Here is a 115343-nt window from a genome sequence, read left to right as displayed (position 1 = left end):
GAACTAATTTATATAGCTCAAATAAAAATGATTTAATTACTTTCATTAAAAACTTAATTGACTACGGATTTGAAGAGCTTAACTTTGGTCAAATTCTTTGAGATGCCTTAGGAACTGAAACTAGAGAGTTTTTAAGCAGTAAAATTCTGCCAAGTAGTGATTTTATTTCAGTTGTAAATGCAACAATTCGAAACAATAACTTAAAAGAAATCATTTCAAATGTAGTTAAATTTATTATCAATAACCCTGAAATAATTAATCAATCAAGTTCAATTATGGAAATGCTTCAAAACTACCTTAAAGTTTCAAATAATGAAGCAACATTTAAAGTGCACTTAAAAGCATTTGTTAAAGATGCTTTAACAAATGCTACAACTAAAGAAGTTGTTAAGAAAATGGTTAATAAATTCTTTACCTTCTTAGAAATTAATAATAATGCTAATGCAAACGCAATGATTAATAGCGTTGTTGAAGATTTTGGTAATTTTGCCGAAAGAATTGGTGTGCTAGATCGATTTGCAAATTCAGTAGCAATGACACTTAAAAATAATCAAAGTGTTGATGAACTTATTCAAAATATCAAGCGTGACATTTTTGAAGGAATGGATATTACCAACTATAGTTTCTTCAAACAAATTATTACTGACCCATTAATTCAAAACAATAAAGTAAACATTAAAGCCCTTGCTGGTGATGTAATAAATGCTCTTTTAAGCACCGAAGAAAAAATTGGTCAAGTTCTTAGAGACTTAAATATTGGTGCTCTTCTTGGAGCAAGTGATACTGAATCAGTTAATGATATGCTTACAATTGCGCTTCAAAATAGAAACATTAGAGAAGTGCTTGTTATTTTAGTTGAATATATAGTTGACAATGCAAATACTGTTTATAGTAAGAAAACTAATTGAATTAGTGCCTTTTCAGCATTCTTAAATAGCTCAAGAAGCAATGAAGTGAAAGGTAAAGTTAAAAACTGAATTAAAGAAGTATTTAAACGTGAAGATAATCGTTTTATCAACGGAATTGTCGCAATTGTTGTGAAAATGCTTCGTGAAAATGGAATTGAATTTAATAATGGAGACGATTCTGATGTATTAAGAAGAGTTCTTAAATCAACCTTAAAAGAAATTGTTAGCGATAAATATAGCGAATTTAACATTATTTTCGATAATATCTTCAATAACATTAAAACTAATAACTTTGAAAATGAAGTTAATATTTTCAATGCTTTAATAAGAGAAGTGAAAAAAGGAATTATGTCTATTTTCTTAAATGATGCTAAAACAAACATCTCACTTAAGAAAATTATGGAGCGTAAAAAACTTATTTCCGGAATTATTGAAGCTATTGGATATAACGATTACGTTAAATTTATTAACCTTCTTTTTGAAAGAAGCAACAAAAGCAAAACAACTGGAATGTACTCAATTCTTAATGGTGTGTTCCAATTTAAAACAACTGAATCTTCAAATTCAGGTTCATCTTCAGGTGGATCAAATGCGCAACCTAAAGATCCTAAAGAGCCAAATTATGGCTTTGAATTAGGAATTAGTATTTTCAATCTTGTAGATGAAGTTAAAAACTTCCTTGGTATTTTATTTGAACCAATGTACAAACAACTTATGAGCGTAGCAATTGATCGAAATGCTAATCCACAATATTTCAAAACACTTCCAGGTTATAAGGCAATGTATCGTCTTTCAGCTGTAGCGCTTTGATTCTTAAAAGAAAAAGCTGGTATTAGTGATTTCTTATTCTGAAACGCTACAAACTCAACTGCTGAAGGAACATTTAACTTCGGACTTTATAATGCTTACGAAAGAGCGTGAGATAGTATGAAAATGAATCAATATGTAAGTTATCTTAATTCAAACAAAAGAAAAATGCAAATTATGGGAGCTAAAAATGCTTCTAGAGGTGGTTATGATTCAGAATTTGTTGTAGGAAATAGATCAAATGGTACAAATAATTCAAACTACTGAGCCGATCAACTTCTTGCATATGTTTACTATAGAATCAAAAACCCTATAGATAGACATAACCGTTCTAAATCAAAAACCGATGTAATTATAGATTCTCTTGAAAAAGGATATCTTGGTGCTCTTAAATAATTAAATCCTGCTGCTAAGCAGGGTTTTTCTTGCAAAAATTCCATTTAAGGAGGCTCTAAAAAATTTTCAAAAAAATAAAAAGTGCATTTTTGCCTATTTTTTTAAGTAAAAAATGCACTTTTTTATTATAATAATTACAAATGAAACAATAAGGAGGCAATATTTATGTCAAATAAAGATAAATCAGTTTGTACATGTGCATCTTGTTCATGTCAAACATGTAACTGCGCAACTTGCTTATGCTCAGGTCAAAAATAATAATTGCTAGATTTCATTTTAAAAGAGCTCAGCCCTCGAGCTCTTTTTTGTTTTAATTTCGTTAATTTTCGTTAAAAATGCACAAAATAAAATAATTTTTTAGGGTAAATTTGCAGTTGAAAAAGCCCACAAATTAGGTTAAAAAAACAAAAAATGGTATAATAGATATAAATTATTACATAATTTATATAAAAGGGGATTTGTTATGATCGGTGACAAAAAAGACAATTTAAATCCATTAGATGATTCAGATTTAGATTCTTTAAAAATTCAAGATGAAGAATATGAATATGAAGAAGATAAAAGAATGGTTTTTGGAAACAAAAACAAAACTAAGCAATTAGTCGAAGAAGAGGAAGAAGAAATCCCTCAAAATAAAGAAGAATATAGAGTAAGTTCACAAATTATTGAAAATCCACAAGATGGGATTTTTCCAATTTTAATTGATAAAGAAATGAGCGAATCATTTCTTGATTATTCGATGAGTGTTATTGTATCTCGTGCTCTTCCTGATGCTCGTGATGGTTTAAAACCCGTTCATAGAAGAATTTTATACGATATGTCAGAACTTGGGCTTAACCCAGGAACTCCACACCGTAAAAGTGCTCGTATTGTAGGGGATGTGCTTGGGAAATACCACCCACATGGTGATTATTCAGTTTATGAAGCTATGGTTAGAATGGCGCAAGATTTCTCAATGCGTTACCCACTTGTTGATGGACACGGTAACTTCGGATCAATTGACGGTGATGAAGCTGCTGCTATGCGTTATACTGAAGCTAGAATGTCAAAAGTAGCTGCAGAAATGCTTGAAAGTATCAAAAAAGAAACTGTTGATTTTGTCGATAACTATGATGGGTCAGAGCAAGAACCTTCAATTTTACCTTCAAGATTTCCTAACTTACTTGTTTCAGGATCATCAGGGATTGCTGTTGGAATGGCGACAGAAATTCCACCACATAATTTAGGCGAAGCAATTGATGCTACTATTGCACTTGCTTTAAATCCTGAAATTACAACTAAAGAGCTTATGCAACACCTTAAAGGGCCTGATTTCCCAACTGGTGGAATTATCTTAGGAACTAAAGGAATTTATGATGCATATGAAACTGGAAAAGGAAAAATTCCAGTTAGATCAAAAACTGAAATTATTGAACATACCAATGGTAAATCAAAAATTATTGTTAAGGAAATCCCTTATGCAATTAGAAAAACTACTATTGTTCAAAAAATTGCTGAGCTTCACAAAGATAAAGTAATTGAAGGTATTTCTGATTTAAGAGATGAATCAAACAGAGACGGAATTAGAATTGTTATTGATGTTAAAAAAGGTTACAACCCTCACATTTTATTAAACAAATTGTTCCAAAAATCATATTTACAAACTAATTTCAACGTTAATATGGTTGCTCTTGTAAACAAAGAACCTAAGTTAATAAACTTAAAAACAGCTCTTAGTGTTTATTGAGACCACCAAAAAGATGTTGTAACTAGAAGGTTAAAATTCGACTTAAATAAAGCTGAAGAAAAAGCTCATATTTTAGATGGATTAAAAATTGCAGTTTCAAACATTGATGAAGTTGTCCAAATGATTAAAACATCTAAAACTGACCAAGAAGCTCAAGATAAACTTGCAAATAGATTTAACTTAAGCGAAAGACAAACTAAAGCTATTTTAGACATGAACCTTCGTCGTTTAACAGGTCTTAACATTGAAAAAATGGATCAAGAAATTTTTGAACTTAAAAAAGAAATTGAATACTTACAATCAATTTTGGATTCTGAAGAAAAATTAAGAGACTTAATTATTGATGAATTAAACCAAATCAAAGCTAAATTTAATGATGCAAGAAGAACTGTAATTGACGCTTCTGCAATCGGTCAAATTTCTGATGAAGATTTAATTGCTGAAAAAGATATTGTTATTACAAGCAGTACTAACGGTTATGTAAAAAGAATTAACCTCGAAGAATACAACACACAAAGACGTGGTGGTGTAGGAACTGTAAGTATGAAAACTTACAATGATGATGATATTTCTAATATCATTAAAACCAACACCCATACTGACCTTCTATTGTTCTCAAATAAAGGTAAAGCATATTCGATTAGAGCTCACCAAATCCCTGAAGCATCTAAACAAAGTAAAGGAATTCCTTTCATTAACATTGTTGAATCACTAGATACCAATAATGGTGAAAAAATTGTATCTATGTTAGATGTGCCAAGCTATGATGAAAATACTTATTTAGCTACCGTGACTAAAAAAGGTATTATGAAGCGTACTCCATTAAGCGAATACCAAAACATTCGTAGAAATGGACTTAATGCGTTTAAATTGCAAGAAGATGATGAACTTGTTAGAGCCTTTATTTTAGGTGATGATGATATTGTTTTAATTGCAAATAATGATAAAAACATTATCAATTTCAAAGGTGAAGAAGTGCGTGCAACTGGAAGAAATTCAGTTGGAACTAGAGGAATGAAACTTGATAACGGTCAACAAGTTATTTCAGCTTCATCTAACCGTGATGGTGAATTTATCCTTTCAATTGGTTCAAAAGGATTTGGAAAATTAACAAAAAGTGAAGAATATAGAATTACTCACCGTGGATCTAAAGGAGTTTCTGGAATTAATGCTGAAAAAGCAGGAAACCTTGTATTTGCTCGTTTTGTTGAATTAAGTGATGAAGTATTAATCATTACAACAAGTGGTATTACAATTAGAATTAACGTTAAAGACATTGCTCTTACATCAAGAAATACCAAGGGTGTTAAAATTATTTCACTTAAAGATAATGATGAAATTGTTGCAGCTGAAGTTATTAAAAACTCAGATGAACAATAGTGATATAAGCGTGCTTAGGCACGTTTTTTTACACTTGTTCATCCTGTAATCAAGGTAAATTAATATTAAAAGTCGCCCTTATTAAGAGCGACAATATAATTAAATAATTTTCCCTTTAGGTAAGCTTTGTTTGCGCTTGCAGATTCAATCATTAATAAAAGTAAGGGTTATAAAATATAGAATAACATAGATTGTAAAAACAACAATAGTATCAAAAGGAAAAATATTTCAAATGATGTTTTTAGGGCTCACTTGTAAGTAAGGAAGCATCATTACAGTTGAAACTATACCAATTATTAACACTGTATATGAAGGAAGTTTTGCATATGTTTCTGAATAAAAATAATTTAAGTAAATAGCAACTGAAAGAAAAATTGCAGGATAAATTACCAGCGATAAAATCCGTCCATATAAAGGAAGTTCAAACCCTGTTATTTGAATTCAAGGAATAACTCTGCCACTAAGAAGTGCAAAGAATATTCCAAAAGAAAAAAGAAAAATATAAAAAGTATTTTTCTTTATTTTTCCGTATCTTTTTTCGCTTTTATTCATATTTTAATTTAAGGTCAAAAAGCATTTTAATAAATTCATCTTTTGAAACTGTTGTGGTTTTTTCTTCACCATATTTACGGTATGAAATTGTTCCGTTTTCAACTTCGTTATCACCAAGAATAACTTGGAATTTAGATTTAGACATTTGTGCTTCACGCATTTTTTTAGATAAACGTTCATTACGAGCATCTAACTTAGATCTAAAGTCTAAATCAAAAAGCATATCATTAATTTCTTTAGCATACTCAAGATGTTTTTCTTCATTAACTGGGATAACTGTAATTTGTTTTGGTGCAAGTCAAAATGGAAGCACACCTTTAGTTTGTTCAATTAAAATGGCAACAAATCTTTCGTATGTACCAATTAAACCACGGTGAATCATAACTGGACGTTCTTCTTTTCCTTCGCTATTTGTGTAGCTAATGTCAAAACGTTTTGGAAGCAAGAAATCAAGTTGTAATGTTGAAACAGTTACTTCATGTCCAAGTGCTGTGTAAATTTGAATGTCCATTTTTGGCCCATAGAAAGCAGCTTCACCAACTTTTTCTTCATATTCTACGCCAAGTTCATTAAGCACTTTTCTAAGCTCGTTTTCAGCATCATTTCACATTTTGTCATCGTCAAAGAATTTATCTTTTTCTTCAGGATCTCTTAAACTTAAAGAAACATAACTAATTTTAATTTTGAAAATCTCAAGTGTTTCTTTAATAAGTTGATACATTCTTTTAAATTCATCAGCAATTTGATCAGGACGCACAAATAAGTGTCCTTCAGTTAAAAGCATCCCTCTAACTCTTTCAAGTCCTGTTAAAGCTCCTGATTTTTCATAACGGTAAAGTTGTGATTGTTCACTATATCTAATAGGTAAATCACGATATGAACGTTTTTCTGTATTGTAGCATAAAATGTGGTGTGGACATGTCATTGGACGAGGAATTAACCTTTCATTCTCAACTACAATTGGTTTAAACATATCTTCTTGATACATTGGAAGGTGTCCAGATGTTCAATAAAGTTTTTCTTCCCCAAAATGTGGTGTTAAAACTTCTGTAAATCCGTATTTACGATCCATTTTTAAGATTAATTTACGAATTTCATTATGAATGTACATTCCATCTTCAAGTCAGAAAGGAAGCCCTTGTCCCCCAAGTGGATTGAAAGTAAAAAGTTTCATTTCCTTACCAATTTTACGGTGGTCTCTTTCTTTACGGTCTTTTAAGATAGCTAAAAACTCTTCAAGTTCTTCTTTAGTATCTCAAGAAGTTCCATAAATTCTTGTAAGTTGAATATTATCACTATTTCCTCTTCAATATGCACCAGCAAGCGAAAGAAGTTTAAAATGTTTAATGTGTTTTGTTGATTCAACGTGTCCACCTGCACAAAGATCGATAAAAACAGTTTCGTTGTTAAGAGGATCTACCAAGGCATAAAAAGTAACTTCTTTTCCTTGAGATACAAATTCATCATAAAGTTCTTTTTTGTATGGTTTGTTAGTAAAATCATATTCACTAACAGGAACTTGTTTCATCACTAAATTACGTGAAGCAAGTTTTTTCATTAATTTTTCAACTTTAGCTAATTCAGTATCACTAAAAGGTGATTCAAATTCAAAATCATAATAGAATCCTTCTTCGGTAGCTGGACCAAAACCTAATTTAACGTTTGGATAAAGTTTTTCAATAGCAGCAGCAAGTAAGTGACTTGTTGTGTGGTTAAGTGGTTTATTTGCTTTCATTTTTTTCTCCGTATAATCCAATATTATTCATTAGTTTATTAAGGTTTACTTTAGCAATTGCTGATGCTCTTTTAGCACCTTCATTAGCAATTTTGTCAACAATTTCTAAAGCGCTTTGGTAATTTTTTTGAATGTTTTCAAGAAGTTTTTTCACTTCATTTGCTACTTCAATTTTGAAGTCTTTGTAATTATGGTGTTCAAAATGTTTAGCAGCTTCTTCAAGTGAAATGTTTGTTAAAGAAGCATAAATATTTAAAAGGTTTACAACTCCTTTTTTCTCTTCAGAAATATATACTTTTCCTTCAGAATCAGTAACTGCTTTAAGAATTTTTTTATAAGCTGATTCTGGATCTTCTAAAAGATAAATGGTTGATTTATCTCCTTTTTCACTTTTACTCATTTTTACACTAGGATCTGTAAGTGATTTGATTCTAGCTCCAACTTCAGGTACATAACCTTTAGGAATTTTGAAATTAGTTTTATATCTATTATTAAATCTTTCTGCGATATTACGCGTAAGTTCGAGGTGTTGCGTTTGGTCTTCACCAACAGGGACAATATCTGCATCATATAAAAGAATATCTCCTGCCATTAATGTTGGGTACATTAAAAGACCTGACGGAACTTTACTTGTTCCATTGCTTTGGACTAATTTGCTTGATTTATCTTTAAATTGTGTCATTCTTTGCAATTCACCAAGAGTAGTTTCACTAGTGCAAAGTCATTGCATCATTCCGTGTTCCATTACTTGTGATTGAAAGAAAATAGTTGCTTTTTCAGGATCAAGACCACAAGCTATGTATAAAGCAATAGTTGCTTTTCTAGCTTTTAAAAGCTCTTTTGGATCTACACTGCCAGTTGTTAAAGCGTGTAAATCAGCAACAAAAAAATATGAATCGTATTGATCTTGCAATTTTAAAAAGTTTCTAATAGCGCCAATATAGTTACCTAATGTAAGATCACCAGTAGGTTTTATCCCGCTAATAAGTCTTTGTTTCATAACACCTCCGATTAATTAATAATACTTAGTATTATTAATTTTTATATTATATATTTTTTAGTAATAATTTTTTATGTTTTCTTTATTTTTTGTTATAATAATAAAGCAACGTGGAACAGTACTCAAGAGGCTGAAGAGGCGGTCCTGCTAAGACTGTAGGGGAGGCAACTCCCGCGGAGGTTCAAATCCTCTCTGTTCCGCCATTTTTTTATACCTTTTTTATAGGTATTTGGCTACTTTTAGCCCTATGCACCAAGGCTTTTGGTGCTTTTTTATGCAAAAAGCAGGCTTATATGCCTGCTTTTATTATTTATCTTTTTTCTCTTCAGTAATTACAACTTCTGGTTTTTTGTGCATAAATAAAACATCATAAATTTGGTCGTATTTTTTAACCGGAATATATGTTAATTCAGCTTTGATTTCACTAGGAATATCTCTAAGGTTTTTAACGTTTGTTTCAGGAATAAAGATGTATTTGATTCCTTTTTGGATAGCACCAAATGATTTTTCTTTCAGTCCACCAATTTCTAATACTTTTCCTCTTAAAGTAATTTCGCCAGTCATTGCATATTCAGCTGAAACAGCTCTTTGGCTAAGTGCTGAAATAATAGCAGTTGTGAAAGTTACACCGGCACTAGGACCATCTTTAGGTACCGCACCTTCAGGAACGTGGATATGAATTGTTGAATTTTCAAAATCAAAGTCTTTAATTCCGAATTTTTCAGCATTACTTCTTACATATGTAAGAGCAATTTGCGCTGATTCTTGCATAACTTCTTTAAGTGAACCAGTAAGTTTAATTTCACCTTTTCCAGGGTAAATATTTACCTCAATTTGAAGTGCTGAACCACCTACTGAAGTGTAAGCAAGTCCATTTGTTGTACCTGGTTCAAGTTCAGTTTCTTTTTCATCTTCTTTGTATTTAATTACACCAATTAAATCTTCTAATTTATCAATTGTAACAACAAATTCTTTAAGTTTTTTATCATCAATTACTTTTACCACTATTTTACGGGCGATTTTGTCTAAAATTCTTTTAAGTCCCCTTACACCAGCTTCTGCTGTATAGTGTTTAATTATGTATTTTAAAGTCTCATCATCAATTTTGAATTGAGCTGGCTTTAAGTAGCTTTGCTTAATAACTTTAGGGATTAAGTGATTTTTAGCAATGTGAAGTTTTTCATTTAGTGTGTATGGACTAAGTTCAATAATTTCCACACGGTCAATTAAGGCGTGAGGAATATTTTCATAGTAGTTTGCTGTAGCAATGAAAACAACTTTTGAAAGGTCATATTCGTGCTCAACGTAGTGATCTTGGAATTTTGTATTTTGTTCTGGATCAAGAACTTCAAGCATTGCTGAAGCTGGATCTCCTTTAATATCTGAAGCCATTTTGTCAATTTCATCAAGAAGCACAACTGGGTTAGATACACCTGCTTGCTTAATTCCTTTAATGATTTTTCCTGGCATAGCTCCAACATAAGTTCTTCTGTGACCTCTAATTTCACTTTCATCATGAACTCCACCAAGAGAAATTTTTACAAACTTACGGTTTAATGATTCAGCAATTGCTTTAGCAAGTGAAGTTTTCCCTGTCCCTGGAGGACCAACAAGTGTAATAATTGGCACATTATTGAAGTCTGCTTTATCATCTGCATCTAAGAAATGAACTTTTTCATCGCCTTTAAAAAGACTTCAATCTACTTGTTCATCATTTTCATCTAAGTCAAATTTAAGTCCTTTAGATTTGCTTTTGCTATTAATCATAACGGCAATATATTCAACAATTCTTTCTTTAACTTCATCAAGACCATAGTGGTAGTGATCAAGCACTTTTCTAACTCTATTAATGTCAAGAAGTTCTTTTTGGACCTTTCTTCAAGGTAATTTTTTAAGAAGCTCAACATATGTTTTTGAAATGTTTGCTTCTGGTGAAGTTTGCATCATTTCAGAAAATCTTTTGGTTTCATCTGCAATAATTTTTTGCACTGATGAAGGGTAAATAAGTGCACGAAGCGGATCTTTTAAGTCTTTAGCATACTCATCATCTTCATTTGCTGAAGAACCCATACTTTCAAGAGTTTCTTGGATGCTTTTCATTTTTTCTCTAAGCATGAACTCTTTTTGTTGTTTTGAAAGCTTTTCATTCATTTTTTCAGTAAGCTCATTATCAAGTTCAAGATTAGTTTGAAGAAAATCACCAATTGAAAAAATAGTCGCATTAATTGATTCAAGTGAAGGGTTAAAAGCAGCTTTACTTTTATCGCGAATAACATTTGTATCAATGAAGTTTAAAATTGAAATAACTTGGTTAAGTTTATTTTGCTTACTTTCAACAAATATATCGATTTCTTGGATGTATTTTCTAATTAAGTTGTTAATTTCGTGGTATGTATAAGGTTTTTTAGTTTCAAGGTTTTCTTGGAAAATATTTAAAATATCTTTTCCAACTCCTGAAAATTCAAAGTTTCGATTTGTAGTTGTTAAAACTTGAGTTACGATAGTTAAAAAGCTATCTAAATCAAATGACTCAAAAAGAGGTTTTGAATCATCAATGATTAAATCAAGTCAAGTATCTTTGAAAGCAAGAGCTACGTTGTTTTCTTCGTCTTGGTCAATATCAAAAGCAAGAAGACGCTCCATATCTCATTTTTTAACTAAGTCTTTAAAAAGTTTTTTAGGTAATTCAAACACCATTTCACTAAGATGAGTAATGTTTACACTACTAATGATACGGTAGACCATTTTGTATAAGTTACTATTTTTAACTTTTTTAATTTCAAGCGGCTTAATTAATAAAGCTTTCGTGTTAATATTAATATTTTCTAATCCATCTATTCTAAAATCTGATTCTTCTTCATAACCTAATAATAATCTATAGTTTTCTTTTTCTTTAAATGATTTAAGTATTAACTCCATATCATTTACTTCATCATTTTCAACAAATACTTGGTGTATTCCTGAAGGGAACGCAACAAATTTGCTTTTAACTGTAACAAAATCAGCTAAAATTCCTTCATTTAATATTTGTTCATTTTTCTTTGTCATAAAATTCCTTTCTTTTATTATTTAATAACAATATTTACCAATTTGTTTGGAACAAAAATTTCTTTGACAATTGTGCTATCTTGAAGTCACTTTGCAACTTCTTTTTTAGCAATTTCAAGAACTTGCTCTTTAGTAGCATTTTTACTTACTGAAATTTCAGCTCTAAATTTACCATTAACACTAACTCCGTATTTAACTTCATCAAGCTCTAAGGCTTTTTGATCAATTCTAAAATCTGTTAAGTTTTTTAAATTAAAGTATTTATCTGAAATTTCTCAAGCAAAATGCGGGATAAATGGTTCAAGGATGTTTAAAAGTACATAGAACATCTCGCTAATTAACACTGGATTTTCAATGTTTTCATAAGCATTTAAAGTTTCCATAGTTCATGAAATAATAGTGTTAAAAGCATACTCATTTCTGCGATCTTCGAAAGTATCGATTGATTTTTTCATTCCTAAATAAAGTTTGTAACGTGCATTTTTCTCTTCAGAGCTAAGGTTTTCAAAGCTATGATCAGAAAGCTTAAAGTCTTTTAAAATTAAATCTGTTTTACTATAAAGTCTTGAAATAAATTTAAAGCAACCATTAACTCCTGAATCACTTCACTCAAGTTCTTTTTGAGGAGGAGCTGCAAAAAGGATAAATAATCTAGTTGTATCTGCACCAAATTTAGCAATCATTTCACTTGGTTCAACTACATTTCCTTTTGATTTTGACATTTTAGCACCATCTTTAAGCACCATTCCTTGAGTAAGAAGGTTTTCAAATGGTTCACTAATATCACAAAGACCTAAATCTCTAAGCGCTTTAGTAAAGAAACGAGAATAAAGAAGGTGTAAAATAGCGTGCTCAATTCCACCAATATATTCGTCGACTCTGCCTCAATATTTAAGAGCTTTTTTATCAAAAAGAACATCATCACGCATTGAATTTGGTGTGGTATATCTTAAAAAGTATCAACTTGATTCAAAGAAAGTATCAAGTGTATCAGTTTCTCTTGTAGCTTCTTTTTTACATTTAGGACAAGTAACTTTTTTTCATTGCTCAGCTTTATCAAGTGGGTTACCTTTTCCGTCAAAAGTAACATCTTTAGGTAAAAGAACTGGAAGCGACTGAATTGCTTCAGGAACAATACCACAAGTTTCACACTTAATAAGTGGAATTGGTGTTCCTCAATATCTTTGACGCGAAATTCCTCAGTCCCTTAAATTGTAATGTGTTTCTTTAACAAAGTCACTTGCTTTGATCTTGTTAAATACTTGTGTATTTACTTTAATTTGATTTTTTTCCACAAAAGCATCATGAGATTTGTTTTCAAGTGAAACAAGCATAGCTAATTTATTAGGGTTATTGCTTGCAAAATCAGTTACATAAATTGGAAGAGCATCATTTAACTGATCACTAAAAGCAGTCATTTTAAGGTCTACGCATAATTTTTCTGAAAAATCTTTTGCATTAATATTGATATTAATTTTTTCAATTGTTTGAATTTGCTCTTTAGTTAAAAGATTTTGATTAATAAGTTCTAGCACAAGTGGATGTTTACTACTAATAGCAATCATTGCAGCATTTTGAATGTTTTCAAAATCACTTTCAAGTACTGAAATTTTACTTTCTAAAGAAACATTTGTTTTTAAAGTAAAATCGATTTTGAAGTCATTTTTCATCCCAATTCAGTTTTTTTGCATTGTTAAAACTTGATTTGGTCAGTGATTTTTTAAAATCTCTAAATCTTGCACTAATTCTTCTGCATAATCAGTGATTTTAAGGTAGTAAGTGTCCATTTCTTTTTGAACAATTTCGTTATCACATCTTCAACATTTATTATCAACTACTTGTTCGTTAGCTAAAACGGTATTATCAACTTCACAGAAATTTAAAGAGCTTTTTTTCTTGTAAATTAACCCTTTTTCTCACATTTTGATGAAAATAAATTGCTCTCATTTAGTGTAACTTGGATCTGCTGTAATAAGTTCGTAATTTCAAGCAAATGAAAGACCTAATTTTTTAATTTCTTCATCCATGCTCTGAATATTTTTGTAAGTTCATTCTCCAGGGTGAATTTGGTTTTTAATAGCTGCATTTTCAGCTGGGAGTCCAAAAGCGTCTCAACCAAATGGGTGAAACACGTTAAATCCTCTCCGACGGTAATATCTAGCAATAGCATCACCAATTGAATAGTTTCTTACATGACCCATATGAATTCTTCCACTTGGATACGGGAACATACTTAAGATGTATTTTTTAGGTAATGAATAATCATTTTTAGGTTCGAAGTAATTTGAATTAGTTCAATTTTCTTGTCATTTTTTATCTATTTGTTGAAAATCAAAATCTTTTGACATATAAAATCTCCTAATATTGTAATTCATGTATTCTGTATTTAATGTTTGAGAAAATCTTTGTTTTTCGATCTAGAAACACAAAAAGTGAGATCACAAAAACATTAATTGATAAGTTGATAATGTTAAAAACGGTGTAAAGGGTTCAAGAACCAACGTGGTAATTGTTTATGTTAAAAAATAAAATTTTAAAGTTTGGATACTTTGCGATTAATTCGCTAAGGCTAAAATGATCTAATATATTTAATATAAAAAAGTATACGACATTAAATATGTATGTATTTAAGAAAGTGAGCAAGATAATTGTTAGTGGCACTGAAAAAAGAGATGAAAGCAGAAATTTAAGATGTGGATCTCATTTTCTTTTGCAAACTAACTTGTAGCATAAATAATAAAAACTTATAAAAAATGTATGACTTAAAAAAATGATCAAATTTCCTACATACTCAACTGCAATCATATTTGAATAATTGAAAAGTAAAGGCGAAATTAAAAATCTAATTGCTGAAACAACAAGTGCCCATCTTCATGAAAGAATATATGAAGCAATGAAGATAGGAATTAATGTTAAATTAATCTGAAGAAAATTAAAAATATTTAAATACGAGCTTATAAAATTAAAAATTAATGCAATTGCTAAAGTTATAGCCGCATATGTAATTTTCGCAATTATATTTGAAACATTTTTCTGATTTACATTAGTCATTATTTTGTTCCAAAAATACGGTCACCTGCATCCCCTAAACCAGGTTCAATGTAACCATGACTATTTAATTTTTCATCAAGTGAAGCAAGAAAAATTCTAAAATCTTTTCCAAATTTATTTTCAATATTATCAACACCTTCTCTTACCCCAACAAGACAAACTAAATCAATGTCATTAAATCCGTTTTTTTGGAGCGAAGCAATTGCATCAGCTGCTGAATTACCTGTAGCGAGCATAGGGTCAACCACAATAATTTTTGAATCTTTTGAAACATTAGGCATTTTGTAAAAATATTCAACTGGTTTTAAAGTAGTTTCATCACGGTATAAACCAATGTGCCCCACTCTAGCTTGAGGAATAAGTTCTAAAAGTCCATCCACCATACCTAAACCGGCTCTTAAAATTGGGACAATCACAATTTCTGAATCAAAGTCAAATCCGTTGAATTCTTGATCAAGTGGTGTGGTCACTTTAACGTTTTTACTTTGATAATCACGCATAATTTCATACACCATTAGCGAACCAATTTCTTTAAGATTTTGCCTAAAATCCACGTGATTAGCGTTTTTATCTCTCATTTTAGTTAATTTGATATCAATGAGTGGGTGATTAATTATTTTTAACATTTTTACCCCTTTTTTCATAAACTTTATAAAGTATTTTAATTATACAATTAAATCGATTTTAAATAAGCATTTTACCATTGCTATTTAAAAGAAAAATTCACCCCCTTTTAAGATGAATTTTGTTATTTTTTACTTATTTTCAAGGTTTTTATTAAGGTTTTTAAGTTCTTCTAAGATAAGTTGTTCTGTTGTTGGAGTGGCAGGAGCTGGTTCAACAACTGGTTGATTTTTAGCTTTGTGTGCTTTGTAAGCGTTAGAAATCATGAAGTATCCAACAAGCACTACAAATAAGAAAATTGTAACAATAGCAAATTGAATTAATGTTCCAAGGAATTTTCCTAAAAGCATTCCTGAAACTTCTCAAGTGTCTAATGTTCCGTTAGGCATGAAGTGTGTTTTGATTGCATTCATTAAAATGTCATTTGCAAATGAGGCCACAACAGCGTTAAATACTGTTCCAAGTAAAAGCCCAATTGCAAGCATGAACACATTACCTTTTTTAAGAACTTTAGCAGCATCTTTAGTAGATGTTGTTAATAAATTGTTTTTTCTCATAGTGAAGTTATTTTAAACTATTTTGATTTTTTTAATAAATAAAAATTGGAAAAGTGACGCGCAAGTTAAGTGTCAAAAAAATAACAATGCTTTTTTAATGTTTAAATTATAAAAAAATTAGAGCTAAAAATGAATAAATACTGACAAAGGTAAAATCAAAATTGCAAGCCCTTGTGGCTTGTTTTCTTATAAATTTTGAAGTTCTTTTGCTTCTTTTCTCCGAAAGAAAAGAAGGCCTGTGCGGCAGCGCAATCTTTGAATCTGTAACAAAAGATAGACATAGAACAATACAGCGATAAACTGACATTACACATCAAATGGGCTTCAACCACAAAAATCTAGTTTAGCGCTTAAATACCAAGCTTTCTTTTATTGCTATTAATTTGAATTTTGAAGTTCTTTTGCTTCTTTTCTCCGAAAGAAAAGAAGAGAAGGCCGCGTGCCAACGCAATTAATGTATTTGTAACAAAAGACTGTCATTACAAGACTATTCTTATTTAAACTGATATTTACACAAAAAATAGTTTTTCTTCACATAAATTTGGTTTAGGTCATCATTCTTGAACTTAGCATTTATTGATATTAATTTTAATTTTCTATTGCTAATATTCTTTTGTATTCATCGATTTGTTCTTTGATTCAAAACACGTATTCTTGTGTGAGTGAATTGAAACTTTTACCCTTCGGAATAAATCTTCTAATGTATCTATGAGCATTTTCAATTGAACCTTTTTGATACGAAGCATAAGGTTTACATTTAAATAACTTTTTCTTACCTACCACTTTATGAAGAAGTGTGTTTTCACTACCGTTATCTACTGTTAAGGTTTTTATTTCGAGATTGTATTTTCTTATTAACATCCTTAATGCTTTGTTAATTGATTTTGCATCTCTTTTTGTTAAAGCAATGTATAACTCTCTAGTTTTACGATCTAAAAGTGTGAAAAGAACAAACTTATCTTCTCTTTTACCAACTACTGTATCAGCTTCAAAATGACCTTTTTCTAATCTTAAATTTGCTTCTTTAGGTCTATATTTTACGTCTCTAGCGTGTATCAATGACCTTTTACCTTGCTTTAATGTAGTTTTTGTATAACCACCTCTTGATAAATATAAAAGCGGGTCAAAAGAAAGTTTTATTCTTTGTTGCTTTAGAGCTTTGTAAACTGTGCTAAATGTAGGACAAAAAGCATTTTGATTTGTTTGTTTAAACGAGTTAATCATAAACTTAACAGACATTTTACATTTAATGTTTTTAGAGTTTTTGCTTGCTTTTTTTCTTAATTCTTTAGTTACATCGTTTCAATATTTCTTAAAGTGACTTCACTTATTTTTTTGTGATTCTGACACTATCATTAACCTTTTGGTTTTATAACTAAGCAAATGATTTGATAGTTTTCTGAACGAGAGAAATTTAGTTATAAAAATTTTAGATCCGCAAATTTTGCAAATAACTTTATTTTTTAGGCTTTTATGATAGTCATTTTTTTCAATCATTATTTCCATTTTTTGCTTAACCGTTCTAGATTGATAACCAAAATATTTCGCCGCTTTTGATACTGAATTCAACAATAGAACTTTCAAAATAATTTCCCACATTAAGAGTATAGATATTTGTTTATCTCTAAGCAACCTTTTAGACGAAACATTTGAGTGAAGACGTTTTATCTCATCATCAGATTCTTTGATGATGAAGTGACGGAAGTTTTCAGCATTATTTTTTACACAAATAATATTTTGTTTAGATAAATCTATTAATTTTTTCATATAATAAAAATGTGTCCTTTCTATTTAGCATTATTATTTTACACAATGGACACAAAAAAGTCACACGCATTAAATTTGCGTGTGACTTTTCTAATTTATATTTTTTTAATAAAAAAAGTTTACTTTTTTAAGAAAAAATTAGTTTATTTATATTAATAGTGAGGTCAAAATGGAAGAAAAAACAACAAAAAACAAAATTTTATTTAATTTATTAGCACCAAATCAAGAATTAAAAAGCTCAATTGAAAATGTTATTGATAAGAAATTTGAGCTAATTTTACCCCTTAGCAAGATTGATGACGAAATTGTTATAGGTCTTGCTTATAAAAATTCAAATTGTAAAAAATTTAGCAAAGAACACATTTTGGATCTTTATACTGATTCATCACTTCTTTTCTATAAACTTGCAATTGATAAGTTCTTTATTATTGATGAGAAAATTCTAAAAGATAACTCATCAGATTTTCAAGGTGAAAAAATTGGAAAAAATTTATCCGAATATAACGAAATTAAAATTTTAAAAACCTTGACCAAGATTCTCAATACTTTTGGTCAAAATATTGATATATACAAAATCAGCTTAAATCCTGAATATAATAAGCTAAAAACAGGTGCTTTTTCTAGTTAATTTGTTAAATTTATATACTATTGGATAAAAGTAAATAGTTTATAATTTAACTATGAAAAATCAACAAAAATATACAAGCAAACACATTAAAAAGTGAAGTTATTTTAGACTCTTCGCTATGATTGGATTTGCATTTACATCTATGATTTTCGCATTACCAATTTATTTGGTATGAGTTTCATTTTTTGAAGGAGGGAAAGAATTAACTTGACACCATTATGCAACATTAGGTTCATTAATTACATCAATGGTGGTTCTTTATTTATTCTCAGTTGGTTTAAGTATTTTTACAACATACAAATTGAGAATGTACTTAAGTAAGGTCGAAAGTAATGAACAATACAAAAAAAGCTTTATTTTCGGATATCTTACAAGCCCTGTTTTTCTTTTAAGTATTATTTATCACGTTATCTATTTAATCCCAACAGTTGCAGATCATGCACCTGAAGGTGATTCAATTAACGAAAAAGAAGCTGAAGCTGATTTAGAAAACGATGATAAAGACGAAAAATCGAGGAACAGCCGAAGCGAAATAAAAGATATAAAAAAAACAAGTGAAAAAAATTTACCAAACAAAAAATCATTTATTCAAAGAATTTTAAATAGTCATTTATTAAGATTAAATACTTTTGAAATTGCATTAAGTGGTATACTGCTTGGTATTTTTTTAATCGTATCCGCGATTACTCATTACACATATTTAGGGAAAATTGGTCTTAATTTTGAATACATTTTTTACATAATTTTCGCCTTTTTCTTTAGATATTTCAAAGGAGCTTTCTTAGCTTTTATAGGTGATTTTATTTCACTTATGTTCCAAGGAACTGGGATCGCTTCATGACACTGAGTTTATGCAATTGTTCCAGTATTAATTGTTATTGTAAGTTCTTTATTCTTTGATTTAGTTAGAATTAATAAAAAACACGCATTAATACTTGGAAATATCTTTGTTATCGCTTCATTTAGCGCAATTATTACAGTAGTTTTCAAACAAATTGCCAAAAAAGGTGGGAGTCCACTTAAAATTAGTAGTATTTTCTCATTTAAAACAATTGATGTCACTACTTTATACATTTTAATAGCATTAGCAATTCTGATTGTAATTGGAACAATTTTTGTTTCAATTTACTCAATTTGAAAAAATAAACCTAAACTTTCTTACTTCGCTATCGCTTTTATTATAGTAACAATTGTAGTTGTTATTGGAAGATGATTATGAGGTCCATATGCTTATATTCAATACAAACAATTTTGATTAAAAGATCCTCTTATCAATCTTTGAGATAGATATGTCACAATAATGCTCCCAATTATTATTAAAGGCCTAATAGTTATACCTATTTACTCTATAATTTTAGGTTCATTAATTTTCCCAATGACATACTTATATAACAGATACATAGCTAAAAACAAAATCAATGCTTATTAATTTACGCAGAAATTACTTTTCTGCGTTTTATTTTTACCCCTTAAATGCACACTAATTAGGCAAAAGAAAACTTGCGCATTTGCGCAAGCTCTTTACAATTAACGCACTTTGTACATTACTTCATCATCTTGATGCACTTTTTCAATTTTGCGAGTTTTAATAAGTAATTCAATAGCTTCGTCAAATTTCGCTTTAATTTTTTCACCTGCATTTTTAAATCCTAGAAATTCAAGGTAAAGTTTAAATAAACGATTATGATCAACCAAAGTAATATCTTTAATTAATTTATAAAGCATTTGAGCTACTTCTAAGTAAGAAATCTGTGCAATAGTAAATTTAGTTCAATCAATGTTATATCTACGGTCTTTAAAGAAAATGCTGTTAAAATCAAAGAAGAAGAAATCTTCATAATCGCGATTAATTTTGCGAGCATTATATTTATCATTTAAATAACGATCAACAGAAGTTTTTTTGTAATTTAAAATGTTTGAAATGGTGCTGCTTTTTACTGGTTGAAGGTATTCAACTAATTTATCAACCAAATTAGCGTTAAATGTTTGATATAAAATATTTTTTCCATTTTCAAGGACTAAACGATCAATGATTTCTTTATTTGTGAGCATTTTAGGAAAAATGTCAATATTATTATTTTCAATTTTAGTTTGATATTTTGCAATTTTCGGTTCAAATTTTTCTTCTTTTGAGACTTGGTATTGCACTTCGAGAGCAGGTTGGTTATTTTCAAATCTTAAAATTGCATCATTAAGTTTTTTCATTTCGTCTTTTTTGTTTCTAAATCAATTAGATGCTCAAATACGGTAAACATTTCATCCTTTTGATTCTAAAACTTTCTTGCGTACATATTCCCTATCTTTAGTTGATTTTGAGTATTTGTAGCTATCTCCATCACATTCGATAGCGCAAATAAATTTATTAGGATCTTTTTTGCTAAATACTCCAATATCAACTTTGAAGTTTGAAATACCTACTTTAATTTTGGTTTCAAATCCTCAAGAATTAATAAGTTCACTAAGCTCTTTTACAAATGAAATCTTAAATTCTTTACCTTTCTCATCTAATGAAGAAAAATCATTTTGAATGTGTTTGTTTTTAGCGAAATTTAAGTAATCTTTGAAGAATAATCATCCTCTTGGGTTAGAAGCATTTGAAACATCAATATCTTCAGGATTAACAGAAGTAATTAAAATAGACCCAACCTTTGCTCTAGTAAAGCAAACATTTAACCTTCTATAACCACCTTTTAAGCTAACTGCACCAATATTTCTTGTTACAGTCCCTCTTTCATTTGGACCAATTACGGAGCTGATGATAATAAAGTCTCTTTCATCTCCTTGAACATTTTCAATGTTTTTAACAAATAGTTTTTCCTTAGCGTTAAATACTAATCTATCTAAAAATTCAGGGTTTTCATTTAAATAAGCATTAATTTTTTTCTCAATAAGGGATTGTTGCTGACTGTTAAAAGCAATAATTCCAACTGAATTTGCATTAGGATTATTTCTTAAAAGATCATCTAAAACTTCGATAACTTTTTGAGCCTCTTTTTCGTTTTTAGAATTTGTATAAATTCCGTCATCAATTTTTACAAGTGTAATTCCTTGGTATTTTTGAGGCAAGGTATTATTCGGGAAAGCAATAAGTTTATCTTGATAAATTTCTTTATTTGAAGGAAGAATTAATTCATCAAATTTAGAACGGTAGTGTCATTCAAGTGAAAGATCGAATCATTTAGTAGAAACAAAGTCTAAAATTGACTCATAATCTCTACTTGAACTTTCATATTCTAATTCTTGTTCTTCATCTTCTTCATTTTCAGCATTATCCATCGATTTATTAAAGAAGTTAGTAGGTGGAAGTTGCTCACGATCACCAACTAAAATAGCTTGTTTACCTCTTAAAATTGAAGAAATAGCAGTTTCTACTTTAATTTGAGAAGCCTCATCGAAGATAACTAAATCAAATTTTTTGTCGTTGTTTTTAAAAAAGGCAGCAACAGAAAGTGGAGACATCATTAAAATTGGTTTTAAGTTGTAAATTAAATTTGGCATCTTCTCAAACATTTGTTTGATTGAAGAATGTCTAGTTTTTTTATTAATTTCCTTTTTAAGGAATTGGAATTCAACGTTATTTTCGTAAATTGAACCACTAGAAGGTAATTTTTGAAGTAAATTATCATTAATTAACTCAGAAGCAAGTTCTTTAATTCTTTCAAAATTCTCTCTAAATTGGTTTTGGATGTAATTTAAATCTGGAATTTCATTATTTAATTTATAGAACTCATTTTTAAGGATTAAATGGTAAATTGACTTATTAAATAAATCAATGAGCGAGCTATGATTTAAATTAGCAATATGCACACGTTTAACGAATTGCTCAATTTTACTTTGAGCAATTTCTTTACGTAATTGGTTGTATTCAATATATGTATCAATGTTGTCAATATTATTAAATTGAGCACTAATTTGGGACATAAATGAAGAAACGTTAATTGGTGATTCATAAATAAAGTAATTTTGAAGCTCTAATAATAAGTTGAAAAGTTTTTCATCTCTAGTTCCATTTAAGTCCATTGAATTAGATAAATAGCTATCTAATTTATTAATTAAAGCATCTACATTATTTTCGAAAAAGACAAATTGATCCATTTCTCATTCATTGTGCAAGGTGATAAATTTATTAAATGAATTAATCACTTTATGAGCTTTTTCAGCAATAATTTTGAATTCTTTTTTATCTTTTAAAAGCGAAATTAATTTTTTCTTAGTTTGGCCCAATTTTCCAAAGCAGAATCATTTTTTAAACCCTTTGTTTTCATAAAAATAGTTAAATTCTTCTAAGTTAAATTTTAATAAACTTGAAGGATCGCTAAATTTTTCTAAAATATCTTGATTATCAATAAAGATTTTGATGTTTTCAGAAATAGATTTTAAAAATGCTAAATTATTTAGATTGTTAATTTGCAAGTAATTTGGATTTTTACGATAAATTTTTTGCTCAAATAAGAAAGTATTAAGCAATTTTTCTAAATATGTCTCTGGGTAAGTTTTGGTTACTTCAAGAAAATCAGAGATTAAGTTTTTAAATTTAATTTGTTCAACTGGTAGAAGCTCTGTGATTTTTAAGTTGTTAAAAATGGTGTAGTCATAACCAATTTTCACAAGCTTTTCAAGATGATTTAATTGCTCGAGAATTTTTTGGTAACTTGAATTTTCAAGAAAAGAAAAATCATAATTTCATGGTCATTCAATTATTGGTGTTTCTTTTAATAAAATGTAGTAATTTAAAATGTCATATAAAGTTTTTTCTTCTCAAATGGAGTAACTAATTTTCTTAAAGTAAGAATTAAGTTTTTTAAGGTTCTCTTTGTAATTTTCTTTTTGTTGATCTGTATATCTTTGTGAAACTACTTTTTGACTTTTTTCTCTCAGTGTAAGATTGTCACTTAATTGTTGTAAGAATTCTTTTTTATTTGTTTTTTCAATTGAATGAAGCCTTGCGACTCAATTGGCTAAGTTTAATTCTTCTAATTTGTTGTATACAACATCAAGAGCAGCTTTTTTCTCAGCGACGAACAGCACAGATTTACCACGAGAAATAAACTCAGTTAAAATGTTAACAATAGTTTGACTTTTACCAGTTCCTGGAGGCCCTTGAAGCACGAAACTTTTACCTTTTAACGCAATATGAATAGCTTTTTCTTGTGAGCTGTCGCTTTCAAGAAGGTGGTAATATCCATCTTCGCCAATTTTAAGGTCTAATTCTTCTTTTGAAACTTCAACTGGTGACATATCAAGTTTTTCATCATCAAAAAGCGAGGCAACAAGCTGATCTTGAATTAATTTTTCTTCATTTGTTTCTAAATCTTTATAAATAAAAATGTTTGAGAATTGGAATAAACTAATTCAAATTTCTCTTTTAATAGTGTAGCTAGGAAGCTTTTCTTGCACAAAAGCAAAATACTTTTCAATTCTTTCGTTAATTGATTCTTCAGAGTCAAATTCATAACTTAAATCTACTCCTTTTTCAAAAAGGATTTTTTGAATTAAACTATCATTAAGCATTAAATCACTATCTTTAAGCGATACAAAGCAATCTTTGTTTTTGTTTTTATCAAATTTAACAGGAATAAAAACAAGTGGAGAATCAAGAAGCTTATCATCTTCTTGATCCGGTTTTCACAAAAGCATACCAACTGTTAAATATGAAATATCAATTGAGTATTCAGTGTTAAAAAGCTCTTGTTTTCTATACATTGAAGAAAAAGTTACATTTAAATCGCTTTTTGTTAAATCAACATCAATTGTAGTCCCTTTGCTATTTGAGTTAGATGGATTGTTATCTATTTCAAGAAGATTATCAAAAGTTTCAATTCAATTTTTTTCTTGTTTTCGAATTGGATTTAATTTAAGTTTTTTATCATCAAAAAGTACGTCTAAAATTAAATTTAAGTCCTCATATTTAAACTCAATTCCTTGTTTATTGCCTTTAAAATTTAAAGCTTTATTTCTAAGGGTTAAGTCTAATAAATTAGCCTTTCATTCTTTTACATTTTCCTTAATTTTTTTACCGTAATTATCCATTTTTTACCTCTTAAAAAAATTATAAACTATACCGATAAAATGAATAAAAAAGAAAATAAATTTTAGTTTATAAACAATTTATTATAATTTATTCTATGCCAGAATTTCCAGAAGTTACAGTAGTGAGAAAAACACTACAAAACCTTATCGAAAATAAAAAAATTATTAAAGTAGAAGTAGTTAAAGACAAATTTATTAAAAATGCTACTGAAGAAGAATTTAAGAAGTTTCTTACAGGTAAAAAAATTATCAATATTGACAATATTGGTAAGTTTATTGTATTTTCTTTTGATGATAATTCAAGAATGATTTCACATTTAAGAATGGAAGGAAAATACTACGTTCGAGATTTAAAAGTAGTTGAAAATAGATACTATAAGCATGATTATATTTACTTTTTCTTAGATGATAATTCAGTTCTTGCTTACAATGACACAAGAATGTTTGGATCATTTGAAATTATTCCAAAAGAAGATCAAAGATCGCTTGAAGAGATTAAAAATTTAGCTAAATTACCAGGAGAAGTAGATGCTGAAGAATTGCATAAAAAGCTTCAAAAACGTAATAAAAGCATCAAGTCAATCTTGCTCGATCAAAGCTTAGTGCTTGGAATTGGTAACATTTATGCTGATGAAGCTCTTTTTGCTTCAAAAATTTATCCAATGCAAAAATGCAACACTATCTCACTTGATAAATTAAAAGAATTGCTTACTAATGCTCACGAAATTATGGATACTTCCTTAAAATTGGGCGGAAGTAGCGTTAGAACTTATGCTTCAGTTAATGGCACAAGTGGTTCATATCAAGATTTGCTTAAAGTATATGGAAAAGCAAATCAACTTTGCTCAAGATGTAAAAAAGCTACTATTGTAAAGGTGAAATTAGATTTTAAACCAAACGGAAGAGGTACTAGTTACTGTCCAAATTGCCAAAAGGAACAAAATGATTAAAAAAGCAACGATAGTAATTGATATGATTAATGGTTTTACCAACCAGGGTGCTTTATATGATCCAAACATTGAAAATTTAACACCGAAAATTGCTAATTTTCTTGCTAAAAAACCAGATAATAAAGACATTTTCTTTGTTTGTGATGCCCATTCTGAATATGATTTAGAAATGCAAGTTTATCCAATTCACTGTTTAAAAGGGACTTATGAAAGTGAAATTGACAATCAGCTTCAAGAATTTGTTTTAGAACAAAATATTGTTTATAAAACTACTACTAATGGTTTTTGAGATTTTCCGGTCAAAAAATTACAAAAATATGATGCTATTGAAGTAGTTGGTTGCTGCACTGATATTTGCATTTTACAATTTTGCTTAACCCTTAAAACATTTTTTAACAAACTTGGTGATCATATCAAAATCATTGTTTATAGAGACCTTGTAGATACATTTGATTCCCCAGCTCACAATCGAGAAAAAATGCATAGTAATGCCTTAGAATTAATGAAAAACGCTGGAATTGAGGTTATTTAATGAAAATTATTGATCTACACGGCTTAGAAGTTGAAGATTTAATTAAAGTAGTTTCTAATGTTATTTATGAATTTAAGCTTGAAAAAGTTCAAAAAATTCATTTTATAACTGGTAAAGGTACTGGAGCATTAAAAACTAGCTTAGAAAATTTACTTGATAGCGAAGGTATTTATTATTCAGTACACAATAATGGTGGTTTATATGAAATTGCTTTTTGAGATCAAAACCAAAATAAGCAACATTATAGCTACAATGAATATTTGTTTGATGAATACTTAGCAGATGAAGAAGAAATTGATGATATTTTTAATGATTCTCTAGATCGTTTTAAAAAATAGTGTGAAAGTTCATTTTTAGTGCTTTTGCACTATTTTTTTATATTAATTGTAGATGAAGAAAAAGTTAAATTATAAAATTTTAATTTTTATTGCAATTTTAATAATTGCTTTTTTAATCATTTGTTTCATACCAAAATGAATTAATACTTTGAATTTCAAGCAAAAAGAAACTAGTCACTATCGATACATTATCTCTGGAGCAGTTTTAAATAAAGGAGTTTTTTACTTTAACAAGCCACAAAGTTATCAAGAATTATTTTTTAAAACAGGAATAACTGAAAATTCTAATATTGATAATTTTGATCTTAAAAAGTTTGCACCACAAAATACAGAGATATATGTTCCATTTCGCAATTACAAACTTAGATGAAGTGATATTAAAAGCATTGCAGACTTACAAATTGCAGATATATCTAAAAAATACGCTACTATGATTTTTAATTACAGATTAAAACACGAGATTGTATCATCATGAAATGAAATCTTGCAAATACCAGGAATTGGTTTAAGAACAATTGAAAAATTAAAAAGTTTCTTAATCCTGGGATAGTGTATTTATTGCTTTTTTATGCACTTTGTAGTTTTTGTTTATTTATGTTTACCTTTAATCTTTTATTTATTTTTAGTGGCATTTTTTCAGTTATATTAACCTTTGTTTTAAATAAAGACAAGCTAAGTAAAACTTGAATAATAATTGTTATTTGAGCTATTTTTATATTAGTATTTTGAATCTGACTAATGTTTTTTGACTCTGAAAATAAGGTAAATGCTAACTTAGAATGCATTTCTTTTTATTCAAAAGGAAGTGTTTTACAAAACTGATACGGAAGAAAGTTTTTTATTGAAAAAAATGGTCTTAAATTACTTAGTCATTATGAAGTTAATGGAACAATTTTTAAAACAAAAGATACGAATTTATGAGCTAAAGGAATTTATTATCAAATAAAATTTGATCAAATCCAAGAAAATAACTTGTGGAACTGAAAATTCAAAATTTACAATTTTTACATATCTAAAAGTGATGTATATGAAGAAATAGTTTTTCCAATTGTCTTTGGATTTATATCTCAAAAGAAAAATAATTTTATCTTTGATGTAAATAAATTAGGGATTATTCATCTAGTTGTAATTAGCGGACTTCACTTTAATATTATTTTTAACTATTTAAGTAAAATCTTTAGAAAAATTGATCCCAAAAGTATTATTTCTATAACCTTAATGCTTCTTTATTATCTCATTATCAATAAATCACCATCTGCAAATAGAGCATTTATATTTCTTTTGATTTATTGAATTTATAAACTAATAGCCCTGGAAAAAGAGCAAATAAATAAATTTAAAATTCTCTTTTTTACTTTCTTAATTACTTCTTTTATCAACCCAACTCAAGTTTTGAATAATGGATTTTGATTATCATATCTTCTTTGCTTTTCGCTTTACGGAATGCAAAAACCACAACTAAAAAAATCTATTATTTTTGATTATTTTAAAATATGAATCCTATCAATTTTACTAGTTGTATTTTTTAGCTCACAATTTAATGTGTTTTCCTTTTTATATTCACTCTTTTTTAACCTATTTTATGAGTTTTTCATCATTTCTCTATTTATTTTTTGACCAGTATGACCGCTGACGTTTTTCATTGCAAATGCTTTAAAGCTTATTCTGAATAATCTGCTGTTTTTCACAATTGTATGAAAAATAGAAATAAATTTAATTAACCAAATTCTGCTTGCTCTTTTAACTTTTACTTATCAATGCTTTCTTTTTAAAACTAAAAAAGTTAAAACAATTTTATATAATTAAAATATGTTTTTAATATATGGAACTGAAAGTTTTTTAATAAAGCAAAATGTCAATGAAATAAAAGAAAAATTTAATGAAAATGACATTATTAAATTTGAAGAAAATGTAGATATTTCAGAACTTACTGAAACTATTTCGTTTAAATCTCTCTTTTCACCTGCTAGATTAATAATTGTTGAAAATTTTAGTGCTTTAAGTGAAAAAATCACTAAAAAAGAAGAACAAAAATTTCAAAATTTAATTAGTGCTTTATCTAATGAAGATGTTAATCAAGTTGTTTTTGTTCATGGATCAGATAAAATTACTAAAAACCTTTTTAGTGATTTTCTGCTTTCAAATGCAAAGCAAATAAAGTGTGAAAAGATCGCGCAAAAAGATTTAACTTCACAAGTTTATACATATTTAAACGAAAATAAGGTAAAAATTAACAGAGAAGATGTAGCTTATTTTTTAAGTAAAATGCCTGATGATTTAAACATTATCATGCAAGAATGTGACAAGTTAATTTCATTTAAAGGAACTATTTCGCGTAATTTCATTGATAAAAGTGTTTCAGATTACATTTTAAACGATCCTTTTGGTATCTCAAATGCAATTGAAACTAAAAACTTTAAGTTCATTTATGGTAAATATCGAGAAAAAATGAAAGAAGGAGATGTTTTACCTTTAGTTATTGCACAAATATCTTCTATTTTCATTTTGGCGCACCAAGTTTATAATTTAAAGAAGCTAAATTTAAATGCTGTTCAAATTAGTAAAGAACTTAACGTTCATGAATATAGAGTTAAAAAAGCTTTCGCATTTTTAAATAAATACTCAATTATTGAAATTAAAAAAATACTTAAGGATTTAGACATCTTAGATAAGCATTTAAAAACATTTACTGATCAAAATAACGAAATCTTTGAAAGTTTTCTTATCAAAAACTTTGCAAGATATTAACTAGGAGCAAAAATGAGTCTTTTTAATAAGTTTTCTGCAAAGATTTTAAGAAATTCTAAAGATGCAATTTACCTAATTTCAATGGATTCTGACACTGTTATTAACACTTCTTTAGAAGAATTTAACCAATATCTTTCTTCGTTATATGAATATATCAAAACTATTGATTACATAAAAGTAAAAGTGGTTGTTCCTGATTTATTTTCACTTTTAAATGAAGTTTTTTTTGGGGATAATTCTGATAAATATTTTGTCGAAATTAAGATTAGTAATATTAAAAAATTATGCCAATTGCTCAAGAAAATAGGTGTAGAAGTTGCTTTAACAATTGATTATAGCAATGTGGTTTCACTTAGTAAAGTATTTTACAACTTCAATATTGAAATTAAAGATGAAGATACCCCAGAGCAAAAAGGAAAGGTGTTTTTTAACACCAACACCTTTAGCATTTCAAATAATAATTATTTAACTAAGACAATTAACTTGGAAAATGACAATGATGAAAAGAATTTAACTAATCAATTTATTAATGTTATTAATAAGTACAAAAAAACCTTTGAAATAAACGAATTTGTAATTACCAACTTAATTCAATCTTCATACAAAATAGTTAAAAATAAAGAGAAAAGCGACCTTGCTAAAAAGTTAATTGACATTATTTCGAAAATTAAAATTACTCAAAGAATTGACTTTGGATTAGTTGAAGATAATGAAACTTGAACGCAAATTTGTAGGATGAAATTAGATGTTTTTAATTATAAAATAGTACATTTAAATTCAGAAACAGACAAATTCATTCGAAATATTAATTTATATAATGGAGTGGATTTCTTTATTTTAGATAGTTTGAAATTTTTAAATCGAAAAGAAATTTCGCACACTCTTCAATTGGAAGAATTACAGCAATTGCTTAAATTTATCGTTATGACAAATAAAAATGTTGGCTATACATTTTTATTTAAATATAGAAAGTTGCCAATTAAATATCTTATAAAAAACATTAAATTTGAAAGTCATATAAATAAATATATGAAAAAATTAATTATTTTAAGAAATGAACTTTTAGGATTTGATAAAAGAACCTACATTAGTGTCAAGCAAGTTTTTAACTTTCAAAAAAATATTAATATTTTTGAATTTAAATCAGATGAAGATACTTTTTTAATGGTTCAAAACCTATCAACTACACAAGTATTTATCAAGTTTTTCTTACAGTTTAAATACTTAAAACATTTTAAAATAGTAAAACCTGCACTTGAATATTTAGAAACAAGCATTAGTAAATTTTAAGGATTAAAAATGGAATTAATAAAAAAAGGATATACCAATATTTCTTATAAAGATGGCGAAATTTTCTGCCAAGAAAAAATTCTAAATGGATTTAATCATAACGTTGATTACAAATTACTTAATCAATTTGATTTTGTTCCAAAATTCATTAAACAAGATGATAAATTTGTCTATTGAGAATTTATTGAAAATCAAAAGTTTGCTCCTACAAATGAGAATTTAGAGAAAATAGCTACTAATTTAAAACAATTGCACTCTTCTTCAGTAAAATTTCAAGATAACTTTATGATAAAAAGACTTGAATCATTCCTAAGTCTTATTCAAAAATGAGGTAGAAGTAGTGAATTAATTATTAATTCTTTTACTCTTGTAAAGCAAATTTTTGCTAGTGATAATCAAAATAATTATCCAATTCATAATGATTTATATTTTTCAAATATTCTAAAAACGGATGAAAAACTCTATTTTGTAGATTGAGAGTATGCTTCGATGGGAAATAGACTTTTTGATTTAGCTCTTTTTATAGCAGCTACTGATTTATCTGATGAGCAAGAAGAAGTATTTTTAAACTTTTACAACGTAAAATCACATGAAAAACAAATTTATATTAATCAAAAATTCATTGCTTACTTCTTTATTGTAACTTGAGCTTTATCAAAAGAGCAAATTCCTATTAACGATAAATATTTCATTGATAAATTAAGCCAGCATTACCAAATATGCAAATAAAAACAACACCTTATTAGGGTGTTGTTTTAGTTATCAAAAGCCTAAATATAACTCCGCAAATGCAGTTTTTGCTATTTCCCTACTAAAAACGAATATTATGCAGTTTATAAAGTGTTAAATGTAAATTGTAAAATCAGTCGTCGTGTCGTATAAATAAACTGTAATTGTAATAAGTGATATTAAAAATTGGAACATTCAGAAAATAGCCATAACGACTAAAATAAACTATTTAATATTAACTGTGATATTAACTTTTGAATTCTTCAATTCAATTTCTTTAGTGTTATTTGCGATTTTCTCATCATTATCACGAAGAATTTTTTCAATTTCTTCCTGAATAAGTGTTTGATAAGAAATAATCCCCATATGTTCTACATTTATCTTTTCTGATCTTAGTACAAATCTTAAGAAATTAGAATTGTCGCGCAAAACTTTATTTTGTTGAATCATATCAATGATTCCGTGTTTTGATTTGCTTTGTTGATTGCTTTTTTTATTTCAAGAATATTGCGTGAAACAACTAAAAATTGATCAAGCACTTTCTTTTGTTTTTTTCTCACAACTGGATTTGGAGTATCTTTTAAATCGAAAGGAACAGGGATAACAAAAGAACTAATTTGTTTTCTTAAATTATCTTGTTTTTCTTCCAAAAGAGAAACCTCAATTATAGCCCTTTGAAGGGTTCATTTCACCACCATTTTTTCTCCTATAAATTTTATTATATTAAAATAATACAACTTTTTCAACACTCTTTTTGATACTTTTGCTAAACTGTCAAAAAAATGTTTAAAAAGCTGTATTAAATGTTAAAAATTGTTATAGTTTCTTTCAAAATGTGTTTTAGGATTGTGGAATTAAATGAACCTTGTGATAATTAAATTTATAATTGAGAAACACAAAACAAGATGTAATTAGTAAAAATCCTCAATATGAAATTCCATCATAAATGTATTTTCATGAACTAGAACTATAAAAAAGCCCACTGTTACTTTTACCACCAACAATAAAAGCAAGATAAATATCACGATAAATTATGTCAAATCCCATTATAACAACAATGGTAATGATGCAAAGCGCTGAAATTGTTTTGAAAAATCTAATAGCTGGTTCTTTAGTTTGAATATTTCTTTTTAGAGCCAAAAAGATTGTGTAAGCATAAACTAAAAAGAAAATGTTAATTGGGATATTTGAAAAAGTGTCAATTAATGAATCTGAATTTAAAATAACTGAAGGAATAGTTAGAAGCACAAAATAAATACCAAAAACAATTAAATATAAGATAAATCCACCAAGTCCTTGTTTTGTTAAGTCAAGCTTAGTAAAGAATTTATATCCAATAACCCCTCTTTCTTCTACAAGAGCTTGAAATCCTCTTAATGTCCCTAAATAAATTGAATTACATACAAAAAAGCCACTAAATCCAAGCATAAAGTAAATAATGATTTCAATTACTTGCTTGGTTTCTTTTTGTAAAGGATCCTTAAAAATGCTTTTAAAAATATCAACTACGTTTGCATAACCAGTTAAAGCGACTCCGAGTGAAATGAAAAAGTAAATAACACCCGAAATTATAATGGTTAAAATAGATACAATTGGAATTTGCTTTGGTTTTTTCATATCATCAGCAAGATTTCCAATCATTAAAAAAGCATCAAAAGCAAAAAGTACTATTGGAAGCGAAAGCGCAAGTCCGCTAAAATTAAACTGCTTGGTGCTTGCGACCCCATTTGCTCCATCATTTAAAGTTCCTGTATCTACATTTGGCGAATTATAACTACCAATAAATGCGATGATAATAGCAATAATTAAAGGAATTATTTTGAAGAAAAATGAAAATTGCTGCAATCATACTGAAGCTTTTAATTTAAAAAAATTAAGCGCAATTAAGAAAATAGCAACAAATATGCTAGTTAATACAACATACCCGAAATGGATGCTAGTTACATTAATTCCTTTAATTGAAGCAATAGCATTAAAAATCATTTCAGTAGAAAAAATAGGTAAAATCGTACTTAAAAGTCCATAGTATAGAAACGATTGATAAAGCTTTGCAATATACCCTTGCTTTTGAGTAGATAAATTAGCGATTCAACCAGATAATCCGCTTTTTGAATGTCCTGATTTGGAAACTTGTAGAAAGCAATAAGCAGTTAAAAGCGAGATTAGCGCACCTAAAATTCAAACAACTAAGAAACTATACAAACTAAAATCGTTTGAATTTTCAATTGCTTGATTTTTAAAAATACTAATATTTTTAAAGAAGATTCCAATCCCGATAACACTTGAAACACTAATTGCAAGCGAAGCAAAGAAACCTATCTTATGTGCTTTTTTCTGATTCATAATAAAAATTATAAAGAAAAATAGTGCTTTTGGTAATAATTGCTTAAGCAAAATTTGTGTTAGATAAAATGAAAGTTCATCCTGAAATTCAGGATGAACCAATATATCTATTTTATGAATCTATCTATTTTTAAGGCCTTTTTGTTTGTAATAAAACCAAACCATCAATTACTGAGTTTAAATAATAAATAAAATAATTTGGGCGCTAAAACAGAAACTCAGATATTGAAGTTATTAAAGCCTTATGTTCATTAAGATTTAGTTCTTTGGAAATATGTAGTTGTAATTAAACTTTGAAGTTTTTCATCTACTGGCAAGATACCTTTGTGGGTGTTATTTTTACTTTCAACAATTTCATAAATTGAAATAACTTTTGGATCATATCCATCAATTGGTGTTGCAAAGTAATTTCTAAGCACAAAATCATAATCAATTTCTTGAGTAGGGTTATAGTTAATGAAGTTAAAATTATCTAAAGAAAGATATTTTTCAGCAATTTTAGCTTCAATTGCTTCATTTGCAAAGTTAATTAAAGCAATTTTTCTAGCAAAATATGCTAAAAGAGCTTCTTTTTCGTTTAAAGTTTCTTCTAAATCTTTAAAATCTTCTTCAAATCCTTTTAATAAGTATTTTAAAGTAAGTTTATATGCTTGATCTTTAGAAGCATTAATTGCATCATCAAATAACTGAAGTGATTTTTCTTTGGTTTGAATACTTACAATTTGTTCAAGTAATCCATCAATACCATTATCTTGCAAGTATTTTTGAATTACTTGTGGATAGAAAGTGGCTCAATCTTCAAGAGCAGCATCTTCAGAACTTTCACCATCTAAAAAGGCTTTATGTAGCTGATTGCTCTCTTTAAAATGCTCAGTAATTTGTTGGTTATCTAAGTTACTTCAGCTAAGAATTTGGCTAAGTTTGTTTACTAAAACTTCACTTTCTTCTTTGGTGAAAATTTCCTCAAATTCTGAAACTTTCAGGTTGCTTCAAATATCTAATAACGCCTTTTCATAGAATGTTTTTTCGAGAGTTGAGCTATCAAAAATATTAATTCCTTGCTCTTTAAATTGCTCATAAAGTGATTTAAATGAAGGTAAATTATTATAGAATGAATTTTTAAATACATTTAAGTACTCAAAGTTTTGCTTTTCAGTATTTTTATCCGAAAGAACCAGTCCATCAATTAAAAGGATGTTGAATTTAGGTTTAACCACTCTAATTTCACCTTCTCCAACCTCGCCGGGGAAATTATCTTCACCATAATATGAATCAATAGCATCACCATTATACATAATCGCTGCGTTAATATCAGGTCTTTGGTGGTTAATTAAATTATTTACAATTTGAAGACCATCTCCTTCAAAAGTAATGTGCTCACTATCTTTAACGTCAAAACCAGTTCCATCTTTAATTAATGAAATAAATGAGTCAATAAGTTGTGAGTAGGTATTATTTTCCACTTCACCAGTAAAATGCTCTGATGTACGTCTTTTTTCATCCGGAATAAGTCAGTATGATGAGCCATATAAAAGGTTATCTCTTATTGCATCAGTAATAATTCAGTTTTTGTAACCATTTTCGCTAATTATTTTAAGCAAATTAGCCATGTGATATAAATCATCACCATATTGGCTATGATATGATTCAAAATTAATTTCACCTTCTTCATTTAGATGTTCTTTATCACTTGGAGTAACTTTATTTATGTTATAAGCAACTACTGCATCTTGCGAAAAATAAGGATAGAAATACTCTCATAAATGAGCATTTAAATCTCTGCCAAATTCATCTTTTTCTAAGTACTTATCGTATTGTTCAAGATGGTCTCAAATGTCTTTTCTTAAAGTTAATTTCACCATTTGTTTGGTAAGCTCATAATTATCTTTAAGAATTGGCATATCAAAAAGCACTGAGTAATCAATTTTAGCAATTAAGTGTTTACGAATTAATTGGGTAGCTAAAAAGTCAGTCCCAATTCCAGCTGCTGCTTTATTATTTAAAATAGCATTGTAAAATTCGTTAATTTCTGAAAATTGCTTATAGTCAAAAGTTTTAGAAATAATCCCTTTATTTTCTTCTGACATGTAGGCTTTAAAGTTGTAAAAACTAGGTAAAAAAGGTTTTTTCAGTTTTTGGTGTAAAGTAACAGAAACACCAGCAGTAACTGCGGCTACTGTTGTGGTTGCTATTAAAACATTGCGATATTTTTTAAGTTTATTAAACATTATTTTTGACTTTTGCTTTTAGCCACTGTGTAAATAATGTTTCCAATAATTGTCATAAATAACACAATTGAACCAAAAACAAGTCCTCAAGCTTGGAATGAACCTTCATAAAGTTTAGTTCCAAGTGTTGATGTATTTGATACAGTTCTAGCGATAATGAAATCATCAAAACTTAAGAATGTACTTACAATAGCAACCATGATAATTGAAGGAATCATGTAAATAAAATATGTTTTAAATCATGAAGCAATTTTTGAATACCCTAAATCCTGGCTTGCTTCAAAAAGGTTATTATTAAATTTCTCACTTCTAGGTAGCATAAGTGAAATTCCGTATGGAAGAGCCATAACTGTATGTCCAATAATTAATCTTCCAAATCCTTCGCTATCTGTTGAGATAATTCCAAAGAAAATTCCAAATACAAGCACAAGACCAATAGCTGTAATGTTATCTGGGTTAATTAACGGAATATTTGAAGTAGAAATAACTGAAGAACGCACTAATTTATTTTTTTGTCTATAAAGTGCATAAACAGTGATAAGTGAAAGTGAAATAACTAAAAAACTAACAATCAATGCAAGTAAGATAGTATTTACAAGCGCTAAATCACGTCCATCTTTAAATAAATTAGCTCAGTTATCAGTAGTTCCTACTGTTCAAGTGGTGTTGAATTCACCTTTTTTAGTTTGTTGGTTAAATGAAAAGACAAAACCAAAAATTAAGGGTACATACACTAAAGTTAAAATGATGTAAATGTAGCTTCTTTTTAAAATTTCAACAATTTTACTCATAGTGCGCTCCTTTCTTGAAGAAGAAAATTACTTTTGGAGCAATTAATGTAAGTGAGTAAATTCCAATGAAAATAGCACTAACAACAACAACTAAAGCACTACCTGAGCTTAAGTCAAATTTGTTACCTGGATTAATTTTTGAGTTAATTAAGTCCCCGATTAATTGTTTTTGTGATCCATCTGGAAGTAATTTTTTACTAATAACAAAGGTGGTAGCACTAGCTAGGAAAATCATACCAATACCACTTAAAATTGCTTTAGTTGCATATGGAATGATAACTTTGTACATTGTTTGGAATGAGTTATACCCAAGGTCATAACTAGCTTCAACAATGTTTTTAGGCATATCCTTAAAGACTGTATAAAGCGGCATAACCATAAGTGGAATATTTAAGAAAGTAAGCCCTAAAATAATAAATCATTCAGCATTTAATGATTTAGGGTCAGCTACCATAGCTAAAAATAATCCTTTAATAGCATAAATTTTCGCAATAGTGAAAATTGCCATTGGACTAATAATTAAACTCAGTGCATAAATCCGGAAAATTTTAGATTTAGATGTTGAAATAAAATATGAGTATGGAAGAGCAATAATAAGACATAAAAATGAAGAGATAACCCCAATTTTTAAGCTCCGTCCAATGATGTTTCAAGTGTTTGATTCTTTTACTAAAATTCAGTTGTCAAATCCTTCTTCATGTCCAACAACAGCGTTAGTGAAAATTAAAATAATTGGTAAAACAATTAAAAGAATTGCGATTAAAAAATAAGGAATGGCTAAAGCTAAACGACGATTAAAGTTTAATTGTTTAATTTTGGAAAGCATCGTTAGAATAATCTCACTTAGCGTCTTTTTTCATTAAATGAATTGAATCGATTGTTCAGCTTAAATATACAGTTTCGCCTTCTTCAAATTTTTTCGCAGTTTCTACAAAAATTGATTGAGTTTCAGAAATATCTACTTTAATATAGTAGTAACTTCCACGATATGAAATATCTGAAACTGTACCTTTAATTTTTCCTTCGGTTGATTTAGGTTCTGCAATAATATCAATATCTTCAGGTCTAATTAATGCATCAAGAATTTGACCTTTTGCAAATTCATCACCTTCATGAACTGTTTTAAATTCTTTACCAAGAAGTTTTACATTCCCATTTTCTAAGAATTTAGCGTCAAAAATGTTTGAATCACCAATGAATTTAGCAACTCAAATATTAACTGGGAAATCATAAATATTTTTAGGTGTATCATATTGCTCGATTTTTCCATCACGCATAACAGCGATGCGATCTGAAAGTTCTAAAGCTTCATTTTGGTCGTGAGTAACAAAAATAAATGTAAGACCAAGTTCTTGTTGCACGCTTCTAAGAAGAATTTGCATTTTTTTACGGATTTTAGCATCAAGAGCACTAAGTGGCTCATCTAAAAGTAAAATTTCAGGCTCAATAACTAAACTACGAGCAAGAGCAACACGTTGCTTCATTCCTCCTGAAAGTTCATTGATGCTTCTTTTTTCATTTCCTTTAAGACCAACAATTTCAATGATTTTATTAATAGCTTCTTGTGTTTCTTCACTAGTTAATTTACGTTTAAAGTGACGGTTTTCAAAAGCTTTTGATTTTTCGCTTACATAATTTTCCCAATATGAATATTCAAAATCTGAATCATCAAGTCAAGTAAGACGTTTTTTGTATTCTTTTGTCTCTTCATTTAAGGCTTCAAGCTCTTTTTCATATTGGTCTTGTTTTTCTTGTAATTTAGCAATTTTAGCAGCTGCTTTAGCTTCTCATTGTACAAGTTTCTTTTGGTATCTATCGATTGTTTTTTGACTAATTTTGTCTTTATCTTTTGGAACTCTTTTTAATTTAAGTCCATACATAATGTTTCCTTCAACATTTAAGTGCGGGAAAAGTGCATAATCTTGAAAAATTGTAGAAACGTTTCTTTTGTATGGAGCAAGATCTTTAATGTCAAGTCCATTAAATTTAATTTCACCACGGGTAGCTCATTCAAAACCACCAAGTAATCTTAAGATAGTAGTTTTACCACTGCCACTAGGTCCAAGAAGAGTTACAAACTCTCCACGATTAATGTTTAAATTAACTTCGTCTAAAACAGTCTTATTACCAAATTCTTTGGTAACTTCAACTAATTCAATAACATAATTATTCTTTTTTGTGTTTGTCTTAACACTTTGCATATTATTTTCCTCCTTTATTTTAAATTGAATAATTAATTATTCAACTGGGAGGCACAATCATAGATATTTTCGCAATATTCTTCTACAAACTTTTCGAGCGCAGGATAGTGAATATCGCAAAAATTAATCAATATCCATTTAATTGCTAAATGAATATTACGTCTTACCCTATTTTTCATAGATTGAATTTTACCAAAATGTAAAAAATCAATAATGATTTTATCTAACAATTTTGCTACTAAAAGCACGCTTAAATTATTTATATTTTCCTAATTAAAATTAAAAGTTTTAGAAACAATTTTTTTACATCTAATTTAGGCATTACCTTTTATAAAAATTAGGTTTTATGATAGTTAGGTGAAAAAAGTGTATAAAACCAAAAATAACAAAAAAGCTTGCTTTTCATTTCTTTTTTGAACTTTTTGCATTAAAATTATATTCATGAACACACAATCAAGCACAAGAGCTTTCAGTGAGAAAAACTTCATTTTCTTCACAATTAACTTTATAGTTGGATTTGGTTTTGTTAGCACCATTTTAACCATTACAAATTTAAAAGCTCTAGGTTTAATAACTATTTTATTAACTTCATTTATTACCTTAGGAATTGTTCTAGTTTTTTCAAGATTAGCAGCGGTGTATAGCGAAGAATATGGCGGATCATATTACTATGCTAAAAAAATAGGGGATTCTAAAGCTAAGAAATTATTTGCTTTTTGAGTTGGTTGAAGTCAATTTATGCAAGGACCAATTTTTTCAGCAGCTGGACCATTATTTTTAGCTACAGCAATTTCAGTAGTTACTGATAATCAAATGGTAATTTCAATTGTTAGAGGAATTTCATTTTTATTTTACATTCTGCTTATGTTTATTTCTACATTTGGTCTAAAATTAAGCACAAAAGTTATCTATCTTTCAGCAATTATTAAATGAACTATTATCTTTTTAGCCCTTCTGCTTTCGGTTTATTTAGCTTTTGAAAATCCAAGTTACTCAACTAATTTTAGTGGGTTAATTGATAAACCTAAAAGTGAATACGCTTATTTAATTTCAAGCTCAGCGATTTCATTTATGTATGCTTTTGGTGGTTTTGAAAGCATTGCTGCAATGACTAAAGATGCGCAAACTCATAAAATTAAAAAAGTACTATTTTTGTCTTTCGGATTTATTGTTGGGTTTTATTTAATATTTTACTTAGTGCTTTTAGGGGTAAACTCAAGTATTTTAAATGGGCAATTTAGCAATATTTTTCTTAAAACCTGATCAATTACTGGACTTGTGATTTTTGTAATTGGAACTATTTTTAATCAAATTTCATCAAAGATTTCAACTGTTTTAGTTAATTCAAGACAATTAATTCCGCTTGCAGAAGATGGATATTTGCCTAAATTCTTAATCAAAACTAATTCACGTGGTGAATATCGTAATGCTATTTATTTCTCGCTTGCACTTACTATTTTTTCATTAATAGTGTTTTGGGCTCTCCCTGAGTTTTTAAATCTTAAAAACTTCTTCCTTTCAGTTATCGAAATAGGAACTATTTCATTTTTGGTTCAATATGTGCTCACTTTCATCACAGCTTTAATTTTAGAGCAAAAAAATAAAGTAATTACAATTCCTTGATATGAAAAAATCATCTATTATTTAGTGATGATTTTGCTTATTTGTTTAATTGTTATTTACCTATTCCCAATGATTGTAGGTCATTCTTGAAGTATTGAAAATACTATTGTTTTAGTTTCATATCTAGCTTCATTAATCATTGGCGGAATTTTATTTGCCATAGCTAAATTTCACAAGTAGCTACCTTTAAGTTGCGTGCAAAAGGTGCATAACTTTTTACTTTCTACTCTAAAATTTAGAATTATTGAATCTTTAATTTTAAAGTGTTATAATTTAAAAATTATTAATATATAAGGTTAATTAAGCTATTTAAAAGCAAAATAAATCAAATAAATACCAAAGGAGGTTTGTTATGATAAAGGTATTTAAACTCTTGCCAAAAAAAGTAAAAACTCTATTTTTAATAGGTATTATTTTGATTTTAATTAACGTTGTAATTACGATGTTTTTACCAATTTTACTTAGCCAGTTCCTTTCATTAATTGCTCCTAGCTCAAATGAAGTCAGCCAAGTTTATTACATAGTGCTATTTAACAAAGTCAATTTATTCCCTTCCAATACGCAAGCCCAAGCAATTACCAAACTAATTATTATAGTTATTTTAATGATTATCTTTGGATTAATTACGTCAATTGGTAGTGTGCTAATTACCACTTATGCTGGCGAGCTTAGTTCAAACCATTTAAGAAACACTTTATTTGAAAAGTACCAAAAATTAAGCATTAAAGATATTGCAGAGCTTAAAACCGAAACTTTAATTACTAGAATTAATGATGATGTTGCCATCTTTTGAGACTTTTTAATGAGTGCTTCAAGTTCGTTAGTTCGTGCTCCATTTTTTATCATTGTCGGAGTGGTATTTTCATTTTTGACTGATGTAAATCTTTCTTGAGCAGCTATTGGAGTTGTACCGGTTCTTGTGTTTGTGCTTTTACTTATTTTTAAATTAGTAAATCCACTCATTAAGAAAAATAGAAAAAACTTAGACCAAATTACTAAAGAAGTAGAAGAATCAATCATTGGTTCAAAACTTATTAAAACTTACAATTTAGAACAAAAGCAAAAACACAAGTTTGATTTAGCAAACAAAAGATGATCAAGTGTCGAAATTAAAACCTTTAGCTATTTTGCAATTGGTAACCCGGCCTTTTTTGCCATTATCAACCTTGTTATTGTGGCTATTTACTATATTGCTGCATACAATTTAAATGACATTAGCGGCGATAAAAGACAATTTTTTGCCACAATTAACGTCTTTATTGAATATGAAGTACTTATTTCATTTGGTATTTTAATGCTTTCACAATTTTTAGGAATTCTTTTTAGAGCTAAAACTAGTGCTGGAAGAATTGTTGAGATTTTAGAAAAACCTTATGATGATTTAAATGTAACTGATGGGCTTGTTTTAGATAAATCTTTACCAACTAAAGACTTTTCGGTTGAATTTAAAGATTTTAACTTTAAATACTATAAAAATTCACCTGAATACATTTTGAAAAACATTAACTTCAAAGTTAATGGAGGAAAAACTTTAGGAATAATTGGACCAACCGGAAGTGGTAAAACTACAATTGGAACTTTAATTGCTAATAACCTTAAATATACTGAAGGAAGCATTTTAATCAATAATAAAGAGCTTAATCAAATTAATTCAAAAGATTTAAGCGAATCATTAGCTATTGTTTATCAAGAATCACAGCTTTTTGCAGGTACAATTAGATCAAATTTACTTTTTGCTAAGCCGAACGCAACTGCAGAAGAAATTAGCAAAGCTTTAACCGCAGCTTGTGCTATTGATTTTGTTTACCGTTTTGATGATGGACTTGATCATCCAGTGTATCAAAGAGGGAAAAACCTTTCTGGCGGTCAAAAACAAAGACTTTCAATTGCCCGTTCACTTTTAGTAAATCCAAAAATTTTAATTTTAGATGATTCAACTAGTGCTTTAGATAATTTAACTACTAAAAAGTTAATTGAAAACATCAAAAAATATTATGATTGCACCACAATTATAATTTCACAAAAAATTAACTCAATTAAGCATTCTGATGAAATTTTAGTTATTAATGCAGGTGAAATTATCGCAAAAGGAAAACACGAACAGCTAACTAAAGAATGCAAGTGATATAGAGAAATTTATCACAATCAATTAGAACAATAAAAGGAGAAAAATGGAAAAATTAACTTTAGAAAAAGTTAGACAAGAAGTATCTCATTCTAGCTCTAAAAGTAATAACCTTTCTTCTTTTAAGGTGTTTAAAGTTCTTTGATCATATTTAAAAGAAAGTAAGAAATATTACTATTTAGGTCTACTTTTTGCAATTTTAAACTCACTTGCGTACACTTCAGGAAGTATTTTAATTGGACAAATTTTGCATCTTTATTTTGAACCATATATAAATGGTGCAGTGCCAATTTTTCAATGAACTCAGTTCCTTATTTTCCTTTCTTGCCTTGCTTTAATGTTTATTTTATATGGTATTTTTAAATATTTAGAAGCTCTTTTTTATGTTAAAGCTTCATTTATTGCAGCAACTAACTTACGTTTAAAAATCATGCATAAACTTTATAAAATGCCTATTAAATACTATGATTCACAAAAAGCTGGTGATTTAATTTCGTCATTAATTAATGACGTTAATAACGTTGGTAACTCACTTTTTCAAATCACTAGTCAAATTTTTAGTAGTTGCTTTAACATTGTTTTTTCAGGTATTTTCCTTTGCCTTATTTCATTTAAACTTTCATTAATAGTTATTCCATTAACATTAGTTTTATTCTTTTCGGTGTTTTTAATTATTCAAAAAGCACAGAAATACTTTACTCAAACTCAAAATACCTTTGGTTTGCTTAATGCTTTTGTCGAAGAATCACTTAATAATACAATGGTTACTAATTCATTTAATCAACAAAAATTTGTTTTTAGCAACCTTAAAAAAATTACTAAAACAATTCGTCAAATTGCATTTAAAGGTGATACTATTGCGCGTAGCTTTGAAACCTGATATAACTTAATTTCAAACCTTATTATCTTAATTATTTCAGGAATTGCAGCTATTTTCTACATTAATAAAGTGTCAATGTGAGGGCTTCCATTTTTTGGGTCTTCAGAAAGTGGAATTGCTACTCCTTCACTTATTATTACTTACGTTTCACTTAATTGAAACTTTATGGGGCCATTCCAAAACCTTTTAAGCTTAGCTTTTAATGTTCAAGTTGGAATTGCTTCATCAAAAAGAGTGCATCGGTTAACTGAATTAAAAGAGCCTGATTTAAGCAAAGAAAAATACACCTTAGATAGAGAAGTTGAAGGTGAAATTATCTTCAAAAATGTCTTTTTCAAATATAATGAAAATCTTGAAAATTGACAATTAAATGATGCTAGTTTCAAAGTCAAACAAGGTCAAACAATTGCTATTGTTGGACCAACAGGGGCTGGAAAAACCACAATCATTAACCTTTTAAGCAAAATGTATGATTATAACAAAGGAAGCATTTTAATTGATGGTTATGAACTTAACGAAATTAAAACTGAAAACCTAAGAGATAATATGACTGTTATATTGCAAGATTCATTCTTATTTAATGAAACTATTCGTTATAACCTCAAAATTGCTAATCCAAATATTTCCGATGAACAAATGATTGCTGCAGCTAAATTAACTAATGCACACCACTTTATCGAAACTATGGAAAATGGATATGATACAGTGATTGAAAATAATGGAAATAACATCTCTCAAGGTCAAAGACAGCTTATTGCAATTACTAGAGCGGTGCTTTCGAACCGAAATATTGTAATTTTAGATGAAGCTACTTCAAACATTGACTCTCAAACTGAAATTATTATTCAAAAAGCAATGCTAGAGCTTATGAAAAATCGAACTTCATTTATTATCGCTCACCGTCTTAGCACCATTAAAAATGCTGATAAAATTTTGGTTATTGATGCTGGAAAAATTATTGAAGAAGGAACTCATGAAGAACTTCTTGCTCAAAAAGGATTTTACGAATCGCTTTACAGCGCTCAATTTAAATAAGAAAAGCAGGAATGTCCCTGCTTTTTGTTTTAATAAAAATTATCTAATCAAACATCTTATCAAAATTATGATATGATTTTTAATAAATTAATAAAGGGATGGTTTATATGAAATTATTTAGTTCTAACATATCAAGGCACATTGAAACGAAATTTGCTAGTGATATTAATAAAATTATTGATTTAATTAATGATTGATGAGTTGAAAATTTTAACCAAAACTTTGGTTTAATCGAGGTGGATTCAATTCGTTTTGGAGAAAGCATTGAATTAAATACTAGAACAACAGAAGAAAAATGATATAACGGATGTTTAATTAATTGAGGTTTAAAAGCAATATTAAAATTGGTGTTTGATTTACAACCTACAAAACAAATTGCACTTTATAATGCCGATAGAATTTTGAATACTAATCTTTTTAATGATACTTATAATAAAATCATCGATGAATTAAAAAGATTAAAGGAAAATAATTATGAGATATAAAGATTATTCAAAACAGCTTGTAAATATTTTACAAGGTCAAGTCTATTTCGAAAACCTATTGATTACAAAGCTAGAAACTGAAAATATTTTAAATAGTGATTTTTTAAGCCAAAATGATGAAAAGTTTATCATTGCAACAAATATAAAAAACGCTTGAAAATTTATCTTTGAAACCTATGATTTAGATATTACACCAGCATATATTTTGCAATTACATAAAATATTAATGAAAGATTTGGATTTTAATTATGGTAATTTTAGAAATATTAATGTTAACGTAACTGGTTCTAAATATAAACCGCCACTTCTTATTAAAAATCAATATTATGAATTGTTAGAGGATAACATAGAAAATATAAAAGATATTTATTCTTTACCACTTTTAATTGCAAGAGAACAATTTTTTAACGACGGAAATAAAAGAACAGCTACAATGTTAATTCAAAAAGAATTATTAAAAATGGGTAAAATTTTCAATTTAGATCTAGATGTATGTAAGCCTTATCGTAGAGCATTATTAAAATATTACGAGGAATTAGATGATAGTTATTTTAAAGAAGTTATTGATGATAACACCATTAAATTGAAAAGAAACAAAACTTATGAATACCAAAGATAATAAAAACAATTAGACAACACAATTTGTTTGCTTGTAATAGAAAAAATTAGTAAATCAAGATTTTTTCATTTTATCTTGGAAACAATTTGTATTTTAGTGAAACTTACAACAAAAATAAAAGCAGGGGTAGTTCCTGCTTTTATTTCATTCTTTTGAAAACTCCAAAAATATTGAAAACCCCGTAAATTAGCATCGATACTAAAAGGCTAGTGCAAAGTGGGATAATAATTCATCCATATCAAGGAAAATTAAGTGTAGGGTTTGTTTGAGTGATTACCGCACAAAGAATAAACCCTAAAATAAGACCTATTAGGAATAAACCTAAGATAAAGAATTTAAATTTATTGTTTCTTAAAATATTCATCATTAAACTTCATTTCAATATCTTTTACACTTGGAAGTGATTCAATTGCTCCATGCTTTTGAATGACAAATGAAGCACAGATGTTTGCTTTGAAAATAATGTGCTCAAAGTCTTTGATTTGTAAGTTTGCAAAGTCAAAATCGTGTTCAATGAACTGAGCAATGAAATATCCAAAAAATGAATCACCAGCACCGGTTGTATCAACTACTTTAGCATCAACACTTGGAATAACATGAGTTTGACCATTTAAAAATACTAAGGTTCCTTCTTTTCCAAGTGTAATTAAGAAGATTTTGTTTTGGTACTTTAATTCATTAATTTTCTCAACTTCAAGATCAAAAATGAGCTTTAATTCTTGATCTGATAATTTAATTACATTAGCTTTTTCAATAAAGTATTTTGCTTTAGACACAAAATCTTCTAGATTTTGACTATAAAGAGCATCACGATAATTAGGGTCAAAGAAAATGATTTTATTTTCATTAACCGCTTTATCTGTGAGCATATGATAAGTATCAAGTAAATTTCCACCTAAAAAGGCTGTAGCTGATGAAAGAACTAAAGAGTCAAAACTTGGAGCTTTATCTAATTTAAATTCTTTATCAGCACCTCTTAAGAAACTAAAATTACGTTCTCCACTAGCATCAAGAATTACATTAGCAATTGTTGTTTTATAGCTAGGTAAAACTTCTAAATAATTCTTATTTAAATTGTTACTGCTAAAGAAACTTTCGATCATTTTCCCTTCATCATCATTACCAATTGCTCCTAAAAAATAGGTGTTTTTGTTTAATAAACCAATAGCTCCACATACATTTAATGGGGCTCCACCCACTTTATCAACTACTTTATTTTCAATTTGATAACGATCAATTAAAGCTTCACCAGGAAGTAAAATAGTTTTATCTCTCAATTGCTCAAAATTATATGATTTTAATTCTTCAATTTCACCTTTAAGGTTTGTATTAATCATTTTTTCTCCTGTAATAAAATATTTAGAGCTAAATACTTGCTCTCCGTCATTAATGAAAATTTCGATAAATGAAGTATCTAAAATAATTTCTAACTTACTGATTTTTTCTACATTTCTTTGATAAATTAAACCTGTATCTACTGATTGTAAAAAGCTCATATTTGAACGATTACAAATTAAAGTGTTATTTTGATATTTAATTGATCAATTATCACCATTTTGGTTAGAAATTTCGAAATTAAAATCACCTTGAATATCACTGAAATTGATCAAATAAGCCTTATTTTCAAGGATGAAAGTATCGCTTAACTTTATTTTAATTCCGCTCTTTAAAACATCTAAAAAGTAGGGAGTTTGATAAATATGACCATTTTTTAATGCTAATTTTCTAGGGAAATTAAGATGATGAGCATATCCATCATCAAAAGTAGCTATTTCAAAATCTTGTGGTTTTGCTGCTCAACCAAGGTAAATAACTTCCTCGCTTGGCTGATTATTAAAAATTTGGCAAGCATAAAAATCAAACCCTAAATCTGAATGTTGCACTTTGATAGTTTCAAAAACACAATTTTCAAAGTCCATTTTACCTATTAAAAATAAAACATGATCATTTTTTTCATTTCCACCAAAGTATTTTTGACCTTGGGTTGAAAAACTTAAAACATCATAATTTCCTAACTTAAAGAAAATTGGACATTCATACATATATGCATCTGGAGTTTCAAAATTGTTAATTTTTAAAGTGCCTAAAAGTTTAAAATCTTTAAAATAGTGCTCTGATTGATAAATTGAAATAACACCTTTTTTAGTTCCTTTATCTTGAGCTCCATGGAAAAGGTAATATTTATTATCAATTTTAACTGGAAACGGATCTCTAAATTCTCCAGTGTACACCTCTTTATCTACTTCAAAAAGAACCTCTTTTGGTTTAAATGATAAGCTTTCTTCATCAAATTCACACATTATTGTTGCGCTTCCACGAATATAATCTTTTTCGTTTAATCATTTTTTTGTATTTCCTGTGTAATAAGCAATTAATTTACCATCTTCAACGATAGCTCCGCCGCTAAAAACACCATCTCAATCCTGCTTAATTGAAGGATGGATTAAAATTGGTAAGCTTTCGAAATTAACAAAATCTTTAGTGCGGAAGCAGCTTCATAATTTTGTTTTATGCATTGCTATTTGAGGTACATTTTGATAAAAAATGTAGTAGTACCCTTTGTAAAAAGCAAGTCCATTTGGATCATTTAATAAACCAGCAAATGGTGAAATGTGAACTTTGTTTAAAAACTCAGAATTAGCTGCAAGTTTATGATTGATTTTCACTTGTGATGCGTTTTGAAAACTAAATCGATCTGCATAATATGGATTTTTTGCTAAAAATTGCATTTTCTCTAGTTTTTCGTAATAATAATCTCTTTTTTTATTCATTTTATTCCTTGATTAAAAAGTTAATTTAAATTTAAGTTTAACTTTATAAATAATTTCCATTTTTGTATTAAATGATATAATTTTTTACGCAAATTTTAAAATAAATTTTAAAGAAGAAAGGAAAAAAATGACTTACGATTGAAATAAAATCGTTGAGACAATCGATAATGGTGTTGGTGGTGAATCGAATATTAGCAAAGTTTACCACTGTGCAACACGTTTTAGAGTGGTTGTTAAAGACGTTAATTTAGTTCAAAAAGAAGAGTTAGAAAAAATTGACATTGCTAAAGGTGTTAATGTAGCTAACGGTGAAGTGCAAATCATTTTTGGTGCTGGTCTTGTTAATAAAGTATTTGAAAAATACCAAGCTAGCCACAAAAATGGTGCTAATGCTAGCGCAAGCAATGAAGAAATGAGTAAAACATTTAAATGAAACCCTAACTCATCATTTAAAGATAACTTATTTTTAAATGTGAGAGCTGCTATTCGTGCATTTGCGGAAATTTTCATTCCGCTTATCCCAATTTTTATTGCAGGAGGGATTTCACTTGCTTTAGAAAGTTTTATTGGAGCATTTATTCCAAGTAATGCTGGTTCATCTTATAGAACAGCACTTGCTTTAAAAGCTTTCTTTAGCTTAATTGGAGGTGGAATTTTAGGTTCTCTTCCAGCATTTGTTGGTTATACAGCAATGAAAAAATATGGTGGTACACCACTTTTAGGTCTTGCAATCGGAATTATTATGGTTGCTCCATCACTTATGAACTCATGATCACAAAGCGATTTTGTGACAATTAATTTTGGTGCTGAAGTACCAGTTGATGCTAAAACACTAAAAGAAAAAAATGTTGCTTACACACTTTTCCCAGAAAGTTGAGGATTCTTTAACTTCTCATTAATCGGATATCAAGCACAAGTTGTTCCGGTTCTTATGATTGTTTACCTTGGATACTGATTAGAAAAACTTGCTAAAAGATTTTCACATGAATCAGTTGCAATTTTAACAATTCCATTAGTAACAGTTATTGGTTCAGTATTTTTTGGATTCTGATTAATCGGACCAATTGGACGTTATCTTTCAGATGCTATTGGATGATTATTCAAAAACATGTGAACATACACAAACTTCCCATTCTTTGGACTTGGTGGTGCTCTTATTGCTTTTGTTTACCCATTCTTGGTTATTACAGGACTTCACCAAGGGTTCTTACCAATTGAAGCCCTTCTTGTTACCGAAACAACAAAACAATTTGGACACGGATTTACATGAATTACACCTATTGCTACTGTTTCTAACATAGCACAAGGTATGGTTGGATTTGGTATTTTAATTGCTATTTTAATGCTTAAAAAAGACAAACAAGTTTCTAAAGTATCTTCATCAGCAATTTCAGCTAACTTAGGTATTACAGAACCCGCTCTTTTTGGAGTTAACTTACCATTAAAATACCCATTATTAATTGGAGCTATTGCTTCAGCAGTTGGTGGTTTCTGACTTGGAATGAGCCAAACATATGCAACAAGTCAAGGTTCGGCTTCATGACTTGGAAACATCTTACAATTCTCGTGAAAAGATGGAGAAGCAGAAAAACTTTTCTATGCTAAATTAGATAAAGATTTACCTTGAAATTATGTAATTCATACTTCAATGACAAATGGTGTAAAAATGTTAATCGGAAACTTAATTACATCAGTTGTAGCAGTAAGTGCAACAGTTATGTGATCACTTACAAAAGGTAAAAAAGAATTACTTAAATGAGCTGCATAATTTTCGAAAAATAGACGCAAATTTCATTCAAATTTGCGTTTTTTATTTCAAAAAATAAAAAAATTTTTTTCTATTAACAAAAAAAAAAAAAAAAACACCTACAGAATGAGCTAGTTCGTTTGAAATTTAATAAAATTTATATACCAAAAATTAATTGAAACTTTTGTATTTAGTGAATAGATAAAATAAAAAAGAGGGGGATTTCACTAATTTAGTTATAGTGTCATTATTTATTTGTTGTTTGCTAAATATATTTAAAATTTAAGGTAGTAAAAAATAAATTTAAAATATTGAGGTAAAAATGAAAAAAATCAAGAAGATTTCAAAGGTGTTGCTTTGCACAACATTACCTTTTGTACCAGTTGTTGCATTAGCAGCAACTTCTGGAGGTGAATCAAATAATACTTCTAATGGTGATAGAAGCGTTGTAAATAATCCTCAGGTTGTTGGAAATGTGCCTAATTCTATCATTTACATTAACAAAGATAATATGACCTTTGCTAATCCACAACATTACCAATACAACTTCAAAGATGGTACTTTAAAAAGTAACTATTATTTTAATGTTGGGTATGATACAAATCGTTACGGGAATAATGATTTTTCAATTGCAACAATTAAAATGAAAAATGAAACTGATAATAAATTTGAAAACCAAGATCAATGGTATGAAACAGAACAAGAATGAGAAGTTACTTTCAATAGAACAGCTCCATTTTTAAAAAGAGAAGGATATGATTTTGACACTTGAAGTAACTCACCACGTTTTGGTATAGTTTTATCAAAAAGCTTACAATTTGTTGAAAATAGTATGGAAATTACAGTGTATAAAAGCACTACATCTGAAGAAGTTTTCACAAAATTTAAGCCTAAACGAATGACAAATAATTTAGATGATCTTGAGTTTCATCTAAATGATATAGTTACAAATATTCCAGTTCCTAATAAATATGGAAAAAATTGAAAATCTACTTTAACAAGTTTTAATAGATGAACAACTTCGCTTGTTACTTGAGAATCAGGACCTATAAGGTTAGAACCAAGTTGACAACCTAATGCAAAATATGCAGATCTTTTTACAGATTGAGGCAATGGCCGTAGCGCTGATAGTCAACCTATTAGAGCTTATTTTGTGGATCACTGAAGAGATGAGCTTGAAGTTTCTTTAAACAAAAAAGGAAATAGATTTTTATATCCACCTAAATCAATTGTTGACCGAAGTGTTAAAGATTATAATCGTGGGGAATGACCAAATAATTGACAAATGAGTAAAAAATTCCAAGATAATGTTGGAACTATTCTTGGTTTTGGTTATAACACTGGGGCAAAACCTTATCATGATTACAATGATCAAAACTGATTTAAAGTTACTTTTAAAACACGCAAAAATGACTTAAGATTTAATGTAAAAAACACAGGTGGTCTTGCTTATGTAATGGCAGGATTTACAACATTTGATAAAAACACAAACATTTATAGCTTTAATTGAAAAGCTGCAGATGTAAATCCTAATCGTCAAAATTACTCAATTGAGATTAAAGAATTTAAGGAAAAAGATTCAAAATACAAATTACCTAATTCAGTGTCATATCAATTGGTAAGACCTGCAGGAAATGGATTAGAAGAAGCCGTTGTTCCTGAACAGTCAATTACTTTAAGCGATAATGGACAAAGAAATAATGTTGACACTTGATATTCACGTATTTACAACTCTTTTGATAAAGCTGCAAACCCTACTTTCTGAACAGCTCAATACAATGGACAAAATAAAAACATTTTTGAAACTTGACAATTAAAGCCAACAATTTCAAATCCTGAAGAAGATATTTGAGATATCGTTACAACATCTAAAGTTGATCCAAACGATTCAAACCGTTTAATTTTTGAAGTTAAATATGTAATTAACGATCTTAAATTGAAAAAAGATAATCTGAGAGAAGATCTTAAAAACTTCAAGAACTTAAATAATAGCCAAAAAGAGTTCTACATCAATAAGCTTAACACTATAAATGATGCTAATGAACTTAAAAAACTTTTAGATAAAGAAAATAATACAGGTGAAATTAAAGATCTTGATGACAAAATGGGTGAATTAAAAGATCTTTATGAAAAATCAAAAAACCTTAGAAATGGTGAAAATTTTGCTAATTATGATCAAAAATACAAAGTTGTATTTGATGAAGTTTTAACTAAAATTTCAACAAAGATTAATCAAAACTTAAATAAAGAAGAGGCTCAAGGATTAATTGATGAAGTAAAAACTCTTTGAGAATACTACAATTCATTAGAAAAAATTGCAACTCTTACCAATTTAACTGAAGACCAAAAAACTAAATTGAACAAAGAAATTCAAGATAAAATGGCTGATGTTAATGCTCAAGTTGCTGATAAAGTAAGTAGTTTTAAAAATACTTCTTCAAAAGGTGATTCAATAAATCAGTTAATGGGACAATTAGCAACGTTAAAAGCTGCTGCGGAAAAAGCTAAAACAACAAATAACTATAACTTAGCTACAGGCGATAAAAAACCTAATTTTGATAATGCTTTAGCAGCTGTAAGTGGCGCTGATACATCAGTAGATCCAGAACAAATTAAAACTTTAATTACTAATTTAAGAAATGCTTTAGATCAACTTGATGGTGAAAAAAGTCTTAATGATGCTAAAACAAAAGGTAAAGAAGAATTAGCAAAATTAACACACTTAAATGAGAGTCAAAAAACTTTAATTTCAAACAAAATTACTGAAGCTCATACAGTAGAACAAGTTAAAGATTTAATTAAAATCGAAGAAAATGGATCTAAAGGAAGTGCAAATCTTCTTGATGAGCAAATGCAAAAACTTAGGGAATTAATTACTTCAGGTGAAAAAGCAACAAATTCCGAAGATCAAAACTACACTAATTATGATCAAGCTACAAGTGATAAAAAAGAAGCTTTAGATACTGCGTTAAAAAATGCTAAAGATAATTTAAATAAAGTTGGAGATAGTTTAGAAACAGTTACAGATTTTGTAACTAAGCTAGAAAGCGCTTTAAATAACCTTGATGGAAATTCAAGTCTTCAAACAGCTAAAGAAAGAGCGATTAACGCAATTAATGATATACAAATTTTCCCTAATTTAAATCAGTCTCAAAAAGATGCGTTAATTGCTTTGATTAATTCTAAAAATACACTAAATAACATTCAAGCCATTGTAGGATCAAGTGAAAATAATTACATTGGTACAGCTAAAGATCTTGACAATGCAATGAAATATTTAAAAGAAGAAATTGCAGCTTCTGAAGCAATTAAAAATAAGGATAAATATAATAATGCTTCAGTTAAAGTTAAAAATGATTTTGATGCTAAATTTAATGAAGTTAGTGGCAAAGTAAATGATAATTTAACTTTAGAGCAAGCTACAAAACTTAAAGAAGATCTTAAAAATGAAAGAGAAGCTCTTGATGGAGTATCTAGTGACATTTTAAGAAATGAATTAATTTATAAAGTTAATGCTGATTCTCCTAACTTTGACACTTTGGTCTTTTTTAAGACTTTTTGAATTTCTTAATATATTACATATATTAAGAAATTTTTTATTTTTTTATTTCATATATAGTAAATATATGGTATAATGTGGTAAAAAGGACAAATTATGGCATCAGTACAAATCATCAAAAAGAATAAAACACAATATGTAAGAATCGTAGAATCATATTGAGATAAAGAAACTAAAAAACCAAAAATTAGAGAAGTAAAATTTTTAGGTAAATTAGAAGATCTTACAAAAGATAATCCAAACTTCATTGAAGAATTAAAAGAATCTGTTAGTTCAAAGAAAAATCAAAAACAAAAAGATAGAAACGAACAAATTTTACAAATCATGAATTCTTTAAAATTGGACAAATTTAAAGGAACAGAAATTAAAGGATATGGAAATTTAGTTTACGAAGAAATCATAAATTATCTAGAATTACCAAATTTCTTAAATGACTTACAAAAGAAAAATAGTAGGTCAAAATATGACCTAGCATCAATTACAAAAATGCTAATTTTAACAAGAATTTTAGAACCATCTTCTAAAAGAAGTTCAGTTGAAAAAATTAAAAAATATTGATACAAATTTGATGATAGTTTGAAAGACATTTATAGATCACTTGAGTTTTTACAGGATAAAAAAGCGGATATTTTAAAACATTTAAATGAACAATTTGTAGACAAAATTAACAGAAATTTAACATTCTGTTTCTATGACGTTACAACTGTTTATTTTGAAAGTTTTATACCTGATGAACTTAGAAAATTTGGTTTTTCAAAAGACAATAAAGTTAACCAAACTCAAGTTGTTTTAGGTCTTTTAATCGACGATATGGGAATACCGATTTATTATGATTTATTCCCTGGAAACACATCTGATTTCTTGACTTTAAAACCTGTTTTAGAGAATATAAAAAGAGACTTAGGTATAGATAAAATTACTATTGTTGCAGATAGAGGTTTAAACTCAAAAAGTAACTTATTAGCCATAAAACAAGCAGGATACGATTACATAATGGCTTACAAAATCAAAGGTAAAGAAAATAAAATTGAAGGAATTTATGATCTTGATACATATAAAATGATGTATGAAGAATTCAGTGTGAAAAAACAAGATCACAAAGAGCTTTTTAAATCTAATAATACCTTTTATGAAATTGACAATAAACTGATTTTAACTTTCTCTGGAAAGAGACAAAGAAAAGATAAAAAAGATCGTGAAAGACTTATTAAAAAAGCTGAAAAATTACTCAATTTATCAGCTATAAAATCAGAAATGAAAAGAGGTGGTAAGAAGTATTTAAAACTTTCAGCTAACGAAGTTGAGTTAGATCATCAAGCGATTTTGAAAGATGAAGCCGCAGATGGATTTTATGGAATTTTAACATCTCATGAAGATATGGATGAAATGGAAATTATTGAACAATATTCAAAACTTTGAAAAATAGAAGAAAGTTTTAGAGTGATGAAAACAAACTTTGAAGTAAGACCAATTTATCTTTCAACTGAAAAGACAATCAAAGGACATTTTTTAATTTGCTTCCTTGCACTCACGATTCAAAGATATTTAGAATTTGTTCTTGAATATTGTGGTTATCCGCTTCCTACGAATAAAATAATTGAATCAATTAAAAATCAAAAATTATCAATTATCCCAGAAATAAATACTTATATTAAATCAGAAGAATCTGAAGAGTTCAAAACTATATTAAAAGTTCTTGGACTTAAACCAATTGAAACTATTGGTAAATGTGAAGACGTAAAATTTACTATATAGGAATTGTGATATAAAAACGACGAATAGCTCTATATTGTAGGGTTATTCGTCGTTTTAAGTTTTAAAAGTGTCAAACTTAGGAAAAATAAGGATAAATATAATAATGCTTCAGTTAAAGTTAAAAATGATTTTGATGCTAAATTTAATGAAGTTAGTGGCAAAGTAAATGATAATTTAACTTTAGAGCAAGCTACAAAACTTAAAGAAGATCTTAAAAATGAAAGAGAAGCTCTTGATGGAGTATCTAGTGACATTTTAAGAAATGAATTAATTTATAAAGTTAATGCTGATTCTGCTCTTTCACCAGTTGAAAAACAAATTCTTTTAGATAAAATCAACAAAGCTAAAAGTAATAATGAATTAAACAAAATCAACGCCATAATTGATGCACTTTCAGCTAAAATGGGTGAACTTCTTCAAAAACAAGCTGAAGCTAATGCTGCTAAAAATGGGCTTGATTATGAAAATGCTACAGATGCATTTAAAAAAGCACTTGATGATCAAATTGGAAAAAATGCTGAATTTATAAATGATGTAACTAATGATGAAGCATTTTATAACCTTGATAATCTTGAATTAATTAATGCTGAAATTGACAAGCTGAAAAAACAAACTCAAGATGCAATTGATAATCTAAAAAATAACGCTAAAACCCATCTTGCTGAATCCAAAACAAACGCAGCAAATGCAATTGAAAATCTTGAATATTTAAACAATGCTCAAAAACAAGCATTAAAAGAGCAATTAAATAATGCAACAACAATTGCTTCTCATGAAGAAACTTTAGATAAATCAGTTAATGAAGTTCTTAAAGAGGCAAATGACATTAATGAATCTATGAAAGCTCTTAGCGATTTTATTAAAAAGCAAATTCAGAAAGGTAATGGAAGTGATCCATTAATTGATTTAAATTACGTCGATGCTGATTCAAGACTTAAAACTAATTTCGTAACTTCATATAACAAAGCAAAACAAGCTTTAAATAAACAAAATGGTAAAAACTTATCTAACGATGAAGTAAAAACTCTTTTAGCTACACTTAAAAATGATTTTGCTGCTTTAAACGGAAAAACTAACCGTCAAAATAAAGTAAATGAACTTCAAAACTTAGTAAATGGTGCTGCAGATGTTAAAAATGATGAAAAATTCCAAAACTCATCAGCACAAAAACAAGAACAATACAATAATGCAATTGCAAATGGTGAAAAAGTCTTAAAAAATAAAGATAATCAAACTCTTGATCAAATCAAGGGTGCAATAAATACAATTAAAGATGCTCTTTTAAAAATTCAAAACAACAAAGAAGATCTTAAAAACAAAATTAATAATCTGCCAAACCTTAACAATAAAGAAAAAGAAAACTTTATCAGCGAAATCAACAAACACCAAGAAGATGATGATCAAATTTACAATATTTACAAAGATGCTCTTGATAAAAACAATAAAAAACAAGAACTTATCAATTTAATTAATGAAAAAGAAAATCTTTCAGAAGAAGATAAAGCCAAGTTAAAAGAACACATTAAAAACAGCACTTATAATAGCGCAGAAGAATTAAATGAAGCAAAAGAAAATATTAATAATTTAGATGCTTCAATTAGTGATTTATTAAGTGATGAAAATATAAACTTAACTAATGAAAAACTTGATTCAATCATCAATCAAATCAATAATCTTCATTTAAATAATAATGATTACCTTAATTTAGTTAAGTTATTAAAATCATTAAATGGTATTAATGATGCTTTAGCTAAATATCAAGCTTCATGAGTATCTAACAAAGATTACAATGATAAAAAGAAAAATCTTGAAAATGCTATCAAGGAAAATCTAGCTTTTGTGGCTACCGATCCTAGAGTGGTTCTTCAAAATGATAGATTAATCAGACATCAAGAAATATTTGTAAAATTATCTAAAGCAGAAATTCAATTAGTTGATGCTATTTTAAATGCAAATAAGGAAGCATTTGAACAAAATATGGCAAACTTAAAACAAGTTGCTCCTGAACAATATGTAAACTTTGCTAAACAAATAGAACAAGACAAATTTTTTGAAATTGTTTCTAAAAAATCAAAAGTTTCAGCAAATGAAAAACAACAATTGTCTCAAGTAAGCTCAGAAGGAGTTTCAAAAGTTCTTTATAGCGCTTACAAAACCAAAGTTGATTCATTAAAAGTTGGTTCAGCAGCAGCGTTAAAATGATTAGTTATTATGGGTGGTGTGCTTCTTACAGCAGCAGTTATAATTTTTGGTATTGGTTTTGCTAAAAAACGTAAAAAAGGTAATGATTAAGAAACTAAATTAATTATATAAACACAATTTAGCTTATGCTATTTTGTGTTTTTGTTTGCTATTTTGCAGCTATTAAGGGAAATAAATGAAAAATAAAAAGCTTGCGAGAGCAAGCTAAGATTATGAATTTTTCGGATCAAGATATAGATCAATTTTGATTGTTAAAAACTGAAAAGTAATAAAAAATGTAGTTAAATAAAGAGCGGGAAAAACAATTTGAGCCCAGTTTATAGCTCGATATTCTCAGTTTTTTTGAAATAAAACGGCTACATTATTGTCAAAATGATATCCGTAAAAATGAATTGTTGCAATAAAGAATATAATATAATTAATTCTCCGAGCAAATAAAACCAAAACCTTTCCCACAATGTTTTTGAAAATATACTTATTTATTACTCTAAATTTATTTCCATGAATATAAAGCATATTTTTAAGTATATCTTGACCTATAAATTCTAATGTGTAATTATAACTTCAATAGCTAATTCTAATTGTTCCAGTTATAAAAATAACAATATAAACAGCTAATTTATTTTGGAAAATTAAAAGCGCAATTAAAATGGTCAAAATATCCGGAAGTGAGATAAATAAGTTAAAACCTTTGATTAAATTTTTAATAAAGAAAGATTCAGAAAAAGCCAAGTAACTTCCAAGATAAAACCCAAAGAAAAATTCTAAGATGAAAAGAGCAATAGCGATACTTACACTTACACAAAAAAGCTGCAATGAGTGAATTAAAACATCTTTACCTTGTGCATCAGTTCCTAAAATTAATCAGTGACTAAAACCTGTTTTTTCTAAGTATTCACGATGATTGAAAACAATTCGATTAAAAGGCATTCCCTCAATTTTATAATTGATTTTGTGCTGCTTTAAATTATTGATAATTTCATTTGATATTGAAGAGTTATTATTAGCTAAATAATAATCTTGATTGGAGCTAAAAATAGGCTTCACTAAGTGAGATATTTCAAAATCATGTTCATTTTTGGTAAAATGGTCACTTGTAAAAAAAAGACTGATAAACGAAAATAACAGCATTAAAAGCAAAATAGCAAGAAGAATAATATTGATTTTAGACCTGAAAAAACGCCTTAGAAAGCCGTTTTTTTCAACGTGATAGCGAATATTATTTCTTTGTTTATTTGGAGCAAATTTGAATAAATTCTGGCTCATTATTTACTTCTTTCTACAAATGGATTTAAAATGATTCTAATTAATTCACAAGCAAAATAAGAAATTGAGAATGATAAGACAATTAAATAAATTAAAACACAAATTGGCCCAACTTCTTTTTTAATTAAGATTCCGTAAATATGTTTTCAATTTCCAGGAATATTAAAATAAGCTTCTAAAAATACACTTGAAGATAAACTACCTACAAGTAAAAAAGGAAATAAAGGCAATAGAGCAACAATAGTATTTTTTAAAATGGATTTTCGAAAAATGGATCATTCTGAAAACCCTAAACTCTTATAATAAGTATAACTAGGATGTAATAAACCTTTAATTGTTTCACCCCGCACTATCTTTACTATTGCTGATTGCGAAATTAATACAATAGTTACAATCGGAAAAAGAAAGGTTGAGATTTTTTTAGGGTTGTAATTTACAATAATTCCAAAAAGGTATTCAAAATGAATTACAATTGGAATCACAATTAAAAGTGAAGTTGATAAGAATAAAACAGAAAAAAAGTTAATTAAATAATCAATATAACTTCCTTTTTTATAACCAGCTCACACACCTAGTAAATAACCTATTATAAAGCTTAAAAATTGACTAAAAATAATAATTAAGTAATTAACTTGATTATTAGATATAAAGTAAGTTCAAGCATTACGATCATTATTAGAAAAAACCGCAATACTTGTATCTACCTGTGAAAATTTAATTGCACTAAAAGTGATTAATTTTCACAGAAAAAGAAATGATTTAGTAAATGCGGTTTTATCTAAGTTATATTCTTTGCTTTGTTCTACTAAATTTATGCTTCCAAATTGATTAGATGTAAGTTTAGCTTCTTCATTTAAAGGTAGCGGATATATAGAAATTAAAATTAAATACACTAAAAAAGTAAAAGCTATAACAAAAGTAATAGAAAGAAAGAATTTTTTTAAAATTAATAAAAAGATTTTATTTTTAAGATTTAACTTTATAGTCTTGAACATAAATTATGTTATCAAGCGGAATTACTAAATCTAAGTCTTTATGAGTAATTAAGTGTGAGCTTATTTTAATAAATTTAAAGATGTCGATACCAAATGATCTTCATACATTTAAATCTTGAAGAAGTTGTACAACTGTTTCATTTGTGTGTGATTCTAAGAATCTAATTGCAAATTCTTTTGATGTACTAATGTTATGAACAAGTCAATCTCCATTATCTTGTAAGTAACCAATTCCTGCAGCTCCATTTTTGTTAGCATATGTTCATCCATTTAATTCTGCATCATAAACACTATTTCTATATAATTGCATTTCTTCAAAAGAATTAAATTTTTCTAAATCATCTCAAACAATATCACGATAATTTCCATCAATGCTTGGGTCATAAATTTTTGCTAATCTATATTTTTTAGCTTCAAAATCTTCTTTCATAGCTTTAGAAAAAGCATATAAACCAGGGAATTCAACTGCTAATGGATCATTTTCATTTAAAATTGAAAACTTATATCATAATGCAAATGGACTCATTCCGATACTATGAGTGATTTTATCTAAAAATGAATATTGAGATTGTCCACTTTCATAAGAATAAACTATATTTTGATCAATTGAGTTATATCCAGCACCATTTTCTTTACCTAAAGCTTTGGTAATTTCATCTGAAGTTGTAAGTTGAACAAAAACAGGTTCTAATCTAGGGTCGATTGATTTAATAGTATTAATTATTTGGTTGTAAATTTCTCTTTCTTTTTCGTTAATGATTCTTGAGTTATAAATGTATCATTTAACTTTTTGACCTCTTTGATCAGCGCTTAAAGAGTTGTAAAAATTATCGAGTAATTTTTTAATTTCAGCTTTAATAAGATCAAAATTTGCACTTTCATATGATTTAGTGCTATTGTTATTTTCTAAAGTTTTTACTTTTCCGTTGGCAAGAATCACTTTTAAAGTATTTATAGTTTCATGAGCATGACGTGGAGATTTCACTTTTGATGTTTCTTGGTTATTTCCCCCAATTAATGCATCTGGTGCAGCATTTGTTAATCAAGGAATAATTTGTGAACTATTATCTGAATTAACTTTTTCAGCTACTCATTTTCAGTTAATCGCACCGTTAAGTAAACTTCTAAAAGATACTGATTTAGTTTCAAATAGGCCACTAGAAATTGATTTAGATCCAAAAACATAATCAGTTTGATTCTCTGTTTGCTTTTTAAACCCACGTTTAATATCCTCGATTGTAGCACCATAAACTAATTGTGCATATACATCATTAAAAGCATGGTTTTCATAGTCTTTGCTATGCACTCCGTTTTTAATGGTGATATTTGGTGCTGGTGTGATGTTTGTCCCGGTTAATCCTTCAGATTTGTTTTTATTGATATTTTGAATGTAAGTAATGTTGTATTTACTTAAATCACTTAAATTGAGTTTTTGTAAATCATTTTGTGAATAGTTATCAGAACTTAAAATTGAATTTTCACCATTAAGGAAGTTATTTAATTTTTGAGTTTTATCTGAAACATTTGCATTTAATTTGATTGTTTGTAAAGATTTTGGAGAATTTATAAATTTTGCATCTCAGTAATTAGGGTTTTTCTTAAATGATAAAGAATTAGTGTTTGGACTACCTTGGTATGGAACGTAAGCACTAGCGTAAAGATTCTTTTCAAATCCATTTACACCATAGAAGTAAATACCAAGTTTTTTAACCATTTTATCCCCATAAACAGGAGCTTTAAGGGTTTTGTTTTGTTCATTTTTTTCTAATGAATATTGATAATCAACTGTTTGATTAAATTCAGGTTTTTGTGATAATTCTTGAATATATTGACTTGGTGCTGCAGAGAATAAATTTGAATCTTTAAGTACTAAGTTTCAGAAAGTAAAGAAGTTTCCATTATTTTGAGAAGCTTCATCATCTGTTTTAAAGACTAATTTGCCATCTTTAATTGCGTTTGTAGGATTTAATTGCTCATCAATTTCTCTAAATAATTTCACTGACACTTTATTTGATGTAAATAAATTTTCGTTAGTAAATAATTGATTATTAAATCTATCATTTACCCCAATTCTACTCATTGCTTTTTGATCAAGGAAACTAGATAATCCTTTAGCTAATTCAGCTTTCTTGATCTCTTTTTGGTTTTCATCAAGATTTTCTACATCTTTATTAAATAAATCTAAATAAGAATTTTCTCTATTGGTATGCCCAATGTGATATGAACGCATTCATGAGAATCAAAAATCTTCTGGTACAACTTTGTATTTTGTTTTAGTTCCTTTGTTATCGCTTCAATATACATTATCTCTTACTTTGATTTCGATTTTGACAGCTTGTTGCATTTTTTCTTTAAAAAAGCTGCTGTTAATAGATTCTGGATCTTCTGAAGATAGTTGTTCATAAATAAAATCTGAACTAAATGTCGACTCTGAAACATTGTCATTATTAAATGTATTGGAATTTTCTTCAGCATCATAAACAGTAATTGATTTAGCTAAATCTAAGACAAATTTGTAAGTTCCTTTTTTAACAACTTCACCATTTTTAATTGGGTCAATAATTGGTGAAGAAACTGTTTGGTTTCTGAAAAGTTTTGCACTTGAAATGGTAGCTAAAATATCATCACTTTTAATGCTACTTTGCGATTCCATTGAATTATCAAGAAAAAGAGGAGTAAAAGGAATATTCCCTTGGTAATTAATAACTAAAGTATCTTTAGCAGCAACTTTCTCATCTCCACAAGAAATAACAGCTAAAGGTGAAGCAAAAGATGTTGCAAGAATTGCTGATGAGAGTAAAAATTTATATTTTTTCATTGTCTAACCTCTTCCATAACCAAATTTAGATAAAGTTTTTTCATCATCAATTCATTTTTTAGCAATTTTAACAGTTAAGTTTAAAGTTACGCTAACTCCGAATTGATGCATCATTTTTATACGTGCATTTTTACCTATTTCTTTTATTTTAGAAGCACCTGCTCCAATTACCATACCTTTTTGAGAAGCTTTTTTAACATAAATGATTCCATCGATATCAAAATGTTCATCACTTTCTACAAACTCAGTAACTTCAACAGCAATTGAGTGTGGCAGTTCTTCTCTTAATGCATTAATAGCTGCTTCACGGATTATTTCTTTAGCTAAAAAACGCATTGATTTGTCTGTTAAGTAATCTTCATCATATTGCGCTTTCCCTTCATAAGCATATGATTTGATTAACTTTATAACATCATTAATTGATTTAGAATTATTTACATCTGTTGAAATGATGTGATTAAAGTTGTATTTATTTAACTGATCAACTTTAGCAATAATTTTTTCTGGTTGAGATTTGACTTTATCTACCTTTGAAATAACTGCAACTTTGTTTTTTACATCTTTAATTTTCTCTAAAATCATTTCATCACCTGAACCCAGTTCTTGATCTGCAGGTGTTAAGAATAAAAGTACATCGATATCTTTAAAAGTATCATAAGCACTTTTGTTTAAATGTTCCCCTAGTTTATTTAAAGGCTTGTGAATACCTGGTGTATCTGTGAAAATTATTTGATATTCATCATCAGTATAAATTCCTGTAATTTGGTCTCTTGTGGTTTGAGCTACGTCAGTAACAATTGCAACATTATATCCAATAATAGCATTTAAAAGAGAGCTTTTACCTACGTTAGGTCTTCCGATAATTGAAGCAAAACAAATCTTCATTATTTAATATCCTTTGCTCTAATGCTAAATGGAACAAGTTCTTCTACTGTTGAAATTCTAGCGCTGCTTCCATCGTTTTTATATTGATAAACTTTGGCATCTAAAGGCATGAATTCAGTCATAACTTGTCTACATCCAGCACATGGGCTAATATAATCATCTTTTTGACTAATAATGTGTATTTCTTTGAAGTTTCCAACTACTCCACCATATGCTACTGAACCAAAAAGAGCACTTCTTTCAGCACAAAGCCCAGATGGGTATGCTGCATTTTCAACATTTACCCCGTAGTATTCTTTTCCATCATTATCAATTGCAATTGCAGCCACTCTAAAGTTAGAATATGGTGCATATGATTTATCAAGTAATTTTCTTAATTTTAAAATATCCATATATTCCTCGTTTCTTGTTATATTTAAAGGATTAAAAATATCATCCACGATTTTGTTCATCAATTCTCGCTCATCTTCTTGTTCATGATCATACCCTTGAAGATGCACTAAACCATGAGTGAAAAGATAACAAAATTCCCTTTTTAATGAATGATTAAACTCTTTAGCTTGTTTTACAACTTTGTCAAAACAAATAACAAGTTCACCAAGATGATAAAAAGGCAATAAATCGTAAAGCTCATTATCTCTAAAATCAAAAGACAAAATATCAGTGACATAATCTTTGCCACGATATTCATTATTTAATTTTTTAATTTTTTGTTTTGAAACAATCGTTACATCTAAGTGAATAGGTTTTTTGATTTTGAAATATTTTGCAAAATTCTTAATGATTTTAATCATTTCATTTTCATAAAAAATATAGTTTTTTACTTCTGAATGAAAATTTAATTCGATATTTGATTTATCCATATTTCCAATTATATTAAGAAATATATTTTTTGATATTAATAGTAACTAAAAATTAAATTTTTTTAATTAAAACATAATAAATATGGTATTTTTTCACATTTAATTACAAATTAAAGAGAAAAGTAAAGAAATTCACTCTTTTTAAAGTCAGAAACACCTTACATTGATAACAATTATTAAGTTTCATTTGTTCTTTGAGAAAATCTGATTCAATTAAAATGCTATTTTCATTTTGATTGATGATCTCAATTTTGGTTTGATAATATGAAGAGTCTATTTCAAAATTAATATTGTAGCTGCTTTGAACCTCTTTACCTAAATTGATATTCTTTAGCTCCAATTCATCGTTTTGAAAAATAACTATCGCAGCTTCTTTTTTATCTATTTGAATGAAAAATAAGAAAACTAAAATAGCTCCAAAAAGAAAAAATAAGAAAAGAAAGAATAAATAATAGTTTTTGTTATTTGATTCCATTGATTGTTATCCTTTTTGAACTTGGGAAAATATATCTTTGATTATGTGAAATTTCAATAACCATTTTTGAAGCTAAAAGAATTTGAAAATATTTTTGAAAGATTTGAAAAATCTCTGTTGATAAATTCTCAAAAGCTTCATCAAAAATAATTACATCGTATTCAAAAATAAATAATTTGAGCAACTTCACAAATTGAAGCTGACCTTTTGAAAGTTCATTAATCATAGTTGTTTCAAAATCATAAATACCCACTTTGCTTAAAAGAACATCTAATTTGGTTTCTTTCAAAAGTGAATGAAATTGATTTAAATTAGCAATTGATAAATATTGAGCTAAAGAAATAGACATTTTTTGCTCATTAGAATCAATTAAAGCAATTTTTTGCTTAATTAAGTTATTCTCAAAAGGTCTTACAATTTGATTGTTAATAAGAATTTCTCCTTCATCAAAATCATTAACTCCAGATAAAATTTTTGATAAAGTAGTCTTCCCACATCCATTATTACCTTCAAAATGCATTTTTGATCAATTATGAGGTTGTCAATATTGAGCTTTTTATAGCTAGAAAATTTGTATCCTAAATAGCTAATTTTGATGTTGTTAATTCTTTGATCAAAAGCTGAAGAGCTTTTCTTTTTCTCATCAATATCTTTTGAATTATGTTCAAAAATTCTTAAAACTTCAAGGCAATCTTTGTATTTTTTATAAGTTTGCAAATGAGATGTAACATTCTTTACCGGTTTAATAAATAAAGATGCACCTGTTAAAAAGAAAATAAGTTCTGTTTTTGATAATTTATTATGTCAAGTTAGAATTGCTCCAATAAGTAAAATGAAAATAGGTGCGATAACGGAAAGAAAACCTTCAATTGAGCCATAATTAATGTTATTTGAGTAAAAATTCGAGACTATTTTGCAAGAATTATTGTTTTGATTTAATCATTTTTTAAGTAAAGTTTCATTTAAAATTGGATCATTGTTAACTTTAAAACTGAATGATAAATTATTAAAGTCATTTCCTTCTTTTAATTTGTTATTAATGATTTGTCGATAGTTTTGGTCATAATTTGTTTTGATAAAAAAGCAAATTATTAATGAAAAGATACAGTAAATGACAACTATTGAAATTAAATAAATGTTAGTAAGATAAAAAATAAATCCAGAAATTACAAAAGAAAGAAAATCAGCTAAAACATCACTTTTAAATGTCAATTCATAAAAAATGAAAAATTCATAGTTTTGCATTCTTTGGTAAATTTCTAATTCATCATATTTTTGAAAGCGCTTATTATTTAAAGTAAATAAATTCAGAAAACTTTCTTTTTTAGCCAGGCAAAATTGATCAAAGCTATACTGGTATAGTTTCTTGGTAATAAATGATTTTAAATAAGCATTAAAAAGAATGAATCAAAATAAGATCAGAAAAAGAGATAAAGCTAAATAAAGCATTGATTTTTCAATTAAAATTCCAAAAAAGATCTTATTTGCATAAGCAATTCCTAAAGTAACTAAAAAATCAATCATTAAAACACAAAAGTAGAAAATACTGATTTTTGTGCTTAAAAAGCTTAATTTTACTTTGGATTTTTGAACTTTTTGTTTTACAACTATCTTTTGGAAATCTTTATTTAGTTTAAATTCAAGAACTACATTTTGATAAATGATTTCAAAATCTTCAAGTTTCATTTTGACATCACCTTTTTTAGGGTCATAAAAATACACTTTTCCTTTTCTTATTTTGTGTAATATTACCATATGATTGAAATTATTTTCCCTAATAATGGTTGCGAAAGGAAATTCATCACTTTCCAGTTTTTGCAAATTGCCAGCGGGGCATTTAAAGAAATTTACTTCAAGATTATTGCTACTTGCTAATTCTTTTAATTCAGAAAGACTTAGTCCTTTAGAAGAAAGATTAGATTCGTCTTTAAGTTTTTCAATTGAAATTTTTTGCTTGGTGAATTTTTTGATAAAAAACGATAGCACGATAAGTGCACATTCATTAGAAGAAATTTGTTTTGCTTTCATACACTTTTAATATAAATTTTCGATGATTTAAGTAGCGAAAATAAACTAAAAAAACAAAAAAGGCAATTTTTTCCTTTTTTGTTTTATTGATTAATAAAAATTATTTAGTAACTATTTGAATGTCAAAATTATATTTTGAACTATAAATAATTTGCACTATCTGATTGGTTTCAATTGCATTTAGTTGTGATTGGCACAATCTTTTAAATTCAATTAATGGTCAAGCAAAAAATTTTCCTTGCTCAATACTTTTTAATGATTCTACTGGGATAATTAGTTCTACTTTAGGTAAAATTTCAAAGCTAAATTGTTTTTGATCCGCTTTTGGTTTTTCTAAGAAAATTTTGGTATTTAACACTTTTTGAAATTCGTTAAAGAATTTAAAGTTAGGATCTTTATTTATATCAATTCAAGTTCTTTCATGAATTGCTTCAGTGTGAGTCATAAGTTCATTTATGCTTTTATATGGTCTTGATGCTCATTTACGAATTGATAAGGTTCATATTGATGGGTAATATCAAAATCTTCCATCAATATAGTTGATTTTCATTTTTTTAACCCGTTTAATCTTCATAGCCATTTTTTGCTAAAAATTTAGCAACTCCTTCATTATCATTTGTATCAATAATAATTTTAGCTACTTTTTTAACTTCTGCAACTGCATTCCCCATTGCAATTCCGCAGCTGGCATTTTTAATCATTTCGAAATCATTTAAAGCATCACCAAAAGTGTAGCTATTTGCTGTATCTAAATTCATATATGCAAAAGCTTTTTGTACTGAATTTCATTTATTTGATCCTTTTGGCATTATATCGATGACAGAACTTTGAGATTTAACAAAATAAATATTTGAAGATACTTTTTCAATTTCCGTTAGTGCTTTTTCTAAAATTGAAGGCTCAATTTTCTGTGCAAGAATTAAGAATTTTATAAAATTTAAATTTTGAGTTTCTTTTGAAACTTGTGTTTCGGTGTATTTTCAAGAGTATTTATAGCTTGGATCTTTCACTTTTGGATAAATCATTTTTTCAAATCATAAAGGATTGTGAATATTTTCTCCAAGCATTTGATCAAGTGCATAAGCCAGAAAATCGATTTGGTATTTTTCTAAAATTAAGGTAATTTGTTCTGCATCTTTTTGACTAAAAGTGTTGCTATAAATTATTTTTTCTGTTTTTGGATCGTAAATAGCAGCTCCGTTAGCACTAATAATTGGGGTTTGGATATTTAATAGCTCTATAATTTCCTTATTCATATAATAAGGTCTACCAGTAGCAATAAAAACTAAATGATTTTGAGTTTGTAAAAGGTTAATTTGCTTAATTGTTTCTTTGGTCAAAACTTTATCACTTGTTAAAAGTGTGCCATCTAAATCGAAAATGAATTTTAAATTAGTGCTTTTCTTGTCCATATGTAGCGTTTTTACCATGTTTACGTAAATAGTGTCTTGTGATAAGCGCATCTTGCGCTTGGTGTGAATCTAAATTTGAAACAATTAATGTGTTAATAGCCATTTCAGCTACCGTTTCAAGTGTAAGAGCCATATTAACAGCATCTAATGGTGATTTAAAACTTCATGCAAATGGTCCATGTTCTTTGACAAGTGTTGCTGGAGTTGCTTTAAAGTCTAAGTTTCTATTTTTAAATGTTTCTAAAATAACTAAACCGGTATTGTGTTCATATTCTGAATCAATTTCTGCTGGCGTGAGCGCTCTTGCACATGGCACAGATCCATAAAAATTATCTGCATGAGTTGTTCCGAAGCAAGGAATGTCTTTTCCTGCTTGCGCAAAAGCTACTGCATGTTTGCTGTGGGTGTGAACAATTCCCTTCATATCAGGGTTTGCTTTATATAAGAGTGTATGAGTAGGAGCATCTACTGATGGTTTATATTTTGAATCATAAATATTATTTTCTAAATCGGTAATTACCATATCATGGTAAGAAAGTTTATCATATGAAACTCCACTAGGTTTAATTACCATAAATTTGCGATCACGAGTAATTCCTGAGACATTACCTCAAGTATGAATAACTAATTTGTAATCAACAAGCTTTAAATTTGCTTCATATACTTCTTTTTTAAGAAGTTCAATTTCATCTTGGTATTTTTTTTGGTACTTTGTAACGCATTAATTATCTCCATCTACATTGGATCAGCATTTTTCATAAAACTCTTTAGCATCTAAAATGTACTTAATAGCTTCTTCTTTAGTTTCATTTGGATCATTTAAAGATCACATTTCAATCATAATCGGTTGATTTAATTTGTGTTTTTTAAGAATTTTAAGCATATATTCAAAATCAACAGTTCCACTTCCGAAAGGAGTGTCTCTAAATTTACCCGGAACTGTGTCTTTAAAGTGGAAAGCTACAAGTTTATTTTTAGCAATAACAAGTTCATTTTCTAAATCTTCTTTGTGAGCTCATTGATATACATTTCCTAAATCTGGGTAAATTCCAATGTAAATACTATCAAGTTTATTAACTCAAGTTAAAGCTCTTGAAATAGTTCCCATAAAGCGAGTATCCATAATTTCAAAAGCAAGCATAACTGAATGTTTAGCAGCTATTTGCAGTGCTTTTTGCATTCCTTGATAGAAGTATTTTTTAGTTTCTTCATCAGAATTTTCATAATATACATCATACCCAGCTAATTGAACGGTCCTAATACCAAGTTTTTTAGCTAAAATAATAGCTTTTTCCATAATTCAAAGAGCTTTTCTTCTAATTTTTGGATCTTTTGAGCCAAAAGGATATTTACGATGACCTGAAAGAGTCATAGAATTAAAGTTAAATTGATGTTTAACTAAAAGCATTTGTACTTGTTGAATTTTTGCATCACTTCAAGATAATCTTTGTAATCTCTGTTCTGATTCATCAACTGAAAATTCCATAAAATCATAACCAGATGCTTTAGCAATTAAAATTTTCTCTTCAAGTGAAAATTTATTGTTAATTGCTTTTTCATATATTCCGATAAGTCTATTCTTTTTCATATTAACTTCAATATTTGTCAAATTCATCTTTAAATGCTTTAGCTGCAAGTTCTGGATTTTCTGCATCTCTTAAGCTACGACCAGCAATGAAAATGTAAATTGGAATATCTTTAAATAATTTAATATCTTCTAAAGCTACACCACCTGTGACAGTAACTTTGAATCCCATTTTTGAAAGGCGATCAACTGCATTAATATCTTTTTCACCTCATTTAACACCTGAAGCTTGTGAATCTCTACTTCTGTGTCATACAACTTGTGGAACATTAGCTTCTTGTCAAGCTTTTGCTTGTTCTCAAGTAAAGTTAGAAGTCATTTCAATTTGAACTTCATTTGTATCTTTGTATTCTTTGGCAACTTTCATTGTTTCTACAATAGTAGGAAGCTCAGCTGCACAAATACATGTTGTATAATCTGCTCCATTTTCAAAGAACATTTTTCCAAAAACTTTTCCTGCATCAGCAATTTTTCCATCTGCAACAATGATTTTATCTGGAAAGGCTTCTTTAAGAGCTTTGACAGCTTTTTTACCTTCTGATGCAATTAAAATTGTTCCAACTTCAATTACATCAATGTATTTTTCAACTTTTTTAGCTGAGTTAATAGCATCTTCAATAGTTAAGTTGTCTAAAGCGATTTGTAAAAGTGGTTTTCCCATTTTTGCTCCTTTTTATTGAATAACATATTTTGTATAATCAACAGATTTGATTATTTCGACAACTTCTTCTTTAGTTTTTGAAGAAGCTATTTTGTCAATGTTTGTTTCATCTTCAAAAACAGCTACAATTTGTGGAATTGCTACTTGTGTATGCACTTCTCCATCTTTTGCTGCAAGACACATTAAAATTTTTACTTCTTGACCATCATCAAATTTAACTGGTTCTTTTAATGTTACAAGTGAGAACCCATTTGATAAAACAGCATGTTCTGTATCGCTAGCATGAGGCATTGCAAAGTTTTTGGCAATTATGTAGTAAGGACCATATTTTTCTGTTGAATCTAATATTTCTTGATAGTATTTTTCAGTAATAACTCCAGCTTTTTCAAGTGGCTTGCAAGCTAATTTGATTGCTTCTTTTCATGAAGAAGCTTCCTGTTGAATTTCAATTGAATTATGAGCAAGCAAACTTTCTAAAAGATTTAATCTTTCCATTAATTAATACCTTTTTCTTTTGCATCATTAAGAGCTGCTTTAATTTCATCTAGATTCATAATATTTTTAAGACCATAAACTTGAGCCTTTGTATTAACTTCTGAAACAAAGTTTTGTGTACATAAAATAACATCATAGTTATTTGCCACACTTTTTCCTTGTCCAAGCCCAAGAGCTTCAACTGATCCGTTAATCCCAAGTTCTTTAAGTGCTTGACTAACTTTCATTTTAATGATCATTGAAGTCCCCATTCCGCTTCCACATAAACATAATACTTTCATAAGTACTTCCTTTGAAAATTTAATTTTGTTACTAATTTTTGTTTTTGTTTTGAATTTACTAATTAAATAAATTAGTTTATCTAATTAGTGGTTGTATGTTTGAATGTTTAATTTAAACATTTTTTGTAAGAATGTAGGTTCTGATTGTCTTCCTGAATCAACAATTTGTGAGAATGCAACAAGTGATCCAATAGCACCAGTAAATACAATTCCACCTACAACTGGGTGTAAGCTTCCAAATCCGATCATTGGAGCAAAGAATACGTTTCAGTCGAACATTCCTAAGTATCCTGTTCCAAATACGTGTGCTGCATCACTAACTTTAGGAGCATTTTGCACAAATGCTTCATGCATTTTAAGTAAGCTAAGACCAAGTGATGATAATAAGATTTCACCAAACCCAAAGATTGCAGGAACAATTAAAGCAGCTTTGAATCCACCAGAAGCATTAGCGAATACCCCGATTGATCCAGAGTTGAAGAATAATGTAATAAATAATGGGATTGTGATATCTAATTTAAAGTGTGGTCCAAAATTAATTTGTGAAAGACCGATTAAAAGACCTGTTGCAATAAATTGAGCGATTGTTCCGCTAACAAACCCATATGTTACTGAGTTTGAAGAAAATCCATATGTAGCAGCAACATCAACTGCAACCACAGCACCTGGAGCAACTTTTTCTGTAATACCTTGGAATGATTGTTGTAATTCACTTACGAACATTCTAACTCCTGTTTGGATAACAAGAATACTTCCTACAAGTTTAAGAGCTCCTAATAAGATGTTAAAGATAAAGAACACATTTCCATCTACTGCTCAGTTAGGTAATAATACTTTTGTTCATTTGTATGATTGACCATCAAATACTGATCCGATTGGGTTTTTAGCCGCAATAATAGCAATTAAAATTGTGAAAAGAATTAACATAATAAGTGATTGAGTAAAAATATTATCTTCAAACACTTTTAATTTTTTAGGAAGAACCATATTTTCAGCTGATTGTTCTTTTTTACCAAAGAATCTTCCAATTTTGTAAGCAAGTGAAAGACCTAACATTTGTTGGTGACCAACACAGAATCCAGCACCTTGTGTTACAGCATCAGACCCTTTAATAGTAGCTGTTGACCCAATTCCTCAGTAAAGACCTAAAATTAATCCTGAAATAAGAATAATTCCAGTTTGTGCACCGTAACTTAATGCGGTGTTACTTAAGAAAAGAGAAACTGTTATTCCAGCTACAACCATAGCTGATTGTTGGAACATAACATGTCCTGTCAACATAATTGAGTGCACGTTTGTTCAACGACGGAATACTACTAAAACTAAGTTAATAGCAAATCCAATAAGAAGAGCATAAGAGATAAATGCTGAAATGTTTTGACCATTTAAGGCTTTTAAGAAGTTTTCAGCAGATGTTCATCCTGTGTAAGGATCAAGTGATGTAACACCAGCACCTAATTTAGAAATTTGAACGAAAATTTCTTTTGACATCCCTACAAGGATTCCTGATCCAATTGATAATACTAAGATACCGATAGCGGATTTAATGAAACCTAAAATAGCATCTCTAATTCCACGACCTAAAACAAGATATCCAATAAATACAATTGAACCAATTAAGAACGCATTAACACCTAAGAAGTTGTCAATGATAACTCTTTTTAAATAAAATACAACTCCGGCACCATTAAAGCCTGTACCATCTTTTAAACTAAAGTGCGCAATTGTCATTGTGATAAGCATCCCAACAACAAATACAGCAATTACAGCAAATAAAATAGCAAGAGTTTTAATAGTCTTTTTTGTACCATCAGTCATTTTAGACATATTTTCCTCTTTCGCAAGTTGCTAAGGCAATTTGCACGTATTATTAATTAAGATAATTTCAATTCTTTTTTAAGTTCTTTTAATTCCGCTGGAACTTTACTTTCGTCATAAACTCTAGGTTCATCGAAAGCAAGAATTTCTCTAGGGTTATTTACAAGCATATCTTCGATAGCATCTTCAGGAACTCCAATTTGTTTCATTAAAGGAATGAATCTATCAAATAAGTATGCAAGTCCAAATGTTTGTTTACCTTTGGTTACCCCATAGTTTCTTTGGTAAAGAATTCTACCTGCATCTAAACTAAGTGTAATGTGTTTTTGTAAACCTTTATCCACTAAGTATTTAATGTTTTCTGCAAGTGTTGAATCTGGGTAGTATTTAACACGGTCAGGTCCATCAAAACATAATGTCACACCTGTTTCTTTAATTATTTTTTCATAGTAGTATTTATCTGGGTTTTTGTTAAGGTGTGAGATTTGAATTTTTCTTGGGTTAGCACCAAAACCAATTAAGTGTTGTGCAACTTCAAGAGCCATTGTTCCAAGTTGTGTATGAACTAAAATTGGACAACCTGTTTGAATTGATGTTCTAGCTGCAACTTCAAGTGCTTTTAATTCAAGTCTGTCAATAGCTGCATATCCTGTACCAGCTTTAATAATTCCAGCTTTGGCTTTTGAACGTTTAACAACTGGTCCACTGTAGTTGTATTCATCCATACCTTCTTCAATTTCAGCAACACACATTTTAACAATGTCATCTGTAGGTACAACTGCTAATCATGAAGATCATTTGTCATAGAATTTAGCTTTGTGGAATCCAGTAGACATAATAATGTTTGCTTTACCTTCAAAAGCTTTAGCAATTTCTAATGTTCTGTGTACGTCTCTACCAACATTTGGTGGATCCATTGTTACGATAGTTTTTCCTCCACGTTCAAGAAACTCTTTAAGTTCTTTTTTAGATGCTTCAACATCTAACATTAAAAAGTCGATGTGTTCTTCAACTTCAGGACCACCATTTTTAATGAAGTGATCGTGACAATCTGTCACACCTAAGTCTTTTGGTGAAATATCACCTAGGACTGTTCTTACAAATTTTCCTAAGTTTGACACTTTTAAAACTTAAAACGACGAATAACCCTACAATATAGAGCTATTCGTCGTTTTTATATCACAATTCCTATATAGTAAATTTTACGTCTTCACATTTACCAATAGTTTCAATTGGTTTAAGTCCAAGAACTTTTAATATAGTTTTGAACTCTTCAGATTCTTCTGATTTAATATAAGTATTTATTTCTGGGATAATTGATAATTTTTGATTTTTAATTGATTCAATTATTTTATTCGTAGGAAGCGGATAACCACAATATTCAAGAACAAATTCTAAATATCTTTGAATCGTGAGTGCAAGGAAGCAAATTAAAAAATGTCCTTTGATTGTCTTTTCAGTTGAAAGATAAATTGGTCTTACTTCAAAGTTTGTTTTCATCACTCTAAAACTTTCTTCTATTTTTCAAAGTTTTGAATATTGTTCAATAATTTCCATTTCATCCATATCTTCATGAGATGTTAAAATTCCATAAAATCCATCTGCGGCTTCATCTTTCAAAATCGCTTGATGATCTAACTCAACTTCGTTAGCTGAAAGTTTTAAATACTTCTTACCACCTCTTTTCATTTCTGATTTTATAGCTGATAAATTGAGTAATTTTTCAGCTTTTTTAATAAGTCTTTCACGATCTTTTTTATCTTTTCTTTGTCTCTTTCCAGAGAAAGTTAAAATCAGTTTATTGTCAATTTCATAAAAGGTATTATTAGATTTAAAAAGCTCTTTGTGATCTTGTTTTTTCACACTGAATTCTTCATACATCATTTTATATGTATCAAGATCATAAATTCCTTCAATTTTATTTTCTTTACCTTTGATTTTGTAAGCCATTATGTAATCGTATCCTGCTTGTTTTATGGCTAATAAGTTACTTTTTGAGTTTAAACCTCTATCTGCAACAATAGTAATTTTATCTATACCTAAGTCTCTTTTTATATTCTCTAAAACAGGTTTTAAAGTCAAGAAATCAGATGTGTTTCCAGGGAATAAATCATAATAAATCGGTATTCCCATATCGTCGATTAAAAGACCTAAAACAACTTGAGTTTGGTTAACTTTATTGTCTTTTGAAAAACCAAATTTTCTAAGTTCATCAGGTATAAAACTTTCAAAATAAACAGTTGTAACGTCATAGAAACAGAATGTTAAATTTCTGTTAATTTTGTCTACAAATTGTTCATTTAAATGTTTTAAAATATCCGCTTTTTTATCCTGTAAAAACTCAAGTGATCTATAAATGTCTTTCAAACTATCATCAAATTTGTATCAATATTTTTTAATTTTTTCAACTGAACTTCTTTTAGAAGATGGTTCTAAAATTCTTGTTAAAATTAGCATTTTTGTAATTGATGCTAGGTCATATTTTGACCTACTATTTTTCTTTTGTAAGTCATTTAAGAAATTTGGTAATTCTAGATAATTTATGATTTCTTCGTAAACTAAATTTCCATATCCTTTAATTTCTGTTCCTTTAAATTTGTCCAATTTTAAAGAATTCATGATTTGTAAAATTTGTTCGTTTCTATCTTTTTGTTTTTGATTTTTCTTTGAACTAACAGATTCTTTTAATTCTTCAATGAAGTTTGGATTATCTTTTGTAAGATCTTCTAATTTACCTAAAAATTTTACTTCTCTAATTTTTGGTTTTTTAGTTTCTTTATCTCAATATGATTCTACGATTCTTACATATTGTGTTTTATTCTTTTTGATGATTTGTACTGATGCCATAATTTGTCCTTTTTACCATATTATACCATATATTTACTATATATGAAATAAAAAAATAAAAAATTTCTTAATATATGTAATATATTAAGAAATTCAAAAAGTCTTAAAAAAGACCAAAGTGTCAAAGTTAGGAATTTTTCCATATTGCTCCTTAAAAATAGAATAAAAAAGTATTTGTAGCGGATTTCCATCTACATTAATATTACATTCCTTTTTGGAGCTTATTTTTTGATAAACTTGAAAATAATTTTCACTTTAATGGTATAAAACAATTCTAAGACCTTATTTATCTATATATTAGTTTTATAAATGGAAATTATTTCCATTGCGTGAATAAAAAATTCATTTTATTTCCATATTTTTTCCACATTTAGCTAAAAACTATTAAAAAGAGCTAAAAATGATTAAAATTTTAAGTAATTATGAATAAAATAAAAAAAGAAGTCTCTAGACCTATTATTAATTCAATTTCTGGATTATCAAAAACAGATCATAACATCATTGAATTTATCAATAAATTCCAAGAACCTGTGTTTGATTTAACTATTAATGATTTAGCTGAGTTTTCTGGTACATCAGTATCAGGGGTTTCGCGGTTTGTTAAAAAATATAACTTTAAAAACTATCAAGAGTTTAAAGTTCAAGTGAATTTAATAATCCAGAAATTTGAAAAAAACTACACAATTAATAATAATGACTCATTTTCTACCATAATTTCTTCACATCGCTTTGCAATTGATAGCCTTTATAATGAAGTTGTCTTAGAAAAAATCAAAGAAGCAGCCAAAATCATTAATCAAAGTAATAAAATCCTTATTCAAGGAAGCGGAAGTAGCAAAAGAATTAGTGATAATTTGTATGCTAATATTTTAAAAATCGGAAAAACTCCAATTAGTAATTCCGATTTTCACGTCTTTTTCCCATCAATTTCAAATTGTAATGCTAACGATGTTTTAATTCTTTTCTCAAATAATTTAAATACTCCAGAGCAAATTTTTTCAATTCAAATCGCCAAGGAAAACAAAGTGAAAATAATTGTTATCACCTCAAATGAAGATAATGAATATGATCAGTTTTTTGATGTAAAAATAGTGTATAATAAAATTCACTCTTCTTACATTGATGTTCCACTTTCATCAAAATTATCACAACTTTTAATTACTGATTTACTTTTTCAAGCGCTGATTTTAGAAGATTCAAACCTTGAAAACAAACTTCATAATTCAAGAAAAGTGATTAATCGATGATTAGAAATTGGAAAAGAAAACATATCAAATAAAATTCACAAAAAGTAAAACTTTTATAAAAATTCAAGAAATTAAAAAAACCTCCTTTTCTTGAGGTTTTTTTAATTTCATAATTTAAAGCTTTTCTATAATAAATGAATCAAAAACAGCTTTAAATTTGTCTTTTACATTTTTAAGTTCATTATTAAAGAAAGGTACTCCTATTATCCCGTAATCACTTTCTTGTTTATGTAGATTTAACTCAGCTTTTTCGTTTATTTCTAATAAAAATTTTTCTTTTCATAAATCATGTTCAATTAGATGTTGACCTTTGGGCTCTATGTATGTTTGAATATTAGAAAAAACATTTTCTTTTGCTTTTTTCTTCCTAATAAATAAGAAGAAATCTGGTTCAAATCTTGAACCATCTTCAAATGAATATATAGCTAATTCTGAATTTCTCTCATTTTTAACTAGATAAAATTCACATTCTTTTTCGTTCAAGTCTTTTTGGATATGTTCACTAAAATACTTAACAAAAGCTTTTTCTTCTGAAGTGCCATAGTTTTCATTATAAACATATCATTTTTTATCTTCTAAATTCATTGCGATTTCATCATTAAGAGAGTTAGATTGAGCATCTCCATAACCATTTTCAATGATTTTGGTCACCTTAATTTTTTTATCTTTTATAACATCTCTTATATTTTTAGCAGTAAATACATTTGTGCCAAAATATTCATCTTTTATAGAACTAATATAACGCTCCACTTCGCTAAAAACAATTTTTAAAGAACTAAAAATATCATTACCAGAAATTCTTTTCCCTTCTGAATAAATAAATTTAATAGTTACATTTCCTAAAAACATTTCATCTGTAAGAAATTCTCTAAGTGTTTTTAAAATTGGAAATCTTTCTTTTAAAAAACTAAATTTTAGTTTATCAAAACATTCACTAGCACCTAAAACTATGTTATAGTCTAAGTCTTTTAATTTAATCTCGAATACATTCTTCTCTTTTTGATAATTAAAGTTTTGATCAAATTCGTCTTTTAATAAACTAAACACCTTTCCTCTAACATCTTTAATTTCATAAGTAAAAACTTTGTTTTTAATGTCATCATCTATGCTTTTAATAGTTTTTCTATCTTTAATTACTCTACGATTAGAAAAAACTATTCCGTTCTTAAAAAAATCTGTTTCTTTAAAGCTATTTTTAACTTTATAAGTTAATATTTTTGATGTTTCATTTTCCATACCGGTGTAAACTAAAGCTTTTTTAAGTTCATAAATATATTTAGAATCATTTTTACTATGAAAATACATAGTTTCTAAAATTCTATATTCATTATTAATATCATTGTCGTATTTTCTTTTAAATTTTTCTTGTTCATCATTAATAACAAAAGGACAATATCTAGCTCCTCTACCAATTAACTGTGCTTCTTTAATGGTGTAAGCCCCAACTTTTCCTGACTTATTATTTCCTTGTCTTGTGTCATATAACCTAACAATATCGTATAAATTTAAAACATCTCACCCTTCATTTAGCATATCAACTGTAAAAACAGCTCTTATATGATTAGAACTATCTTCTAAAGAGTTAACTAAAAGTTGTTTTTCTTTAGTGTTATCTGTTTTTTGGTTCATAATTACTAAGTTTTCTTTTTTAAAACTATTAATTAACGAATCTTTTAAAAGATTTAAAGAACCTTTTTTATTTTTAAAATAATCAAGCGCTTTTTTTAATATTTCTATATCAGAAGAATATAACTTTTCTAATTCCTCTGCTTTTAATTTGCCTATTTTTGTATTAAATTCTTCATAAAATTTTTCTGATTCTTGGATTTTCTGAGATTTTAATAGAATTACTGGTTTTTGATTAATCTTTAAATCAGAAAAAAGAAATTTTCTATATTCACTTAAAACAAGAGCTATAAGAGTTCTATCTCAAAGTGTTGAGTTTGTAGCAAAATTTTCAAAATCTTTTGTGTAACCACTTTCTCTAAAATACTTTAAAGGATAATCAAAAACAATTTTATCTATGTATTTTTCTTTTACATTTTTGTCATTAATGTCACAAGTTGCTGTAAATTCCAGCATAATTGAGTCTTTATTTTTTTCAAGAGCATTCATTATTGAAGTCTCTCAACTATTTTCCAGTTCTTTTTCTTTTCCTGTCTTTTTAGTTGAAGAATTTATGTGATGACTTTCATCTGAAATAAAAACTATTTTTTTATTTTCAAAATCATCATAAGTAAGAGAATTTTCTCTTGTTATAAATAGATCTAAATGTAATTTTTGAGTAGTTGTAAAACAAATATTTATATCATCATCAATTAAATTATTTTCTTGTATTTCTTGAAAGTTCTGAACTTCTTTAATTTTTATCTTTTTCCCTAAATAATTAATTTCGTCGTTAAAGAGATATTTATTTGATAAATTATTTAAAAAATTGTCTTTTGTTTTTTCAATAACATTTGTTTGGTTAACAAAAAATAAGAAATTTCGATAACCTTTTTCATAAAGGAACAAAATAAGACTTGCCATTATAACAGTTTTACCGCTTCCAGTGGCCATGTGAAAAAGAGTGTGAATATTTTTTGTTTTATTATCTTCAGAATTTTCACTTTCAAAATGAATAACGAAATTCTCGATCGCTTCTTTTTGGTAATCTCTTAATTGTATTTTTTTAGAGAGACCTTGAAAAATAATTGATGGTATTTCTATTTTTTTATTTAAATATTTTTTGTGTACATTTATTGATTCAAATAAAAAACCCATTTTTAATTTTCTCCTTTATAAAAGGAAATTGTAAAATTAATTTCTTCTTCAGTTAGGTTATTATCTTGATCGTTAATATCTGCATAATTTACATATAGTTTATTTTTATCAACCAATAATTTTAGTGCTTTCTTTTTATCAGATAATTCAAGTTCAGAAAAATTTTCATCAGCCATTTGTAATTCTTGTTTTGTCAAATAAGGAATTATTCTTTTGTCGTTATAAACTTTTTCTTTTATTTTTTCAATATTATCCGTTGTTGATGAATCTATTTCTTTAATTAAATTATTAGAATCTTCTTTTAATTCGCAATAAACAAAAGAACCGCCACCTTCTCAATTAACAATTTTTGAAACACCACCTTTTTCACCTTCGATTACTTTTTTAAGACGCTCAACAGTAATGTTTTCTATGTAATCCATTTGTTCTACACCGATATATCTACGACCCATTTTGTGAGCTACAGCAGCTGTTGTACCTGAACCTAAATGAAAATCAAGAACAATATCACCTTCAGAAGTTGCGCTCTCAATTATAAATTGAAGTAAATCTTCACTTTTTGGGTTTGAAAACACTTTTTCCCCAAATAAATCTTTTAAATGGGATGTTCCTTGGCTATTACCGATTTTTACAACACTTTGAATTGGTAAAACATTTTCTTGAACATAATACATTTTTCCATTTATATCCTGAACATCATTAACATCTACAAATTCTTTTTTAATTACATTTTTATAGTTTTTTATTAAAATTTCATCTTTGTTTCAATGCTCTTTAAATTTCTCTATTTTTCATGTTCAACGTCCTAATTTATTACCATCTCTTTTTGGAGGTCTTATTGGCACATAACCTAGACTAATTAAATATTCATCATTTTCATAAACATCTTCTTCAGTAGAGTTTTCTCTAATTTTCTTCGGATCGTAGTCACTAATTGCTATGGCGTGAATAATTTTGTCTCCTTTTACAAAAACTTTGTATTCATTGTAACCGACATTATTTTTATCAATTAAACTTTTGTTTTCAAAAAGTTCTTGATTCTGTTTTTCTTGATAATAAATAGTGTAACCAAGATTAGTTCTATCAATTAATTTGTTACTATTTCCGGTGACGCCATTACCTGTACCTTCATAATAATAAATAGTGTAACCAAGATTAGTTCGTTCAATTAATTTATCTTCGCCTGATGATGCTCCCGTATCTCTTCCTAAATAATATTTACCTTCAAAAACCTCTTTTTTGACACTATTTTTATATGTTGCTAAAAGATCTAAATTTCCTTTTGAATAGCATAAAATGTATTCGTGATTTTTTTGGATTTTTTTAGAATCGTTTTGTGTATTACCTTTTAATTGAATTAAGTTTCCATAAAAACATTCTTTACCAAAAATATCATCCATAAGAACTTTTAAATATGCTTGTTCATTGTCATCACATTGAACAAAAATTAAACCATTGTCACTTAATAGTTCTTTAGCTAATTCAAGTCTGTTTTTCATGAACACAAGTCAAGTAGAATGATTGAATTTATCATTGTATTTAAAAGTATCGTTTCCTGTATTATATGGAGGGTCAATATAAATACACTTCACTTCTCCTTTGTATCTTTTTAATAAAGTTGATAATGCAATTAGATTATTACCTTTCATAATTAAATTATCATTTTCATTAAATGTAATATTTTCTTCAACACCGTTTTTAGAATACCTTTTTGCTTTTGTTAGAACTTTTGGAGATAACATTCTTCTAATTTCATTTTTAGCAATAATTTCATGATACATTTTTTCTTCTCTTTTTTGATCATCCTTACTTTGTCCACCTTCTAAAAAACAATCTTTATAAGGGAATGATAAAACAACATCTTGTGATCTTGAAAGATAATTATGATTAATATCAGTTAATCCTATTTTGTTTTTATAACTTGTATAACTATCAGGAAGAAATTCTTTTGAATCTAAGAATCATCAAAATTCTTGTTTATCAAAAACCAATGTATCGCCAACTTGTGTAAAAAAAGATTCTTTTATTTCTTTATCAGATAATAAAAGTTCTATTAAATCTTTGTCCATTTTTTCAGTATCTTCATAAACTTTGGTTTTTAATATTTTGTCATCGTTTGACAAATATTTATCAACTGTCCTTAACAATGATTCTACTTTTTTTAGCATTTTTCTCCTTGCTTTTGCTGTTAGATGTAATTTGCTTGTATTTAATTTATTTTTAAAGTCAACTAATATAAGCATAAACAAAAAAAAAAAAAAAAAGAAGTAGAAAGTTTAAATGACATCTCTCGCAAAGAGTTTAATGTGTTTTTTAGAACTTTTTAAGATTTCGTCAATATTAAATATAGATTGTTTTTATGCAAGAATAAATTGTAAAAACTAAGCATAAAGATATAAAAAATTAATTCAATATTTTGTGATAAACAATAATTAATATAATCAATTTAATAATCAAAATAGTGTATAATAAAATACACTCTTCTTACATTGATGTTCCACTTTCATCAAAATTATCACAACTTTTAATTACTGATTTACTTTTTCAAGCGCTGATTTTAGAAGATTCAAACTTTGAAAACAAACTTCATAATTCAATAAAAGTGATTGATCAACGATTAGAAATCCGAAAAGAAAACATATCAAACAAAATTCACAAGAAGTAAAACTTTTATTAAAGAGTATTTTCTTTCAAAATGTGGTTTTTCCTGTTTTAATGTTTTTTCTAAAATGACCTTTTTAATTTTGCTAGTGTAAGTAATAGATAGATTAAGGAAAATGCAATTTTAAGCATAAATTTAATTGAGAAAACTTTATTTTGTAATAAAAATAAGGTAATTTTTCATATTTTAATTTTTTCTTCCTAAAAATAGTAAAATTTAAATGTATAACTAGTATAAAAAGAGGTCTATTTATTATGAAAAAGTTTAAATTATTATTAACTATGGCACCAACTTCAATGGTGTTTACACCTTTCATTCTTACTTCATGTAATGAACCAAAAACTGAAAAAGAAACTACACCGAAAAATACAACTGGTGAAACAACAAAACCTGAAACAGCTACATCAACTAATCCAGCTTCATCAAACAATGGTAGTTCAAACGAAACACCTGCACCAACTAATCCAAGCACAGGTGGAACAACAAATCCAGAAAATCCTACTCCTGAAAACCCAACTAACCATGAAAACGGCAGCGGAACAAGCGCTTCAGCTGATACATCTACACCAACTACTCCTGAAAATGGAAGCGGATCCGCAACAACAAACAATTTAATTGATTCTACAAGTCAATTTGACTTTAATTCTTCATTAGATAAAGAAATGTTGAAGAATAAAATTTTAGAAAATCAAAACGCAACAGGAACAAAAAAACCAAACAATTTTGTTTATGATAGAAAAGCACAAAAAGTTTTAATCGCCCCTCAAAAAATCAATTGAAAAGAAAGTAGTTCTTGACCAGTTATAGCAACTGTAAAATCATCTTTTATTGGTTCAAAACAATTAGTTAATGCTGAAGAGCCAACATATACAGATTCAAGCGGTAAAACAAAACTTAGTTCATTTTTAAATGTAACAATTGAAAACAATGTTGCTAAATTTACATTTAAAACCGCTATTTACAGCAATTCAGGAAATCATACAATTGATACAGAAACACATTACTTTACTGTTGATTTAAATAGTTCTTCTGCTTCATCAAGTTCAAATAGCAATACACCTAATACAACAGAAGCTACAAACCCTCCCAGTAGCAGCTTAAATCAACCTAATACATCAAATACAACAATTCACTCTTCAAACTCAAACATTAACTATCTATACGATAGTTCGAACAACTATTACGCTTCACTTGAAGGGAAAAGAGGTTTAGAATTATTTCAAGCTTTAACAAAACTTCAAAAATCAAAATCAACAAAATTCGGATACGGAAATTTAGAAGGTTTTTACAATGGTTCGAATTCTCCGTTTAGAGATAAATATTATGAAAAAGATGGTTCTTTATTAGATATTTACTCAGAAAATCCAGATGGCATAGATCCTTATGTTTATCCTGATTATAAATTCGATCAAAGAGCTAAAAAAGAAGGTGACGGGACAAATAGAGAACACATCGTTCCTCAATCTTGATTTAACAAAGTAGAACCAATAAGATCTGACCCATTCTTTGTTTGACCAACAGATATAACCGTAAATCACGACAGAGAAAATTTACCTCATGATGACGTATTACAAGAAACGCAAATATTCCGTAATGGTGCAAAAAAAGGAAATAACAGTTTTGGAAGCGAGGTTTTTGAACCAGTAAATGCTTTTAAAGGTGATATTGCTCGTGCTTATTTTTACTTTATACAAACATATAATCAAGATTCAATTTTTTATAGTGACGCAAATAAAATATTTATAACTTCATTCCCTTTTATGAATAATCATTATTTAAATGTGTATTCAAAATGAAATAGTGAAGATCCAGTAGATCAATTTGATATTGATAGAAATAATGCAACTGCAGCAGTAACAAATGGAAGAAGAAACCCTTTCACAGATTACCCTAATTTAGTAGAAAATCTCTTTGGAGAAAACCCTAAACCATTCCATAATTTAGGCGTTTTAGTAGGAATTAAAGAAAATAGTAATTAAGAGTAAATTAAAACACCCAAATGCAAAAGGGTGTTTTAATTTCTCTCAATAATTTCTCCAGTATCTAAGTTGATAATGGTGCTGGCTTTACCATTAGGCTTTCCAAAATCAAACACATTGGTTACTTGCGGAAATACAACTTTTGCGTCTTTAATATCAATTGGACTCATTCCACTTTTATTAGCACTAGTGACGTACATAGGTCCATTTTCTTCTAAGAATTTTAATAACTTTGCATTATTAGGCATTCTAAAACCTTGATCATTAATAATAATTGAATAAGCTCCTGGTCAATATTTTAAGGCCGCTTCTGTAGCTTTTTCATTTCATTGATTAAAAGACTGAGCCATTTTGATTGATGAGACTAAAATCATGATTTTTTTCTCAATTGGTCTATTTTTAAGCTCAAAAAGTTTGCTAATTGATCCGGAAAATACTTTGCAACCTATTCCGCAGACAGTATCTGTGGTAAAAATATAAATATCATCATAATTTTTATTCATAATAAATCCTTTTTAGATAAAAAACATACCTTTAGTGCAAAAATTATAGCACTTTAAAAAGGTATGTTTTTACTTTTCATTCTCTTCATCAATATCAAGTTGATCAACTTCGATATCTCCAAAGATTGATTTTCTAACTTTGTTAAGTAATTCTTTTTGACCTTTTAAATTGATTTTACGTTTGTTTTGGTTTATTTTTCTTTTTATCTTTATTGTTTCGGTTTACTTGATTATTTTGCTCTTCTTCATTTTCTGAATCAGCAACAAAGGTTCTTGAGTTAGTAAAATTAATTTTAGTTTTACCAACTACACTATCAGGTTTTTCATTAGTTAAAATAAAGGCAGAGATGATAATTGGATCTCTACGTTTTTCTTTGTAATAAAGAGTGTTTAAACCCCCAAGTTTCCCACTTGTGGGATTTTTTTATACTCTTTTTTATCTAGTCAAATTAATCGCTTTAATTGTCTTTATAATTTGACTCGGAACTAAAGGATTTCCAAATAAAATAACAGTTCTTTTCATGCTTTGTTTTGTGCCGCTTATTGGCAGTGTGCACGGAATAGGGATTGAAGGATTTTACTGTAATATAGTCAAAAAAGAATTAAATTAGCAATCAAAGCAGTTATTTGCTTATAAATTAGAAAAGTCACACGCAAATTTAATGCGTGTGACTTTTTTGTGTCCATTGTGTAAAATAATAATGCTAAATAGAAAGGACACATTTTTATTATATGAAAAAATTAATAGATTTATCTAAACAAAATATTATTTGTGTAAAAAATAATGCTGAAAACTTCCGTCACTTCATCATCAAAGAATCTGATGATGAGATAAAACGTCTTCACTCAAATGTTTCGTCTAAAAGGTTGCTTAGAGATAAACAAATATCTATACTCTTAATGTGGGAAATTATTTTGAAAGTTCTATTGTTGAATTCAGTATCAAAAGCGGCGAAATATTTTGGTTATCAATCTAGAACGGTTAAGCAAAAAATGGAAATAATGATTGAAAAAAATGACTATCATAAAAGCCTAAAAAATAAAGTTATTTGCAAAATTTGCGGATCTAAAATTTTTATAACTAAATTTCTCTCGTTCAGAAAACTATCAAATCATTTGCTTAGTTATAAAACCAAAAGGTTAATGATAGTGTCAGAATCACAAAAAAATAAGTGAAGTCACTTTAAGAAATATTGAAACGATGTAACTAAAGAATTAAGAAAAAAAGCAAGCAAAAACTCTAAAAACATTAAATGTAAAATGTCTGTTAAGTTTATGATTAACTCGTTTAAACAAACAAATCAAAATGCTTTTTGTCCTACATTTAGCACAGTTTACAAAGCTCTAAAGCAACAAAGAATAAAACTTTCTTTTGACCCGCTTTTATATTTATCAAGAGGTGGTTATACAAAAACTACATTAAAGCAAGGTAAAAGGTCATTGATACACGCTAGAGACGTAAAATATAGACCTAAAGAAGCAAATTTAAGATTAGAAAAAGGTCATTTTGAAGCTGATACAGTAGTTGGTAAAAGAGAAGATAAGTTTGTTCTTTTCACACTTTTAGATCGTAAAACTAGAGAGTTATACATTGCTTTAACAAAAAGAGATGCAAAATCAATTAACAAAGCATTAAGGATGTTAATAAGAAAATACAATCTCGAAATAAAAACCTTAACAGTAGATAACGGTAGTGAAAACACACTTCTTCATAAAGTGGTAGGTAAGAAAAAGTTATTTAAATGTAAACCTTATGCTTCGTATCAAAAAGGTTCAATTGAAAATGCTCATAGATACATTAGAAGATTTATTCCGAAGGGTAAAAGTTTCAATTCACTCACACAAGAATACGTGTTTTGAATCAAAGAACAAATCGATGAATACAAAAGAATATTAGCAATAGAAAATTAAAATTAATATCAATAAATGCTAAGTTCAAGAATGATGACCTAAACCAAATTTATGTGAAGAAAAACTATTTTTTGTGTAAATATCAGTTTAAATAAGAATAGTCTTGTAATGACAGTCTTTTGTTACAAATACATTAATTGCGTTGGCACGCGGCCTTCTCTTCTTTTCTTTCGGAGAAAAGAAGCAAAAGAACTTCAAAATTCAAATTAATAGCAATAAAAGAAAGCTTGGTATTTAAGCGCTAAACTAGATTTTTGTGGTTGAAGCCCATTTGATGTGTAATGTCAGTTTATCGCTGTATTGTTCTATGTCTATCTTTTGTTACAGATTCAAAGATTGCGCTGCCGCACAGGCCTTCTTTTCTTTCGGAGAAAAGAAGCAAAAGAACTTCAAAATTTATAAGAAAACAAGCCACAAGGGCTTGCAATTTTGATTTTACCTTTGTCAGTATTTATTCATTTTTAGCTCTAATTTTTTTATAATTTAAACATTAAAAAAGCATTGTTATTTTTTTGACACTTAACTTGCGCGTCACTTTTCCAATTTTTAGCAGTTATTTGCTTTGATTTTGTTTTTTTTTTTTTTTTTCTATAATATAAAATTAGGGGGCAAAATGCAAAAACAAATTTTAAAAAACAAAAACATGAAATATTTTTTAATTGGATTAACATTCATTTTTCTAACATTTTTATCACTTTATTCAATTTCAGACAATACATGAGCTTGACAAACAGGACAACTTTATCAGAAAATTCTAGCTATTGGCTCAGGACTTTCTGGTGTTTTCGGACTTATTTCTACTTGATATTTTTATAAACGTAAAGCATTGGCATTTCCATTTGGGATAATACATTCACTTTGCTTTGGGTTATTCTGTTTATCAGTCAATTTGACTGCGGATTTTATTCTAACCCTATTTATTTTTGTACCTATTTTTAGCACATTATGATATTCAATGGTTATTAATAAAAAAGTAAAAATGTTTATTTTAAATATTTATTCAACTATTTTCTTTAGCATTGTATTTGTTATTTTCTTTGTTTTATTCTATTTTGTTACGCCTATCGTCAACCTCGGTTGAGCGAAAATTTTAAATCAAGAATCTGCTGAATACGGCAAAAACTTTAATTATTATTGAACAGCAAGAATTATAAGCACAACAATAAATGCAGTTAGCGCTGTAGCTCTTATTATGATGATTTTAGGTTTTTATCAAACCTGAGCATTATGAATTGTTAAAAACTTGCTTGCTATTGCGTTTTTTAGTGGAATTGGATTTGTTTCAATTTCAGTAGTTGTTATTAATGTTTTTTATACTTGTTTAAGTATTTATATTTTCTTTAAAACCAAAAACATTAAACCTAAAATTTTAATTGCTTTTGGAGGGCCTGGTGCAACTGGAAAAACAACAGTTATTAATAATTTAAGTAGTTTTTTTAAAGAAAATGAATTTGAACTTCTTGATGAAACAAGTTTCATTCAATCTACAAAACAAAACGAAGCATATTTTGTTAAATATATGGAGGATATACCTCAAAGAGCATATCAAACACAAAAGTTATTTTTCAAATATAGAAGAAAACAGCTTTATAGAATGCAGCTAGCAGATAGCAATTACATTATTGATAGATATCCAATTGATGATATGTTATTTTCTGAAGTGCACATTAAATTAGGTTTCTTTAGTAAAATACAAAAAATTAAATGAAAAATCATTGAAATTTTAACAGTGCTTTTACTTAAAAGTGTAAAACCTCTTGATCATTTCTTTATTATTACAGCTGATTATGAAGAAATTAAAAAAGAAGACAAAAAAGAAGTGGACAAGATAAATCTAGAGAAGCTGAAGCTCTTCCAAGAAATGATAGATTTTTTGCTGAAGTAAGTAAACAATATGAAAATCAAAATTCAATTTATTGAAAATGTTCACATAATAAAAAACTTGTTAAGAATTTACACATTATTTACAATGAAGATTCAGAAAAAACAGCAGATGAGATCAAAAAAATATTAAGAGATTCATTAGAAAGGTAAATTCATATGGCTAATTCTAACATCACTAAAGAAAAAGCAGAAAAAATTTGAGAAAGTTATTATGGAACTCAAACAAGAGTAAAGGATTTTGCAGGAAGAACAATGAATAAATCTGCTTTTAATAATCGTAAAAGCGCATTTGGTTGAAACATTCATCATGTAAAACCTATATCATTAAATGGAAGCAATGACATTGAAAATACAATTCCTGTTCACATCTTATCAAATTCAGAATTTGGTGACAAAAATAGTGCAAAGGTAAATGGAACATTTTATCAATGACAAAAAATGCCAGGAAAAAGAACAGCTGGTATTATTTATGAATTGGGTGAAGATGTTATTTTATCACCAAATAAAAAGTTTATTAAAAACAAAAAATAAAATCATTTAAAAATTCTAGGTTTCAAGCCTAGAATTGCTTGAGTGTAATCTCCAGTGCAACAAAAACACCACAAAAAAATTTTAATAAATTTAAAGGAAACAAAAACACAAGAAAAAAGCGTGGCGTGTAGTCATGCCTTTTTTCTTGTGTTTTTGACCTCCCGCGTTGCAATGCAAATTACAATCTAGTTTTCTTAATATATTACATATATTAAGAAATTCAAAAAGTATGAAAAAATGCCAAAGTGTCAAACTTATGAAAAATATAAATATCATCATAATTTTTATTCATAAGAAATTCTTTTTAGATAAAAAACATACCTTTAGTGCAAAAATTATGGCACTTTAAAAAGGTATGTTTTTATTTTTCGTCTTCTTCATCAATATCAAGTTGATCAACTTCGATATCTCCAAAGATTGATTTTTTAACTTCATTAAGTAGTTCTTTTTGACCTTTTAAATTAGTTTTACGTTTGTTTTGCTTTGGCTTATTTTTCTTTTTATCTTTATTGTTTCGATTTGCTTGATTATTTTGCTCTTCTTCATTTTCTGACTCAGCAACAAAGGTTCTTGAGTTAGTAAAATTAATTTTGGTTTTACCAACTACATTATCAGGTTTTTCATTAGTTAAGATAAAGGTAGGGATGATAATTGGATCTCTACGTTTTTCTTTGTAATAAAGAGTGCTTAAACGCTCAATAACAATTTTTTCAAGTTCAGCAATAGTTCAATTCTTATTATTTTTAATGTGATAAAGCACAGCACCATGTGCTACACGTTTACTTTCTTCAACAAGTTCTTTTGAAGTTTTGACAAAGAAAGCTCCTCTAGTGATAATTTGTGGACGAGTTACAATTGAGTTTGTTTTTGCATCAATTACAAAAACAATATTCACAAAACCACTATCTTTAAGTTGAATTCTTTGTTTTAAAGTATCACTTGAAAGAGATAAAACGGTATTTCCGTCAATATACACTGGCCCAAAATCAACTTTTTCATCAGTTGGAAAAATTTCACCTTTAAGCATATTGTAAACTACACCCTTACGGATAATAATTACATTTTCTTTTTTAACACCATTTTCAATAGCTGTATTTCCATGTGCTACAGACATTCTAAATTCTCCATGATAAGGAAGGAAGTATTTAGGCTTAGTTAATTGGAAAATTTTATCATGCTCATAACGGTAAGCGTGCCCTGAAGTATGTAAATATCCATCAACACCATTTTCTTTGATGATAGCTCCAAGTTTATATAAACGGTTTACAAGAAGTTCAATGATCATTCTATTCCCTGGAATTGGACTTGAAGAGAAAATAACAACATCACCTTTTTCAATATTAATTGAAGCATGTTTTCCATAACTCATTCTTGATAATGCTGCAAGTTGTTCACCTTGAGAACCAGTTGTTAAAATCACTAAATCAGAAGGTTTAGTATTTGGAAGTTGTTTTTTATCAATAATAACACCATCAGGAACATTGATATAACCTAATTTACGACCAATTTTAATCCCTTGAATCATTGAACGTCCAAAACAAATAACTTTCTTTTTAAGCTTTACAGCAAGGTCAATAATAACTTTTACCCTAGTTAAGTTAGATGCAAAAGTTGTGATAATGATTTTCTTTTTAGCATTAAGCATATGAGCTTCAATATCAGTTAGTATGTCACTTTCGCTTGGCGAATGTTTAGGACGCATTGCATTAGTTGAATCACTTAAAAGAGCGGTTAACCCTTCTTTTCCAATTTGGTCAAGTCTAGCAAAGTCAGTTAAATTTCCAATTGGGGTATAGTCAAATCTAAAATCACCAGTACACATAATTGAACCATTTGGAGTAGTAACTCTAATTCCGAACGCATCTGGAATTGAGTGCTGCGCGGTTCAAAAATCCACTTTACATTCATTATTAGCAAAATGATAAACATCAGCTTTTTGCATCTCGATAAATTCGATAGGACGTGTAATTCCATGCTCTTCAAATTTTAATTTTAAATACTGAATAGCAATTCTAGGAGCAAAAATTTTCTTAATTTTTGTTTGTTTAACTAAATAAACAACTCCACCAATATGATCTTCGTGACCATGAGTGATAAAAAGACCTTCTATCTTTTTACCTTTACCATTTAAATACTCATAATTAGGGATAATTCCCTTAACTCCTGTGTTATAAGTATCTGCAAATTTAATACCTGCATCAATTAAAAAAATGTGGTTTTTGTGTTCAACAATCAGAGTCGATTTACCGATTTCTTCAACACCACCTAACGGAATTATTCTAGTTGCTTCCATAAATACTCCTATAAAAATTTAAGTTAATAATTATTAATTTGAAAATAAACATTGGTACATATTAAAAAGTTTAAATACAGTTTATATTATAATATAAATATGACTTTATGGGGAAATTAAATAATTTAATTTCGTTCCTAAAAGCTACTAAAAAGGAGAAATATGAGAATCATAAAAGACCCAATGTCTAGCAATGAATTTTTCACAAAATTCAAAGAAGAAATGATGCCTTTTATCAAAGAAAATGTTGAAAAGCGTATAAAGGACCTGAGGTTGCAAAAGCAAGAAAAGGAAGAATAATCGGGATTATTGCTGTTATTACTGGATTTTTATTTTTAATATTATCTTGCGGTTTTTGCACTTAATAAAACCACTTTTGGAAGAGTTGTTTTAATAATTTCATTAATTGGACTGATTGCTTCCATAGCTATAGCAGCTATTTTCTTTTGAATTTACAAGAAAAATAAAGACACTATTAAAAATTCAATTCTTAGAAGCTTAAATGAAGATTTTATTTATAATAAAAGCTTTCAAATTTTCGGAGATGATTTTAACTATTTAACAAGAGAAGAAATCGGCGCATTAAATAGTCAAGGTGTAGATACTAATTTAGAAATTACTAAAGAAGAAATGTATTACCACAATGTTTCAATTCCTAGTGATGCAAAAATTATTGACATTACACCACCTAGAAAACTTTTACTTCACAATAAATATATGGTCGTTACTCAAAATGTGCTTTACCGTTGAGTTGAAGGAAGCGGAAAAAATCAAAGAGAACGCAATAGATGAAATTCATATATAAAAGTAGATACATCAATTTTAAAGGACAGACAATTTAACTTCACTTTATTCCGTGGAAACAATCCATTAGGAAATAAAGTTAAACTTGAAAATGATAGATTCAATAAAATTTTCAAATTAACAACTAATAATGAATTAAAAATTAGACAAATGTATACTCCTTTAGCAATGGAAACTAGCGTTGCTTGATACGATAAAGAAAGAAAAAATGTTAAATTCCCAGAGCCTTCTATTTCATCAATAGCAAGCCGTGAATATGTAATGTTTTCAAATATTGGTGAAAAAGGATTTATGAATTTAGATTTTGCTTTCTCAGTTAAATCAGAAAAAGTTTTTAAAGCAATTGTTAAAGATATTTATTCAGATTCATTTAGCTTTTATTACTTAATTGCATTTTTACACTTTTCATTATACTTATAAATTTATATTTATCGATAATATGGCACTTAAGGAATCTTCCTTAGGTGCTTTTCTATATAAAAAGCAAGCCTTAATAGGCTTGCAAATATTATTTTTCGTTAAATCATTCAAAAGCTTCGGTAACATTATCAACTTGACCTACAATAGTGATTTGGTCATTTTCAAAAAGCTCTAAATCTCCGGTTGGACGCATTGGGGTAGAGTTTCTTTTTACAAGAATTGCGGTAATTTCTCTTTCATTGAAATTAAGTTGAGAAAGCTTTTTGTTAAATAAATCTGGATTATGTAATGATGTGGTTCCAAAGACGAAGTTATTTCCAATTTCTTGTAAGTTTTGGCTATATTTAATAAAATTGGTATTAGCAGCAATAAGTGCTGTTCTTACTCCTGCTTCATGTTCAGGACTAACAATAATATTTACACCAATTTGTTTAAGAACCCTTGCGTGGTTTCTGCTTTTTGATCTAGCAATGATGTTTTTTACTCTAAGCTCTTTCAAAGCAGCAATAATTTCAATATTATCTGAAACAGCAACAACCACGGTTTCAACTTGGTCAACACCAGCTCCTTTTAAAGCTCTAGTATCAGTTGCATCAGCAATGATGATGTGATCAACTTCGCTATTATAAGTTTTAACATTTTTCCTCTTCACGGTCGATAAGTAAAATGTTTTTGTTCATTTTTAAAAGTTGTTCAATAACAGCTGAACCAAAACGACCTGTCCCAATAACACAGATATCGTTAGAATATTTAATTTCATTTTTTCTCCTATCCAATTGCAACATCATCTTCAGCATATTCATAACTTCGATGGTTATTGCGTTTTCTTTTTCACACTAATAAAGTTGAAGAAATTCCAAATTGACCAATAAACATCACAATTAAAATGGTTATTTTGGAAGCTGTATTTAAACTTGCTGTAATTCCGCTACTTAAACCAGTAGTTCCAAAGGCACTAGCTACTTCAAAAGAATATGTTCAGTTCCATAAACAGGAACTTTAGATACATCAGCTTGCGAAGCTGATGTAATGATTTTACCACCATAATCGCTAAATGAACTAAAGCAAATAAAGCAGGCTACAATTACAATGATAAAGGCAATTCCAAGCACTTTACTTGACATATCAACTGTATCTTTTTAATAGCTCTTTTGAAAATTCTAACTCTTGGTTTATCTACAACCATATTGAAAATTGACATTAAAAACACACCGATTGTAGTAGTTCTTACTCCACCACCTGTTGATGCTGGCGAAGCACCAATGAACATCATAATCATAAAAGTGATTGTTGAACCAAGTGAAAAGTCTTTAAGATGAACTGTGAAAAATCCAGCACTACGAGTTGAAAAGCTAGTGAAGAAAATTCCAAATAAACGGTTAAATACATTTCCATAAAAATAATTTTGGCCGCTAGAATCAAGCTTATTTCACATACTTTCAATATTAGTAGAAGTAAGTTCAAATCCTAAGCTAGTTGCAAGTCCAAATAAAAAGACTAAAAAGTATACGCTAAGAGATAATTTAGTAAATAAAGTAAAATGATATCTTGATTTTTTACGCTTAATTTTGTGTGAAAAATACCCTTTTAAATCAAATAAAACTGGATAACCTAAACCACCAATGATAAAAAGTGTAATAAAGCAAATTTGCACAAAATAATCTGTGTAATAAGGCATTAGCGAAAAGCCAGACATAATGTCAAAACCAGCATTATTAATAGCGCTAATAGTGTGGAAAAATCCAAATCTAAAAGCTTTAGCTCAATCTCCTTTTGGCGAATTAAGTCAAACTCCATTAGCGTCAATTTCACCATTTTTAGCTAAATATTCTTAATTCCGCTAGTTGTATTAATATCTGTAAAGTAAAAGTAAATGCTTAAAATAAAACCAAATAAAATAATGGTTAAAACTAAGAATTTAACTGCAGAAATAACTAATTTGCCAACTTTAGCTGAATCTGTTCCCCCTCTTTCACTTTGAAGGAGCTTCATTTCTAAAATTGAATATTTTTACGCCTAAAAATTCAGTTAAAAATGAAAATTTTTAGAGCAAAAATACCTACCCCACCTGCAAAAATTAAAATTGCAATAATAGCTTGCCCAAAGATATTTCAATGCTTGTAAGTATCTTTAACAACAAGCCCAGTATCACTAAAGGCGCTACTTGTTGTAAAAATAGCATCAATGTAGCTAATTGCTGTATTTCCAGAAGATGGGCTTAAATTTTGTGTTCAAGGACTTCATAAAAGCAAACTCGAAATGACGACAATTGCTATATAGACAAGAAAAAGGAATTTAAGATTTTTCTTGTTTTTGACGTGCTTGATCCACAAAAAATTGCATTTATTGAAAAAAGAACCAATTTTTGTTCTGTTTTTTCATAAACGTCATCTTTCTCTTAATTTCATAATTTTCCTTTATTAAAAGTAAAAAGCACAATTTACTGTGCTTTAATTAATCTTTTGCATTTGCATTGAACGCATAACTTGTCTAATTTGGCTTTCGCTTGCTTTACGTCCCCATTTGTTGGAACATTACACGAATCATTTTTTCTGAAATAGGTGGGTTTTCTTTAAGTTGCTTTTGGAACATTCTACGCACAAGGAAAAATGTTAATAAACCTGCAGCAACCGCAACCCCGATGATTACAAAAACAATCATAAGCACAAAACTTGATGTTGACATTTCAATCATTGCGACCTCCTTAAAATTTTAATATTAAATTGAAGTAATTTATTAAAACAAAAAACTATCTATTTTTAATTGTATTTAATTTTATCATATTCTGAAGTATTGAAATCTTCTAAAAATTTAACAAGTAAATCTTTAGCTGCAAGTAAATCACTAATTGCACATACTCCAATTGGGCTGTGAAGATATCTTTGAGGAAGTGAAATTGTAATAGTTGCTGCTCCACCTTTTGAATATTGAAGCTGTGCTGCGTCAGTTCCACCACCAGCTGCTACAAATTTATAAGCATCAATGTTGTATTTTTTAGATGTATTTACAAAGAAATTAACTAACTTTGGATCCATCATAGTTCCACCATCATGCACTCTTAAAGCAGCTCCTTTAAATAAAGCAGTTGTACCTGGAATAGTTCCAATGGTATCGTGGCTTGAAGTTGTATCTAAAGCAATAGCTACATCGGGATTTACCACGCTTACGGATGTTTTTAGCACCTCTGGTTCCTACTTCTTCTTGCACTGTTCATACTAAATATAAATTCACATCTAATTCTTTGTTTGCCATTTCTTTAGCAATAAATTCTAAAACAGTCACTCCAGCACGGTTATCCATTGATTTTCCACCTACTAAATTAGGATCCTTAAAATGAATTGTTTCTCCTGAAAGGTACACTCTATCACCAATTTCAACACCGTTATCTAAAGCATCTTGTTTATTTTTAAACCCAAAATCTGCGTAAATTTCTTTATTTGTAATTGCTTTTGATACTTTTTTCAGCTTCCATAATGTGAATTGATGTATGTCCAAATACACCATCAAATTTTTCACCAGCATTATTAATTAAAGTGGCTTTAGTGCCAACTACTACTGTAGGTCAAATTCCACCAACTGGTGTAAGGAGTAATTGTCCTTTATCATCAATCATTCTTACTAAATAACCAACTTCATCCATATGTGCAGCAATCATAACTTTAGGCGCATTAGGATTTTTTGATGGTTTATGGAAAATAAGTGAACCCATTTTATCTCTTGAAATTTCATAATTTAATGAACCAAGTTCTTTTTTAATTTCATCAACTACAGGTTCTTCATAACGGCTCATTCCATAAATTTCTAAGTACTTAATTAAACGATTTTTAAATTCTTGTTGCATGATTCTCCTTAATTTTTTCAACTTTGGTATAAGTCCTTTAATTTCTTTAAATTTATTATTGAATTTAACTAAATCTGAATTTTCATTAAAGCTATTTAAGATTTTTTCATATGGATACTTGTTACCAAATTGACTTGTTACTAAATTTATGCTTTCTAAAAATTGGCTATAAAGATCTTCAATATTTACAATTAATGTATGAAATTCACCATTATTTTGAAGTTCTGAATCTTTTAAATAGCCAATAAACTCTTTAATTTTTTGATTTGCAACTGAATCAGTTTGAGCAACAACAGTAGCTCATTCTTTAATGATGTTTCCAATTGCTTCTTTATGAGCAATAACTTTATTTTCGCCACTAGCATCAACTTGAATTTTTTCAGCTAGAGCAGCATAATCAATTTTATGAAGTTCTTTGTCATATCAAAAACTGTTATAGCTATCTAAAAGATCTTGCACACTTTTATCTGTGAAAAGATCATCAAATTCACGGTCAAAAACTAATTCAGAATTACCTTCAATAAATATTCTGTCATAATATTCCCTATATTTATTACTTGTTCCTGACGCACCTTCAAAAGAACGTTGGTTTTTTAAAGCTTCAAAATGGGAGTTAATTTGACTGAATCTATTGTAAGCATCAATATAAGTTTTAATAACATTTTCGCTTAGGTCAGTTTCGGTAAAAAACCTTTGAATAATTTGCTCTTTACCTTCAAATTCTTGATCATTAATTTTTGCATGCACTTTTTGTAATGCTTTAGATAAAGCAGTAACTTTTTCCATTATATTTTTATAATAAAAACCAAAATTTTTAGGTGAAGTTAGGCTGCCATTATCATATTTATCATCTCAGAATTTTTTAAAGTTTTCATAATAACTTTTTAATGATGCAATCTCTTTTTTTCAAGTAGCTTCTCTTTGTTTATCTTCTGTGCTAAGTTTTTTTTCAAAAGAACCGCAAGAAGCTGCAATAGCTACTGGAGCAAAAATTGCTATTGAAGTCAAAACTGAGAAAAGTTTATTTTTTCTGATTCAATTCTTCATCTTTTTTCTCCAATAATGTGCGAATAAATTTCAATTCTTTTAATTTTAACCTTCGATAAGCTCCAACTGGAAGCCCTTCAATTGTAAGTCCTGCAAATTCAATCCTTTTTAAATTTAAAACAGTTCGATCAACTAATTTAAAAAGCTCTTTAACGTGGTGATAAGTTCCTACGGTTAAAATAACAAAGTAGCTTTTATTATCAGCAACAAGCACGTCTTGCTTGCTTTCTTTTCCGTTAATTTGGACAGATGTATTTAAATACTTAAGCTCTTTTGGTGTTAGTGGCGAATTTAATCTAGCTCTATAAACACGTGGGATTTGATATTTTGGATGAATTAATTTATTCGCCATTTCCCCATCATTAGTCAAAAGTAAAACACCAGTTGTATCATAGTCAAGACGACCTACTGGGAAAATTTTATAAGGAGTATCAATTAAATCAGTAACGATGGTGCGATTAAAATTATCCTTAAGGGTGCACACTGTTTTAGGTGGCTTGTTAAGTAAAAAGTACACTTTTTCTTCTTCTTGAATTGGTTTTCCATTAACTAAAATTTCATCTTTAAAACTTGCTTTATCCCCAAGTTTTGCAACTTTTCCATTAACAACAACTCTTCCTTTTTTAATTAATTCTTCAGATTCTCTTCTTGAAGCAATCCCTGCTTGTGAAAGAATCTTTTGCAATCTTTCTTGTTCTACAAATCCCATTATTTTTCCTCTATTTTTAAGTATTTATCATAAATTTGTTTAGCTCGCTTATCAAACACTACACCTTTTTGGATGTTAAAATCATAAGTTAATTTTACTACTTCTTTAAAGCCAGCTTCAAAATCTTTAAACACAAGTTCTCTAATTTTTTGAATTCCAGGAGCTTTTCTTCCATGACAAATTTTATCTGCAATAAAAAGCACTTTATCTAAATTAGAAAGTTCATTTTCAGTCCCATCATCCATTGTAGTATGCACTTTAATAGCGTGTAAAATAGCTTCATTTTCTAGTAAATAATATTCTTTAGCTCACAAATACCCGCAAATTTGATGAAGCTTATGAGAAGCAATTCCATTATATTCAGGAGCGTAAGCATTAATAAAATCTCTTGAAGCTTCTTCACTTCATTCTTTAGCAACATCATGCATAATCCCAGCAAGGTAAGCGTCTTTAGCACTTAAATTGATTGTTTTAGCTAAATTAGCAGCAAAATCAGCACAATATAAGCTGTGCTTTGCTCTTAAAGCCGAAAGAGAATTATGAATAATTTCTTCAACGTAAAGACCTTTAGATTGAATGTATGTTTGCACCCTATCTTCAACCATATTTAAGTATCCTTTTTTGTACTGAGTTGAAGAATATTCAAAAATTGGATTATCTAAAATTTGCAATTTGTATTTTTTAGCATTGAGTTTGTTAAACTTCTTGCTTCTTTTAAATACCACCATATTTACAGTATCAACAATTTCATCAATATGCTCTCATTTGTGTAATTTAGGTAAATTATCACTACCAATTAAAAAGTAAAGTTGATCATCTTTATAAAGATTTTTAAAGTATCTAATGGTTTCAAAAGTATAGCTTACTCCACCTTTTTTAACTTCAAAATCACTTACTTCCATCCCTGGTTCTAGCACTAAATTAATCATGTTAATTTTGTCTTGACCCGAAACTGATTTACCTTTTTGTTTAAAAGGTGAAATTGATGTTGGAATAAAAATCATTTTGTCTAATTCTAGCTTTTTCATTGCATAACGAGCTATTTTAATGTGCCCTTTATGAATCGGGTTAAAACTTCCACCAAAAAGTCCTATTTTCATATTTCCTACTTTCTAAAAATTCTTCCGCTATGCGAGAATTTATTATTTTCACTATCACTATCATTTTGAAGTTGTAATTCTTTTGCAGTCATTAATTTTTTATTACCTAATTTACGATTAATTTGGTTTATCAAAGATGAAACATTACTTGATTGGTTTGTTTTTTTAAGCGTGCTATTTTTGTCAAATAAATTAAGGTTTTCTTCTAAATCAAAAACACTGATAAGCCCAGTAGCTCTAATTCCAATTCCTATAATTTTTGTCCCTTCAAAATTTTCAGTATATAAATTTCAAGCTATTTGGAAAATTTTATCATCACTATCAACATAAAAATCTAATTTCATTTGTTTACTTTTTCATTTATTTGAATCTCTTAAACGAACTACTAAGACAATTACATTACTAATAAGGAGTTTGCTTTTTAAGCGGTTTGCAATATTTAAACTAATATTTTGTAAGTGCTTACGAATTTCAATAATGTTTGTTTTATCATATTTTTTCAAAAGTTATTTCTTTACCGATGCTTTTTTCTTCTTCAAAGTCATTGCTAATTGTATCCATTATCTTTGGATCTAAATTTTCAAAGATTTTAATTATGTTAATTCCAAAAATATTTTTAAGCTCCAGGCTATCTTTGGAAAAATTCATCAAATCACCAATTTTTTCAATCCCTAGCTTTTTAAGCTTAATTACGCTAGCTTTTCCTATTCCGTGATACTCTTTAATTGGAAGACTAAAAAACTGATCTTGGTAGTTATTTTCGTCTGTATAACCAATTCCAAAAGGTTTGGAAATGTTTGTAGTCATTTTTGCAAAGAACTTACTATGCGAAATTCCAATGGTAATTGGAATTTTAAAAAGCTTCATAATTTGAGATTGAATTTTGAAAGCAAGTTCTTTTGCTTGCTGCTCATTTGAAACTAAATGTGAAACTTCAAGGTAGCATTCATCAATTGAAGCTACAAGCAATTTTTCAGAATATTTATCTCCAAGGTAGTTAAAAATTTTGTTTGACAAAGTATTAAAAAAATCAAACCTTGGTTCTTCAACTACTACATTTGGAACTTTCTTTTTAATATCAACAACTTTATCAGTTGTTTTAACACCCAAAACTTTTAATTCATAGCTCACTGACACCGAAATAGCATTAGGACGGTTATAAGCAATGGCAACTGGTTTGCCATTTAAAAATGGCTTTAAAACTCTTACAGCACTTACAAAATATGAGTCAAAATCAATATGAAAAATGACTGGTTTATTACTAAAGTTTTTCAAGGTTTTTTGGTGTTAATAAAGCACAAGCAACTCTATTTAAATGAGTTTTTACGTTAAAGAAAACTCATAAATCTCCAAGAGATGTCACTTGCTCTTCTGTAAGGTTTTCTTGATTAATAAATTGATCAAAAAGTGCATAAAGCTCTTTAATTTGGCTTCTTGTTTTATTTTTTACAAGGTTTAAAAACATCTCAGTTGCTGAAAGAAACACAGAACACCCTTTGGCTGTATAATCATAATCAACTAACACATCATTTCAAATTTAGCATAAAGAAAAATGTCATCGCTACATGTTTCGCTGACAAAATGAAACACATTTTTGTGTTCTTTAGCTTTTTTGTAATTTGACATTATAATTTCACGGGCATCATTTGGATTAAAATGCATAAAAATCACCTCCATTTGCAATTGCTTCAACTAATTTGTCAATATCTTCATAATTATTGTAAATACCTAGAGAAATTCTTAAATATGAATAAGAATCTTTGATATTTCTTAAATACGGAGCACAGAAAATCCCTGCAATTGTATATATTTCTTTAGTTCCAAGATATGTGGCTACATCTTGTGCATTAACATCTTTAACGTTAATTAAAGCAATAAAATCACCTGGTTTAGAAAAAAGTGCTACATTTTCAAGTTCAGACAATTTCTTATGCAAGTAGTTGCTTAAATCAGTTAAAATTGCTTGAGTTTGCTCATATCCTACCGAATTAAAGAATTCTAAAGATTTTTCAAACATGAAAAATCCAGCAATATCAGGAGTTCCTGGTTCAAAGAAGTTAGCTCCATTACGAGCAATTCAAATTCCATTTTTTTGGATCGCACTAACTGATCCACCCCCAAATTTAGCGGGTTTTAGGTTTTTAAGAAGGTTCGATTTAACCGCTAAAACACCCATTCCAGTAGGTCCATAAAACTTGTTGGTGCTAAAACGATCACATCAAAAACATCTAAAGATACTTTTTGATGTGAAATGGATTGAGCAGCATCACAAAATAAAATAACTCCATCTTGCTGAGTTTTACTTACTAATAAATCTAAATCATAATCGATATGAAAGTTATTGGTTTCATGGCTAATTGAGACTAATTTAGGCTGATGCTTATCATAATCATCAATTAAATTTTCAGAAATAATAATTTTAGCCCCGCTTCTTTTTCCAAGTTCAAGCCATGGGATAATATTTGAAGAGTGATTATAAGCACTAACTAAAATCACATCTCCTTTACCAACTTGCTCTTGGTACATATAACAAAAAAGGTTAATTGACTCAGTTGTTCCACTGGTAAAAATAATCTCTTCGGTTTGTCCATCAAGTAAATTAGCTACCATTTTTCTGACCTTAATGATTGTTTGATTAACCAAATTACCCCTCGATGTATCGGCAGTTCTTGAAGAAATGCTGATATTTTGGTAAAAATTAGTCATTGCGTCAATAGCAACTTGCGGTTTTAAAACTAGCGCTGCACTATCAAAATAAGTGATTTGATTTGCAACTGGAAAGCTTTTACGAATTTTAGTATTGTCAATCATCTTTATTTTATCTTTCTTAAAATTAATATAATTTTTTGATTATCAAAAAATGGATAAGTTCGAATTTGATCTAAAAAATTGTAATAATAAGATCTTTTTAAATTATTTGTAGGAATAACATTTTGAGTTTTATTGCTATATGGCTGCATTTTAAAAAATGGTAATTTAATTTGTTTTTTAAAAGCGCGATAAGTAAGCTCGTAAAAAACATAAAATAAAAAATTATCTACAAGGCTTAAATATTGATCTTCCTTGATAATTATGAACGTTTTTCTAAAATCGATCACAAATTCGTTAATTGATGGTCATTTATTTTTTGAGAAAAAATCATTAATGTTGTCTTTAAAATCAAAATCAATAACACCAAATGATTTAAAGATATTAAGGCAGTAAATAATCTTTCTTTTTCACATCAAAAAATAAATTTTGTATTTAAAACGTCTAAGGGCAGTTGCAATCCGGCTTGTGATTTTACTTGTGAATTTCTTCATTTTCAGCTTGATCCATTTTAATTGCATCAACTTCTAATTTAACTAAAAGTTTGTAGTAATTTTCGAGAATAGCATTAACGAATTTGTAAAGCTTAGCAGCTTTTGAATTAGGTTCATCTTTGTCATTTCCTAAAAATAACTTAGTAATATTAACAGCTTCATTAATTACAATTTTAGGTTGGATTGAGAACATTTCAGCTGCTGCATTAATTAAAATCGCTCTTACAAGCGGACTTACTCTTTCTCATTGTCAGTTTGTGTTAAAAAGCTTAATTAAAGTTGATTTTAAAAATTGATAGTTATTAGCAATTTTTTGTAAAAGTTGAATTTGATACTGATCTAATTCTGTGTGATTTTCAAAAATTTGCTCAATATTTAAACTTCTTTCTAAAAGTTCGTGTTGATAAATCACATTAATAACTTCAATTCTCGATTGGGTTCTTGTTTTCATTTATTACTCCTTAATAATATTATTTTAATTATATATTAATTTAAATTAATATATAAAATAACAAACTCGATAAAGCTAGAAAATGGCAAATTTTTGAACGGTATAGCTTTATTAATTTATTTTAAATTGTTTTGCTAATTTTTGTATAAAAAAAGCAAGCTAGGCTTGCTAAAAATTAGTTAAATACTTCTTTTGAGTTTGATTAATTTATCTTTGGTTATTATATTCTTCTAAGACATCGAATTATTAATAATTATTGTTAAATCAATCTTCGTCATCATTTTCTTCATCAAATTTTTCTGGTTTGTCTCATTTATCTTGGGAATCATCATCCACATTTAAGATTCCGTTAATTTCTTTAGTTTCTGATAAATCGCTTTCAATTTCAGGTCCTTGAACAAGATTTTCTTCCTCTGGAAAACTAATGACATCTTCATCTTGACTTGAATATCCGACAAATCCTTGTTCTTCTTCGCTAAATTCTTCTGCAAAATCATCATCACCTTCATCACCATCTGTAAATTGATCGAGGTGTTTAAGAGATTGTTCTAATTTCCCTTCAACATCAACGCTTTCTTCTTCAAGAATGAACTCTCCTGTATCTGGTTGTTCATTAACGTCAATATAAATCGGGCTTGGACTTTGATAATTATTTTGTGAACTTACTGACAAAGAATATGGGTCTTTGGCAACATTTTCGCTTGATGTTGCTGTAGCAATAATTGAAACTTTAAATAATTCAGTTTTATCTTGTGTTTCAACTTTTTGTTGACCAACAATACATTCAAATGGGTTATTTTCCGCTTTTGGGTCGATTCCAAATTTTTCATAAACACGGTTAACCGCATCACGAATTTCTGCTTGTGTGGTTTTTGAATCATGGGTAATGTTAATTAAAACTCTATTTGCGTTAGTAATATCGTTTTCATATAAACATTGTTCGAACGCTTTATCTACAGCTTTTTTAGCACGATCTGTTCCGTTACCTTTTCCAATTCCAACAGCTGTTAATCCACCGTTAGATAAAATTCTTTTTACATCAGCAAAGTCAATGTTAATTGTACCTGTGTTATAAAGAGCGTCATTAATAGCTAAAATAATGTTTTTAAGTGAAACATTAGCCATTTTGAAAAGGTCTTCAGCAGGCACTGATGAGAATTTTTCAATAAGTTTTTCGTTTGAAACAACGATATAAGCATCTACTTTTTCTTTAAGTTCATTAAGACCAGCTTTCGCTACTCTCATTTTTCTTGTACCTTCGTAAATAAAAGGTGTTGTAACAACAGCAATTGTTAAAGCTCCAAGTTTTCTAGCAGCATCTGCAATAACTGGTGATGCACCTGTTCCGGTTCCACCCCCAAGACTAGCTGCAATTATAATAACATCGGCTTTATCTAGCTTTGTTGTGATATCCTCAAGAGATTCTAGTGCTGCATTTCTCCCAACTTCTGGGTTACTTCCTGCACCTAATCCTCTTTTATCTTTACCAAGATGAATTTTATTATTACAGTTAACCTTATGTAAGGCTCCAAAGTCAGTATTTGCAACTAAAAATTCTACATTAGGGAAGTTTTCATTAATTGTCATTCCAACAGCGTTGTTACCTCCACCACCTACACCGATTACTTTAAGTGATAATTTATTTGCATCAACTTTGTTGAAATTTTTCATTTTATTGTTCATATTATTTGATTGTCTATCAAATGAACGATTTTCGAAATTCATATTTTACTCCCTTCCCTGATTTTTGGTTTATTTTCATTACTTGATTTCGTTACTTATTTTTGTTGTTTATTTTAAAAAACCTATATTTTTCTGTGTTAATTGTTCTACTAGTTAAAATAATTAAATGCGCTTTTTAACTAAAATAATCTTCGAACGATGCGTAATTTAGCACTACGTGAACGTTTGTTTTCTTCTAATTCAACCTTTGAAGGCTTTATTTGTTTAACAAAGTACTTATCTTGTATCATGATAGGCATCTTTGAAGGAATATCATTACGAGAAATATTGGCATAAAAGTTTTTGACAATTTTATCCTCGATAGAATGAAACGTAATGATTGCTAGTGTAGCTTGAGTTTTGAGAAGACTCAATGCATCATTAAGCATTTGTTTTAGAGAATCAAGTTCATTGTTTACTTCAATTCTTATCGCTTGAAAAAACTGCTTTAGCTGGATTTTTAGCACGTAGCATTTTTGCTGGGTAACAACTTTTAACAATTTCAACTAGCTGCATTGTAGTTTCAATTGGGCGTGAATCACAAATGGCTTTCGCAACTCGGTAAGCGAGCTTTACATCAGCGTAATTAATCAGGATCTTTTCCAATTGGGTTAATTCGTAACCATTTACAACTTCATATGCTGAAAATTCTTGTGTTTGATCCATTCGCATATCTAATCGTGCGTCTTTGTTATAGCTAAATCCTCTTTCTGAATTATCAACTTGTGGTGATGAAATTCCTAAATCAGCAATTATTCCGTCAACTTGGTATATATTTCTTTTAGCTAATTCTGATTTTATTTCTTTGAAATCACTTTTAATTAGCTCGTATCTATCTGAGACTTTTGATAATCTTATTCCTGCTTGTTCTAAAGCGAATTCATCTTTATCAAAAGCATAAAGTTTACCCGTTGTTAATCTTTTTAAAATTTGCTCTGAGTGTCCACCCATTCCTAAGGTAAGATCCACATAAATTCCATCTGGTTTTATATTTAATGCATCAATGGATTCATTAAGTAAAACGGAGTAATGTTCATTTTTCATAAATTAATTACCCCTTATTGTTGAGATAGCAATTGTGCTATATTAGATAATTCATCATTTGAGATTGAGGATTCGTGTTCTTCAAGAACTTCTTTTGATCAAAGTTCAACTATTGAACCTGTCCCGATAAAGACAACTTCTTTTTTGAGAGCTAACGAGTCAATAATGTGTTTAGGTAATGAAATTCTCCCTTGTTTATCAAGTTCGATTTCGAAAGTATTCCCCAAAATAAATCTTTTTAAGATTCTGACGTTTTTGTCAAATTCGGATTTACCATTTAAAATGTTAATGTATTGATTAAACACATCTTGACTTCTGATTTCGACGTTTTTATCTAATCCGATTGTTAAATAAAATTTTTCGCCTAATTCTTCTTTAAATGGTGATGGCAATACAACACGGTATTTATCGTCAAGATTTCTATTGTGTCTACCAAACATACCACTTCCTCCCACTCTCTACCAAAATTTTACAATATAAAATATGCCTTATTAATAAATAAAATTTATTTTTTTCTAAATGTGGAAATTTTCCATAGAAAAAATCAACTTTTTGGTGCCTTAAAATTGCTTAATTTTCTTAAAAAATAACCCTTATTATTAATAATAAAAACACACAGCAAAATTGGAATGAAATTCACAATTATTGCTGTGTGTTTTAGCTTATTTTATTTATGTACATAAATAAGAATTATTTGGTTCTAGTTAAAAATTCTCTCATATCAATTCATTCTTTAGGAGCTGGGAATGAGCCTGATGCAACAAAAAATTCATAGACACTATTCATCTGTTTAGTGTTTGCAATTTTTGCTTCATCAGGTGTAGCATAATGAATATCACGCTTAACAATATCAAAGGTGTTAGAAAGTGGGAAGTTTTTAATATCCACAAAATTTTTCACCTGTTCATCGTTTCATTTTAAAGCTTCTTTTAAGAAAGTTATTGTTGAAAGAATAACAGTTGTTGTTCCTTGAATACCATAAAGGTGAGTTTTTGATTCTCCATTTTCAGTAAATAAAATTGATTTATTATTTTTAATTTGCTCATAATCAACTGTAAGCATATTCTCTCAAGCTATGCTTGAATTTAAAAGAATTGCTTTATTTGCTAAATCACCAAGTAAGAAATTAATATATTCTTTTGATTCATTTTCGTCATACACTGGGTGCAATTTAAAAAAATAGTTGTATTCAGATACTGGATAAAGTTCTTCTATTTTTGCAAAAAATGACTTAATTTCATTAAGAGCATATTCTTGAGTTGCAAATCTTCACTCACCAGTTTTTTCATTTTTTCTAAAAAGTGATGAACCCATAAAAATTAAATTCTTTTTATTAGGGTCATAAACTTCTTTTCCTTGAATTACAAAATCTAAAAAAGATTTTTGATAAAGGTTATTTAATTTTAAGTAATCCTCAACAATATTATTATTTGGTAAGTTTAAATATTCATTAATTGTATTTGGATTTAAAGGGTATTGATGGATTTTTAACTGAGCTCAGTCAAGACCACGATTTCTTAATTCCTCATTAAAAGGTTCAATATATGAATTATTTAGGTTGAAAATCTTAATTTTTTCCTCTAAAGTGTAAAAGAAATGATAATTGATATCTAGCTGAACACCAGGGCTAGCTTTATGTTTATTTCAATAATCAAGAAGCTGCTCTTTAGTGTAATGAACTTTCTGGTTTTTAGCTCATTTAATGTAATTATCACGAATAAATTTATATGGTTGAGCATTACCGTCGCTTAAAAGTGTAATTTTGTTAGCGTGCTTAATAATTCAATTTCTTACATTATCATTCATACCAACAAATGAAATATCTGGAATATAAAAATCAAATAATTTAACTCCTTGAGCTAAATATGGAGCTAAGTATCTAACAAGTTCATTAAGAGTTCTAGGAAAAATGCTATAAGAAGTGTTGCTGCTTGAAACAAATTTTGTGTTACCTAAAATTCCAATTTCGCCATTTTCAAGATTTAAAGCTTTGTTTTCTCCAAAAACATCACCAAATTTGTTAAATAAATAATCAAAATTGAATCTTGAATTGTTTGTATTTGCATAATCAAATACTTTTTCATCAATTAGATAAATTGCATCATTGTATTTATCTAAGCCTTTTTTAGTTAAATTCAGCTGAGTTAAAAGTTGCATAAAGCTGGTAATAAATACTTGCGAAGCATTTCTGGCAAGAAAAACACTTGGATAATCATTTTGTGCTGATTTAAGTGTGTCTTTGAAAAATTCATAGTAAGGCATATCTTCAGTTGCTTTTAAAGTTCTTGCAATATCAAGCGAAATTACTTGTGAATTTTTCATACTATCATAATTGTATTTTATTTGGCTGTTTGCACTACCTTGACTACACGAAAAAGCTCCAAATGCAGAAAAAGAGCTAATTGTAAGTAGCGAAATATTTCTCAATCTTCTTATTTTTTTATTCATATTTTTCATTATATAATTGTTTTTTTTTTTTGTTGGGAGTGCTGTTATATTGCCCCAAATTATGGAAATACTTACACATTAATTGTCATAAATTTTATAAGCTAGTTTAACCTTAAAAATCAAATAAAAAATGTAAAGCTTATCGCTCTACATTTTATTGTTATTTTACATCTTCGTCTTTGACTAAAAGTTTTACCAAAGAAAGTCCAAGTACAGAAACTGCAGTAAGAACCGCAAAAACAATAGCAAATATTTCTGGTGTGTTTAATCTTGATTCTAATAATGAAATTTCTTTAATAAGAAGTCCTGTTTGAGAAACTTGTGTATATCCATCTTCAATTAATCTAAGGTATTCAATTTCTGATGAATAGAATCTTAAGTGGTTAATAAGGAAAATTAATCACACAGCAAAAGAAATAACAAATGCTCCTAAGAAAATTAATGAAAGGACTTTAAAAACTTTCATTAAATTGTTTTTATTCATAGTCATTTTTTATTCTCCTATATATTTTAAATTGTGCATTTTTAAAAATTTTTATGCCGTAATAAGTTTAACACTAAAAAATGTGATTTTATCAAAAAACTTTTGCTCTAGCTAGTTCAAAAAGTTCTTCAGCTGTGCTTGTTCCGTTATTTTTTATCCTATTTTTAAGATTTTTAAATAAATCAATCTTGCTTTTTAAATCATTATAAATTCTAGGTTTAAGATCTTCATTTTGATTATTTTTTCATTCAAAATTTTTTGTTTTTCAGAAGTTAAGAAGATTTTGTTTATACCCATTGTAATAATAGTTATAACTATTATTAAGCGCATTAACAATCTTTTGAATTTCTACTTGTTGTGCTTCAGTTCATTTAATTTTATCATTTAACTGTTCTTGAACTGATACAAAAATTTCTTCTACTTCATCGTTATTTGGTAATGATAAAAATTTGTAAGCTTTAATTGCATCTATTTGCGCCTTTTCAGAAGCATAACTAGAAGTTGGAAGATAATTTCCAGAATCATTTTTTTCTTTAATTGTTTTAGCAAGTTGCAATAAAGCTTCAATTCATGCTCTGAGTTTGAGACGAGTTTCATCTTTAATATTTGCATTATTTTTCACACCATCAATTGCTTGCTCAATTGAATTTAAATAATGCTCCATTGATCAAATCAAATAATCATATTTATTATTTTTATTGGTGTTTTTAAGTTCCTCAAGCAAATTTTTAAATTCTTTTTTAGTTCCATCAAGAGTAAATGAGCAAGAAATAAAAGTGCTTAATGGAAGCAAAATGCTAGTAAGGGCGCCTAGATTTAAAAGTAATTTTTTCATATCTATAAATAATTATAAAATAATAAAAATTAATTCTAAAAAATCTAAATTTTTGTATAGCAGTTTTTTAGAATTAATTTTTGAACTTTTAATCCAAAAAATAGGAACTAAAAAAATTATTTTTTTTGCTATATTTTTTCAAAAATTATTAAAATAATTCATATCAAAAAATTAATTTAATATTAAGGAGAAATAATGGAAACTAAAGAAGAAAAACCTCAACAGCGTTTTTTTAAAAATAAATGAAAGAAAGTGGCGTTAGTTTCCTCCGTCCCGATAATAGCAGGTGCTATGGTATCACTTGGAGTATATAAATACTCAAAACCTTTTAAACCTGCTTTTTATAACTATAAATCTTATATGTATCAAGGTAATATAGATAAGATCAATAATAATTTTACTTACAAAGTATTTGACGAAATTATCGAATTTACAACCGCTCTTACTAACCGTAAAGTTAGTGCTGGTATTGGAAGTGAATTCCAAGCAGTTGGTTTAATTAAAAAAGACTTGATTCGTCCAATAAACTTTCAAAAATTTTTCCAGCTTGATCATAAGCCAAATAAAACTGAGCTTGAAGCGATGCTTAAAAACATTTACACCGAGCCAGTTTGAAATCATTTAGCTTCATATGATAAAGATATAAATGATGCTAAAGATCTTACTGAAGAGCAATGAAACCAGTTCAAAGAGAAAAATCCTGATTCAATTAAGCACTTATGAGAATATGTACTTCCTTATTATGTTCAAGATTCAATGATTGGTTATAATCCTTTAAAATCAAAAGCATCTAAAGATCCAATCACTGAAGAAATGCTTCGTGAAAATGCTAAAAAACTCAATGAAAACTACTGAACCAAGTTAGGTAAAAAATTTGAAAAAGAAGGTAAACAAGATGAATTTACTACTATATTAAATGGTGTAGATCAAAGAGATCTTAAACCATTTAACTATGCTTCAATTTTTAACATCTTTAACTACCTTTCACATAATGGATACTCAAATTTCGTAATTACTGATGCAGTTAGAAATAATATGCTTTATGGTAGTGCTTATAATAAAGTTGCGCTTGATTCAACACCTGATGCACCTTTTGAACTTGAAAACCTTTTTACAGGTAATACCACAATTGCTAATTACAAATGATCGATTGATAACTTTATTTCACTTGTGCAAGATTCAACTTCATTTAGAATCGCAGATGGAAAACACATTGCTTTTGATGGTGATGGACAAAACATTTTACGTAATTTAATTGATCCATCAAGAAAAGATGTTGATGTTGCTTTAATGTTTAATGGTGATGCTCTTGATGCTTATTATTCAGAAGATAATGAACTTAGAGATGAAAACGGAAATATTGTTCCAGATGGTACTATTCAAGCTTTCAAATTTAACAAAAACATCATATTATTGGACACATTTGTCGTTGCTAAAGATGTCAATGAACAAACTGAAGACATTATTTATGATTCAATTAGAAGCACAATTTTTGCAAACTTAAACAAAATTAATAACGTAATGGTTGCTAAAAGAATTACAGATAAAACTGAAGCTATGAAAGAGACATTGCTTGATTATTATCAAGAATACCTTGAGTTTGTTTTCGGTGAAAAACCTGAGCTTTTAACTTCAATGCTTGATGAACTTAAAGCCATTTACAAAGAAACAATTAAAGAAGAAATTTCGAATGAAGATTTACAAAAATTCAATGAATTTGTGACTCAAAAATTTGAAAATGATCCTGCTTTAATTGCACAATTTAAAGAACTTTTCCCTCTTGAAGAAGAAAATGCTATCGAAACTGATGAAGAATTTGTTGCAAGAGTTGCTAATATTCTTTCACATGTAAATTTAGGAAATGAAGCTTACTTTGAAGAAATTGTTGAAACAAAATATCCTAATCTTACTAATTTTGACTTTATTAACTATACCCCTTCAACTACTGTTGATTATGAATTTATTAGAAGAAACTACTTTATCACTGATGAAAATGAATATGATTTAAGAGCAATTAAAATTTATGAAATTGCTCTAACTGATAAACAAAGAGAAGAAAACTTTGAGCACAAAGGCATTGGTTCAGTTGATGATAAGCTTCGTTCACAACTTGATACATACTACTTTAATAAAACAAAAAGTTAATAACAAAATAAATAAATTAAGATATAATTAATTAGATTTTTCAAATTAATTTAATTAGAAAAAGGGAGGTTAGATCATGGCTAACATTAAATCTAAAGTTAAAAGTATTGCTAAAATGGAAGCTGCTCGTGTAAAAAACGCTGCTATGAAATCACGTGTTAAAACTGCTATCAGAAAAGCTCGTGAAGCTGTTTTAGCTAATGCTGAAAACGCAAGCCAATTAGTTGCAAACGCACACTCAGTAATTGGTAAAGCTGTTTCTAAAGGTGTTTTCCACGCTAACAAAGGTGCTAGAAAACACTCACGTTTAGATCAATTTGTTGCTTCACACAAAAACTAATTTAGTGTGAAACTTAGATGTAGCTTAGGCTACATCTTTTTTTATAAAAAACAAACCTTAATAAAAAGGTTTGTTTGCAAAATTTAACTATATCTTTCAACTAAATTCTTAAGTAAGCATACAACTGTCATAGGTCCAACACCACCAGGAACTGGGGTAATGGCGCCAACTTTATCTTTAACATCTTCAAAGTCAACATCACCACAAAGATCAGCTGTAAGCTTATCATCTAAATTAGTCCCAACATCAATAACAATAGCACCTTCTTTAAGGTTATGAGCTTTGACAAATTTAGCTTCACCAATAGCAACAATAACTAAATCACTAGATTCAATTCCTTTAATTCCAGTTTCTTCATTAAAAGTTGATACGTGAGTATTGTTTCTTTTTAAAATGTGAGCTACTGGTTTTCCAACTACTTTTGAACGTCCAACCACACTGATCCGGTTATCTAAAACAGGGATTTTGTAATGTTCAATAAGTTCCATTACAGCTCTAGCTGTAGCTGGAATGTAGTGTTTTGAATTTGGCTCATTGTAAAGTAAAAATTCATTTCTAGCGCTAAGTCCATCGATATCTTTATCATATGGAACAGCATCTAAAATAACTTTTTCAGGAATGTGATCTGGAAGTGGCAATTGCACAATAATTCCATCTCCTCATTCATTGATTGAATCAAGTTTTTTAAGCAATTGGTTTTGAGTAATTTTTTCAGGGTATTTGAATAATTTCCTTCAATTCCTACTTCTTCACATTTTTTTAATTTAGCACTAATGTACTTATTTGAAGCAGGGTTATCACCGACTTGAATAATTGCTAGACGAAGAGGTCTTGGTAAATTAATCTCCTTAATTTGTTTTTTAAGAGCTTCAAGCTCTCTTTTTGCAAGTTCTTTTCCACTTAATATTTGCATTTTAATTCCTCCTCATATTTAGCTAATTCTTTTTCATATTTAGCTAATTTTTCTTTTTCTGCATCAACTTTTTCTTTTGGTGCTTTAGCAACGAAATTAGGATTAGATAAAATGTTACTTGCTCTAGTAATTTCATTTTTCACAAAAGCGATTTTGTCAATTAAAGCTTGCTTATTTTTCTCTTTAATTGATTCATCTTGTTTAAGATATAAGTTAATTTGATCTAAGGCAATTAAATAATCTTTATTAGCTTCTCTTTTAGCAAAAGCCATCTTATCAATTGCAATAATCATTTTCGGATCAACTACATTATCAATGTCATAGTAAATAATTTCTTTTTTAGAAAGGTTATTTTCTTCACGATATTTACGGATTTCAGTTACAACATCGATAATTTGATCAATATATTTAACGTTTTTATTCTCACGAATAATTGGTCATTTTTGCTCAAGAAGTTCTTTGTCAAATACTTCTGAATAAATCCGATCAGTAATAAAAGGCATAAATGGATGAAGGACGATTAAAGTTTTTTCTAAAATTCGCATTGCTCCACGTTTTGATGGGTTAGATTTAAGAAGTTCAATGTATCACCCGCTTAATTCATTGAAAATATAACGGTAAATATCTGAACCAATAACAGCAAAGTCATATTTATCAATATTACGGTTGATTTTTTTGCTTAAATGCGCTAATTTATTCATAATTCATAAATCAGCATCAGTTAAGTTTTTATTTTCATCTTCAGGCATTTCGTCAATGAATCTAGCTATGTTTCAGAACTTATTGCTAATTTTTCAAGCACTTTCAACTTTATCTTCGCTAAAACGAATATCCATTCCAGGTGTTGAATTAGTGATTAAAGATCATCTAAGGGCATCTGAACCATATTTATCAATCATCTCAATTGGGTCAATTCCGTTATTGAGTGATTTAGACATTTTTCGTCCTTGCATATCACGAATAAGCCCATGCATAAGCACTCTTTTAAACGGAATTTGTTTCATAAACTCAAGTCCAAAGAAGTACATTCTAGCTACTCAGAAAAAGATAATATCATAACCAGTAACTAAAAGTGAAGTTGGATAATAACGATTTAAAAGGGTGTTATCTTTTTCTGGTCAGTTCATAAATACAAACGGTGCAAGCCCCGATGAAAATCATGTATCTAAAACATCACTATCTTGGGTTCAATTTTTCCCTGGTGATTTAACTTGAACTTTCATATTTCCATCTTGATCATATCACACTGGAATTCTGTGTCCTCATCAAAGCTGACGTGAGATAGCTCAATCATGAACATTATCCATTCATTTTTTAAGCGTTTCCCTAAAACGTTTAGGGAAAAATTTAACTGCTTCTTTGCTTTTTAAATTATCCAAGATTAAATCTCTAAAATGATCCATTTTAACGAATCACTGAGGCATCACAAGAGTTTCGACAACTGTTTTTGAACGATCTGAAATAGCCACATTTGAAGTTGTTTCTTCAACTTTTTCAAGTAAGTTTTTTTCATCTAAAAACTTAGCAATTTCTTCACGAGCTACGAATCTTTCTAAACCATTGAAACGCTCAATATCAGAAACAATAATTCCATTTTTATCAATTGTTTCATTAATTTCAAGGCCGTGCTTTTGGATAATGTCAATATCAACTTCAGCATGAGCACTTAATTTCATAAGCCCGCTTCCAAAGTTTGGATCTACATATTCATCAGCAATTAATGGAATGATTTTGTTAGTAATTGGATGTACTGCTTGTGCATTTTTTAAATGCTTATAACGCGCATCTTTAGGGTTATAAACTACAGCTACGTCACTCAAAAGAGTTTCAGTTCTAACTGTTGCAATTGTTAGATGCTCGTTTGAATTAAGTAGAGGATACTTAATGTAGTACATTTTTTGAACTCTTGGCTCGTTAACTACTTCAATATTTGATAAAGCTGTCTGTAATTTAATATCTCAATTAATTGCGCGGTTTCCTTTGTAAATGTAACCTTTTTTGTATAAATCAACAAAGACTTTAAGTACCGCTTTATTAGCTTTTTTATCTAAAGTAAAACGCTCACGATCATAATCAAGTGCAAGCCCAACTTTTGATCACTGTTTTCTGAATAAAGTCGCATATTCTTTTTTTCATTCTCAGACTTTATCAACAAATCCTTCTCTACCTAAATCATGTCTAGTTTGCCCTGTGCTTTGATAAAGTACATCTTCCACTTTACTTTGAGTTGCAATTCCAGCATGATCCATTCCAGGAAGTCATAAAACGTCGAAGTTTTTTAATTTTTTATAACGAATAATGGTATCTGGAATATAAACATCAAGAGCATGTCCAAGGTGTAATTTTCCAGTAACATTAGGCGGAGGTAATAAAATC

General features: G+C 28.2%; 93 protein-coding genes, 1 tRNA gene and 5 pseudogenes (2 of these 99 cut by a window edge). 32 read left to right on the top strand and 67 right to left on the bottom strand.

All coding sequences use genetic code 4. The features are described 5' to 3' along the window. Positions 1-2111 carry the 3' portion of an SGNH/GDSL hydrolase family protein gene (locus tag GOQ20_RS03465; RefSeq protein ID WP_167845416.1) on the top strand. The gene continues 8284 nt to the left of window position 1, outside the view, so 2111 of the gene's 10395 nt are visible here — the last part of the coding sequence; its start codon lies off the left edge, out of view; its stop codon occupies positions 2109-2111. Positions 2112-2574: 463 nt separating this feature from the next. Further along, entirely contained in the window at positions 2575-5217 is a 2643-nt protein-coding gene (gene gyrA, locus GOQ20_RS03460) for a DNA gyrase subunit A (RefSeq protein ID WP_167845415.1), read from the top strand. A 99-nt stretch (positions 5218-5316) separates the two neighbouring features. Here the strand turns inward: gyrA and GOQ20_RS03455 are convergent, their stop codons facing one another. From GOQ20_RS03455 to trpS, 3 genes are read right to left on the bottom strand one after another with little or no spacing between them, the layout of a single operon-like run. Continuing rightward, positions 5317-5769, bottom strand: a complete 453-nt coding sequence (locus GOQ20_RS03455) for a hypothetical protein (protein ID WP_167845414.1) — start codon at positions 5767-5769, stop codon at positions 5317-5319. Continuing rightward, a complete protein-coding gene (gene thrS, locus GOQ20_RS03450) occupies positions 5762-7504 on the bottom strand; it encodes a threonine--tRNA ligase (RefSeq protein ID WP_167845413.1) in 1743 nt (580 codons plus the stop codon). Before thrS ends, GOQ20_RS03455 begins: the two co-directional genes overlap by 8 nt. Continuing rightward, a complete protein-coding gene (trpS, locus tag GOQ20_RS03445; protein ID WP_167845412.1) occupies positions 7491-8504 on the bottom strand; it encodes a tryptophan--tRNA ligase in 1014 nt (337 codons plus the stop codon). The genes thrS and trpS overlap by 14 nt, the downstream gene beginning before the upstream one ends. A 112-nt stretch (positions 8505-8616) precedes the next feature. Between trpS and GOQ20_RS03440 the strand changes: the two genes are divergently transcribed. After that, positions 8617-8707: transfer RNA gene (locus GOQ20_RS03440), tRNA-Ser, on the top strand. 103 nt (positions 8708-8810) lie between these two features. On the opposite strand, the gene lon is transcribed toward GOQ20_RS03440, so the two are convergent. The 6 genes from lon to GOQ20_RS03415 all read right to left on the bottom strand — a co-directional run bounded on the left by lon (position 8811) and on the right by GOQ20_RS03415 (position 17551). Then, positions 8811-11552, bottom strand: a complete 2742-nt coding sequence (gene lon / locus GOQ20_RS03435) for an endopeptidase La (RefSeq protein WP_187468887.1) — start codon at positions 11550-11552, stop codon at positions 8811-8813. A gap of 17 nt (positions 11553-11569) precedes the next feature. Further along, positions 11570-13900, bottom strand: a complete 2331-nt coding sequence (locus tag GOQ20_RS03430) for a class I tRNA ligase family protein (protein ID WP_167845411.1) — start codon at positions 13898-13900, stop codon at positions 11570-11572. Between the two features lie 10 nt (positions 13901-13910). Further along, positions 13911-14603 carry an MPN527 family putative ECF transporter permease subunit gene (locus tag GOQ20_RS04890; RefSeq protein ID WP_371864732.1) on the bottom strand — a complete coding sequence of 231 codons (693 nt, stop codon included), beginning with the start codon at positions 14601-14603 and terminating at the stop codon, positions 13911-13913. Then, a complete protein-coding gene (gene upp, locus GOQ20_RS03425; protein WP_167845410.1) occupies positions 14603-15229 on the bottom strand; it encodes a uracil phosphoribosyltransferase in 627 nt (208 codons plus the stop codon). The genes GOQ20_RS04890 and upp overlap by 1 nt, the downstream gene beginning before the upstream one ends. Before the next feature lie 129 nt (positions 15230-15358). Then, a complete protein-coding gene (locus tag GOQ20_RS03420) occupies positions 15359-15784 on the bottom strand; it encodes a large conductance mechanosensitive channel protein MscL (RefSeq protein WP_167845409.1) in 426 nt (141 codons plus the stop codon). A gap of 588 nt (positions 15785-16372) precedes the next feature. After that, on the bottom strand, positions 16373-17551 hold the full coding sequence (locus GOQ20_RS03415; protein ID WP_167845067.1) for an IS30 family transposase: 1179 nt from the start codon (positions 17549-17551) through the stop codon (positions 16373-16375). A 169-nt stretch (positions 17552-17720) separates the two neighbouring features. Between GOQ20_RS03415 and GOQ20_RS03410 the strand changes: the two genes are divergently transcribed. Beyond that, entirely contained in the window at positions 17721-18179 is a 459-nt protein-coding gene (locus GOQ20_RS03410; protein WP_167845408.1) for a hypothetical protein, read from the top strand. A gap of 52 nt (positions 18180-18231) precedes the next feature. Beyond that, positions 18232-19608, top strand: a complete 1377-nt coding sequence (locus tag GOQ20_RS03405; protein WP_167845407.1) for an ECF transporter S component — start codon at positions 18232-18234, stop codon at positions 19606-19608. A gap of 98 nt (positions 19609-19706) precedes the next feature. On the opposite strand, the gene GOQ20_RS04875 is transcribed toward GOQ20_RS03405, so the two are convergent. Next, entirely contained in the window at positions 19707-24209 is a 4503-nt protein-coding gene (locus GOQ20_RS04875; RefSeq protein WP_167845406.1) for a DUF4011 domain-containing protein, read from the bottom strand. Between the two features lie 95 nt (positions 24210-24304). Here GOQ20_RS04875 and mutM point away from each other — a divergent pair, with 95 nt between their 5' ends. From mutM to GOQ20_RS03360, 8 genes are all read left to right on the top strand, one after another. After that, positions 24305-25159, top strand: coding sequence for a DNA-formamidopyrimidine glycosylase (gene mutM, locus GOQ20_RS03395; RefSeq protein ID WP_167845405.1), 855 nt, complete (start codon positions 24305-24307; stop codon positions 25157-25159). Further along, entirely contained in the window at positions 25152-25691 is a 540-nt protein-coding gene (locus GOQ20_RS03390) for a cysteine hydrolase family protein (protein ID WP_167845404.1), read from the top strand. Before mutM ends, GOQ20_RS03390 begins: the two co-directional genes overlap by 8 nt. Then, on the top strand, positions 25691-26029 hold the full coding sequence (locus GOQ20_RS03385; RefSeq protein WP_167845403.1) for a Smr/MutS family protein: 339 nt from the start codon (positions 25691-25693) through the stop codon (positions 26027-26029). The genes GOQ20_RS03390 and GOQ20_RS03385 overlap by 1 nt, the downstream gene beginning before the upstream one ends. 52 nt (positions 26030-26081) lie before the next feature. Continuing rightward, positions 26082-26579 (top strand): MAG0490 family ComEA-like DNA-binding protein, encoded by a 498-nt coding sequence (locus GOQ20_RS03380; RefSeq protein WP_167845402.1) that lies wholly within the window; start codon positions 26082-26084, stop codon positions 26577-26579. Between the two features lie 188 nt (positions 26580-26767). After that, complete coding sequence (locus GOQ20_RS03375) at positions 26768-27835, top strand: ComEC/Rec2 family competence protein (protein ID WP_167845401.1); 1068 nt, start codon at positions 26768-26770, stop codon at positions 27833-27835. 3 nt (positions 27836-27838) lie between these two features. Next, positions 27839-28777: a DNA polymerase III subunit delta gene (gene holA / locus GOQ20_RS03370; protein WP_167845400.1), complete on the top strand. Its 939-nt coding sequence runs from the start codon at positions 27839-27841 to the stop codon at positions 28775-28777. Positions 28778-28789: 12 nt separating this feature from the next. Beyond that, entirely contained in the window at positions 28790-30067 is a 1278-nt protein-coding gene (locus tag GOQ20_RS03365) for a hypothetical protein (RefSeq protein ID WP_167845399.1), read from the top strand. Between the two features lie 9 nt (positions 30068-30076). Beyond that, complete coding sequence (locus GOQ20_RS03360) at positions 30077-30796, top strand: phosphotransferase family protein (protein WP_167845398.1); 720 nt, start codon at positions 30077-30079, stop codon at positions 30794-30796. A gap of 225 nt (positions 30797-31021) precedes the next feature. Here the strand turns inward: GOQ20_RS03360 and GOQ20_RS03355 are convergent, their stop codons facing one another. The 7 genes from GOQ20_RS03355 to GOQ20_RS03325 all read right to left on the bottom strand — a co-directional run bounded on the left by GOQ20_RS03355 (position 31022) and on the right by GOQ20_RS03325 (position 38359). Beyond that, positions 31022-31162 carry a hypothetical protein gene (locus tag GOQ20_RS03355; protein ID WP_167845397.1) on the bottom strand — a complete coding sequence of 47 codons (141 nt, stop codon included), beginning with the start codon at positions 31160-31162 and terminating at the stop codon, positions 31022-31024. 38 nt (positions 31163-31200) lie between these two features. Next, on the bottom strand, positions 31201-31494 hold the full coding sequence (locus GOQ20_RS03350; protein WP_167845396.1) for a hypothetical protein: 294 nt from the start codon (positions 31492-31494) through the stop codon (positions 31201-31203). Between the two features lie 142 nt (positions 31495-31636). Beyond that, the gene (locus GOQ20_RS03345; RefSeq protein WP_167845395.1) at positions 31637-33139 is read right to left on the bottom strand and encodes an amino acid permease; all 1503 of its coding nucleotides are present in this window, start codon (positions 33137-33139) and stop codon (positions 31637-31639) included. Between the two features lie 251 nt (positions 33140-33390). Next, positions 33391-35367 (bottom strand): hypothetical protein, encoded by a 1977-nt coding sequence (locus tag GOQ20_RS03340; RefSeq protein ID WP_167845394.1) that lies wholly within the window; start codon positions 35365-35367, stop codon positions 33391-33393. Then, positions 35367-36158, bottom strand: coding sequence for an ABC transporter permease (locus GOQ20_RS03335; RefSeq protein ID WP_167845393.1), 792 nt, complete (start codon positions 36156-36158; stop codon positions 35367-35369). The genes GOQ20_RS03340 and GOQ20_RS03335 overlap by 1 nt, the downstream gene beginning before the upstream one ends. Next, a complete protein-coding gene (locus tag GOQ20_RS03330) occupies positions 36151-36984 on the bottom strand; it encodes an ABC transporter permease (RefSeq protein ID WP_129619946.1) in 834 nt (277 codons plus the stop codon). Before GOQ20_RS03330 ends, GOQ20_RS03335 begins: the two co-directional genes overlap by 8 nt. Then, the gene (locus tag GOQ20_RS03325; protein ID WP_167845392.1) at positions 36968-38359 is read right to left on the bottom strand and encodes an ABC transporter ATP-binding protein; all 1392 of its coding nucleotides are present in this window, start codon (positions 38357-38359) and stop codon (positions 36968-36970) included. Before GOQ20_RS03325 ends, GOQ20_RS03330 begins: the two co-directional genes overlap by 17 nt. A 441-nt stretch (positions 38360-38800) precedes the next feature. On the opposite strand from GOQ20_RS03325, the gene GOQ20_RS03320 reads away from it, so the two are divergent. The 5 genes from GOQ20_RS03320 to GOQ20_RS03300 all read left to right on the top strand — a co-directional run bounded on the left by GOQ20_RS03320 (position 38801) and on the right by GOQ20_RS03300 (position 45126). After that, positions 38801-40162: an APC family permease gene (locus GOQ20_RS03320; protein ID WP_167845391.1), complete on the top strand. Its 1362-nt coding sequence runs from the start codon at positions 38801-38803 to the stop codon at positions 40160-40162. 172 nt (positions 40163-40334) lie between these two features. Continuing rightward, complete coding sequence (locus GOQ20_RS03315; protein WP_167845390.1) at positions 40335-42143, top strand: ABC transporter ATP-binding protein; 1809 nt, start codon at positions 40335-40337, stop codon at positions 42141-42143. A gap of 10 nt (positions 42144-42153) precedes the next feature. Next, on the top strand, positions 42154-44022 hold the full coding sequence (locus tag GOQ20_RS03310) for an ABC transporter ATP-binding protein (protein ID WP_167845389.1): 1869 nt from the start codon (positions 42154-42156) through the stop codon (positions 44020-44022). A 107-nt stretch (positions 44023-44129) separates the two neighbouring features. After that, complete coding sequence (locus GOQ20_RS03305) at positions 44130-44507, top strand: hypothetical protein (RefSeq protein ID WP_167845388.1); 378 nt, start codon at positions 44130-44132, stop codon at positions 44505-44507. After that, positions 44497-45126, top strand: a complete 630-nt coding sequence (locus GOQ20_RS03300; RefSeq protein ID WP_167845387.1) for a Fic family protein — start codon at positions 44497-44499, stop codon at positions 45124-45126. The genes GOQ20_RS03305 and GOQ20_RS03300 overlap by 11 nt, the downstream gene beginning before the upstream one ends. A gap of 341 nt (positions 45127-45467) precedes the next feature. Here the strand turns inward: GOQ20_RS03300 and GOQ20_RS03295 are convergent, their stop codons facing one another. Beyond that, positions 45468-47897 (bottom strand): PfkB family carbohydrate kinase, encoded by a 2430-nt coding sequence (locus tag GOQ20_RS03295; protein WP_167845386.1) that lies wholly within the window; start codon positions 47895-47897, stop codon positions 45468-45470. Between the two features lie 127 nt (positions 47898-48024). Here GOQ20_RS03295 and GOQ20_RS03290 point away from each other — a divergent pair, with 127 nt between their 5' ends. From GOQ20_RS03290 to GOQ20_RS03280, 3 genes are all read left to right on the top strand, one after another. Continuing rightward, positions 48025-49665, top strand: a complete 1641-nt coding sequence (locus GOQ20_RS03290) for a PTS transporter subunit EIIC (RefSeq protein ID WP_167845385.1) — start codon at positions 48025-48027, stop codon at positions 49663-49665. 301 nt (positions 49666-49966) lie between these two features. Then, positions 49967-53215 carry a GA module-containing protein gene (locus GOQ20_RS03285; RefSeq protein WP_167845384.1) on the top strand — a complete coding sequence of 1083 codons (3249 nt, stop codon included), beginning with the start codon at positions 49967-49969 and terminating at the stop codon, positions 53213-53215. 84 nt (positions 53216-53299) lie between these two features. Next, the gene (locus tag GOQ20_RS03280; protein ID WP_167845019.1) at positions 53300-54958 is read left to right on the top strand and encodes an IS1634 family transposase; all 1659 of its coding nucleotides are present in this window, start codon (positions 53300-53302) and stop codon (positions 54956-54958) included. Between the two features lie 29 nt (positions 54959-54987). Here the strand turns inward: GOQ20_RS03280 and GOQ20_RS03275 are convergent, their stop codons facing one another. After that, complete coding sequence (locus GOQ20_RS03275) at positions 54988-55212, bottom strand: hypothetical protein (protein WP_167845383.1); 225 nt, start codon at positions 55210-55212, stop codon at positions 54988-54990. A gap of 148 nt (positions 55213-55360) precedes the next feature. On the opposite strand from GOQ20_RS03275, the gene GOQ20_RS03270 reads away from it, so the two are divergent. After that, on the top strand, positions 55361-57250 hold the full coding sequence (locus GOQ20_RS03270; protein WP_167845382.1) for a GA module-containing protein: 1890 nt from the start codon (positions 55361-55363) through the stop codon (positions 57248-57250). Between the two features lie 120 nt (positions 57251-57370). Here the strand turns inward: GOQ20_RS03270 and GOQ20_RS03265 are convergent, their stop codons facing one another. The 19 genes and pseudogenes from GOQ20_RS03265 to GOQ20_RS03175 form a co-directional block, all read right to left on the bottom strand. After that, positions 57371-58291, bottom strand: coding sequence for a hypothetical protein (locus GOQ20_RS03265; protein WP_167845381.1), 921 nt, complete (start codon positions 58289-58291; stop codon positions 57371-57373). A 134-nt stretch (positions 58292-58425) separates the two neighbouring features. Further along, positions 58426-59319 carry an ABC transporter permease subunit gene (locus GOQ20_RS03260; RefSeq protein WP_167845380.1) on the bottom strand — a complete coding sequence of 298 codons (894 nt, stop codon included), beginning with the start codon at positions 59317-59319 and terminating at the stop codon, positions 58426-58428. A gap of 73 nt (positions 59320-59392) precedes the next feature. Beyond that, positions 59393-62239, bottom strand: a complete 2847-nt coding sequence (locus GOQ20_RS03255) for an OppA family ABC transporter substrate-binding lipoprotein (protein ID WP_167845379.1) — start codon at positions 62237-62239, stop codon at positions 59393-59395. 3 nt (positions 62240-62242) lie between these two features. Then, the gene (era, locus tag GOQ20_RS03250) at positions 62243-63124 is read right to left on the bottom strand and encodes a GTPase Era (protein ID WP_167845378.1); all 882 of its coding nucleotides are present in this window, start codon (positions 63122-63124) and stop codon (positions 62243-62245) included. Next, complete coding sequence (gene cdd / locus GOQ20_RS04870) at positions 63124-63516, bottom strand: cytidine deaminase (RefSeq protein WP_167845612.1); 393 nt, start codon at positions 63514-63516, stop codon at positions 63124-63126. Before cdd ends, era begins: the two co-directional genes overlap by 1 nt. 6 nt (positions 63517-63522) lie before the next feature. Then, positions 63523-63918 (bottom strand): annotated as a pseudogene (ybeY, locus tag GOQ20_RS04865) (rRNA maturation RNase YbeY); the annotation flags it as partial. A gap of 172 nt (positions 63919-64090) precedes the next feature. Next, the gene (locus GOQ20_RS03235) at positions 64091-64462 is read right to left on the bottom strand and encodes an MAG1140 family protein (protein WP_167845377.1); all 372 of its coding nucleotides are present in this window, start codon (positions 64460-64462) and stop codon (positions 64091-64093) included. Then, positions 64449-64982 (bottom strand): ATP-binding cassette domain-containing protein, encoded by a 534-nt coding sequence (locus GOQ20_RS03230; protein ID WP_167845376.1) that lies wholly within the window; start codon positions 64980-64982, stop codon positions 64449-64451. Before GOQ20_RS03230 ends, GOQ20_RS03235 begins: the two co-directional genes overlap by 14 nt. Next, entirely contained in the window at positions 64874-66490 is a 1617-nt protein-coding gene (locus GOQ20_RS03225) for a cysteine peptidase family C39 domain-containing protein (protein WP_167845375.1), read from the bottom strand. The genes GOQ20_RS03230 and GOQ20_RS03225 overlap by 109 nt, the downstream gene beginning before the upstream one ends. Before the next feature lie 100 nt (positions 66491-66590). After that, positions 66591-67070 (bottom strand): hypothetical protein, encoded by a 480-nt coding sequence (locus tag GOQ20_RS03220; RefSeq protein WP_167845374.1) that lies wholly within the window; start codon positions 67068-67070, stop codon positions 66591-66593. Further along, positions 67054-67902, bottom strand: a complete 849-nt coding sequence (locus GOQ20_RS03215) for an HAD family hydrolase (RefSeq protein ID WP_167845373.1) — start codon at positions 67900-67902, stop codon at positions 67054-67056. Before GOQ20_RS03215 ends, GOQ20_RS03220 begins: the two co-directional genes overlap by 17 nt. Next, positions 67883-68587, bottom strand: a complete 705-nt coding sequence (araD, locus tag GOQ20_RS03210) for an L-ribulose-5-phosphate 4-epimerase AraD (protein WP_167845611.1) — start codon at positions 68585-68587, stop codon at positions 67883-67885. Before araD ends, GOQ20_RS03215 begins: the two co-directional genes overlap by 20 nt. A gap of 36 nt (positions 68588-68623) precedes the next feature. Beyond that, the gene (locus GOQ20_RS03205) at positions 68624-69517 is read right to left on the bottom strand and encodes an L-ribulose-5-phosphate 3-epimerase (protein WP_167845372.1); all 894 of its coding nucleotides are present in this window, start codon (positions 69515-69517) and stop codon (positions 68624-68626) included. Continuing rightward, the gene (locus tag GOQ20_RS03200) at positions 69492-70148 is read right to left on the bottom strand and encodes a 3-keto-L-gulonate-6-phosphate decarboxylase UlaD (protein WP_167845371.1); all 657 of its coding nucleotides are present in this window, start codon (positions 70146-70148) and stop codon (positions 69492-69494) included. Before GOQ20_RS03200 ends, GOQ20_RS03205 begins: the two co-directional genes overlap by 26 nt. A 12-nt stretch (positions 70149-70160) precedes the next feature. Continuing rightward, complete coding sequence (locus tag GOQ20_RS03195; RefSeq protein ID WP_318028577.1) at positions 70161-70643, bottom strand: PTS sugar transporter subunit IIA; 483 nt, start codon at positions 70641-70643, stop codon at positions 70161-70163. Continuing rightward, positions 70643-70924 carry a PTS sugar transporter subunit IIB gene (locus GOQ20_RS03190; protein ID WP_129620633.1) on the bottom strand — a complete coding sequence of 94 codons (282 nt, stop codon included), beginning with the start codon at positions 70922-70924 and terminating at the stop codon, positions 70643-70645. The genes GOQ20_RS03195 and GOQ20_RS03190 overlap by 1 nt, the downstream gene beginning before the upstream one ends. A gap of 84 nt (positions 70925-71008) precedes the next feature. Next, positions 71009-72751 carry a PTS ascorbate transporter subunit IIC gene (locus tag GOQ20_RS03185; RefSeq protein ID WP_233091212.1) on the bottom strand — a complete coding sequence of 581 codons (1743 nt, stop codon included), beginning with the start codon at positions 72749-72751 and terminating at the stop codon, positions 71009-71011. A 47-nt stretch (positions 72752-72798) separates the two neighbouring features. Then, positions 72799-73854: a phospho-furanose lactonase gene (locus tag GOQ20_RS03180; protein WP_167845608.1), complete on the bottom strand. Its 1056-nt coding sequence runs from the start codon at positions 73852-73854 to the stop codon at positions 72799-72801. A gap of 76 nt (positions 73855-73930) precedes the next feature. Next, positions 73931-75589 carry an IS1634 family transposase gene (locus GOQ20_RS03175; protein WP_167845019.1) on the bottom strand — a complete coding sequence of 553 codons (1659 nt, stop codon included), beginning with the start codon at positions 75587-75589 and terminating at the stop codon, positions 73931-73933. A gap of 422 nt (positions 75590-76011) precedes the next feature. Between GOQ20_RS03175 and GOQ20_RS03170 the strand changes: the two genes are divergently transcribed. Further along, positions 76012-76884: a MurR/RpiR family transcriptional regulator gene (locus GOQ20_RS03170; protein WP_167845370.1), complete on the top strand. Its 873-nt coding sequence runs from the start codon at positions 76012-76014 to the stop codon at positions 76882-76884. A gap of 66 nt (positions 76885-76950) precedes the next feature. Here the strand turns inward: GOQ20_RS03170 and GOQ20_RS03165 are convergent, their stop codons facing one another. Further along, positions 76951-79599 (bottom strand): DEAD/DEAH box helicase family protein, encoded by a 2649-nt coding sequence (locus GOQ20_RS03165; protein ID WP_233091211.1) that lies wholly within the window; start codon positions 79597-79599, stop codon positions 76951-76953. A 2-nt stretch (positions 79600-79601) separates the two neighbouring features. Continuing rightward, positions 79602-81767, bottom strand: coding sequence for a DNA methyltransferase (locus tag GOQ20_RS03160; protein WP_167845369.1), 2166 nt, complete (start codon positions 81765-81767; stop codon positions 79602-79604). 293 nt (positions 81768-82060) lie between these two features. On the opposite strand from GOQ20_RS03160, the gene GOQ20_RS03155 reads away from it, so the two are divergent. Both GOQ20_RS03155 and GOQ20_RS03150 read left to right on the top strand, forming a co-directional pair. Beyond that, positions 82061-82264, top strand: a complete 204-nt coding sequence (locus GOQ20_RS03155; RefSeq protein WP_167845368.1) for a hypothetical protein — start codon at positions 82061-82063, stop codon at positions 82262-82264. A gap of 278 nt (positions 82265-82542) precedes the next feature. Further along, entirely contained in the window at positions 82543-84240 is a 1698-nt protein-coding gene (locus tag GOQ20_RS03150) for an endonuclease (RefSeq protein ID WP_167845367.1), read from the top strand. 35 nt (positions 84241-84275) lie between these two features. On the opposite strand, the gene GOQ20_RS03145 is transcribed toward GOQ20_RS03150, so the two are convergent. Next, on the bottom strand, positions 84276-84743 hold the full coding sequence (locus GOQ20_RS03145) for an L-threonylcarbamoyladenylate synthase (RefSeq protein WP_167845366.1): 468 nt from the start codon (positions 84741-84743) through the stop codon (positions 84276-84278). Positions 84744-85475: 732 nt separating this feature from the next. Here GOQ20_RS03145 and GOQ20_RS03140 point away from each other — a divergent pair. The 3 genes from GOQ20_RS03140 (at position 85476) to GOQ20_RS03130 (ending at position 89069) form a co-directional block, all read left to right on the top strand. Then, the gene (locus tag GOQ20_RS03140) at positions 85476-86654 is read left to right on the top strand and encodes an IS30 family transposase (protein ID WP_167845067.1); all 1179 of its coding nucleotides are present in this window, start codon (positions 85476-85478) and stop codon (positions 86652-86654) included. A 613-nt stretch (positions 86655-87267) separates the two neighbouring features. After that, positions 87268-88539, top strand: coding sequence for a nicotinamide riboside transporter PnuC (gene pnuC, locus GOQ20_RS03135; protein ID WP_167845365.1), 1272 nt, complete (start codon positions 87268-87270; stop codon positions 88537-88539). 155 nt (positions 88540-88694) lie between these two features. After that, complete coding sequence (locus tag GOQ20_RS03130) at positions 88695-89069, top strand: HNH endonuclease signature motif containing protein (protein WP_167845364.1); 375 nt, start codon at positions 88695-88697, stop codon at positions 89067-89069. A gap of 361 nt (positions 89070-89430) precedes the next feature. Here GOQ20_RS03130 and GOQ20_RS03125 read toward each other — a convergent pair whose 3' ends face one another. Next, positions 89431-91362, bottom strand: a complete 1932-nt coding sequence (locus GOQ20_RS03125) for a ribonuclease J (RefSeq protein WP_167845363.1) — start codon at positions 91360-91362, stop codon at positions 89431-89433. Positions 91363-91524: 162 nt separating this feature from the next. Here GOQ20_RS03125 and GOQ20_RS03120 point away from each other — a divergent pair, with 162 nt between their 5' ends. Together GOQ20_RS03120 and GOQ20_RS03115 are read left to right on the top strand one after the other, a co-directional pair. Then, positions 91525-91662: a hypothetical protein gene (locus tag GOQ20_RS03120; RefSeq protein WP_167845362.1), complete on the top strand. Its 138-nt coding sequence runs from the start codon at positions 91525-91527 to the stop codon at positions 91660-91662. A 330-nt stretch (positions 91663-91992) separates the two neighbouring features. Continuing rightward, positions 91993-92586, top strand: coding sequence for a DUF3137 domain-containing protein (locus GOQ20_RS03115; RefSeq protein WP_167845361.1), 594 nt, complete (start codon positions 91993-91995; stop codon positions 92584-92586). 88 nt (positions 92587-92674) lie between these two features. Here GOQ20_RS03115 and GOQ20_RS03110 read toward each other — a convergent pair whose 3' ends face one another. The 23 genes and pseudogenes from GOQ20_RS03110 to GOQ20_RS03005 all read right to left on the bottom strand — a co-directional run bounded on the left by GOQ20_RS03110 (position 92675) and on the right by GOQ20_RS03005 (position 109569). After that, positions 92675-93238, bottom strand: a complete 564-nt coding sequence (locus GOQ20_RS03110; protein ID WP_318028575.1) for a potassium channel family protein — start codon at positions 93236-93238, stop codon at positions 92675-92677. Beyond that, positions 93219-93362 carry an NAD-binding protein gene (locus GOQ20_RS04815; protein ID WP_318028574.1) on the bottom strand — a complete coding sequence of 48 codons (144 nt, stop codon included), beginning with the start codon at positions 93360-93362 and terminating at the stop codon, positions 93219-93221. The genes GOQ20_RS03110 and GOQ20_RS04815 overlap by 20 nt, the downstream gene beginning before the upstream one ends. A gap of 183 nt (positions 93363-93545) precedes the next feature. Beyond that, a complete protein-coding gene (locus GOQ20_RS04810; protein WP_167845360.1) occupies positions 93546-93710 on the bottom strand; it encodes a hypothetical protein in 165 nt (54 codons plus the stop codon). Then, a complete protein-coding gene (locus tag GOQ20_RS03095; RefSeq protein WP_318028573.1) occupies positions 93671-94282 on the bottom strand; it encodes a potassium transporter TrkG in 612 nt (203 codons plus the stop codon). The genes GOQ20_RS04810 and GOQ20_RS03095 overlap by 40 nt, the downstream gene beginning before the upstream one ends. Positions 94283-94407: 125 nt before the next feature. Next, positions 94408-94578 (bottom strand): hypothetical protein, encoded by a 171-nt coding sequence (locus tag GOQ20_RS03090; RefSeq protein WP_167845359.1) that lies wholly within the window; start codon positions 94576-94578, stop codon positions 94408-94410. 2 nt (positions 94579-94580) lie between these two features. Then, a complete protein-coding gene (locus GOQ20_RS03085; protein ID WP_167845358.1) occupies positions 94581-94994 on the bottom strand; it encodes a potassium transporter TrkG in 414 nt (137 codons plus the stop codon). A 42-nt stretch (positions 94995-95036) separates the two neighbouring features. After that, a pseudogene (locus tag GOQ20_RS03080) lies at positions 95037-95280 on the bottom strand (YneF family protein). Between the two features lie 65 nt (positions 95281-95345). Further along, positions 95346-96427, bottom strand: a pseudogene (locus GOQ20_RS04860) (M42 family metallopeptidase). A gap of 1021 nt (positions 96428-97448) precedes the next feature. Next, positions 97449-98183, bottom strand: coding sequence for a pseudouridine synthase (locus tag GOQ20_RS03070; protein ID WP_167845357.1), 735 nt, complete (start codon positions 98181-98183; stop codon positions 97449-97451). Further along, positions 98183-99283, bottom strand: a complete 1101-nt coding sequence (locus tag GOQ20_RS03065) for a nicotinate-nucleotide adenylyltransferase (RefSeq protein ID WP_167845356.1) — start codon at positions 99281-99283, stop codon at positions 98183-98185. The genes GOQ20_RS03070 and GOQ20_RS03065 overlap by 1 nt, the downstream gene beginning before the upstream one ends. A 5-nt stretch (positions 99284-99288) precedes the next feature. After that, complete coding sequence (locus GOQ20_RS03060; RefSeq protein ID WP_167845355.1) at positions 99289-99786, bottom strand: DinB/UmuC family translesion DNA polymerase; 498 nt, start codon at positions 99784-99786, stop codon at positions 99289-99291. Beyond that, a complete protein-coding gene (locus GOQ20_RS03055; protein WP_167845354.1) occupies positions 99770-100558 on the bottom strand; it encodes a Y-family DNA polymerase in 789 nt (262 codons plus the stop codon). Before GOQ20_RS03055 ends, GOQ20_RS03060 begins: the two co-directional genes overlap by 17 nt. Beyond that, positions 100545-100808 carry a hypothetical protein gene (locus GOQ20_RS03050; RefSeq protein ID WP_167845353.1) on the bottom strand — a complete coding sequence of 88 codons (264 nt, stop codon included), beginning with the start codon at positions 100806-100808 and terminating at the stop codon, positions 100545-100547. The genes GOQ20_RS03055 and GOQ20_RS03050 overlap by 14 nt, the downstream gene beginning before the upstream one ends. Positions 100809-100934: 126 nt before the next feature. Then, on the bottom strand, positions 100935-101459 hold the full coding sequence (locus GOQ20_RS04790; RefSeq protein WP_318028569.1) for an aminotransferase class V-fold PLP-dependent enzyme: 525 nt from the start codon (positions 101457-101459) through the stop codon (positions 100935-100937). Next, positions 101447-102094, bottom strand: a complete 648-nt coding sequence (locus tag GOQ20_RS04785; protein ID WP_318028568.1) for an aminotransferase class V-fold PLP-dependent enzyme — start codon at positions 102092-102094, stop codon at positions 101447-101449. The genes GOQ20_RS04790 and GOQ20_RS04785 overlap by 13 nt, the downstream gene beginning before the upstream one ends. Before the next feature lie 2 nt (positions 102095-102096). Next, positions 102097-102585, bottom strand: coding sequence for a hypothetical protein (locus tag GOQ20_RS03040; protein WP_129620616.1), 489 nt, complete (start codon positions 102583-102585; stop codon positions 102097-102099). After that, complete coding sequence (locus GOQ20_RS03035) at positions 102566-103036, bottom strand: transcription antitermination protein NusB (RefSeq protein ID WP_167845352.1); 471 nt, start codon at positions 103034-103036, stop codon at positions 102566-102568. The genes GOQ20_RS03040 and GOQ20_RS03035 overlap by 20 nt, the downstream gene beginning before the upstream one ends. Positions 103037-103282: 246 nt before the next feature. After that, positions 103283-104761: a cell division protein FtsZ gene (locus GOQ20_RS03030; protein ID WP_167845351.1), complete on the bottom strand. Its 1479-nt coding sequence runs from the start codon at positions 104759-104761 to the stop codon at positions 103283-103285. A gap of 137 nt (positions 104762-104898) precedes the next feature. Beyond that, positions 104899-105802, bottom strand: a pseudogene (gene rsmH, locus GOQ20_RS03025) (16S rRNA (cytosine(1402)-N(4))-methyltransferase RsmH). Between the two features lie 14 nt (positions 105803-105816). After that, a complete protein-coding gene (locus GOQ20_RS03020; protein WP_129620612.1) occupies positions 105817-106242 on the bottom strand; it encodes a division/cell wall cluster transcriptional repressor MraZ in 426 nt (141 codons plus the stop codon). 250 nt (positions 106243-106492) lie between these two features. Then, positions 106493-108250, bottom strand: coding sequence for a hypothetical protein (locus GOQ20_RS03015; protein ID WP_167845350.1), 1758 nt, complete (start codon positions 108248-108250; stop codon positions 106493-106495). 160 nt (positions 108251-108410) lie between these two features. Next, positions 108411-108734 carry a hypothetical protein gene (locus GOQ20_RS03010; RefSeq protein ID WP_167845349.1) on the bottom strand — a complete coding sequence of 108 codons (324 nt, stop codon included), beginning with the start codon at positions 108732-108734 and terminating at the stop codon, positions 108411-108413. 88 nt (positions 108735-108822) lie between these two features. After that, positions 108823-109569: a hypothetical protein gene (locus tag GOQ20_RS03005; protein WP_167845348.1), complete on the bottom strand. Its 747-nt coding sequence runs from the start codon at positions 109567-109569 to the stop codon at positions 108823-108825. Positions 109570-109764: 195 nt separating this feature from the next. Here GOQ20_RS03005 and GOQ20_RS03000 point away from each other — a divergent pair, with 195 nt between their 5' ends. After that, entirely contained in the window at positions 109765-111714 is a 1950-nt protein-coding gene (locus tag GOQ20_RS03000; protein ID WP_167845347.1) for a hypothetical protein, read from the top strand. A 76-nt stretch (positions 111715-111790) separates the two neighbouring features. Beyond that, entirely contained in the window at positions 111791-112054 is a 264-nt protein-coding gene (gene rpsT / locus GOQ20_RS02995) for a 30S ribosomal protein S20 (protein ID WP_167845346.1), read from the top strand. Between the two features lie 83 nt (positions 112055-112137). On the opposite strand, the pseudogene GOQ20_RS02990 reads toward rpsT, so the two are convergent. Together GOQ20_RS02990 and GOQ20_RS02985 are read right to left on the bottom strand one after the other, a co-directional pair. Then, positions 112138-112967 (bottom strand): annotated as a pseudogene (locus tag GOQ20_RS02990) (bifunctional 5,10-methylenetetrahydrofolate dehydrogenase/5,10-methenyltetrahydrofolate cyclohydrolase). Further along, positions 112955-115343 carry the 3' portion of a valine--tRNA ligase gene (locus GOQ20_RS02985; RefSeq protein WP_167845345.1) on the bottom strand. It continues 104 nt past the right edge of the window, so 2389 of the gene's 2493 nt are visible here — the last part of the coding sequence; the start codon falls outside the window, past its right edge — the gene reads right to left on this strand; it ends in the stop codon at positions 112955-112957. Before GOQ20_RS02985 ends, GOQ20_RS02990 begins: the two are co-directional and overlap by 13 nt.

Source organism: Mycoplasmopsis gallinacea, assembly GCF_012220205.1.
GTDB lineage: Bacteria > Bacillota_I > Bacilli_A > Mycoplasmatales > Metamycoplasmataceae > Mycoplasmopsis > Mycoplasmopsis gallinacea_A.
Note: the sequence above shows the minus strand (reverse complement) of the source record. Positions and strands in the feature narration are given on the sequence as shown.